Consider the following 115,343-nt stretch of genomic DNA (forward strand, 5'->3'; position numbering starts at 1 on the left):
CGCGGCTGAAGTGCATCTGATTCACCGTCGTGACAGTTTCCGGGCAGAAAAGATCCTGATTGATCGTCTGATGGAAAAAGTGCGCAACGGCAATATCGTGTTGCACACCCACCGCACGCTGGAAGAAGTGGTGGGCGATCAGATGGGCGTTACCGGTCTGACCCTGCGCTCAACCCAGAATGACGCTGAAACAGAAGCGCTGGAGGTGGCAGGTCTGTTCGTGGCGATCGGACACAGTCCGAATACCGCGATTTTCGACGGTCAGCTCGAACTGGAAAATGGTTACATCAAAGTCCAGTCGGGCCTGCACGGCAATGCGACCCAGACCAGCATTTCAGGCGTCTTTGCCGCGGGTGACGTGATGGATCATATCTATCGCCAGGCCATTACCTCTGCGGGTACCGGCTGTATGGCGGCGTTAGATGCTGAACGTTTTCTTGACGGACTGGTTAAAAACGATAAGTAAGTTGTTAACCCTCTGATCTCAAATGTTCCGGGCGACTGTTTTTCAGTCGCCTTTTTTATGGCCCGCATGCTAGATTCTTGCGCCTGAACGGGATGAAAATGCCCTGTCATTTTTCATCGCTCATCGGCTCAAATCATGGTTTAGCATGGACAAAACCCGGCAGCAGCATCTTACCCGCTGGCTTCGTCAGCAACGTCATTTCGCCGGTCGCTGGTTGCGACTGAGCACGCTGCTGGGCGTAATCAGCGCACTGCTGATCATTGCTCAGGCCGGACTGCTGGCCGCGCTGCTGCAGGCGCTGATTATTGAACAGCAACCGCGCGCGGCGCTGAGTGGCGAGATGCTGCTGTTACTGCTCTGCTTCGCCATTCGCGCCCTGATCCACTATGCCCGCGAGCGAGTCGGTTATCGTGCCGGTCAGGCGATTCGTCAGGCGCTGCGTAAGCAGGTGTTAGACCGGTTGTCAGCGCTGGGTCCGGCCTGGATTCAGGGCAAGCCTGCCGGCAGCTGGGCCACCCTGCTGCTTGAGCAAATTGAAGAGATGCAGGACTATTATGCCCGCTATCTGCCGCAAATGACGCTGGCGGTGCTGATCCCCTGCTGCATCCTGTTAACCCTCTTTCCTCTCAACTGGGCAGCGGGTCTGATTCTGTTTGCTACCGCGCCGTTAATTCCGCTGTTTATGGCCCTGGTCGGGATGGGCGCAGCCGAAGCCAACCGCCGCAACTTTCTGGTGCTGGCGCGCCTGAGCGGTAACTTTCTTGACCGTTTACGCGGCCGCGAAACGCTGCGGCTGTTTCACCGCGGTGCGGCAGAGCAGCAGGCCGTGGCGGCGGCCACCACCGATTTTCGTCAGCGCACCATGGAAGTGCTGCGTTTAGCCTTTCTCTCTTCAGCGGTACTGGAATTTTTCGCCTCGTTAGCGATTGCCGTGGTGGCCGTTTATTTTGGCTTCTCCTACCTCGGTGAACTGCACTTTGGCGACTACGGTCAGGGCGTCACCCTGTTTGCCGGTTTTCTGGTGCTGATCCTCGCGCCGGAATTTTTTCAGCCGCTGCGTGATTTAGGGGCGTTTTACCATGCTAAAGCGCAGGCCGTCGGCGGTGCCGATGCGCTTGAACAGTTTATGCAGGCTAACCCGACCCGCGGCCCGGAACAGGGTGAAACAGCGTTTACTGCCGATCGGCCGATTACGCTCGCCGCCATCGACCTGCAGGTCTGTGCACCAGATGGCCAGATACTGTGTGGCCCGCTGACCTTTAGCCTGGCAGCAGGTGAACGTGTTGCGCTGGTTGGCCAAAGCGGAGCCGGTAAAACCGCGCTGATGAACGTACTGCTGGGCTTCCTGCCCTATCAGGGTTCGCTGAAAGCGAACGGTGTTGAATTGCGCGAGATGCGCCGGGCTGACTGGCATCAGCAGCTCAGCTGGGTCGGACAAAATCCTCAGCTACCGGCCGCTACGCTGCGCGACAATATAGTGATGAATGCAGAATGGGATGCCGGACGCTTTAGCGCCGTGCTCGAGGCCTGCGGCGTCAACGAATTTCTGTCGCGACTGCCGCAGGGCATTGAAACTCAACCAGGCGATGGCGGCAATCAGCTGTCGGTTGGTCAGGCGCAGCGTATTGCGGTGGCGCGGGCGCTCTATAAACCCTCTCATTTGCTGCTGCTCGATGAACCTGCCGCCAGTCTGGATGCGCTCAGTGAACGTCACGTCATGCAGGCGCTGAATCAGGCTGCCACTCAGCAGACTACCCTGATGATTACGCATCAGCTGGATGCATTACGCGACTGGCAGACACTGTGGGTAATGGAGGCGGGCAAGCTGGTACAACAAGGTGACTGGCCGACGCTGTCGCAGCAGCCGGGTCCGTTCAGTGAAATGCTGAAGCACCGTCAACAGGAGATTAACTGATGTCCGCTTTGCGTCCGTTTCTTCGCCTCTGGCTGCGTCATCCTTTTCGCTTAGCGCTGGGAATTGTGCTGGCGATCCTCACTTTACTGGCCAGCATCGGCTTGCTGACGCTCTCCGGCTGGTTCCTCGCCGCTTCATCCGTGGCGGGTGTCGCCGGACTCTACACGTTCAACTATATGCTACCCGCCGCAGGGGTGCGCGGCGCAGCCATCATCCGCACCGCCGCCCGCTATGCTGAGCGACTGGTCAGTCACGACGCGACTTTTCGGGTGCTACAGCATCTGCGGGTGCATACCTTCAGCCGCCTGATTGCGTTGTCACCGGGACAGCTATCGCGCTTTCGCCAGGCCGATCTGCTCAACCGTTTTGTTGCCGACGTCGATACGCTCGATCATCTTTATCTGCGGGTTATTTCCCCGCTGGCGGGCGCGCTGGTGGTGACGATAGTGGTCACCGTGGGTCTGAGTTTTATCGATCTCCAGCTGGCATTGACGCTGGGCGCGATCATGCTCGCCACGCTGATCATCCTGCCACCCCTGTTTTATCGCCTGGGCTCGCCTGCCGGTGTGGCGATTGCCGGTGGCCGGGCCCGCTGGCGCTCACAACTGATGCACTGGCTGGCTGGTCAGGCGGAACTTACCCTGTATGGCGCCTCGCCGGCGTGGCGTAAACGGCTGGATGAAGAAGAACAACACTGGCTACGGGCGCAGGGCCAGCAGCTACGTTTACAGGCGGCGGCGCAGAGCCTGCTGCTGCTGATCAGCGGCCTGACAGTGACCTCGCTATTGTGGCTGAGTGCCGGCAGCATCAGCGAACAGCAGTTACCCGGCTCACTCATTGCGCTGGTGGTGTTTTGCGCGCTGGCGGCGTTTGAAGCGCTGGCCCCGGTTGCCGCTGCCTTTCTGCCGATGTCGCAGGTAATGGCCTCGGCCCAGCGGGTCAATGACATTATCGATCAGGCACCGGCGATCACATTCCCGACCCACGGCAGCGCCCGCCCCGGTAGCCTGGCAGTAGAGATCGACCAGCTCGATTTCAGCTATCCCGATCGTCCGGATAAAGTGCTGAACCAGCTTTCGCTGCAGGTTAATGCGGGCGAGCGCATTGCGCTGCTCGGTCCTACCGGCTGTGGAAAATCGACCTTGCTGGGGCTGCTGACCCGTGCCTGGGAGAGCCAGCAGGGCGCGATTATTCTCAACGATCTGCCGATCGCCGCCTGGCCGGAATCAGCCCTGCGCCAGCGCATCAGCGTAGTGACGCAACGGGTGCACCTGTTCAGCCAGAGCCTGCGGGATAACTTACTGCTGGCCTGCCCCACTGCCGATGATGAGACATTACGCCAGGCGCTGATCGATACCGGTCTGCAGCGCCTGCTGGAAACGCCAGAGGCGTTAAATGCCTGGATGGGCGAAGGCGGTCGTCCGCTTTCTGGCGGCGAACTGCGACGTCTGGCGATTGCCCGGGCGGTGCTGCATAACGGCGATCTCTGGCTGCTGGATGAACCCACCGAAGGCCTGGACGCCACGACGGAACAGCAGATTCTTGTTCTGCTGCAGCGGCTTACGGCAGGCAAAACGGTGATTATGGTGACCCATCGCCTGAGCGGACTGGAGCAGATGGACCGCATCTGCGTGATGGATAATGGCGTCATTGTCGAACAGGGAAGCCATGCCGAATTAATCTCAAAAGCGGGCCGCTACTGGCGTTTCCGGCAGCGGATTGCGCTATAGTCTTAGCGACATGCTGATGAGTAGAACAACGCGATGAGACTGGTACAACTGTCACGGGAATCCCTGCAATTTCCGCCTGCGGAGATGGCGCTGCGCGAGCCGAATGGCCTGCTGGCGATGGGTGGCGATCTCTCCCCTGCCCGCTTACTTAACGCCTATCAGCACGGCATATTCCCCTGGTTTTCTCCCGGCGATCCCATCCTCTGGTGGTCACCCGATCCGCGCGCGGTATTGTTACCGGAGCATTTTCATCTGAGTCGCAGTATGAAGCGCTTTCATCAGCGCTCGCCCTATCGCGTCACGATGAACGAAGCGTTTAGCGACGTGATTGACGGCTGTGCCACTGGTCGTGAAGAAGGCACCTGGATTACCTTTGAGGTAAAGCGGGCCTGGCTGCGGCTGTATGAATCGGGTCATGCGCACTCGATAGAGGTCTGGGACGAGCAGAAACTGGTGGGGGGAATGTATGGTCTGGCGCTGGGACAGATCTTTTGCGGCGAGTCGATGTTCAGTCGTCAGGAGAATGCCTCAAAAACCGCACTTTTGGTCTTCTGCCAGCACTTTATCAGACATCAGGGGCGTCTGGTGGATTGTCAGGTACTTAACCCCCATACTGCCTCGCTGGGGGCGCGGGAAATCCCGCGCGCTGACTATCTGCAATATGTACAAAGCCTTGCGTGGCAACCGGTCAGCGACGGATGCTGGCGGACACAAACGCTTTTTTAACCGCGCGCAGATGTTTTGCACACATAAAGGCGTATAAGTGATATAATAATCGAGTTTGGTATGTCGTCCGCGCTTGGTTATCACGAGCCGGAATTGCCAGGCTGGGAATCTCAACGCACTCTCGGAACTGTTTCAATCGTGCGCGTGTAACCGGTTGATACAGATTCTTAGCCCGCTAATCCCCCGCAGACGTCACATAAACACCCGAATTTTACCGTAATGCTCGCGTATCACGCGAAGCACGGCAAAGCGTTGGCAAAATCGCCGACGGTTCTTTACATAAATCGTTGAATTGGGCATTATCTTGCCGGTTCAACTGAAAGGTAGTACACCCAGAGGATTCGATGGCCAAAGAAGACAATATTGAAATGCAAGGTACCGTACTGGATACGTTACCTAACACCATGTTCCGCGTAGAACTTGAGAACGGACACGTGGTTACCGCTCATATCTCCGGTAAAATGCGCAAAAACTACATCCGCATCCTGACGGGCGACAAAGTCACAGTCGAGCTGACCCCGTACGACCTGAGCAAAGGCCGCATTGTCTTCCGTAGTCGCTAAGCTGCGATAGTCTCGCGGCATCAGAAATGCAGCGAAAAAAAAGGCCGGATTTTAATCCGGCCTTTTTCATATCTGGCATCCGTCAATTAATGCACGGTGCCTTCGGTTTTACGTTTCTCTGCACTCAGGAAGTGATAGGTCAGCTGACCTTTCTCACGATCCAGCGCTACCGAGACTGAACCACCATCCACCAGCGAACCAAACAGCAATTCATTGGCTAACGGTTTCTTCAGGCTTTCCTGCACGGTGCGTGCCATCGGACGGGCACCCATCGCTTTGTCATAGCCCTTCTCAGCCAGCCAGTCACGCGCTTCATCACTGACTTCCAGCGACACGCCTTTCGCATCCAGCTGCGCCTGCAACTCGACAATAAATTTGTCGACCACCTGATGAATCACCTCTGGTGACAGGTGACTGAACCAGATGATGTTGTCCAGACGGTTGCGGAACTCTGGCGTAAAGATCTTTTTGATCTCTTCCATCGCGTCGGTGCTGTTGTCCTGATGAATCAGGCCGATAGATTTACGTTCGGTTTCACGTACCCCGGCGTTGGTGGTCATCACCAGCACCACGTTACGGAAGTCCGCTTTGCGACCGTTGTTATCGGTCAGCATACCGTTATCCATCACCTGCAGCAGCAGGTTGAACACGTCAGGATGCGCTTTCTCAATCTCATCCAGCAGTACTACCGCATGAGGATGTTTAATCACCGCATCGGTCAGCAGGCCGCCCTGATCAAAGCCAACATAACCCGGAGGCGCACCAATCAGACGACTGACGGTGTGACGCTCCATGTACTCGGACATATCAAAGCGCAGCAGTTCAATACCCAGCGCTTTTGCCAGCTGTACGGTGACTTCAGTCTTACCGACGCCCGTCGGTCCGGCGAACAGGAACGATCCCACCGGCTTACGATCCTGACCCAATCCTGCCCGGCTCATTTTGATCGCTTCAGTCAGCGCCTCAATGGCGTTGTCCTGACCAAACACCAGCATTTTCAGGCGGTCGCCCAGATTTTTCAGCGTATCGCGATCGGTGGCCGAGACGCTTTGCTCCGGAATGCGGGCAATACGCGCAACCACGGTTTCAATGTCAGCCACGTTAACGGTTTTCTTGCGTTTACTGGCTGGCATCAGGCGCGCACGCGCACCGGCTTCATCGATCACGTCAATCGCTTTATCCGGCAGATGACGGTCGTTGATATATTTCACCGCCAGTTCCACCGCCGCACGCACCGCTTTCGCGGTATAACGCACATCGTGGTGCGCTTCGTACTTGGTTTTCAGGCCATTCAGGATCTGCACGGTTTCATCAACAGAAGGCTCCGTGATATCGATCTTCTGGAAGCGACGCGCCAGAGCACGGTCTTTTTCGAAGATGTTGCTGAATTCCTGATAGGTGGTGGAACCCATTACCCGGATTTTCCCGCTGGAGAGCAGCGGTTTAATCAGATTAGCGGCATCAACCTGGCCACCTGAGGCCGCACCTGCACCGATGATGGTATGGATTTCATCGATAAACAGAATGCTGCTTTCATCCTGCTCAAGCTGTTTCAGCAGCGCTTTAAAACGTTTTTCAAAGTCACCGCGGTATTTGGTGCCAGCTAACAGCGAACCAATATCCAGCGAGTAGATGGTGCAGTCTTTCATGACTTCCGGTACGTCGCCCTGCTCGATACGCCAGGCGAGTCCTTCCGCAATCGCCGTTTTCCCGACGCCCGATTCACCCACCAGCAGCGGGTTGTTTTTACGGCGACGGCACAGCACCTGGATGGTACGCTCCAGCTCTTTATCGCGACCGATCAGCGGATCGATGCCACCGACGCGAGCAAGCTGATTAAGATTGGTGGTGAAGTTTTCCATACGTTCCTCCCCGCCTGCTTGCTCTTCGTTAACCGGATTTTCTGCGCCAGGCGCCTGGCCAGGCTCATCTTTGCGCGTACCGTGAGAAATGAAGTTCACCACATCAAGACGGCTGACTTCATGCTTACGCAACAGATAAGCGGCTTGCGACTCCTGTTCGCTGAAGATAGCGACCAGCACGTTCGCACCGGAAACTTCGCTGCGACCGGATGACTGGACATGGAAAACCGCACGCTGCAATACGCGCTGGAAGCTGAGCGTCGGTTGTGTATCGCGCTCCTCCTCACTGGCAGGTAGAACGGGTGTGGTTTGTTCGATGAAGGCTTCGAGTTCCTGCCGCAGAGCCACTATATCCACCGTACAGGCTTCCAGTGCCTCTCTGGCCGACGGGTTACTGAGCAACGCCAGTAACAGATGCTCGACGGTCATAAACTCATGACGGTGCTCACGCGCTCTGGCGAAAGCCATATTTAAACTGAGTTCCAGTTCTTGATTGAGCATTAGGCACCTCCCCCAATTATCGCTCTGACCTGTTTCCTATATGGAGACGCGATCAGGCTTTTTCCAGCGTACACAGCAACGGATGATGATTTTCCCGCGCATAATTGTTCACCTGGGCCGCTTTGGTCTCGGCGACTTCTGCAGTAAATACACCACAGATCGCCTTGCCGTGGTAGTGAACTTTCAACATCAGCTGCGTTGCACGTTCAACATCATAAGAAAAGAACTTTTGTACAACGTCAATAACAAATTCCATAGGTGTATAATCGTCATTATTCAGAATGACTTTATACATTGAAGGCGGCTTTAACCCTTCGCGTACTTTGTCTTCGGCCAGATGTTCAAAGTTAAGCCAGTCGTTTGTGTTTGCCATAGTGTTCCGTTGAGATTTCGACCATCGCATTTAAGCGGCTACATGTTGAGAGTTTAACATGCCTGTCAAGCGCCTGGCCGCTGATGAAAATTTATTCGGAAAATCCCACCCGCGACCTGTATCACAAAATTCGCAATAGCGTTAACTGCCTCAAATTTTGATGATTTTTTCCCCATCCAGCCTGGGGGTTTGCTTGACGCCAGCCGCCATTTCTCTACATTCTACTTGCACAAGCTGATTGAGTTTTAATCAAACTCGACTCACAGCTTCAATGACCTCACCTACTTATAAAATGTCTTGCGAGGGAAGTAAAAGCATGGAGACGGGTACAGTTAAATGGTTCAATAACGCCAAAGGCTTTGGCTTTATCTGTCCAGTCGGGGGTGGCGAAGATATCTTTGCACACTACTCAACGATTCAGATGGAGGGTTACAGAACGCTGAAAGCTGGCCAGCAGGTTCAGTTTGATGTCCACGAAGGTCCGAAGGGCAATCACGCCAGTCTGATTGTACCGGTAGAGATGCCGGCAGAAGTACAGGCCGTTGCCTGACACCTTCATCCCCATTCTGAATACTCCCCTAAAAATGCCAGCCAACGACGCTGGCATTTTTCTTGTGGCGACGCGTTAGTCTGCCTTGCCCTGTGCCAGCCCGATGACCTGAGCGAACATTTCGCGCATCAACGCCGGGATGGCATCCGGACCGCGTTCAGCCGCAGCGTTCGCCACCGCGATCGCCAGTTCAGGCTTCGAGGTCTGGTGAATCGCCTGAGTAATAATACGCCTGGCACTCATCTTCACGTTTAACGGCAGGTGCGCTGTCTCCAGATAAACCTCACGAAATCCCTGCTGAAAGAGAAAGTTTTCAATATCCCATGCGGGTAGCTGTGTCAGATGCTGCTGCTCGCTATCGTGCGGCTGCAGCTGGCTGCGGGCGGTAGCGGCATATTTGTTGCCCGCCTCGTCGCCGTCAGTCAGCACATGCCAGGCAATGCCCATCCGGCGGGCGAATTTCAGCAGTGGCCTGAGGCCCGACTGAGCAAATTCAATGACTTTTATCCCTTCGGCGGCAAAGCTGTAGCCACACTGCCGGGCCAGCTCATTGATGATCCAGACTTCGGTTTCCCCTTCCACCAGCAGCCAGCAGCGGGCAAACAGCGCGGCAGGCCGGTTGACGCGAATATGAAAACCGATGCGCCGGCTCTCCTCCGCACTCAATCCTTCCGGCCCGATGCGCCACGCCGCCACCCGTGACGGTTCACGGACCAGCCGGCAGACATTCTCCACCGGCACCTGCGACAGCAGTTCTGCCGAATTGGTGGTGGCGATTTTTTGCAGTGGCAGCAATGACAGCAGGTTCCACGCCACCGACAGCATAATCGGATGCAAACGGGTTTCCGGATCTTCAATCAGTAACAGCGGACGCGCATCCGGTGCCAGCGGCAGATCGCCGCGCGCCTGGATCAGCAGCGTGAACATCTGCAGCAGGATCAGTTGCCGGCTGCGCGAGTCATTGCCAGCAATCAGCTGATTAAGCTGGTCCAGCGCCCGCCATCCCTGATCGCCATCCCGCACCTGCGGATCAACCCGTCGGGCTACCGCCGATGCAGCGGGCTGCTGCACCAGAAAATAGTGCTCCATCAGCTGTTGCAGGGTTTTCAGTCCCTGCCGCAGCACCTCATCACTCAGTTGCTGCGGATGCCGCTCAAGATCGCGCGCCAGATCTTCCATGCCAGCCAGCAGTTGCGGATGCAGAGCCGGGTCGGCTGCCTCGCGCGGCCGCTCATGGCGGGAACGTGGACTGAAGCGCGCATCGCGCAGCCGCAACACCGGATGACGGCGCAGCAGCAGCGCAATGGCCGCCGCGCCGTTTTCCTGTGGCAACAGCTGCAGCTGGCGGTCAACCAGGCGCCGGCTGGCGCTGATGCCCTCCGCACGCCAGGTCGCGCGCACGCTGTAAAAGATCCAGCGCGCACCTTGCGGATCACGCTGCCAGAAGGGCTCCAGCAGCGCATCATGATTGTTGCCGTCATCACGAAAGTGAAACACCACCGAGAGACGACGTTTCGAATCCGTGACGTCGCCCGGGGTGAAATGGAAGTCGCCCGGGGTAAACACATACTCCTCGTGATGGGGTGATAACAGTAAACTCAGCGCATCAAGCAGGCTGGATTTGCCCCAGGCGTTCTCACCAATCAGCAGATTGGTCTGGGTTAAAGGCAGTGAAAGCTGATTGATGCCGCGAAAACCGCGAATGTCGATATGTTCCAGAATCATAGGGTGCCATCCTCTTATTAAACGAAGCATGGTTGGCGGAGACGGGCCGGTCAAGTCGGTCGGCATCAGGGGTTTACTCCATTGCACTTTTTGGTTAGCGTGTCGCCACTTTCCTCATGGATGACCTTATTCGTTATGTACTCCGGACTGCTGATTATTCTGCTGCCCCTGATTGCGGGCTGGCTGCTCCCTTTTCGTCAAACCTCCTTTTTGCGTCAGGTCAATCGGCTGTTAGGCTGGATGGTCTACGTGATTCTGTTCTTTATGGGCATCAGCCTGGCGTTCCTCGATAACCTCAGCAGCAATCTGGTGACCGTATTTCACACCGCGCTGGTCACCGCACTTTGCATTCTGTTATGCAACCTGCTGGCGCTGCGCTGGCTGGAAAAACGTGTGCCGTGGCAGCATGCCCATAAGCAGGAAAAACTGCCGTCGCGGCTGCACATGGCGCTGGATTCGCTGAAGTTATGCGGTGTGGTGGTGATCGGGTTTGTGCTTGGCCTGACGCAGTGGCCGCTGCTGCATCATGCGGCCACCGCCAGCGAATATGCGCTGATCTTCCTGCTGTTTCTGGTAGGGATTCAGCTACGCGGCAGCGGGATGACGCTACGCCAGATCATCCTCAACCGACGCGGAATGCTGGTGGCTAGCGTAGTGTTGGTCAGCGCGCTGATCGGCGGCCTGATTGCGGCGCTGGCATTGGGATTACCGCTGAAAACCGGTCTGGCGTTAGCCAGCGGTTTTGGCTGGTACTCTCTCTCCGGTATTCTGATCACTGAAGCGTTTGGGCCGGTGATCGGCAGCGCCGCCTTCTTCAACGATCTGCTGCGCGAGCTGGTGGCGATCATGCTGATCCCGGCGCTGATCGGCCGCCATCGTTCCAGCGCCCTGGGCTTATGTGGTGCCACCTCAATGGACTTCACCCTGCCGGTGCTGCAGCGGGCGGGCGGCAATGAGATTGTGCCCGCCGCCATTGTGCACGGCTTCGTGATGAGTCTGCTGGCTCCGATTCTTATCGCCCTGTTCTCCGCCTGATCGAGGCGGGAAGCCGCCAGCGCATTTTTTCACGGCTGCTTTTCTGCCGCATCGTCTACGCTTCTTTTTTGCGGTTTTGGTCGCGCCATCGTGGTGGCGCATCCACAAAGGAGAACAAGATGAAACAAACCGTGGCGGCGCTGGTCGCCAAAACGCTTGAAAACGCCGGGGTTAAAAGAATCTGGGGCGTTACCGGGGATTCATTAAACGGCCTGAGCGACAGCCTGAACCGCATGGGCACCATTGAATGGATGCCGACCCGTCACGAAGAAGTCGCGGCGTTTGCGGCGGGCGCGGAAGCGCATATCAGCGGTGAGCTGGCGGTCTGCGCCGGTTCCTGCGGGCCAGGCAACTTACATCTGATCAACGGTTTGTTTGACTGTCACCGCAACCGCGTGCCGGTGCTGGCGATTGCGGCACATATCCCGTCGAGTGAGATCGGCAGCGGCTATTTCCAGGAGACCCATCCGCAGGAGCTGTTCCGCGAATGCAGTCACTATTGCGAGCTGGTCTCTAATCCGGAGCAGCTACCCCAGGTGTTGGCTATCGCGATGCGCAAAGCGATCCTCAATCGCGGCGTCTCGGTGGTGGTACTGCCGGGCGATGTGGCACTCAAGCCTGCGCCTGAAAATGCCAATCCCGCCTGGTATCCGCCGCAGCTGCCACAGGTGCTGCCGCAGGCCGCCGAACTGGCCCAGCTGGCCCAGACCCTGAATGCAGCCAGCAACATTACCCTGCTGTGTGGCAGCGGCTGCGCTGGCGCGCATCCGGAGGTGGTGAAGCTGGCTGAAACACTGAAAGCGCCGATTGTCCATGCGCTGCGTGGCAAAGAGCATCTCGAATATGACAATCCCTACGATGTCGGCATGACCGGGCTGATCGGTTTTTCCTCCGGCTTTCACGCCATGATGAATGCCGAAACGCTGGTCCTGCTCGGCACTCAGTTTCCCTATCGCGCCTTCTATCCGGAAAAAGCCCGGATCATTCAGATTGATATCAATCCGGGCAGCCTCGGCTCGCACTGTCACGTCGATGAAGCCTATGTTGGCGACGTGAAAACCACCTTGCAGGCACTGCTGCCACAGCTCACCAGCAAAACCGATCGCAGCCATCTCGACAGCGCGCTGGAACACTATGTCGATGCGCGTAAAAGCCTCGATGATCTGGCGCAGCCCAACGATAAACAGCCGATTCATCCGCAATATCTGGCACAGCAGATCAGTCACTACGCCAGCGAAGATGCCATCTTTACCTGCGACGTCGGCACGCCCACCGTCTGGGCGGCGCGTTACCTGAAGATGAACGGCAAGCGTCGGCTGCTGGGATCGTTTAACCACGGCTCCATGGCGAACGCAATGCCGCAGGCGCTGGGCGCGCAGTCGATTGACCGCAATCGCCAGGTGGTGGCGCTGTGCGGCGACGGCGGATTCAGCATGCTGATGGGCGACTTTATCTCACTGGCGCAGCTGAAAATGCCGGTCAAGCTGGTGATCTTCAACAACAGCGTGCTGGGCTTTGTGGCGATGGAGATGAAAGCGGGCGGCTACCTCACTGACGGCACCGAGCTGGATAATCCCGATTTTGCCGCTATCGCCGAAGCGTGCGGGATCAAAGGCATCCGGGTTGAAAAAGCCTCGGCGCTGAACGGCGCGCTGGAGCAGGCGTTTGCCCATGAGGGTCCGGTGCTGGTCGATGTCATCACCGCCAAAGAAGAACTGGCGATGCCACCGCAGATCAAAATGGAGCAGGCCAAAGGCTTCAGCCTTTACATGTTGCGCGCCATTCTGAATGGTCGCGGCGATGAGGTGGTAGAACTGGCGAAAACCAACTGGCTGCGGTAAAACAACAGCATCACCCAGGCGGGCGCGATGCCCGCCTTTTTTTTGACTACCGCCACGTCCAGGAGCCCCCCGTTGATCGATTTACGCAGTGATACCGTGACCCGGCCCAGCGCCGCCATGTTAAGCGCCATAATGTCCGCCGAAACCGGTGATGATGTCTATCGTGATGATCCTACCGTCAATGCCCTGGAGGCAGAAGCGGCGCGCCTGAGCGGCAAAGCGGCGGCGCTGTTCTTCCCGACCGGCACCCAGGCCAATCTGGTGGCATTGCTGAGCCACTGCCAGCGCGGGGATGAATATATCGTTGGCCAGCAGGCGCATAACTACAAATATGAAGCGGGCGGCGCGGCGGTGCTGGGCAGTATCCAGCCGCAGCCGATTCTGGCCGCCGACGATGGCACCCTGCCGCTCGACGTGGTGGCCGCCGCGATCAAGCCTGACGATATCCACTTTGCCCGCACTCGCCTGTTGAGTCTGGAGAATACCCATCACGGTAAAGTATTGCCGTTAGATTATCTGGAACAGGCGTGCAACTTCACCCGTGAGCACGCGCTGGCACTGCATATTGATGGCGCACGCATCTTTAACGCCGTGGTCGCTCAGCAGACCACGCTGGAAGGCATTGCCCGCTATTGCGATAGCCTGACCATCTGCCTGTCAAAAGGGCTGGGAACGCCGGTCGGGTCACTGTTGTGTGGCGATGCGGCGCTGATTGAGCGCGCGCGCCGCTGGCGCAAAATGACCGGCGGCGGTATGCGCCAGGCCGGGATTCTGGCGGCGGCCGGACTCTATGCCCTGCAGCACAACGTGGCGCGGCTGCAACAGGACCACGACAATGCCGCCTGGCTTGGGCAGCAGCTGCATGAACTGGGCGTTGAGGTGATCGATCAGCAAACCAACATGCTGTTTGTCCAGCTCCCGGTCAATCAGGTTGAACCGTTAGCCGCCTGGATGAAGGCGCGTGGCGTGCTGATCAGCGCCGGTCCCCGTACCCGACTGGTCACCCATCTGGATGCCGATCGCGCGGCACTCGAACAGGTTGTTAGCCACTGGAAAGCCTTTCTTCAGCAGTAAATCAGCCTGATTACTGCGCCGCGCCATATTTTTCCAGCAGCGCGGCCGCTATCGCGGCGGTTTCCGCATCGGCGTTGCCGCGATAGTCTGCCGGGCGGAAATGCATCTGAAACGCCGCGATCACCCTCTGCTGCTGGCGCGCCTCCATTACGTTGTCCACCTGGTAGCCGTAGCGCTGTAATCTCTCCACGATAAGCTCAACCGGCACCGCAGCCTGCGGGTCCTGACCGGCTAAGTGAAACGCTACGCGTCGGGCGTCGGGCCAGGCACCGATGCCGCGCTGCGCCAGCTGCTGCCAGGGAAACAGCGGACCGGGGTCCTGTTTGCGCTGCGGCGCAATATCGCTGTGACCGACGATGTTTTCCGGCGGGATAGCGTAGCGCTGGCTGATGTCACGCAACAGCGCCTCCAGCGTGGTGATTTGCGCTGCGGTGAACGGTTGCCACTGGCGGCCGGTCAGGGTACGGCGGTAACCGCGATTCACCAGTTCAATGCCAATCGAGGTATCGTTAATGCGGCTGGCACCGCGCCAGAAGCTCGGTCCGGCATGCCAGGCGAGCTGCTGCTCCGGCACCAGTTGCCAGACAACGCCTTTGCCGCCGCGCTGTGGCGGCTGACGCGGGATCAGATAATGGGCGCTGACCTGTTGATCGGTCAGGGTGGCGAGCGAAGAGGGAAAATCTTCGGCGGTATAGTGAATCACAATCACCTTGACCCGTGGCCGGGCTCCCTGCGCGGGATGTCGCAGGTCGGCCCAGTAGCCGGAACGGGATTCCACCCCGGACTGACAGCCGACCAGCAGCAGCGCCGCTAACAGCAACAGCAGGCGTTTCAACGCACCATCACCGCCGTACCGCTGATGCTCACCATCAGCATGCTGCTATCTTTACCGACCGTTTCGTAATCGATATCAATGCCGACCACCGCGTTGGCGCCCAGCGCTTTGGCCTGCTCTTCCAGCTCTTTGAATGCAATCTCACGCGCCTTACGCAGCTCTTTTTCATAGGCGCCGGAGCGACCGCCGACGATATCGCGAATGCCCGCGAAAAAATCACGAAAGATATTGGCGCCGAGAATCGCTTCACCGGTCACCACACCGCAATATTCCGTAATGCTGTGGCCTTCCAGCGTGGGGGTTGTGGTAAATTTCATCGTCATCTCCTTGTTGAAAAACGGACTAAGGCTCTTTCGACTAAAAAGCACGGCTATACTCTATGCTAAAAAGGGCAACTTGCCAGAGAACTATAAGGAAATCGAGATGAGAAACAACGCGTTTGCGTTAATGATCCCAGCGGCCCTGCTGCTCAGCGCCTGTACCACCGTTGAGCCAGTGATTAAGGATAATGGCCCGCGTAGCGCGCCCTGTATTGAAGGTGGCCCGGATCAGGTAGCCCAGCAATTCTACGATCTGCGCGTTGAACAGCCGACTCAGGGTCTGCCCGACAGCACCACGCTGGCGAAATACCGCCCTTATCTGAGCGATGCGCTCTATCGCTCTTTGCAGGCCGCCAGCGGCAGCAATGCCGGTGCGCAGTGGCGCAATGGCGATCTCTTCTCCAGCCTGTCGCAGGGTCCGACCGCGGCCAGCGTAGCGGACGCTTCCACCATTCCTAATCGTGATGCGCGTAACATTCCGCTGCGGGTTGAGCTGAGTCGTGACGGCAAGCAGTGGCAGGATGAAGTGCTGATGATCCACCAGGGCAGTTGCTGGGTTGTCGATGATGTGCGCTACATGGCTAACCCGGCGCATGCCGAGGGTGGCAGTCTGAGCCAGATGCTTGAAAAATCGAAAAAATAATCACCCGATGATGGCGTGATAAAAAAGCGCGAGGCGTCAATGCCCGCGCTTTTTTTGTTTCTGCTGGCGCGCGTGGCGTCGTCTCTCTCTGCCGGACAGCACACGATATTGTGCTAAGCTTTAGCGGTTTCACTGCTGTTTCATAAATTTTAACTCACCTCAATTGCATAACTATTCTGGTGACGTTAAAATCCGCGACACTAATAGCTATTCAAATCTGGCGCATGAGTATTCAACTAAACGCAATAAACTGCTTCTACGGTGCTCATCAGGCGCTGTTCGACATCAACCTTGAGTGTCCGCAAGGCGAAACGCTGGTGTTGCTGGGTCCCAGCGGCGCCGGTAAGAGTTCGTTGCTGCGGGTACTGAATTTACTGGAGCAACCCCGTTCGGGTCAGTTGCAGATCGCCGGTAATCAGTTCGACTTCAGTCAGAAACCGGCTGAAGCCGCGATCCGCGAGTTGCGTCAGAATGTCGGGATGGTCTTTCAGCAATATAATCTCTGGCCGCACCTCACCGTGCTGCAGAACCTGATGGAAGCGCCCTGCCGTGTACTCGGCCTCAGCAAGAGCGACGCACGCGCCCGGGCAGATAAGCTGCTCGATCGTCTGCGCCTGACGCCCTACAGCGACCGCTTTCCACTGCATCTCTCCGGCGGTCAGCAGCAGCGTGTGGCGATTGCCCGCGCGCTGATGATGGAGCCACAGGTGCTGCTGTTTGATGAGCCGACCGCCGCGCTCGACCCGGAAATTACCGCACAGATCGTCACCATTATTCGCGAGCTGGCCCAGACCCGGATTACCCAGGTGATCGTGACCCATGAAGTGGAAGTGGCGCGTAAAACCGCCAGCCGCGTGGTCTACATGGAGAATGGTCATATCGTGGAACAGGGCGATGCCAGCCGCTTTACACAGCCGCAAACCGAGGCGTTTGCTCACTATCTTTCGCACTAAGTCAGGATGCTAACAATGAAAAAAGTCGTACTTGCTGCACTGCTTGCTGGTTTTAGCCTGAGCGCCACCGCGGCGCAGACCATTCGTTTCGCCACCGAAGCCTCTTATCCTCCGTTTGAGTTCGTCGATGCTGACAACAAAATTCAGGGCTTCGATGTCGATCTGGCCAATGCGCTGTGTAAAGAGATGGATGCAACCTGCACCTTTACCAACCAGGCGTTCGACAGCCTGATCCCCAGCCTGAAATTCCGTCGCTTTGATGCAGTGATGGCGGGCATGGATATCACCCCTGAGCGTGAAAAACAGGTGCTGTTCAGCAAACCTTATTACGACAACTCGGCGCTGTTCGTGGCGCAGAAAGGTAAAGTGGCCAGCGTTGAAGCGCTGAAAGGCAAGCGCGTCGGCGTGCAAAACGGCACCACTCACCAGAAATACCTGACCGAGAAGCACAGTGAAATCACCACCGTGCCATACGACAGCTATCAGAACGCGGTACTGGACCTGAAAAATGGCCGTATCGATGCGGTATTCGGTGACACCGCGGTGGTCAACGAGTGGCTGAAGCAGAACGCGATGCTGGCACCGGTGGGTGAGAAAGTGACCGATAAAGCCTACTTTGGTACCGGCCTGGGTATTGCGGTGCGTACCGGTAACACCGATCTGCAGACCCAATTCAACGGTGCGCTGGAGAAGATCAAAGCCGATGGCACCTACAAAACCATCTACAGCAAATGGTTCCCGCAGTAATTTCTGATGAATGAAATGATCCCACTCGCAAGCGCCGCCGGTATGACCGTCGGCCTTGCTGTTTGTGCGCTTATCGCTGGCCTGGTGCTGGCGATGATTTTCGCTGGCTGGGAGTCACTGCGCTGGAAACCGCTGGCGTGGATCGGCACCGGCCTGGTTACCCTGATCCGCGGTCTGCCGGAAATTCTGGTGGTGCTGTTTATCTATTTTGGTGCCTCTCAGCTGCTGCTGACCCTCTCTGATGGATTCACGCTCAATTTCGGTCTGTTTCAGTTGCCGGTGCAGGTTGAGATTGAAAACTTCGACGTCAGTCCGTTTCTCTGTGGTGTGATTGCGCTGGCGATGCTCTATGCCGCCTACGCCTCACAAACCCTGCGCGGCGCGCTGAAAGCGGTGCCGATCGGCCAGTGGGAATCGGGCCAGGCGCTGGGAATGAAAAAGTCGGCGATATTTCTGCGTCTGATCATGCCGCAGATGTGGCGCCATGCCCTGCCGGGGCTTGGCAATCAGTGGCTGGTGTTGCTGAAAGATACCGCTCTGGTATCGCTGATCAGCGTCAACGACCTGATGCTGCAAACCAAAAGTATTGCGACCCGCACGCAGGAGCCGTTTACCTGGTTTCTGGTGGCGGCAGCCATCTACCTGGTGATCACCTTGTTCAGCCAGGCGATACTTCGCCGCATTGAGTTGCGTACGACCCGATTTGAACGGGGGAACAGCTGATGCTGGCGTATCTGCCCGAATTACTGAAAGGATTACATACCAGCCTGACGCTGACCGCGGCCTCGCTGGTGCTGGCACTGCTGCTGGCGCTGCTGTTTACCGTGGTGCTGGCGTTGAAAACGCCGGTTCTGAATCCGCTGGTGAAAGGCTTTATCACGCTGTTTACCGGCACCCCGCTGCTGGTGCAGATCTTCCTGATCTACTACGGTCCCGGCCAGTTTCCGGCGATCCAGCAGATCCCGTGGCTGTGGCACCTGCTGTCGCAACCCTGGCTGTGCGCCATGCTGGCGCTGTCGCTGAACAGCGCGGCTTACACCACCCAGCTGTTTTACGGCGCGGTGCGGGCTATTCCCTCTGGTCAGTGGCAATCCTGTGCCGCGCTCGGCATGAACCGCAAAGATACGCTGCGTATTCTGCTGCCTTATGCATTTAAGCGCGCCCTCTCCTCTTACTCCAATGAAGTGGTGCTGGTGTTTAAAGGCACCTCGCTGGCCTATACCATTACCCTGATGGAAGTAATGGGACACGGTCAGTTGCTCTACGGCCGTACCTATGACGTCACGGTGTATGCCGCCGCCGGGCTGGTTTACCTCTGCGTCAACGGCGTGCTGACGCTGATGATGCGGCTGATCGAAAAACGCGCGCTGGCCTTTGAGCAACGCAACTGATGGTCAGGCGGGATCGCCCGCCTGACTCGCCTGAAAACTCACAATGATTGCATAAAAATTCATTATCTGGCAGGGTAAGTCCCTCTCAGAGTCGTGAACAGGTTGTGATTACAGGAGTCGTATAATGAAAAAATGGATTGTTGCCGCCACGCTGGCTTCGCTGGCCCTCAGCGCCCAGGCCGCTGATAAAATTCGCTTCGCCGCTTCGGCGACCTATCCCCCGTTCGAATCGCTGAACCGTGAAAATCAGCTGGTCGGTTTCGATATCGATCTGGCGAAGGCGCTCTGCCAGCAGATGAAAGCGGACTGTACCTTTACCAACAATGCCTTCGACAGCCTGATCCCTTCGCTGAAGTTCCGCCGCTATGATGCGGTCATTTCCGGCATGGACATCACCGCCGAGCGCAGCAAGCAGGTCGATTTTACTCAGCCCTACTACGCCAACTCCGCTATCGTGATTGCCCGCAAAGGCCAGTTCAGTGATTTTGCTGCTCTGAAGGGCAAGCGTCTCGGCGTCGAGAACGGCACTACCCACCAGAAATACCTGCAGGAGAAACATCCTGAGGTGACGGTGGTAGCCTATGACAGCTATCAGAATGCGATTCTGGATATGAAGAATGGGCGTCTGGATGGGGTGTTTGGTGACAGCGCCGTGGTGAATCAGTGGCTGAAGACCAACAGCGATCTGGCGACCGTCGGCGAGCACGTCACCGATGCCGACTACTTCGGCACCGGCCTCGGCATTGCGGTGCGTAAAGGCAACACCGAATTACGCGATCGCTTTAATCATGCGCTGGCCGAACTGAAGGCCAGTGGCCGCTGGCAGCAGATTAACCAGCAGTGGTTCCCTGAATAAACCACAGACGCGGGCTCACTACCTGAGTCCGCGCAGCTTAGCGCGGCTGGCGGGTTAACAGCGCCAGCACTTCAAAATGGGCAGTGTGCGGAAACATATCAAACAGCTGCACTTTGCTCAGCTGATAGTCGCTCAGCCGGGCCACGTCTTGCGCCAGCGTCTGTGGATTGCAGCTGGAATAGAGCAGGTAATCGGGCGCCATCTGACTGAGATAGTCACACAGTTCAGCGCCAATGCCGCGACGCGGTGGATTCACCAGCACCAGTTGCGGTACCGCATCACGACCGGTAGCAAACGCGGTCGAATCCAGCGCGGCAAACTGCACCTTTTCCAGCCCCATCATCTGCGCTGAACGCTGAGCGCATTTAATCGCCTCGGCGCTGATTTCAATGCCGGTCAGCTGCATCTCAGGCGTGGCGCAGTGCAGGCCAAATCCGCCCACGCCGCAAAACAGATCCCACATGCTGGTGACCGACAATTCCCGCACCCATTGACGTGCCGTGGCGTAGAGCGCGCTGGCGACCTGCGGATTGGTCTGGAAGAAACTCTGTGGACGGATCCACAGCGGTACGCCGTTAAAGTTTTCCGCCAGCGACTGCGCCGGCGTCAGCGCTATTTCCTGCTCCCCTTCCAGAATCGCCATGTGCACCGGCTGAATATTGGCTGAGATCACCATCAGCTGCGGCAACTGCTGTTGCAGTTCCGGCAGCGCCGCACGCAGCTGTTCCAGCTTCGTGGTGGAACGCAACACAAAGCGCAGCATCATGCCGCCCTGCTGACTCTCCGTGAGCAACAGGTACTTTAGCTCGCCCCGTTTGCGCGCCACGTTATAGGGCGTCAGACCGGCGCGGGCGATAAACGGCCGCAGCGCAGCAAATACCGGCTGAAAACTGGCTGGATAGAGCGGACAGTCGCACAGGTCGATCGCCTCGCCATCCCGCTGCACCATGCCGAATACCGGGCGTTCCACGCTGCCGCTGACTACCATTTTGGCTTTATTGCGAAACGCCTGTTGCGGCGAGGTGATCGGTGGCAACCACTGCGCGACCGGCTGTTGAGCCAGCAGCTGTTCCAGCCTGGACTGTTTATCGGTCAGCTGTTGCGGATAGGGTTTTTCCAGCCACTGGCAGGAGCGGCAACGGTTAGCGTCATAGAGCGCGCAATGCATGGGAAAGCCTGTATTAACGGTGGAGAGGTCGGGCGGAGCGCGATTGTATCATCGCTTGCTGAAAAATGCGCGACTGCTGAGCGGCACAAACAGCAGCAACAGCACCAGCAGATCAGGGAGCTTTTGCAGCAGGGTGTGGTGGACGATCTGGCGATTGTTGTCGCCATCAATGCTGAAGATCTCCGGGTAGATCCAGCCCATCGACGCCATCAGCATATAGCCCAGCACAATCACCTGCGTGGCGACATATCCCCAGCGCCCGCGGTTGCTGCCGCGCATCAGGGTGAAGGCGCAACGCAGTTCGAACAGGAAGATCAGCTGACTGGCGACAAAGATAAAGGTGGAGTCCCAGGCCTGGGCGCTGCGGTGGACAAAGTTGGCCAGCTCGCTGTAGCCAAGTTCATTGGCCAGCATCACTACGCTCAGGCAACGCGTGGCAATAATGGCAATGCCCGCCACGGTGACCGGCACCGGTGCCTCGGAGAGCGTGCTGCTGTTTTTAAAGATTTCTGACATAGTCCGTGACTCCAGCCGATCGAAAAACGGGCCGGTAAAAACCAGCCCGTTCTTATAGTGGCAAAGGTTACGGATTTCAGCCACGTTTAGCTTTCTGAATATCGCTTAAACGTTGTTTTTCTTCATGTGCCATCACCCGCCAGGCGATAAAACCGACTAAACCGACCACAAACAGGATCAGCGAGGCCAGCGCGTTGATCTCCGGATTGACGCCACGCCGCACAGTGGCAAAAATCGCCATCGGCAAGGTGGTGGCGCCAGGCCCGGTCACAAAGCTGGAAATCACCAGATCGTCGAGTGACAGCGTAAACGCCAGCAGCCAGCCGGTGACGATAGCCGGGGCGATCATCGGTACGGTAATCACGAAGAAGACCTTCAGCGGCGTTGCGCCCAGATCCATCGCCGCCTCTTCAATCGACCGGTCCAGTTCGCGCAGTCGCGAATTGATCACCACCGCGACATAAGCGGTACAGAAAGTGACGTGCGCCAGCCAGATGGTCAGCATTCCGCGCTCGCTCGGCCAGCCGAAGGCGTTCCCCATCGCCACAAACAGCAGCAGCAGCGACAGCCCGGTAATCACGTCAGGCATCACCAGCGGCGCGGTCAGCATAAACGCAAAGCCGTTATGGCCGCGGAAACGGCCAAAGCGCACGATGATGACGGCTGCCAGCGTCCCCAGCACCACCGCCATGGTAGCGGAGAGCGCGGCGATGCTCAGGCTCAGCATCACCGCATCGATCATCGCGCTATCCTGGAACAGCACCCGATACCAGTGGAAAGAGAAACTGTCCCATACCGTTACCAGCTGTGAGCTGTTGAAGGAGTAAACCACCAGCAGCAACATCGGCGCATAGAGGAACAGGAAACAGCAGACCAGAATGCCGGTACGCCAGGGCGAGCGAATGGTTGGCAAGTTATTCATGCCTTCTCCCCCATCTCACGGTTTTGATGCTTATGGAACCAGATGATCGGCAGAATCAGGATCAGCAGGATAATCACCGCCAGCGCCGAGGCGACCGGCCAGTCACGGTTGTTAAAGAACTCCTGCCACAAAATACGGCCAATCATGATGCTGTCCGGGCCGCCGAGCAGTTCCGGGATGACGTATTCACCGACCGCCGGAATAAATACCAGCATCGAACCGGCAATAATGCCGCCTTTGGTCAGCGGGACAATCACGCTGAAAAAGGTCTTCAGCGGACGCGCGCCCAGATCCAGCGACGCTTCCACCAGCGAGTAGTCGATACGCGTCAGCGCGGTGTAGATCGGCAGCACCATAAACGGCAGATAGCAGTAAACGATGCCGATATAGACCGCGGTATTGGTATAGAGGATCACCAGCGGATGATCGATCACGCCCAGCCACAGCAGAAAGCGATTCAGAATGCCGTTGTTGTTCAGCAGCCCCATCCAGGCGTAGACCCGCACCAGAAACGAGGTCCAGGATGGCAGGATCACCAGCAGCAGCAAAATGGTGCGCATCGACGGCTTGCTGTGCGCCACCGCCCAGGCGAGCGGATAGCCAATCAGCAGACAGATTACCGTCGAGATCGCCGCCACCTTCAGCGACTGCAGATAAGCGTCGACATAGAGCGGATCGTCGGTCAGCGTCAGGTAGTTGCCGAAATTGAGCACAATACTAAACTGATCGTCCGCCCAGCTCACCAGCTCGGTGTAAGGAGGGATCGCTCGCGCAATGTCCGCGAAGCTGATCTTCAGCACCGTCAGAAACGGCAGTAGAAACAACAGCACCAGCCAGACATAAGGTAAGGCGATCACCAGCTTGCGGCCGTGCTGCATCTTAATCCGCGTGGCCCAGCGTTGCAGCGGCGTGCCGACCAGCCGGGCGGGCGCTTTGGCGCGTTGGAAAATCTGGCTCATAGCCGCTCCTTAAACCGTCAACACCACGCAGCTGTCGCTTTCCCAGCAGAGGCGGACTTCATCGCCCCAGGTCGGCAACCCTTTGCGGTAGCGATGCGCGTTTTGTAACTGTGCGCTGATCATCTGTCCGCTATGCAGACGGACATGGAAAATCGACAGGTCACCGAGATAGGCGATGTGAACTACTTCACCGACGGCGAAGTTGCAGCCATCAGCCGGCACCTCATCGCACAGCATCACTTTTTCCGGTCGCAGCGCGACGTGAACCGGCACGTTATCCACCACCGAGACATCAGAGTCGACCTTCAGCGGGTGCACCAGACCGGGACTGTCGATCACCAGGCCATCCGCCTGACGTTCACGCAGCAGCCCTTCGAAGACGTTCACCGAGCCGATAAATTCGGCGCTGTAGCGGCTGGTCGGATGCTCATAGATCTCTTCCGGCTCGCCAATCTGTACAAACTTGCCGCGATTCATAATGGCGATGCGGCCCGCCATGGTCATCGCCTCTTCCTGATCGTGGGTCACCATCACGCAGGTGGCGCCGACACGCTCCAGGATATCCACCACTTCCAGCTGCATACGGTCACGCAGCTTCTTGTCCAGCGCGCCCATCGGCTCATCCAGCAGCAGCAGCTTAGGCCGTTTCGCCAGGCTCCGGGCCAGCGCCACACGCTGACGCTGACCGCCGGAAAGCTGATGCGGCTTACGCTTCGCAAATTCCTGCATGTGCACCAGCGCCAGCATTTCCGCCACCCGACTGGCGATTTCGCCCTTCGGCAACTTATCCTGCTTCAGGCCAAAGGCGATGTTTTGCTCCACTGTCATGTGCGGAAACAGCGCGTAAGACTGAAACATCATATTGATTGGGCGCTGATAAGGCGCCACGTGCGACAGATCCTGACCATCCAGCACGATCTGGCCGCTGGTTGGCGGTTCGAAACCGGCCAGCATCCGCAGCAGAGTGGATTTACCACAGCCCGACGCGCCCAGCAGGGCAAAAATCTCGCCTTTGTAAATGGTCAGACTGACATCATCCACAGCGTGCTGGCCGTCGAAGGATTTTGTCAGGTTGCGAATTTCCAGCAGCGGCGTTAACGCCTTTGCGGTCTTAGTTTGAGGACGGGGAATGGCATCGTTCACTAACGTATCTCTCCGGAGCCAGGCGGAACCTCGCGGCAGAATCCGCCGCTAAAATGGCACAACAGAGGCCGACACTGCGCCTCTGTTGCTGATGCGTAATCAGTCAATCCGTTCAGAACGAATTACTTACCACTTTTTACTTTAGTCCATGCGCGGGTACGCACACGATCCAGTTTCGGATCCTGAACTTTCAGCACGAACAATTTCGACATCGCTTCCGGCGTCGGGAAGATGCCTGGGTTGTTACGCACATCTGCATTGATCAGCGGCAGCGAGGCTTTATTGCCGTTGGCGTAGTTCATCTTGTTGGAGACGTCAGCGATCACTTTCGGGTCCATGATGTAGTTCAGCCAGGCGTAGGCACCGTCAAGATTCTTCGCGTCTTTCGGAATCGCCATCATATCGAAGAAGGCCAGCGCGCCCTCTTTCGGCACGCTGTAACCCAGGTGCACGCCGTTTTTCGCTTCATCTGCCCGGTTTTTCGCCTGCAGGATGTCGCCGGACCAGCCAATCGCCACGCAGATATTGCCATTAGCCAGATCGTTGATGTACTGCGACGAGTGGAAATAACGAATATTCGGACGCAGTTTCAGCAGCAGATCGGTGGCCGCGCCGGAATAATCTTTGGCATCAGAACTGTTGGGATCTTTGCCCAGATAGTTGAGTACGGTAGCGAAAATCTCTTCCGGCGCATCGAGGAAAGAGACGCCACAGCTTTTCAGCTTCTCCAGGTTTTCCGGCTTCATCACCAGATCCCAGCTGTTGACCGGTGCGTCTGCGCCGAGTACCGCTTTCACTTTTTCGATGTTGTAACCAATACCGGTGGTGCCCCACAGGTAAGGAATGGCGTACTTATTGCCCGGATCGTGCTGCGCCACTTTTTCCATCAGCGCCGGATCGAGGTTTTTGTAGTTCGGCAGCTTGCTCTTATCCAGCGGCTGGAACACGCCGGACTGCAGCTGACGCGCCAGGAAGCTGGAGGATGGCACCACCACGTCGTAGCCGGTGCTGCCCGCCATCAGTTTGCCTTCCAGCACTTCATTGGAGTCAAACACGTCGTAGACCACTTTGATGCCGGACTGCTTTTCAAAATTCGGCACGGTATCTGGCGAGATATAATCGGACCAGTTGTAGACGTGCAGCGTTTTATCTTCCGCCATGGTGCTGGCAGACGCGGCCATCAGCACGCCAGCTACCACACCTGACAACCATTTCTGACGTTGGTTGAACATGTTTTCCATCCTCCTGAGCGGGTCATCACAACGCTGCAAACCAGAGATCCATACGTTGCGTTCTGTGTGTAAAGTCAGTGACACAATGAATCATTATTCAGCGGAAGTGTAATAGCAAAAACCATTAGCTGTTGCGCAGTTACGCGGCTGTCACAGCCCCGCAAGAATAGCCCCCCGGCTCAGGCTGCACCAGACCTCAGCGTAAAAAACGCCTAAAAGCGATATTTTATGCATGTTTAAGCTATGAGGTTCGGCTTTACTGGCATAAAGAACGACAAATATCTGGCACTAAAGGGCAAAATGCAGAATAAAAAATTATGGCAATCGGGCGCGGCGGAGATAAAAAAAGCCGTCACAGGGACGGCTTGATTGGCGATTGGGTCAGTTAAGCGCTTAATGCAGCACCGAATGGACGCTGGTCATCGGTACATGCTCTTCTTCTTCACCAATCATCAGCAGATTGTTGGCAAACGCCTCCAGGATCACCATTGAGATCTGCTCTTCGCTCTGTTTCATAAAGTGCGAGAACTGACCAAAGGTTAACCCTGCGGTGATGGTCATTGACTGACAGACAATCAGCTTCGGCAGGTTATCATCCTGAATGTCGATAAACGCTTTCACCGTCAGCGAACTGGCATTGATTTGCGACAGGTCGCCCACCAGAGGAATCAACGCTGTAGGCTTCACTTCAGCCAGCGCCGAAAACAGAATGACGTTGTCGACCAGATCGATTTTGGCGTCAAACACCCCGTCGAAGTTTTGCATGTGCGGCAGATGAAGTGCCTGACAGGCATCGCATTCGAACCAGGTGATATTTTGCTGATCCAGCCAGCGACGCAACAGGTCGATATCCGGAACGACAAGAGAATCCATCGTAAAATCCCATGGGGTGATAAACAGGCGACTTAGCTTACGGAAAAATGCGCGTCGATGCCACGAAAACCGCTGAAAAGCGCGTGTCAGCCCGCGGTTTTAGGACGGAGCCCGGTGCTAGCCTGCCGCTCAATCCAGCCGATCATCAATCCGGCGATGTCCAGACCGCTGGTGGTCTCTATTCCTTCCAGGCCCGGCGAGGCATTCACTTCCATCACCAGTGGACCGCGATCGGCGCGCAGAATATCGACGCCGGCCACCTCCAGCCCCAGCGTGGTCGCCGCTTTGACGGCGATCTGCCGCTCCTGATCGGTGATAGGGATGGGATACGCTTTGCCGCCGCGATGCAGATTGGATCGAAAATCGCCCTCTTTCGCCACCCGCTCAATCGCCGCCACCACCTGCTGACCAATCACCAGACAGCGAATATCGCGCCCGCGCGCCTCTTTGATAAATTCCTGCACCAGAATATGGGCGTTCAGTCCGCGAAACGCATCGATGACGCTTTCCGCCGCCTGACGCGTTTCGGCCAGCACCACGCCGATGCCCTGGGTCCCTTCCACCAGCTTCACTACCAGCGGCGCGCCGCCCACCATAGCGATCAGATCGTCGGTATCATCTGGCGAGGAGGCGAAGCCGGTAACCGGCATATCGATCCCCTCACGCGCCAGCAGTTGCAGCGAGCGCAATTTGTCGCGTGCGCGGGTGATCGCCGCTGACTCATTCAGCGGGTAGCTGCCGCCCATCTCAAACTGACGCAGCACCGCGGTACCGTAAAAGGTGGTCAGGTTACCGATGCGCGGAATCACCGCATCAAAGTGGCCGAGCGGTTCACCGCAATAGTGCACCGCTGGCGAGGCGGGATTGATGTTCATGTAGCAGGAGAGCGGATCGATGATTTGCACCTGATGTCCGCGCGCTTCCGCCGCCTCACGCAGCCGCCGGGAGGAGTAAAGCGTTTCATCGCACGACAGAATCGCTATTTTCATCGTCTGCCCCCGGCTTCAGCTTAGCGGGTTGCCCATCCCTGCTGATGCAGGTAGTCCAGCATAAACGGACGCGTTTCTTTAATAATCAGCCGCTGAATCAGTTCACTCCAGGTTTCGCTACGTGGGTTGCTGTCACGATGCTGATAATAGAGCTCAGTGCGGCTGTCATATTCGGCCAGCACCGCGGGATCGAGCGGCTGGTAGCGGTTCTCATGCACCAGCATGGCGTGGGGCATACGCGGTTTAACGTCCGGCTTTGATTCCGGATGACCGAGGCAAAAACCAAACAGCGGCAGCACAAATTTTGGCAGGCCCAGCAGCGTGGTGACCTCGGCGATGTTATTACGGATACCGCCAATAAAGACGCCGCCCAGATCCAGCGATTCGGCCGCGACCATCGCATTCTGCGCCATCAGCGCGGTATCAACACAGCCCAGCAGCAGCTGCTCAGCGCGGCCCAGTTGCGCATCCGGGCAGATTTGCAGATGACGATTAAAGTCCGCGCAGAAGACCCAGAATTCCGCCGCATCGGCCACCCACGACTGGCCGCCAGTCAGGGTCACCAGCTGGTCGCGCAGCCCTTTGTCAGTGATGCGGATAATCGAAGAGCACTGCAAAAAACTGGATGTGGACGCCGATTGCGCCGCATTAAGAATCGCTTCACGCTGCGCTTCGCTGACCGGCTGGTCAGTAAAGGCGCGAATGGAGCGGTGGCTGCACAGTAAATCAATGGTCGGTGTCATAAAGTCTCCAGCAACATTATCTTTTTTTGTCAGTATGGTTAAACAACTGCGGCGCAATCGCTTTTGCGGTGCGCCACATTAATAGCCAGGCGGCGGGCAGCATCAGGACAATCCCGGCGATAAACAGCCCGGTCGCCAGCGCTTTCGCATCCAGCGTGCCGGGCGCGGGCAGCCAGCGGTTCACCAGCAGCAGCGCAGCCAGAATCATCAGGCCGCCAAGCGCTTCCGCCACCAACACCATCCGGGGTAATCGGGTGACATTCTGCATTGTCTTCTCCTGCCGTAGCCGGTTATTGAGCGTCAATTATGGTTAACAACCGGAAAATTGCCCACCGCTGGCAGGTGAAAGTCGCACTGGCGCGGGGCCGGCGACAGGGCCGCCGCTATAGGTGGCGGGCATCAGACTAACAGGCAAATCCTGCTTTCTTTAAGCGATACGAGCGGGCATGATGGTTACCATTCTCAGTTTTATTGTGTGACTTAGATCACACGCCACGCTGCAAGGAGTTCTTCATGATTGCTGTAATTTTTGGTCGCCCAGGCTGCCCTTACTGTGTCCGCGCTAAAGAGCTGGCTGATAAACTCACTGCTGAGCGTGATGATTTTAGCTATCAGTACGTCGATATTCAGGCGGAAGGCATCACTAAAGCGGATCTGGAAGCCAGTGCCGGTAAACCGGTCACCACCGTGCCACAGATTTTCCTGGATGATCAACACGTCGGCGGTTACACCGAGTTCGCCGCGTGGACCAAAGAGAACCTGGGCTTCGTCGCCTAATCTCCGATCTCTGGCACGATAATAAAAAAGGCGAGACGCGGTTAGCGGTCTCGCCTTTTTGCTGCGCCACTGCGGGCTGAATCGCCTTCAGCCTTTGATGCCGGGACGGCTGGCGTGCGTTACTGCGCTGTGCGGTTTAATTCAGCGATGCCAGCACAATCTGCATCAGACGTACCAGCAGCGCGCCGCAGCCGGCCCAGAACATGGCGCTGACACTCCAGGCCACCACAAACAGCCCGCTGGAGTGGTTCAGCAGCGTCGTGTGTAACAGCAGCGCGGCCAGCAGCGTGCCCCACAGCGCCATCAGCAAGGTACTTTTTAGCGGACTCTTCACCTGCATTAACGCCATCACAAACCCGGGCAGTATAAACAGCAGCAGTTCTGGCTGACCGCGCAGGGGATCAGGACCCGCCTGCCAGAAGTGGACGGTAAAAACAAACACCAGACTATATAGCACCACGCCACACAGACGGGTCGTCCAGAGATAAGAACGCTGCGGCATATCACCTCGCTGACTAAAAAAATGACCAGGATAAAACTCGCCTTTAACCCTGCTGCGTAAAGGTGGAAATAAAAAGAAACAGTCCGTTGTGTTAACGAATGAAATTAGCCAATAGCTGAGGAAGTTATTTCTGATTAGAATAGCGGCCGCTACAACGGTTTCATTTGCAGCATTGATACAATACAACCCCGACGGCTTGCTCAAGATAGCGAAAAACAGGCCACTCTTCAACAGGTTACACGTAAACAAGAAGTTAAACAGTGAATATTAACGTCGCAGAATTGTTAAGTGGAAATGACGTTTTGTTATTATTTGTCGTTTTGGCGCTCGGCCTCTGTCTGGGGAAATTGCGTCTGGGCTCGGTACAGCTGGGAAATTCGATTGGCGTACTGGTGGTGTCGCTATTACTGGGGCAACAGCATTTTACGATCAATACCGATGCACTGAGTCTTGGTTTTATGCTGTTTATTTTTTGTGTCGGCGTCGAGGCGGGTCCCAACTTCTTCTCTATCTTCTTCCGCGACGGCAAAAACTACTTCATGCTGGCGATTGTGATGGTGGTCAGCGCGCTGATTCTGGCGCTGGGTCTGGGTAAACTGTTTGGCTGGGATATCGGGCTGACTGCGGGCATGCTGGCGGGTTCAATGACCTCTACGCCAGTGCTGGTCGGGGCCGGCGATACGCTGCGGCAAAGTATCAGCGACAGTAAACAGCTGGGATTAATGCAGGACCAGCTCAGCCTCGGCTACGCGGTGACCTATCTGATTGGCCTGGTGAGCCTGATTTTTGGCGCGCGCTATCTGCCGCGACTGCAGCATCAGGATCTGCCGACCTGCGCCCAGCAGATCGCGCGCGAGCGCGGGCTGGATGCCGACAGCCAGCGAAAAGTCTTTTTACCGGTGATCCGCGCTTATCGCGTCGGCCCGGAACTGGTGGCGTGGAGCGGCGGCAAAAACCTGCGCGAACTCGGTATCTATCGTCAGACCGGCTGCTACATCGAGCGTATCCGTCGTAACGGTATTCTCGCCAGCCCGGATGGCGATGCGGTGCTGCAGCTGGGCGATGACATCTCGCTGGTTGGCTATCCCGATGCGCACGCCCGTCTCGATCCCAGCTTCCGTAACGGCAAAGAGGTGTTTGACCGCGATCTGCTGGATATGCGCATTGTGACCGAAGAGATTGTGGTGAAAAACCACAATGCGGTGAACAAGCGGCTGAGCAAACTGAACCTTACCGATCATGGCTGCTTCCTGAACCGGGTGATTCGCAGCCAGATTGAGATGCCGATCGATGACAGCATCATGCTGAACAAGGGCGATGTGTTGCAGGTCAGCGGCGAAGCACGACGGGTTAAAAGCGTGGCCGATCGCATCGGCTTTATCGCTATTCACAGTCAGATGACCGATCTGCTGGCCTTCTGCGCCTTCTTTATTGTCGGTCTGATGATTGGTCTGATTACCTTTCAGTTCAGCAATTTCAGTTTTGGCATCGGTAACGCAGCCGGTCTGCTGTTTGCCGGCATCATGCTCGGCTTCCTGCGTGCTAACCATCCTACCTTTGGCTACATTCCACAGGGCGCGCTCACCATGGTGAAAGAGTTCGGGCTGATGGTCTTTATGGCGGGCGTAGGATTGAGTGCCGGTAGCGGTATCAATCACGGCATCAGCAGTGACGGCGCCCTGATGCTGCTGTGTGGATTGCTGGTCAGCCTGATCCCGGTGATCATCTGTTATCTGTTTGGTGCCTACGTTCTGCGCATGAACCGCGCGCTGCTGTTCGGCGCAATCATGGGCGCACGCACCTGCGCGCCGGCGATGGAGATCATCAGTGATACCGCCCGCAGCAATATTCCGGCGCTGGGCTATGCCGGGACTTATGCCATTGCGAACGTCCTGCTGACGCTGGCCGGTACGCTGATCGTGATTGTCTGGCCACTTTTGCCCTTATAAAATTTTTTTGGCTGCGTCCAGAACTTTTTTATTAAGGGGCAGTCTGAATAAGTGCCACTGCTTTTCTTTGAAATCCCCAAATTGTGGAGCCCGCTGGTCTTTTTCCCGGCGGGTTTTTTTATGCCCTTTTTCCCCCACGCTGCGCCCTTTCTGGTCTGAAAAGCCGTCGTGTCACGACCAAACTTAAACCGTTAAGCAACTCGTATGCAGATTAAGAGCCCGGCTATGGTGAAAGTCAGGGTAAAAAAGCAGGATAGTGTGCCGGTGCTGTTAGCAATTTGTGCTGAATATTTTGGTTAGCGCGTCGTCGCTGACTTTTGATTTGCCGCGATAGTCAGGCTGTGTCTGCCCGTCTGGATGACGCCGCCGTTGATTAGCGGCCTGTTTGCAGAGGAATGCCCCCTATAATGGAAGAACTCAACCGCTCACTGTTTATCGCCATCAATGCCACACCCGCGTCACCCGCCTGGCTGCTACAGCTGGCCACCTTTATCGCCAAAGATCTGATTGCCATCGTGCCGCTCTTAATCGTCGCGCTGTGGCTATGGGGACCGCGTGAACAGGTCTCGTCACAGCGGGTGCTGGTGTTAAAAACCGGCATGGCGCTGCTTTATGCGCTGGCAATCTCCTGGTGTGTCGGCCAGCTATTACCGCATCCTCGCCCGTTCGCGATTGGACTCGGTTACCAGTTCCTGCACCATGCGGCAGATGACTCCTATCCCAGCGATCACGGCACCACCATTTTTACTTTTGCGCTGGCGTTTGTGTTCTGGCATCGGTTGTGGTCCGGCGTGGTGCTGATGCTGGCGGGTATCGCCATCGCCTGGTCACGCATCTATCTGGGCGTCCACTGGCCACTGGATATGCTGGGCGGTTTCCTGGTCGGTTTGCTGAGCTGCCTGGCCTCCCATCTGGCCTGGCAGATCTATGGTAACCGGATGCTGGCGGTGATTAACCCGCTCTACCGCGCACTGTTTGCTCTGCCGATTCGCAAAGGCTGGATACAGGATTAAAAAAGGGACGCCACGGCGTCCCCAGCACGTTGGCAAACCCGGATTTACCGCAGGGAACAGGGTCAGAGGAGGAAAGCGTCCCGCCGCCCGGATAAAAACGCCGGCAGCGTTTTTGAACAACGCGAAGCGTTGGCCCGGCTACGGGCGCACCTCAGGGATGAGGTGCGTAATTGTGCGGACCGAGCGGCCATAGATGGCTTTAGCGACTTTCCGATCTGACCTTGTTTCCTGGTCAACGCAGAACGAGCCTGTGTCCCTGCTCTTTTATGAAAACCATTTGCCAAACCAGCCATTGAATTTCATCATCACGAAATCGACTATCCGGCTGAAGAAGCCGCCTTCCGGCACCTCCTGCAACACCACCAGCGGACGCTGGTCGATGGTTTTGCCATCCAGCTGGAAATCGATGGTGCCGACCACCTGATTCTTCTTCAGTGGCGCTTCCAGCTGTGGCGAATTGAGCTTAAAGCTCGCCTTGAGGTTCTTCATCTGCCCTTTCGGGATGGTCAGCGCGGCATCTTTTGACACGCCAAGATTGACCTGACTCTGGTCGCCAAACCAGACCCGCTGCTGGGCAAACGGCGCGTCGGCCTTAATCGGCGTCACGGTTTCATAGAAGCGGAAGCCCCAGGTGAGCAGTTTTTCACTTTCGCGGAAACGAATCGCATCGCTGGCGGTGCCCAGCACCACCGAAATCAGCCGCATATCACCTTCGGTTGCTGAAGCCACCAGATTATTACCGGCACCGGAAGTGTGGCCGGTTTTGACACCGTCGACCTTGAGATTAGTGCTCCACAGCAGGCGGTTGCGGTTCATCTGGCGAATTTTATTGAAGGTGAACTCTTTCTCTTTATTCAGCGCATATTCTTCCGGCACGTCACGGATCAGCGCCTGAGCAATTAACGCCATATCGCGCGCCGTACTGTACTGTCCTTCAGCATCCAGCCCGTGCACTGTCATAAAGTGGGTGTTCTGTAGCCCCAGCGCTTTACCGTAGTTGTTCATCAGGCCGATAAACGAATCCTGACTGCCCGCCACGTAATCCGCCAGCGCGATACAGGCGTCATTACCGGATTGGATCACAATGCCTTTATTCAGCTCATGGACCGGAATGCGATCGCCCGGCTTTAAAAACATCAGCGATGAGCCGCGCAGCTTAGGGTTACCGGTCGCCCAGGCGTCCTGCCCTACCGTTACCAGATCGTCCGGCTTAATTTTGCCGGCTTTGATCGCCTGACCCACCACGTAGCTGGTCATCATTTTGGTCAGGCTGGCGGGATCGAGACGCTGATCGGCGTTTGATTCAGCGAGCACTTTGCCGCTGGCGTAATCCATCAGTATCCAGGCTTTGGCATCAATGCCTGGCGCGGCCGGTGCCTGTTCAGCAAAGGCGCCGATCGGGACGATAAGAAGTAAAGAGGTGGCAGCAAGTAGCCGCAGGCGAGAAGCAACGCGAGAGTTTGTCATGGGCTTGACCGGATTGTCCTTATTAAATCGGAATTCTGAAGGCAGAAAACCTCCACTGAGAACGCTAACCGTTGGCGGCAGTGAAAAAAACCGCCGAATCGTAAAGTTTTTTAGAGTTTAGTAGAGTAACCCTGGCATCCCTGCCGCGCGCGTGCCAGTTTCACCCCGCTCTGTCGTCATCAAAAATGCGTGCAATTCCGATTTTTCGCAGAACAGTTAAGCCGGTCACAAATATCAGCTAACCTGAAAGCCAGTCAGCCGAGGAGACCGACCATGGACTTAGCCCTTTTTGATCTGGATGAGACGCTTATTAGTGAAGACAGCACCGGCCTGTGGTTACGCTGGCTGGTTTCGCAGGGCTTCGCCCCGCGCGAGCTGATCGACCAGGAACAGGCATTAATGGCACAGTATTATGCCGGCACGCTCTCCATTGAAGAGTACATGAATACCACGCTGGCCCCGCTGGCCGGAATGGCGACCCTGACCGTTGAAGGCTGGGTGCGTCGCTTTATCCATCGCGACATCATGCCGCGCGTCTACCCCGCAGCGCGTGAACGCATCCAGTGGCACCAGGCTCGCGGCGACAGAGTGATGATTATCTCCGCCAGTGGTGAGCATCTGGTGGTACCGATTGCCCATCAGTTGGGTGCCTGCGGCGCGCTGGCTATCGGCGTCGAGATCGTAGATGAGCGTTACAGTGGCAAGACCTACGGCACCATGACCTACAAAGAGGGCAAAGTGACACGGCTCGGTGACTGGAAAGCGTTACAGCAGAGCGAATCTTTTGGCCGCACCTGGGCTTATAGCGACTCAATGAACGACCTGCCGTTACTGGAGCAGGCCGATCATGCGCATGTGATCAACCCTGATGCAATGCTGCATCAGGAAGCGTTAAATCGCGGATGGCAGATCTGCCACTGGGCCCGTTAAGCTAGCCGCGGGACGCGCTGGCGTCCTGCGCTAACCCCACTTTGAGTAGTTTCCCATTGGCCTCATCGGTCAGCACATAGAGATAGCCATCCGGTCCCTGCCGCACATCACGAATGCGTGCGTTCTGGTCGCTGAGCAGACGCTGCTCCTCCACCACTTTTTCACCGTTAATGCTCAGCCGGATCAGGTTTTTCTCTTTCAGCGCGCCGATAAACAGCGAGTTCTTCCACTGCGGGAAGCGGGCGCTGTTATAGAACGCCATGCCGCTGATGGCGGGCGAATCTTTCCAGTGATAGATCGGCTGCTCGGTTCCGGCAGCGTGCGTCCCTTTCGATTCCGGGACTTTGTCACCGCTGTAATCGATACCGTAGGTAGCCAGCGGCCAGCCGTAGTTTTTCCCTTTAGCGATGATATTCACTTCATCGCCGCCGCGCGGACCATGCTCGTTTTCCCATATCGTGCCGGTCCACGGATTGAGTGCCAGGCCCTGCGGATTACGCAAACCATAAGCCCAGATCTCCGGGCGCGCCCCGCTCTGCTTCACAAACGGATTATCGTCGGGCACGCTGCCATCGGCATTCAGCCGCAGCAATTTCCCCTGCAGCTTGTCGAGATGCTGGGCCGTGCTGCTGGCAAAGTTGTCGCCAAAGGCGATCCATAGAAAACCCTGCTTATCGAACGCCAGGCGGGTGCCGATATTGTTGCCGCTGGAGAGCATCGGCGTCTGGCGAATCACCACGCGGAAATCGCGCAGTTGCCGGTTATCCTCGCTCAGGGTCCCGACGCCCACTACCGCACCCGCTTTACCGCTGCTGTTGGCTTCGGTGTAACTCAGCCAGACGCGGCGACTGCTGGCAAAATCGGGTGCCAGCACCACATCCAGCAGGCCGCTCTGCCGCTGCGCCCAGACCTGCGGCACGCCGGTGATCGGCTGCGACAGACCGCGTTCCGGATTCCAGCTGCGCAACTGGCCGCTGCGTTCGGTAATCAGCAGGGTCTGGTTGTCGGGCAGAAACGCCACGGACCATGGATGTTGTAACTTATCCTGTAACAGCTGCACCTCGACCTGCTGTTCTGCCGCCAGCAGCGGCAAGGCGACCATAAGTGAACCACTGAACAATAACGCGCGAGCGACACGAACCATAGCGTTCTCCTGACGGGATGGAATGCCCTTAAGCGTAGTCAGCCGCAGTGCGATGATGCTGAGGATTTACAAAAGATTAAACTGGGCGACAGCGGTCTGTCGCCCTGATGATGTGGAGAACAGGCTACCAACAATGCCAGTCGTAGCCTGGTTTCGGTTTATATTCAGGGGCGCGGGGAAAACTTCACGACGCGAGCAGCAACAACCTGTAGTCGTGAGTCCGTACCTGAAATCGGGTTGCTCCCACTCAACAGTGCCGGGCGAGCTTAGGGGATTTCCACTCATCGCAGTTCAGTCAATCATCACCTTATTCCGGTATCAGCGGGCAAGATGATTAAGGTCCTCATCCGGTACAACTGTCTTCAAACCCGCGAAGAGGGCATGAGGATGTTATTCGTTAAGGTCCGGCAGGAATCCGCCGCAGTTTCACGCTATTGATCTGATATCAAAGATATAAATCTTAATTCCCAGACTGATAATCCAGCAACCACATCGCGATTGTGCTCAGCAAGGCCACAGGTTCCGTACTCATGGTCTTACAGTCTGTCGGCTGGAACTGAGGATAGCCGGCGGCAAATGCTGGGCATAAAAAAACCCGACGGGTGAGATCGGGTTTAATTAGTTTTCCGGTATCAGCTTAAAGTCCTGACCGGAGAAAAACGCTCTGCATCTGACGCGTTTAATTTTTGCTGTTACCGCTGATATATCCATCATAATTCTGACCTTCCTTACCCAACCCGACTGCTGGTTTTAGTGTCGGATTTGTGTCAGTTCGTCTTCTGAAAGACCGGTCATTTTCTGGACGGTAGTACGGTCAATGCCGTTCTGAAGCATGGTACGGGCAATTTTCAGCGTGGCTTCGCGCTCGCCTTTCTCAATGCCTCGTTGTTCACCAAGCTGAATGCCCTTCTCGATGCCCTTCTCGATGCCCTTCTCGATGCCCTTCTGCTCCAGCTGTTGTGCGATGGTCATAAGTGCGTCTCCGTGTTGCGGCACACGCTGTGCCAGTTCGCGAATAAAGGCTTCAGAGTCAGCTGACTCACCTGCCTGAAGTAAATAGTGTATCAGCGCTGTTACCTGGGGTGAAGAAAGATAATCCGCCATCAGTAATGTGGCCAGCCGATCGGTCAGGCTGGCGATGTCTCGCTGGTGAATATGCTTTTGTAACAGCGTCAGCGCCGCCATGCTGCGGTGCCCCATAATCTCATCGTCCGGAATGACCGTTACATCCACCAGGGGAAAAGCGCTGCCATAGAGGTTTTCTGCCAGCGCCGGATCATTGAACTCATCGAGCCAGCGCGTTGAGTACGGATAAGGACTGCGCTTGCCGGTATAGAACAGCACCGGTATCACCAGTGGCAGCGCCTTATGGCCAGCCTCAAGATGGCGCTGCATGGCCGCCACGGCGTATCGCATCAGCCTGAACGCCATATGCCTGTCCGGCGTAGACTGGTGTTCAACCAGCACGTGTATGTAGCCGTCGCCAGCCGTGGTCTTCAGGCTATAGAGAACGTCGCTGAAATACTGGCGCAGGTCGTCTTCAACGAACGAACCCGATTCCAGCTTCAGGGTACTGAGGTCACAGAGTGCACGCAGCTTTGCGGGCAGGTGCAGTTCCATAAAGTCACGGGCAATGTCCGGCTGCGTGAGAAACTGCCGGAATGTGGCATCGTGGGGCGTGGGTGTGCTGTTCTTTTTTTTCATCGGGCCTGACTCTGATCATCACACGCATAGGATATCACAGGCCGTATGCCTCGCCATCGCACCGGCTGACGAACGAAATGCCAGACAGCGGGAGGAACCCGCTCGGACAGCCGTTTCATCGTCATTTTTTGCAAGCCAGTGATCGGCGGCCCCCGAAATGGAGACGGTTATCCCCGCTCACACGGGGAACAGGCGCGCTGACTGCCGGTTAAAACCCGAATACCACCCGTTAATCTCGCAGGTTTACGGCGCGTTAAAACTTACCGTATCACGCACCATAGTATTGATACCCGGCTTGAGATCTTCAAACGTGATCGGCGTATTGCTGTTACTGACCGTTTTGCCGAACGCTTTACGCACTACCCGGATCAGCGGTTTGCCGGTTACCGCATCGCTGGCTTCAATCTCCAGAAACAGCTCGCTGTTCTGGGTACGATGGCCCGATGCGGCCATGGTGCTCGCCACCACTGCCGCTACCGGCACCACCTCATAGAATTGCACTCCCTGGTTCTCCGCTGACACGGCGGTGATGGCGGCCCGCACTTTCAGGGTGTGCGGCGTCGCCTGATTTGTCAGCGGTCGGCGGGTCGCGATAGCGCCTTTTAACTGAATGTCGGTATAACTCAGCACCTGATCCAGCGTTTGCTGACTGATGCGTGCGGTGGGATGGGCTGCCGGATAGTAGACCAGTGGCGTATAGAGCACATCCTTATACTGGCTGCTTTGATAGTCGGGTGAGATCCAGCGCAAAGTCGGCTGGCCGCTGGCCGACTCAGTGGGCTTCAGCTGACTGTAATCACCTAAAAAGCCTGAATATTGCTGCTTGTCAGCAACATGAGAAGTACAACCACTGAGCAGCAGAACAGAGACCGCCAGCAGAGCAGCCACGGAAGGTTTACGCATCATCGACTCGCTTATATCAGGAAGGTTCAGGCAAGCATAGAGTAAATCAGACGGGAAACAGTAAAAATAATCGTTATTTTAATGGGTTATCTGCTCTGAATAGCGGGAATGACCCGCTGCAGACTGCAGCGGGCAGGCAGGTTACTCGAAACAGGTATCAGGGTTTTCTGACAGGGTAATAAACTCTTTACCGCCGTGCGTCAGTGCCATGATGGTGCCGGTTTCAATATCGTATACCCAGCCATGCAGACGCAGTTTACCGTTACGCAGCGCCACCGACACGGAAGGATGGGTTTTCATGTTATTGAGCTGAGCGATGACGTTCTCTTTCACCATCTCATTCAGCTTTTTCTCTGGCGAGTCATAGTTGCGCTGCTCCACCACCGCTTTTGCCGCGTCGGCATAGCGCAGCCAGTGCTCAACCGCGGGCATGGTATCCATGCAGGCGCAGGAGGCGATAGCATTCATCGCACCGCAGTTAGAGTGACCACAGATGATGATGTCGGAGACGCCCAACGCGACCACCGCGTATTCGATGGTCGCTGAGACGCCGCCCGGCTCCGGGCCAAACGAAGGCACAATGTTGCCCGCGTTGCGGATAACGAACAGCTCGCCCGGCTCCTGCTGCGTTACCAGTTCCGGCACCAGCCGACTGTCAGAACAGGAGATAAACAGCGCTTTGGGATTTTGATTTGACGCCAGGCTTTTGAAAAGATCCTTCCTTTCAGGAAACACATTCTGCTGGAAATTCAGAAATCCATTGATGATCTCTTTCATTATTTAGCTCTCACATTATCCACGTCGTTACCTGAAGGGCATAGCCCCTTCAGTGTTGATTTGCCCGTTTATTATTAATGAAAACAAGTGAATATCAACCGGCGATTTCCTAAGGCTGTTTTTTGCTGCGTTCTGTCAGCGTTTCGCTTAAATCGCTATTTACCTGCTGTACGGTGATTTTCTTTTTACAGCACCGGGAGTTACTGGAAATTTGCCCTGCCCGCCGCCCGCACTTTTTCACCCGATCAGCGGGCCAGGTTTTACCGGTTTTTTCACACCTTTACACGCCGCTAATCCCTTACAGATAACGCTACAATTTTTTCTGCAACACAGGTAGAATCCCGCGCCATCGCTGTGCTGAACCGGAAACAGAGCCATGTCTGATACAACAAAAACCTTGCCGCCACGGGTCGGATTCGTCTCGCTCGGCTGCCCCAAAAACCTCGTTGACTCCGAGCGCATCCTCACCGAACTGCGCACCGAGGGCTATGATGTGGTGCCGCGCTATGACGATGCTGAAATCGTCATCGTCAACACCTGTGGATTTATCGACAGTGCTGTCCAGGAGTCGCTTGAGGCGATTGGCGAAGCGCTGAATGAAAACGGCAAGGTGATTGTCACCGGCTGTCTCGGTGCAAAAGTTGATCAGATTCGTGAAGTGCACCCGAAAGTGCTGGAGATCACCGGTCCGCACAGCTATGAGCAGGTGTTGTCGCACGTCCATCGCTACGTGCCGAAGCCTCAGCACAATCCGTTTCTCAGCCTGGTGCCGGAACAGGGCGTGAAGCTGACCCCACGTCACTACGCCTATCTGAAAATTTCCGAAGGCTGCAACCATCGCTGCACCTTCTGCATCATCCCGTCAATGCGTGGCGATCTCGACAGCCGCGCCGTCGGCGAGGTACTGGATGAGGCTAAACGGCTGGTTGAAGCGGGCGTTAAAGAGCTGCTGGTGATTTCGCAGGATACCTCCGCTTATGGCGTGGATGTTAAGCATCGCACCGGTTTCTGGAACGGCTCGCCGGTGAAAACCAGCATGGTCAGCCTGTGTGAGCAACTGGCGAAGCTCGGCGTCTGGGTGCGTCTGCACTACGTCTATCCTTACCCGCACGTGGATGAGGTCATTCCGCTGATGGCGGCCGGCAAAATTCTGCCCTATCTCGATATTCCGTTGCAGCACGCCAGCCCGCGCATTCTGAAGCTGATGAAGCGTCCTGGCGCAGTGGAACGCACGCTGGAGCGGATCAAGCGCTGGCGTGAAATCTGCCCGGAACTGACGCTGCGCTCTACCTTCATCGTCGGCTTTCCCGGCGAGACCGAAGAGGACTTCCAGCTGCTGCTCGACTTTATCAAAGAGGCGCGTCTCGATCGGGTGGGCTGTTTCCAGTACAGCCCGGTGGAAGGCGCGACCGCGAATCAGCTGCCCGATCCGGTCGATGAATCGGTGAAGCAGCAGCGTTACGATCGCTTTATGCAGTTGCAACAGCAGATCTCAGCCGAACGTCTGCAGGAGAAAGTTGGTCGTGAGATTCTGGTGATTATTGATGAGGTGGACGAGGAAGGCGCGATTGGCCGCAGTATGGCTGATGCCCCGGAAATTGACGGCGCGGTCTATCTGAACGGCGAGCGCAACGTCAAACCGGGCGATATGCTAAGGGTTAAAGTCGACCATGCCGACGAGTACGATCTCTGGGCGAGCCGGGTATAAATCCATCCTGTCCGGCGGGGAGTAGCCTGTGACGCGCCGCCGGACTGGCCCGGCGCTTAGCCATACTGCTGCTGATGCGCCTTTTTGCGTTTCAGATAATCCTCATCTGCCCGAATCCGATCCCAGTAGCCTTTGAAAACGGCCGCCGCCGCGGCCTTTTCTTCATTAACGCCCCGCGGCAGTTCTTTGCCATCAGCATCATATTTGCGGCCGCCCTGATGATTGCTGTAGCGCCGCGCACGGGTATACCCCATCTGAATAAATTTGCGCGCCATATCCATGCCAACAAAATCATCCTGCCGACGGTAATCCTCAAACAGCGCCATGATTTTTTCAGCCGACTCTTTAGCAATCGGGACGGTACGAAAACGCCAGTGCGGCAGGATTTCGCTCTTATAAGGCTCGACCATCAATACCCCCTGCTCGCCGCGCCCGACCTGATAACGTTCGGGATGCTGACGAAAATCGAGGGTCGTGAAGTCCTGATCGTAATCGAAAGGTTTCATGTTTTAAGTTTAGGATCCAACGCGTCGCGCAGCCCATCACCGAGTAAATTAAATGCCAGAACGGTGAGGAAGATCGCCAGGCTGGGGAAAATCGCGACGTGCGGCGCAATCACCATATCGGCCCGCGCCTCATTCAGCATAGCGCCCCACTCCGGCGTCGGCGGTTGCGCGCCCAGTCCAAGGAACGACAGGCTGGCAGCGGTAATGATAGAGGTGCCGACGCGCATGGTGAAATAGACCACAATCGGCGAGACGGTACCCGGCAGGATATGGCGCATGATGATGGTCCAGTCCGATGCGCCGATGCTGCGCGCCGACTCAATATAGGTCTGATGCTTCAGCACCAGCGTATTGCCGCGCACCAGGCGGGCAAACGCCGGGATACTGAAGATCGCCACCGCCACGATCACGTTGCTCATGCCGCTGCCCATGATCGCCACCACCGCAATCGCCAGCAGGATACCGGGAAAAGCGAACAGCACGTCGCACACGCGCATGGTTATGCGGTCCCACCAGCCTTCGTAGTAGCCCGCCAGCAGCCCAAACAGCGTACCGATCAGCGCACCGATGGCCACCGAGAAGAAGCCAGCAATCAGTGAGATACGGGTTCCTACCAATACCCGGCTGAAAATATCGCGGCCCAGTGAATCAACCCCAAACCAGTGCAGCAGCGAGGGCCCATCATTCAGCCGGTCATAATCGAAATAATTTTCAGCATCAAACGGCGCCACGTAAGGCGCGATAAACGCCAGTACAATCAGCACCAGCACAAACAGCCCGGCCAGCAGCGCCACCGGCTGTTGCCGGAAACGCCGCCAGAACTCACGCCACGGGGTGCGTACCCGGTTCTCCTTGATCAGCGGCAGCGTTTTCAGGGCCGCATCGCGTCGCCAGTTTTTCATCGCGATTCCTTAAAGCGAATGGCGGGATTGATCACCGCATACAACATATCGACGATCAGATTGATCAGAATGAACTCCAGTGAAAACAGCAGCACTTCCGCCTGGATCACCGGATAGTCGCGCATCGTGACGGAATCAACCAGCAGCCGACCCAGGCCCGGCCAGTTAAACACCACCTCGACCACAATCGATCCGCCGAGCAGAAAGCCGAACTGCAGGCCCATCATGGTGACCACCGGGATCATCGCGTTGCGCAATCCATGTTTCACCACCACCAGCGACTCGCGCACCCCTTTGGCGCGCGCGGTACGCATGTAATCTTCCTGCATTACTTCAACAAAAGAGGCACGGGTAAAACGCGCCATTACTGCCGCCACCGCCGCTCCCAGGGTTATCGACGGCAGAATATAATGTTGCCAGCTCTCCGCGCCCACCGTCGGCAGCCAGCCCAGCTCCACCGAGAAGACCTGCATCAGCAACATGCCGAGGGCAAAAGCCGGAAACGAAATGCCGGAGACCGCCAGCGTCATGCCGAGGCGATCGGGCCAGCGGTTGCGCCAGACGGCAGACACAATGCCAATCGCCATGCCAAATATCACGGCCCAGATCATGCTGGTCAGGGTCAGCCACAATGTCGGCATAAAACGCGAAGCGATCTCATCCGCCACCGGCCGTTTCGATACCATCGACTGGCCGAAATCGCCCTGCAGCGCATTAAGAATAAAGTGCCAGAACTGCTGCGGCAGCGGCAGATCCAGTCCCAGTTCCTGCCGCACCAGCGCCACCACCGAGGCATCCGCCTCCGGTCCGGCAATCAGGCGCGCGGGATCGCCCGGCAGCAGGTGAACAAACAGAAACACCAGCACCGCAACAATCAGCAAGGTGGGGATCAGCCCCAACAGCCGCTTAATAAAATAGTTAAACATGCAACATCCTGCAGCTGCGGCCAGCCACGCGGGCTGGCCGGCTCCGTTACTTCAGACTGGCCTCATCAAAACTGAATGAGGTATCGGGCATCACATAAAAACCGCTGAGATTTTTGCTGTTGGCAGACACCAGTTGCTCAACCACCAGCGGGATCCACGGATGATCCTGCCAGATGGTGTCCTGAGCATATTTATACAGCTGGGCTTTCTGCGCACGGTCAGTGGTCTTCAGCGCATCTGCCAGATCTTTATCCACCTTAGGATTGCTGTAAAACGCGGTGTTAAAGATCGCTGGCGGCCAGGCGGCGGTGGCAAACAGCGGCGTCAGCGCCCAGTCTGCTTCACCGGTTGAGGCGGACCAGCCGGTGTAGAACATCCGTACACCGCTCTCTTTCTGCCCTTTGCCTTCCACTTCTGCCGCACGCTGACCGGCATCCATCGCGGTTACCTTAACCTTCACGCCAACCTGCGCCAGCTGCTGCTGAGTGAACTGCAACACTTTCTGCGCGGTGCTGTGGTTGTGTGACGACCAGAGCGTGGTTTCGAAGCCGTTCGGGTAACCCGCCTCTTTCAGCAGCGCCCTGGCTTTAGCCGGATCGTAGCTGATGGCGGGATAGCTCTGAGCGAAATCGATAGCAGGCGGCACGATACCGGTGGCTGGCGTGGCGTAACCGGCAAACGCCACTTTGGCCAGCGCCTGACGGTTGATGGCGTATTCAAGCGCCTCACGCACTTTCGGGTTGTCGAACGGCTTCTGGGTGACGTTAAGGCTGATGTAACGCTGCATAATCGACGGCGTGGTTACCACGTCAAGTTTGCTGTTTTTCTCCAGCAATTTCGCCTGCTCATAAGGAACCGGGAATGCGAAGTTAGCTTCTCCGGTTTGCAGCATCGCCGCACGGGTGTTGTTATCCACTACCGGTCGCCAGGTGATGCTGTCCAGTTTCGGGTAGCCCGGCTTCCAGTAGCCGTCCCACTTTTTCACCTTAACGAAGTCAGTCTGGTTCCAGGTTTCAAACACAAACGGACCGGTACCGACCGGATGGAAGCCAATATCCTTACCATATTTTTTCAGTGCGGTCGGCGAGATCATCGCCGCAGCCGGGTGCGCCAGAATATTGATAAAGGCGGAGAAGGGTTGCTTCAGGGTCACTTTCACCGTGGTCGGATCGATCACTTCGGTGGTGGCAATCTGCTTAAACAGGTTATAGCGTTTGAGGTGATTATCCGGGTTGCTGGCACGGTCGAGATTGACCTTCACCGCTTCGGCATTGAAGTCGCTGCCGTCCTGGAATTTAATCCCCGGACGGAGCTTGATGGTGTAGGTCAGACCATCCGGACTGGCCTGATAACTCTCTGCCAGCACGTTGGTCAGCTTCATCTGTTTATCAAAACCAAACAGCCCCTGATAGAACGATTTGGCGACCGCCTGCGACAGCGTGTCATTGGCGTCATACGGATCGAGGGTGGTGAAGTTAGACGCGACGGCAATCACCGCATCCTGCGCCGCCCAGGCGGGCAATGTAAGGGCGCTGCTTAATACGCCAGCCGCCAGTAACCCTTTACGCATCGTTATCTGCATCTTGTTCTCCTGTAATCCCTGTCGGGTGGGTCGCCGAAGCGATATCTTCACTATTCAGGTGGCGCTGATAACGTGGCGGGCGACAAAATGCCCTGGCGCCACTTCCATCAACGGTGCCACTTCAGGTTCATCCCCTAACGCATGAATCGGGCTGGGGATCTCGTCAACCATTAATGCACGCTCCCGGCGAGGATGCGCCGGATCGGCGACCGGAACCGCGGCCATCAGTTTGCGGGTATAAGGATGCTGCGGCTGCTCAAACACCGCCTGACGCGGCCCCATCTCAACAATCTGGCCGAGATACATCACCGCCACGCGGTGACTGATACGCTCTACCACCGCCATATCGTGTGAGATGAAGAGAAACGCGATACCAAATTCGCGCTGTAAATCGAGCATCAGGTTGATGATTTGCGCCTGGATAGAGACGTCCAGCGCCGAAACCGATTCATCCGCAATCACCACTTTCGGGTTAAGCGCCAGCGCGCGGGCAATGCAGATGCGCTGGCGCTGTCCGCCGGAAAATTCGTGCGGATAGCGCTGCGCGTGCTCCGGCAGCAGACCGACTCTCTCCAGAAGCCAGGCGACGCGCTGCTCCGCTTCCCGACGCGGCATCACTTTGTGCACCAGCAGCGGCTCCATAATGGAAAAGCCTACCGTCAGCCGCGGATCGAGCGAGGCGTAAGGGTCCTGGAAAATAAACTGAATGTCTCGCCGCAGATGAGCCAGCGCGGCCCCACGCAGATGATCGATACGCTGTCCGTTAAAGGTGAGCGTGCCGCCCTGGCTGGCCACCAGCTTCAGCAGGGAGCGACCGGTGGTGGATTTACCGCAACCCGATTCACCGACCAGCGCCAGCGTCTCACCGGCATAGAGGTCGAAACTGACTTTCTCAACCGCGTGTACCCGGCTTTTCACCCGGTTAAACAGCCCGCCGCGAATATCAAAACGGGTCACCAGATCGCGTACCTGCAGAACTGGCGGCTGGTCGCGGCGCACCGTATCCTGCGGCGTCTCCTGCTCTTCTCCGCCCTGTAACAGCGGGAACTTCGCCGGCAGCGGCTGGCCCTGCATCGATCCGAGCTTAGGCACTGCCGCCAGCAACGCCCGGGTGTAAGGCTCGCGTGGCGCGCTGAACAGCTGCGCCGCCGGGGCATTTTCCACCACTTCGCCGCGATACATCACCTGCACCCGATCGGCCATTTCCGCCACCACACCCATATCGTGGGTGATAAAAATGACGCCCATCTGCATCTCTTTTTGCAGTACGCGGATCAGCTGCAGGATCTGTGCCTGAATGGTGACGTCGAGCGCGGTGGTCGGCTCATCGGCTATCAGCAACGCCGGTTTGCAGCAGAGCGCCATGGCGATCATCACCCGCTGGCGCATTCCGCCGGAGAGCTGATGCGGGAAGCGAGACAAGACATTTTGCGCATCGGGAATACGCACCAGGTCCAGCATGTGGCGCGCTTCTGCCAGCGCCTGTGCGTGGCTTTTGCCCTGATGCAGACGAATCGATTCGGCAATTTGTTCCCCGACGCTGAACACCGGATTGAGCGAGGTCATCGGCTCCTGGAAAATCATCGCCATATCGGCTCCGCGCACCCGCCGCATCTGGCCGGACGGCGCGCGCATAATATCCAGTACCTCGCCGTTGCGGCGACGCAACTGCACCTCACCGCTCACCACGCCGCCGCTCTGTTCGATCAGCCGCATCAGCGCCAGCGAGGTTACCGACTTGCCGGAGCCCGATTCACCCACCAGCGCCAGGGTTTCACCGCGAAACAGATCGAGCGAAAGATGGCGCACCGCCTGGGTGACCGTGCCCTGCTGCTGAAAATGCACATTAAGATCGCGAACTGCCAGCACCTGCTCCGATGCCAGCGGCGGCAACGCCTGCCGATGGTTCATGCCTGCTCCTTAACTGTCGCGATAAATCGCCACATCTGCCGCCTCACCGACCCGTGCTGAGGCACGGTACATTCCTTCGCTATTAAACGGCAGCGCCACGTTGCCTTCACGATCGACGGCGATCAAACCGCCGCTGCCACCCAGCTCCAGCACGCTATCGTGGATGACGTTGACGCTGGCCTGCTGAAGCGTGCGACCGGCATAACGCATCTGTGCCGCCACATCGTAGGCCGCCAGGGTGCGGATAAAGACTTCACCGGTGCCGGTACAGGAGACCGCCACGCTGTCGTTGCTGGCGTAACAGCCCGCGCCCGGCAGCGGCGAATCACCGACCCGTCCCGCCTGCTTATTGGTCATGCCGCCGGTGGAGGTTGCCGCAGCCAGATTACCCTCGAGATCGAGCGCCACGGCGCCTACCGTGCCAAATTTGCGGTCCGGGTCGAGCGGATCGTCGCCGCCGGCCGCGCCATCATGATCCAGCACCGCTTCGTCGCTGTTTAATGCGCGCTGCAGCTGCTCCCAGCGATCTGGGGTGGAGAAATAGTCTGCTGCCACCGGCGTCAGGCCCTGCGCCTCGGCGAACTGCTCTGCGCCTTCACCGATAAACAGCACATGCGGGCTCTGCTCCAGCACGGCGCGCGCCGCCAGTACCGGGTTACGTACCCGGCAGACACCCGCCACCGCCCCGACGTTCAGCGTGCGGCCATCCATCACGCAGGCGTCCAGCTCATGAGTACCCTGATGAGTGAAGACGGCCCCTTTGCCCGCGTTAAACAGCGGACACTCTTCCAGCTGACGCACCGCTTCCGTCACCACGTCGAGTGCGCTGGCTCCCTGCGCCAGCATCTGCTGACCGTGCGTCACAATGTCAAGCAGGGCCTGACGATAGTGCTGCTCCTTTTCGTCGCTCATTGCAGCACGCGTAATCGCGCCTGCCCCACCATGAATGGCAATCACTGCTTTGACCATAACGCTCTGTCCTGTGGTTGCATCAGCACGAAAAACACTGATTTAGAATGGTTTTCATCCATTTTTGCTGATTTTTGACTATAGAAAGCCTGCTAAGTGTTGTAAAGCAGAAACTGTTCCGATGGTTATAACCTTTTCTTCCGGCGATATTTCACTTTAGCCGGGCTTGCCACCGGCTGGAACACGGCGGATGTCAGCGCGCGCGGATAGCGATGTGACTCAGCGGACAATTCCCACCATAATAAGCAGCATCTGAAATAACCCGACTGGAATAATCATGGAAAGTTTTACTGCAGGATTGATCTCCCTTGAGGAGGCTCAACAGACCATGCTGGCGCAGCTGAAGCCAATCACCGACTCATTGAGCGTTCCGCTGACGGAAGCGGTCGGCCGTATTACCGCCGTTGCTGTCACCTCGCCGATTGCGGTGCCGCCATTTGATAATTCAGCGATGGATGGCTATGCGGTGCGGCTGGCAGATGTCAGTCGCGGTGAGCCGTTGCCGGTTGCCGGTAAGGCTTTTGCGGGTGCGCCCTTTAGTGGTGAATGGCCGCACGGCAGCGTGGTGCGAATCATGACCGGTGCGCCGATTCCGCCAGGCTGTGAGGCGGTAGTGATGCAGGAACAGACTGAAACGCAGGGTGATTCGATTGTGATTACCGCACCGGTGCGTGCCGGGCAAAATATTCGCCTGACCGGTGATGATATCCAGCCAGGTCATGTGGTGCTTGACGCTGGCGTGCGGCTGGGCGCGGCTGAGCTGCCGCTGCTGGCATCGCTGGGTATCGCCCAGGTCGCCGTGCGGCGAAAACTGCGAGTGGCGATTTTTTCAACCGGCGACGAGCTGCAGCCGGTGGGCCAGCCGCTGGCGGCCGGACAGATTTATGACACTAACCGCTTTGCGGTCTCGCTGATGCTGCACAAGCTGGGCTGTGAGGTGATCGACCTCGGCATTGTTAAAGACGATCCGGTCGCGCTGCGGGCTGCATTTGAGGAAGCCGACCGTCAGGCTGATGTGGTGATCAGTACCGGCGGCGTGTCGGTGGGCGAAGCAGACTTCACCAAAAATATGCTGGAAGAGCTGGGTGCCATCAGTTTCTGGAAGCTGGCGATCAAGCCCGGTAAACCTTTTGCCTTTGGCCGTCTCGCCAGCAGCTGGTTCTGCGGGTTGCCGGGTAATCCGGTTTCCGCTGCGGTCACCTTTTATCAGCTGGTGCAACCGCTGCTCGCCGCCCTGACCGGTCAGAAAAAAGCGGCGTTGCCGCCGCGTCAGAAAGTACGCAGCGCCTCACGCCTGAAAAAATCGCCAGGCCGGCTCGATTTTCAGCGCGGCATCCTGCGTCAGAATGTTAACGGCGAACTCGAGGTTCACACCACCGGTATGCAGGGTTCACACGTCTTCAGCTCTTTTGCCGCGGCCAACTGTTTCATCGTGCTGGAGCGCGAGCGTGGCAACGTTGAACCGGGCGAGTGGGTCGAGGTCGAGCCGTTCAATGCACTGCTGGAGGGATAAATGCTGCCTGAATTAACGGATGAGGAGATGCTGCGCTACAACCGGCAGATTGTCCTGCGCGGCTTCGATTTTGACGGTCAGGAGCGGCTGAAAGCCAGTCATGCGCTGATTGTCGGTCTGGGTGGGCTGGGCTGTGCCGCCGCGCCGTATCTGGCATCAGCGGGCGTCGGTACCCTGACGCTGCTCGATTTCGACAGCGTTTCACACTCCAATCTACAGCGGCAGATTCTGCACCACGACGCGGATATTGGTCACGCTAAGGTCGATTCCGCCGCCCGTAGCCTGGCCGCCATCAATCCTCACTGCCATCTGCAGCCGGTAAACGGCGAACTGGACGATGCGGCGCTGCGGGCGCTGATCGCCCGGCAGCAGGTGGTGCTGGACTGTACCGACAACGTGACGGCGCGCGAGCAGTTCAACCGGCTGTGTCGTCAGTTGCAGGTGCCGCTGGTCTCGGGCGCGGCAATCCGGATGGAAGGCCAGATTAGCGTGTTCAGCTGGCAGCCGGGTACGCCCTGCTACCGCTGTATCAGCCGACTGTTTGGCGAGCAGACGCTGAGCTGTGTCGAAGCGGGCGTCATGGCACCGCTGGTTGGGGTGATTGGCGCAATGCAGGCTATGGAGGCGATTAAGCTGCTGGCGAATTACGGTACGCCCGCCACCAGTCGGTTGCTGATGTACGATGCGCTAAGTGCGGAGTTTCGCAGCATGAAAGTGGCGCAGGACGCGCAGTGTGAAGTGTGTGGTGGGAACGCGTAGCGTCGGCAGGAACGCCTCTGCTCCCTGAGCCTGCGCTGAGCATCCATGCTCAGCCCTACTTCAAGACAGCGCAAAACTCATCGCTCACGGAGCTTACGCCTGTAGCAAAGCATCGCGGGCCAGGGATGGCCCGCGCTGAGCCCGCCATGGATGGCGCTTTTGCCTCTTTGCGAAAGGCGTATGCACCCTGAGCCTGAGTCTGCGCTGAACCACCAGACCACCAAAAAAATTGGGGTGGCCTGTGCCACCCCGTTTCCATCAGACGATGCCCTGACTGCGCAGGTAATCTTCGTAATTACCGGTGAAGTCCACCACCCGATCCGATTTAATCTCCATGACCCGGGTCGCCAGCGAGCTGACAAATTCACGGTCATGCGAAACGAAAATCAGCGTGCCTTCGTACATCTCCAGCGCCATATTCAGCGACTCAATGGATTCCATATCGAGGTGGTTGGTCGGCTCATCCATAATCAGGATGTTCGGTTTTTCCATCATCAGCTTACCGAACAGCATACGACCTTTCTCACCACCGGACAGCACTTTGGCCGGTTTCTTAATATCATCCTGAGAGAATAACAGGCGGCCAAGAATACTGCGCACGCTCTGCTCATCATCGCCAGCCTGCTTCCACTGACTCATCCAGTCAAATACCGTCAGGTCATTAGCAAAATCTTCAGCATGATCCTGCGCGTAATAGCCGATACGCGCATTCTCTGACCATTTAACGCTGCCATTGTCAGGCGTCATCTCGCTGACCAGGGTTTTCAGAAAGGTTGATTTACCGATACCGTTAGCCCCGATCACCGCCAGTTTTTCACCAACTTCCAGCAGCAGGTTTAAATTTTTAAACAGCGGACCGTTATCAAAGCCTTTGGTTAAGCCTTCCACTTCCAGCGCATTACGGAACAGCTTCTTGTCCTGCTCAAAACGGATAAACGGGTTCTGACGACTGGATGCTTTTACTTCATCCAGTTTAATTTTATCCATCTGTTTAGCACGCGAGGTTGCCTGACGGGATTTAGAGGCGTTGGCGCTAAAGCGGCTGACGAAAGATTGCAGATCGGCAATCTGCGCCTTTTTCTTGGCGTTATCCGCTAACAGACGTTCACGCGCCTGGGTCGCTGCGGTCATATATTCATCATAATTACCGGAATAGACCCGCAGCTCGCCATAATCCAAATCAGCCATGTGGGTACAGACCATATTAAGGAAGTGACGATCGTGCGAAATGATAATCATGGTGCTGTCGCGTTCGTTCAGCACCTGCTCCAGCCAGCGGATGGTATCGATATCCAGGTTGTTGGTTGGTTCGTCCAGTAACAAAATATCAGGATTCGAGAACAGCGCCTGCGCCAGCAGCACACGCAATTTAAAGCCCGGCGCAATTTCGCTCATCGGGCCATAATGCTGCTCAACCGGAATGCCAACGCCCAGTAATAACTCGCCAGCGCGGGATTCGGCGCTGTAGCCGTCCATTTCACCGTAAACGGCTTCAAGGTCGGCAACTTTATACCCTTCCTCTTCGCTCATTTCCGGCAAAGAATAAATACGATCGCGTTCCTGCTTCACTTCCCATAATTCATGGTGACCCATAATCACGGTGTCGAGCACGCTATATTGTTCAAAGGCGAACTGATCCTGGCGTAACTTACCGATCCTTTCATTCGGATCGTATGAGACGTTGCCGCCAGAAGGCACCAGATCGCCACCCAGAATCTTCATGAAGGTGGATTTTCCGCTGCCGTTCGCACCGATTAAACCGTAACGATTACCGCCGCCAAATTTAACGGAGATGTTCTCGAACAGTGGCTTGCTGCCAAACTGCATGGTGATATTGCTGCTAACTAACACGGCATTGACCTTTGTGAAGAGAGTGGATGAAAAAACGGCGGCTATTATGCCAGATGTGACGCAGCGCACGCCAGCATCAGCCGTGGATTGCGGGCGTGGTGATTGATATCCCGACAGAAATAAAAAAGCCGGAAGGCCATAATGGCCCCCCGGCTCCCACTTACAAGGATTGTGTCGATCAATCGATCAGGAAACTGTCCAGGCTTTTACCGGCGTCCAGCGCTTTTTTAATCGCTGCCGGGGTACGGCCCTGGCCGGTCCATGATTTTTTCTCACCGTTTTCGTCGGTGTAAGAATATTTAGCCGGACGCGGCGCACGCTTAGCGCGTTTTTTACCGGTTTCCAGCGCACCTAATAATTCATTAGGATCGATGCCGTCAGCCAGCAGCATTTCGCGATATTTCGACAGCTTTTCTTCTTTTTCGCGATTTTGCGTCTCTTCCGCTTCCGCTTCTTCACGGCGCTCGGTAACGACAACGGTTAATTTTTCCAGGATCTCTTCCAGATCGCTCAATGGCAGTTCACGGGCCTGGGCACGTAATGTGCGAATATTGTTCAGAACTTTAAATGCGTCACTCATCACAATGTCCTTGATTAAGGGGGTTAATAAAACTGTAGCGACAAGATTACCTAATTCAAATAAAAAAATAAATTATTTTTACGCTACGGATAATTCTTATCGGTTAATTTTAAAATTCCTCGTCAACGCTAGCGGCTAATTCCTGACGTTTTATTAACGCTGAATTAACACCGAACGGCGCTGCACTTCTGGTGCTGGAATCGATTTCATGCATCCGTTGCCTGCCGCGCCCGGCAGAGAGCTGCGGGGGAAACCGTCCGCCGGAACTGTTTATTTTTGCGATGTCGCCAGAAAAAAGATCATTAACGGCTGTCTGAATTTCGATCTCAGTCACACAAGGTTACAGATTAAGGTTCAAAATGTCCCCGCTTCTGCGCGGTAATAGCGCAAAAGGTGTATCCAGCCTGCAATTTTTTATTTCCTGACGCGGCGGTTTTAAAAAATTTGTGGCGTCGGACGCTGACTGTCGGATAATCCTCAGGTGACCGGCCGCAGGATGACAGATTAGCCAGGGCACCGCCCGACCTATTAGGGGCTACAGCTGGCAGGCTTAAAATCCAGCGCCGTGAATAAAAACGCAAAAAGCCCGCACCCGATGCAGGGTTAAAATGAGGTTATTTATCCGGGTTGCAAAATAATGCCCAGCCCTGCGCCGCGGCACAAGATAATAGTCCTGACAGTCATGCTGTTTTATTTTCCTCCCTGCCCGACGGCGAAAATGGAGAGGAAGAGATATTATTCAAGGTGTTAACGCGAAAATAATGGGTAAATAGCGCAGGCTGCTGTCCACAAAAACGACAACGCGGGTGAGGCGTTAACAGGCTGTGGCAGCGCGTATGCTGCCACAGCCTGGCGATTAATTAACCGTGGTCGCCGGACCAAATACAGAATATTGCGGCAGGTCGACGTTCTGATAGGTTTCCCAGCCGCCGCCCAGCGCTTTATACAAAGCGACTAAATCCAGCGCGCTCTGCATCCGTGCCTGGGTGGCCTGTTCTTCAGCCTGCGCCAGCTGACGCTGCGCATCCAGCACCTCCAGGAAGGTTGAAAGTCCCTGACGATAGCTGTCGCTGGCGAGATCAAAGGCACGCTGCAGCGAACCGGTGGTTTGGTCCAGCGCGGTGACGCGCTGCTGATCGGCGCGATAGCTGACCAGCGCATTTTCCACATCCTGTAAGGCGGTCAGCACCGTCTGGCGATAATCGAGTGCGGCGCTGGCCTGCTGCGCGCGCGCCAGCTTAACGCTCGACACCAGCCGTCCGCCCTGGAAAATCGGAATCGATAAGGCGGGACCGTAGCTGTAGAAGTGACTGCTCCAGTTATCCAGATAGCTGACGTCGGTGTTGCGTACGCCAAGCTGGCCGGTCAGGGAGAGACTGGGGAATAGCTGCGCCACGGAGACGCCAATCTCTGCTGTCTGTGCATGCAGCGTCGCTTCCGCCTGACGAATATCGGGACGACGTCGGGCCAGCGTGGAAGGAATGCCGACCGGGACAAACTGCGGCAGCGGCGGTAACGCTTTAGGCGTACTGAGTTCCGCATCCAGCGAACCCGGCGTTTTGCCCAGCAGCACCGCTAACCCATTCATCGCCTGGCGCGCCTGTGACTGATACTGCGGCAGCTGCGCCTGCAGGCTACTGAGCTGGGCGCGGGCGTTCTCCACATCGGTTAAGGGTGCCAGCCCGTTACGCTGCTGGCTCTGAGTCAGTTCGACGGTCTGCTGTGCCACATCAATCTGCTGCTGCAGCGTCTGGATAGTACTTTGCGCGCCGCGCAGTTGCAGCCAGGCGCGCGCGACTTCCGCTTCCAGCGACACCAGCGCATCGTTGCGCTGCTCAATCGCCGCCTGCTGCTGAGCATTGGCGGATTCAACCTGACGGCGCACTTTGCCCCACAGGTCCAGTTCCCAGCTGGCATCGAAACTGCCCTGATAAAGGGTGACCGGCTGCGTCAGGCCATCGAGCTGGCTGGCGACATTACTGTCGAGCTGGTCGGTTGCGCCATTGGCTTTCAGCAATCCTTCCAGACCCAGCTGCTGGCGATTAACTTTGGCCGAACCGTTGAGGCTGGGAAACAGGCCGCCCTGCGCCTGGCTCAGCTGCTCGCGCGCGCCGGCAATGCGCAGCACCGCCTGTTGCAGCGTCAGGTTGCCCTCAATCGCCCGGGCAATCAGGCTGTCGAGTTGCGGATCGTTAAAGGTTCGCCACCAGCGCGAGTTGATCGCCGCACTCTGCGGCTTTGACGCTTCCTGCGAATCCAAAGTGTTATAGCTGCCAGGCAGCGTGGGTTTCGGGGCCTGATAATCTGGCCCGACGGCACAGCCAGCCAGCCACATTGCCAGCGTTAACAGGCTCAACGGTTTCAGGCCGCGGGAAGTAATAACCTTCATGTCAGTGTGCTCCTGCACTGCCTTCGCTCTTAATCGGCGACAGCAGCCAACAAAATGGAATCAAAATCAGGGCGACAATACTCAGGCCTGAGAAAACATCGATGTAAGCGAGAATGCGCGACTGGGCGATCATCTCCTGATAGAGCTGACCGGTCGCCAGGGTGATCGGATCGCCGACCGCTGAGGTAAAGTCGCGTATCGCCTGCGCCCAGTGCTGAACGGTGATATTGAACGGCTCGTTGAGCGGCGTCATGTTATGCACCATATGGGCGGAACGGACCTGCTCACGCTCGGTGATGGCAGCGGTCGATAATGAAATGCCAATCGACCCGGCGACGTTACGGAACATGGTAAACAGCGCCGAGGCGTCAGCGTTAAGCCGCTGCGGAATCGTGACAAACGCAATCGTCGTCAGCGGCACAAACAGGAAACCGAGGCCAATTGACTGCGCACTGCGCATCAGTACCAGCGTGGTGAAATCGACGTTGGGGGTCAGCGTAGCGGAGTAGAGGAAGGCCACCGCCAGACAGCTGAAACCAAAGGCGATGATGTAACGCGTCTGCACAATCGGCATCAGCTTCAGCACCAGCGGGATCGTCAGTACAATCAGCACCGCACCGGGTGACAGCACCAGACCGGACCAGGTGGCGGTATAACCCAGATCCTGCTGCGCCAGCTGCGGTAACACCACCGAGCTGCCATAAAGGATCATCGCCATCCCGGCCATCAACAGCCCGGCAACCCAGAAATTGCGGTCTTTCATCACCAGAATATCGACCACCGGTTTGCGGGCATACATCAGCCAGTAGATCGCGCCAACAATGCCGATCAGCGCCAGAATGGCAAACAGCACAATGAAGTGCGAAGCGAACCAGTCCTCATCCTCGCCGCGATCGAGCATCACCTGCAGACAGCCAAGACCCAGCGTGATCAGACTGATACCGATGTAATCGATCTTGAGTTTACCCTTGGCCCATTTGCGCTCCCACGGCGGATCTTCCAGCAGCTGGTAGATCGCCAGTACGGTGAGCACGCCGACCGGAATATTGATAAAGAACACCCAGCGCCAGCTGTAGTTATCGGTGATCCAGCCGCCCAGCGTCGGGCCGATAACCGGCGCAACGATGATCGCAATAGACGAGAGGCCAAACGCTTTGCCGCGATCTTCGGCTTTAAAATAGTCCAGCAGCACCGACTGTTGCACCGGCTGCAGGCCACCACCAAAAAAGCCCTGTAACACGCGGAACAGAATTATTTGCCATAGTTCGGTGGCGATGCCGCACAGGAATGAGCAGATGGTGAACATCACGATACAGATCAGGAAGAACTGTTTACGCCCAAACAGACGGCTGAAGAAAGCGGAGATCGGCAGCACAATGCCGTTCGCCACCAGATAGGAGGTCAGTACCCAGGTTGACTCATCGTAGCTGGAAGAGAGCGAACCGGCGATGTGCGGCAGCGCCACGTTGACAATCGTGGTGTCGAGAATCTCCATGAACACCGCCAGGGTGACCGTGATCGCCACTAACCACGGATTGCTGGCCGGTTTCCAGCTCTGGGTGGTACTCATTCCACCGTCACCTTCGGTTCAACCGACAGACCAAGCGGCAGCGGATGATTCGGGTCCAGACCTTTATCAATCACGATTTTTACCGGCACACGCTGAACAATTTTGACGTAGTTACCGGTGGCATTTTCTGACGGGAAGGTCGAGAAGCGCGAACCGGAGCCCATCTGAATACTGTCGACGTGCCCTTCCAGCTTCATATCCGGCCAGGCATCGACGGTAATCGCCACTTTGTCGCCGGGATTCATGCGTTCAAGCTGCGACTCTTTGAAGTTGGCAGTGATCCAGATATCGGGAGAAACCAGCGAAAACAGGGAAGTTCCTGCCTGAACCAGCGTACCGGGCTGCACATTACGTTTGGTGACAAATCCGTCGTAAGGCGCACGGACCTGGGTATAAGAGAGATTGAGATCGGCAGTGTTGAGCTGCGCTTTCGCCTGTTCGACCTGTTGCTGACGCGCTTCAACGTTGGTTTCCTGCTGGCGAATCTGCAACTGCACCTGCGACGCCACTTCTACCTGCGCTTTCGCGCTCTGCAACTGGGCCTGCGCCGAGCGTAACTGCGCCGCCGCGGTGTCAATATTACGCTGGCTGGTGGCGCGCGGGTCAACGCCCCGCTGGCGACGGTAATCCGCCTGCGCGTTAAGCAGGTTCGCTTCCGCTTTGGCCTGATCGGCTAATGCCTGGTCGCGCTGAGCCGGATACTGCACCCGCGACAGCGCCAGCTGCGCCTGTGCCTGATGCAGTTGAGCCACCGCCAGGCCGAGTTGCGCCTTCGCCTGATCGCGCTGGGCCTTATTGTCGCTGGGATCGATTTCGACCAGCAGATCGCCCTTCTTCACCCGCTGATTATCTTTAACCAGCAGCTTCACCACATAACCGGACGCTTTCGGGGCAATCGTCACGGCATCGCCTTCGGTGAAGGCATCGTCAGTGGTCTCCTGATTACGGGTAGAGAACCAGAACCAGAAACCCACAATCAGCATCACCACCACCACAATCGCCAGAATAATCAACGGCTTTTTACCGGGTCGCTTGCGTTCAGGCTGCTGATCCTGCTGCTGATTTTCATCAGACTGATTGGTCTTATCCGACGCGTTATCGGCGTCCTGCTGGTGTGGATCGCGTTGGTTGTTCTCGCTCATAGTTCCCATCACTGGCTAAGGCCCTAATTCCCGGGCATAAAAGGTCTCGTTAACCTTAGATCGGAAATTGACAAAATCCAGTGCAACTTTACTTAACTTGAGAAAAGAGGCACGTCCTGCCACCTGTGAGCGGCAGCAGGATCTGATGGGCTTAATTGAGCAGACGCAACAGCACCCAGCCGCTGGCCATTGACCAGGCGAGTAACGGCAGGGAAAAGAGATGAAAACGCCACCAGACGGCGCGATCCTGCGCCATCCGTAACGCGATCAGGTTGGCGAGCGAGCCAGGCAGCAGGCCGAAACCACCGATATTCACCGCCCAGGCCAGCACCTCCGACGGCGGGACTTTTTGCAGCAGCAGGATGGTCGCCGGGACGTTGCTGATAACCTGCGATAATCCAATCGCCAGCAGGTAGAGCTGCCCCTGCCCCAGATGGGTGATTTGATCAAAGTGCGCCTGCATCACCGGCAAACGCGTCAGCAGCCAGACATCGATAAACATGGCAATAAAGACCGCCAGCAAACTCCAGTCAATGCGGAGTAAAACCGGCCGCGCCATAACCATAAAAATAGCGAGGATCAACAGCAGCACCCAGCCGGTGATCTCCCACTCCAGCCCGGCGATAAACAGCACGTATAACAGTACGCTGACCACAAACAGCGGCTTCTGCCACTGAGGCTGTTCAGGATTTTCATGCTTGTCGATGGTACGCTTCGAAAAGCTAAACCAGGTTAACACCACCAGGCTGAGCAGCAGCCAGACCGCCAGCGGCAGCATCTGCACAATAAAACCGGCCACGCTCAGCGAGCCGTGACTCCATAACAGGATGTTTTGCGGATTACCGACCGGTGTCAGTAGCGATCCGGCGTTTACTGCCAGCGCTTCGAAGATAATCAGCCGGGAGATCGGCAAGCGGGAGAACTTGCGCAGCGTCAGAGTCAGCGGCACCAGAATGAACAGCGCCACATCATTGGTAAGAAAAGTCGAAAGCAACGCGGCGGCCAGAACCATGAACAGAGCCAGCGCGCGCTCATGACGAAAGCGGGCAATCAACCGGCCGCCCAGCACATCAAAATAGCCGCTGGTTTCCAGCCCCTTGGTCAGGATCAATAAACCGGTCAGGGTAATGATGGTGTGCCAGTCGACCGCGCCAGGCAGATCGGGCCAGCGAAAATCGGCCAGAAATGCCAGAACCACACCAATAACGACGAGTAAATGCAAAATCGAGTCATGCAAAAAAGATCGAAACAGCTGCGGCATGATGGCGGTGCGCCTTAAAGGTTAACGTGTTTCGTAAAATTTCTGGAATACGGCCAGGGTTTCATCACTGACGTGATGCTCAATCCCTTCAGAGTCACGGCGGGCCGTTTCCGGGCTGATCCCCAGCGCCAGCAGGAAGGTTTCAACGATGTGATGACGGGCCCGGCTCTCCTCAGCCAGTTTTTCGCCTTCGCGGGTCAGAAACACACCACGGTAAGGAACCTGCTCAACCAGCCCGGCGCTGCCGAGACGTTTCAGCATCTTGGCGACCGTCGGCTGCGAAACGCCTAAGCGTGCGGCCATATCAACCTGGCGTGCTTCGCCAAATTCACCAATCAAATCAGAAATTAACTCAACGTAGTCATCAATTAATTCACGACGATGCGCTTCACGCACCTGCCGAAAACCTTCGACATGCTCTTCAATATCTTTCAGTGGTCCTTGCGGGGCAGAAACCACGCTTTTGGCACGACGAGTCATTCAGCTTCCTCTTTATTATGTTCCGTACTGTCACTGCCGTACGGATGTAGCTGCGCTCATTGTAAACCAGGTGCAAAGAAGCTCAAATTTTTCGTGATTAGCCTTGGCTAAATGATATAGCCAATGCTATATTTGTTGATAATGTAAGCAGCCGGAGATGAAGATCATGTTCGATCCCTATCTGTTACTGTTGTTGTTTATGGGTTACGTCGCCGGACTCTGCTTACTTTTACGTCGATACTGATTGGGAGGTGATTCTATGAGCACCCTGAAATGCTGTGCAGACTGCAGCAAATGCTTCCAGGCTGAAAAGAGAACAACCACGGAGATGAAATCCTGGCTGTGCCTGCTGACGCGTTCCCCATTCACGCTGCGCCTGATGCTGATTGAAAAATTACTGGGCAAAAAGCCTGAAGATCGTCACTGCCAGAATCTGATCTGGCGCGGTTAATTTTTTCACAGCCACCCCTTTGGTGCCTTTCAGCAAACGGCTGAAGGGCCGCTTCGGTTTTTCTGCTCGTGCCCTTTTCTGCTGCCATCTTTTCTGCTGCCATCATCGTTACCGCCGTCAACGACGCCCACAGTAAGCCGTCACCGCGTTATCGCAGATCTCTCCACCCGCTTTTCTCGTTTTGATCGGCGCTTACTCCGGTTGGCAGCCGAAGACGGCCTGGTGGCTGCGGCAGTCTGAATCGCGCGCAATAAAAAACGGCCCATAAAGGGCCGTTTTTTGGCAGGTCGTCTAAGCTGAAACTTAGAAGCTGTAACCTACGCCGGCAATCCAGGTGCCAACGTCAACGTTACGGATGCGGCTCTGCTCGTAGCCCACGTCCAGTGCAACGTTTTCGATTGGGTTGAACTGCATACCTGCACCGTAAGAGAAACCTACGTCGCTTGAATCAGATTTGTCACGTGATGCAGTATCGTTCTGCTGGAATTTACCGTAACCGATACCCACAACACCGTAGATGCTTGCCCAGTCGTTCAGACGGAAAGCAGGACCACCGGTCACACCGTAGTATTGGCCTTTGTTATAAATGCCAGAATCGGTGTTATCTTTTTCTGTGTAGGTGAATGAGCCGATCCAACCCAGTGGGTTAGAACCGTCTTCATAGCGGTATTTCAGGTTGAAGCCGTTAGCTTTGTTAGCCACGCCCTGGTAATCGCTCTGAGCATAGCCACCAGTTACGGTGCTCTGTGCCATTGCTGAACCTGCAGATACTGCCAGTACACAGGCTAATGCTGAAAGACATGCAATTTTTTTCATAACCACCTCAAATGTGAAAATACTTCTCTCCTGACAACGCTGAAAATATAACAAAAAATAGCGAGAAACTCTGCCCGCATTTTGTTGTCTAACAGAATGTTTGGTGTAACAGGAAGTTAATGCGACATCCTATGTCATTCATTTTTCTTATAAAAACCGTCATCTTCCTGCAATAAATTTTTTTTCCTCTTTTGGGTCTTTAAGTTAAATCCTAAAAAATCCTGACGTTTCTTTACCAAAATGGCCCTGAATCCGGACAAAATTTGTGCAGTTAACGCAAATTTAAACGTCACTCTGTCATTTTTTTGGCCGCCATTTCCTTTACACTCACTGACTCATCGGGTTAACCACCAGGAAATGTACACAGGATGTCTGCCTCTTCAGCTTCAAAAAACCTTACGCCCGTATTGCTACCGATTACTGTGCTGCTGATCGCGATGTTATCGCTCCAGGGCGGTGCTTCCCTGGCCAAAACGCTGTTCCCCAGCGTTGGGGCAACCGGCATTACTGCACTGCGTCTTGGTTTTGCCACGCTGATCCTCTGTGTGATCTTTAAACCGTGGCGCTTACGCTTCAGCCGGGAACAGCGTAAACCGCTGCTGATGTATGGACTGGCGCTGGGCGCGATGAATTTTCTGTTCTACCTGGCGATTCGGACCGTACCGCTCGGCGTGGCGGTCGGCCTTGAGTTTACCGGCCCGCTGGCGCTGGCGCTATTTGGATCGCGTCGCCTGCTCGATTTTGTCTGGGTGCTGCTGGCGGTCATCGGATTAGGATTTTTGTTGCCGTTGGGTGCCGGAATGGCAACCATCGATCCGCTGGGCGCGGCACTGGCGGTCGGCGCAGGCGCCTGCTGGGCGATTTATATTCTGGCGGGTCAGCGCGCCGGTGCCGAACACGGTCCCGCCACGGTAGCGATCGGCTCCCTGATTGCGTCGGTCATTTTTGTCCCGCTCGGCCTGACCTTCGCCGAAAGCGGTATCTGGCACTGGAGTATTCTCCCGATGGCGCTGCTGGTGGCGTTACTCTCCAGCGCTATCCCCTACTCGCTTGAAATGATCGCCCTGACGCGCTTACCGGCCCGTATCTTTGGCACGCTGATGAGTCTGGAGCCGGCGATGGCGGCCTTTTCTGGCATGCTGTTTCTCGGTGAGACCTTAACCCTGACGCAATGGCTGGCGCTGCTGGCGATCATCAGCGCCTCAGCCGGTTCGACTCTCACGATGAAGCCGAAAAAGAGCCAGTTGAGCGAAGTGGAAATTAACAGCGGCACGCCCAAATAAGCGATAAATAGCGTCGGGTTCAATCGTTTAAATAACAATCACACTCAACGTGAGAATTATTCTTAACTAAATCAACAGGCTGTCTTTCGTATTTTGAAACAGTCGCTTATCGGTTATTTACATATAAGATTAACCTGATGTTTTTGTTGCTAAAATCCTCAGGTTTATATTTTAACATTTCGTTAATCTTTCCCGACTGCCATCCGCCGTTCCAAAGTTACACGCTATTTCATTCATCGATACGGCCGTTAATGCAAAGCTGAAAACCGCTGCTATACTTATCCGGTACTTGATTAGGACAACCATCAAAGAGAGGACTGAAACGATGAGTACCGCTAAATTGGTTAAAACTAAATCTTCCGACCTGATTTATACCCGTAACGATGTGGCAGATGATGAGAAAAAAGCCACCATTGAGGTATTGAACCGTCTGGTTGTCGAGTTTATTGATCTGTCTTTGATCACCAAGCAGGCCCACTGGAACATGCGTGGCGCTAACTTTATTGGTGTACATGAAATGCTGGACGGCTTCCGTACCGCCATCACTGACCACCAGGACACCATTGCAGAACGTGTTGTACAGTTAGGCGGCGTCGCGCTGGGTACCGCGCAGGTGGTGAATGATAAAACCCCACTGAAAAGCTATCCGCTTAACATCCACAGCGTGCAGGACCATCTGAAAGCGCTGGCCGATCGTTACAGCATCGTGGCGAACGATACCCGTAAAGCTATCTCAGAAGTGAAAGATGAAGATACCGCGGATATCTTTACCGCTGCTTCACGTGACCTGGATAAATTCCTGTGGTTTATCGAAGCGAACATTGAATAATTTCCATTGATTCATCAATGAGACAAAAATGGCGGGGAGACCCGCCTTTTTTACGTCTGCACGATCGTAATTTTATGACCCTGTTAACAGTTCTTCCCTCCTTCGCTTCACAGCTTTAACATCTGAGGCACACTACCGGTTGCACCAAAACAGCAACTTGCACTAATTTGGGTCACCAAATTAGTGCAGAGGCAGATATTCCTGCAAAATCGAGTCAGCTGGGTTATTTAACCTACTGATTTGGTGTATTTTGCAAAGTTGGCATAATTCTTTCATATGACAAGCCGCAAACACAGGCCCTGCCGCCTGGTAGTAATAAGGAAAAATGATGAAGTCACTGTTAAAAGTTTCTGTGGCCGCGCTGGCGCTGGCCTTCTCCCTCTCTTCCACTGCAGCAGAAAAGAAACTGGTGGTCGCCACTGACACCGCCTTCGTTCCTTTTGAGTTCAAACAGGGCGACAAATATGTCGGCTTCGACGTTGATCTGTGGGATGCGATCGCTAAACAACTGAAGCTCGATTACACCCTCAAGCCAATGGATTTCAGCGGCATTATTCCGGCACTACAGACCCGCAACGTCGATCTGGCGCTGGCGGGAATTACCATTACCGAAGAACGTAAAAAGGCGATCGAGTTTTCTGATGGCTATTACAAAAGCGGTCTGCTGGTAATGGTGCGTAATAACGAAAACGACATCAAAGGCATCAGCGATCTGACCGGCAAAGTAGTGGCAGTGAAGAGCGGCACCGGCTCGGTGGATTACGCCAAAGCCAACATCAAAACCAAAGATCTGCGTCAGTTCCCGAACATCGATAACGCCTACATGGAACTCGGCACCAACCGCGCTGACGCGGTTCTGCACGATACACCAAACATCCTCTACTTCATCAATACCGCCGGTAAAGGCCGCTTTAAAGCGGTAGGCGAATCGATTGAAGCGCAGCAGTACGGCATCGCCTTCCCGAAAGGCAGCGACGATTTACGTGAAAAAGTAAACGGCGCACTGAAAACTATCAAAGAGAACGGCACTTACAATCAGCTGTATAAAAAATGGTTCGGTACTGAACCTAAATAACAATTTGCAGCAGTTTTAATTTTCAGCAGGGAAACGTTTTCCCTGCTTTTTTCCTCGCAACATATCTGGAGTCACACCATGGAGTTTGACTGGAGCGTTATCTGGCCCGCCATGCCGGCGCTGCTCGAAGGCGCGAAGATGACCTTAATCATCTCAATCATCGGACTGGTGGGCGGATTGATTATCGGCCTCGTCGCCGGTTTCGCCCGCGCTTACGGCGGCTGGATCACCAACAACATTGCGCTGGTGTTTATTGAAATCATCCGCGGCACCCCGATTGTGGTGCAGGTGATGTTCATCTATTTCGCCCTGCCGATGGCCTTCCCCGACCTGCGTATCGATCCGTTCAGCGCGGCCGTGGTCACCATTATGATTAACTCCGGCGCCTACATTGCGGAAATTACCCGTGGTGCGGTGCTGTCGATCAACAAAGGCTTTCGTGAAGCGGGCCTGGCGCTCGGCCTGTCGAGCCGCGAAACCCTGCGCTATGTGATTATGCCCCTGGCGCTGCGCCGCATGTTGCCACCGCTGGGTAACCAGTGGATTGTCAGCATCAAAGATACCTCGCTGTTTATCGTTATCGGTGTCGCTGAACTGACGCGTCAGGGTCAGGAGATTATCGCCGGTAACTTCCGCGCGCTGGAGATCTGGAGCGCCGTCGCGATCATCTATCTGGTGATTACCCTGGTGTTGAGCTTTGTGCTGCGCCGTGTTGAGAAAAGGGTGAAAATCCTGTGATTGAATTTAAAGATGTCTCGAAGCATTTTGGTCAGACCCAGGTGCTGCATAACATTGACCTGAAGATTAATCAGGGCGAAGTCGTGGTGATTATCGGGCCGTCCGGCTCAGGTAAATCCACCCTGCTGCGCTGCATTAACAAACTGGAAGAGATCACCAGCGGCGAACTGATCGTCGATGGCCTGCGGGTTAACGATCCGAAAGTAGATGACCGCCTGATCCGTCAGGAAGCGGGCATGGTATTCCAGCAGTTTCACCTTTTCCCACAGATGAGTGCGCTGGATAACGTCGCCTTTGGTCCGATTCGGGTACGCGGCGCCAGCAAAGAGGCGGCACGTCAGCTGGCGAAAGAGCTGCTGGGCAAAGTGGGGCTGGCAGAACGCGCCCATCACTTCCCGTCTGAGCTTTCCGGCGGTCAGCAGCAGCGGGTAGCGATTGCCCGTGCGCTGGCGGTGAAACCCAAAATGATGCTGTTCGATGAGCCGACCTCGGCGCTGGACCCGGAACTGCGTCACGAAGTGCTGAAAGTGATGCAGGACCTGGCGGAAGAAGGCATGACGATGGTGATCGTGACCCACGAAGTGGGCTTCGCGAAGAAAGTCGCATCGCGTCTGATCTTTATCGACAAAGGCCGCATTGCCGAAGATGGCGATCCGGACAGCCTGATCAGCAATCCTCCCAGCGACCGTCTGCGCGAATTTCTGCAGCACGTCTCGTGATCACGGGCGGGCCGCACTGCCGGCCCGCTTTTTCTGCCCAGCCTGATTGAGAGCCGGCTGGCATCCGACTCACATGGCCGTCCGATGCCGAGCGCCCGCACCCGCACCTTACTCACCCTGTTCCGCAATGCGCTGGAGGTGGTGATCACTACCATCACCCTTATGATCCGGCTCTGAGATTGACGTGAACATTGCGCCGCTGCTGGCCGATGCCGGTGCGCTGGGGCTGGCGATCTCATTTGGCTCACAGACGCTGGTGAACGATATCATTACCGGTATCTTCATCCAGTTCGAAAACGGGATGAATACCGGCGATCTGGTGCTCATCGGTGCCATTACCGGCACGGTAGAGTGGATGTCGATTCGCTCGGTCGGCGTGCGTCAGGATACCGGCGCCTATCACATCATTCCCTGCTCATCGATTACTCCCTTTGCCAACTTTGTGCGCAACATCGGGTCGTTTTTCGCCAACTATGATGTGGATCGCAATGAGGATAGCGAACGCGCTAATCAGGCGTTGCAGGCGGCGGTGAAAGAGTGACTGGAGAATCCGGAAATTCGCGGCAGGGTGACTGGCGAGTCAGGTTTTGCCGGGCTGGTCGGCCTGACCGACCAGCCGTTTAGGGTGCACGTCTCCTTTACTACCCAACCGCTGAAGCAGTGGACAGTGCGTTTTGCGCTGGACGATAAAGTGAAGAAGCACTTTGACGCCGCCGGGATTAAAGCGCCGCACCAGAGAGTGCAGGTGATGCAAACCGCCAGCGATGTGGCCGATGCCGCCGCTGCCAGAAGTTCAGGGCGGACCCGCCGGCCCGCCCTGAGGATTAGCGGCTGAGTCCTTTTGTGCGCTGAGCGGCGGGCATAAAACTCCACGCCAGGAAGCGGCTCTGTTTCTGTCCCTGCGCCATATTCACTACCCGGACCTCAGCAACATCAAGCGCTTTTAGCTGTTTTTCCAGCGTGGCTAAATTCTCTTTACGCGACACCAGCGAGGTAAACCAGATCACCTGGCGCCCCAGCGCCACGCTTTCACCGATCATCTTACCGACAAACGCCTTTTCGCCGCCGACGCACCACAGCTCATTGTGCTGACCGCCGAAGTTAAGCGGCGCATTTTTATCGAGGCCCAGATTGCGCACTTTACGCTGCGATCCCGCCGCCGCCTCCTCAGCCGAAGCGTGGAACGGCGGATTACACATTACCGCGTGGAAAAATTCGGTTTTACTCACCACGCCTGACAGTACCGCATCGCTGTTTTTCTGCCGGCGCAGGCGGATCTGGCGCGCCAGGCCGGGATTAGCGGCGACAATCCGGTTGGCGGCTTTGATCGCCGCCTCATCAATTTCGGTGCCGGTGAAGCGCCAGCCATACTCCGCCGCGCCAATCAGCGGATAGATGCAGTTTGCACCGCAGCCAATATCGAGCACGTCAACCGTCGGAATGACGCCGTGGTTATCCAGCGCCAGCAGATCGGCCAGATAGTGCAGGTAATCGGCGCGGCCCGGCACGGGCGGGCAAAGCGAACCCGGTGCCAGCTGCCAGTCGATGCCGTAAAACAGTTTAATCAGCGCCTGATTGAGCAACATCACCGCGTCCGCGTCGGCAAAATCGATCGACTGCACGCCATAGCCGTTGGGCCGCACTTTGGCCGCCAGCGGCGGATGTGCAGCGGTTAACGCGGCAAAATCGTATTCGCCCTGGTGGCGATTGCGGGCGTGGAAAGGCGACGAGCTGGCTGACTTTTTCATACGTTCTCTCAATTATTCAGGCGCGCGTACAATACGCTGTAGGCGGCGGAAAATAAACCCGCACAATCCGCTTACGCATTTGGGGTGTTGCCAGACGATGCTGTCGGGCTAAGATGAATAAAATTCCCCACCGGAGAGGTTATGACGCATAAACGCTATTCCTATCAACCGCGTGCCGGCCACGGTCTGCCCCACGATCCGCTGAACGCTATCATCGGCCCGCGTCCGATTGGCTGGATCAGTTCGATCAGCACCAGCGGTCAGCGCAATCTGGCGCCTTACAGCTTTTTTAACTGCTTTAACTACCATCCGCCGATCATCGGTTTCGCCAGCAGCGGCTGGAAAGACAGCGTACAGAATATCGCTGACACCAAAGAGTTTGTCTGGAATCTGGCGACCCGGCCACTGGCTGAAGCGATGAATGAGAGCTCGGCGTCACTGCCCGCCGATCAGGATGAGTTTGCCTATGCCGGACTGACACCGTTACCCGCCTCACAGGTGAAAGCCAGCCTGGTCGGCGAGAGCCCGGTTAACTTTGAGTGTCGGCTGACGCAGCTGATCCAGTTACAGGATGCACAGGGAAAGCCGATAGAGAGCTGGCTGGTGCTGGGCGAAGCGGTGGCGATCCACATCAGTGAAACGTTGCTGGAAGCGGGTATTTATCAGACCGCCAAAGCCGAGCCGATTCTGCGTGCCGGTGGACCCAGCGCCTACTACGGCATCAGCGAAGCGCAACGCTTCGATTTAGTTCGCCCCGACGCGCGCCGCCGCTAAGGGTTAAAGCGCATCAGGCCGATGCGCTTTAATTTCGCCTACCGCCCTGGCAATCTCCGGTGCCAGCCAGCGGTCCTGTTGCCAGCTTGCCACATGCTGTCGCAGATGCCGCCAGGCACGTAAGGTGCCACGGGCTAACCGCGCCTCGCCGTGAAATTCCAGTGCCTGTGCGGCCAACAGGTATTCGATAGCGATGATGTGATCGACATTGTTCACCAGCTTTAACAGCTTGAGTGCGGAGCCGGTGCCGAGACTCAGGTGATCCTCCTGCAATCCGGAGGTGACGTAGTTGTCCAGCACCGCCGGTTGTGCCAGCTGGCGGTTTTCCGCGCAGAGCGACGCCGCAACATATTGGGCAATCATCATGCCGGAATTGACGCCAGGTTGCGCCACCAGAAACGGCGGCAGCCCACTCACCAGTGGATTAACCAGCCGATCGAGCCGCCGTTCGGCAATGCTACCCAGCTCCGCCAGCGCAATTGCCAGTAAGTCACACGCCATTGCCACCGATTCGCCGTGTGGATTGGCCTGCGAAACCACTCGCCATGCCTGAGGCGTGCCGAGCACCAGCGGATTGTCAGTACAGGCATTCAGCTCGGTCGACACCTGCCACTGCGCATGATCGAACTGATCGCGACAGGCACCATGCACTTGCGGCATTGAGCGCAGGCTGAGAGCATCCTGAGTGCGAATGCCCTGACTCTCGCTTAACACCCTGCTGTCTGCTAATAACTGGCGTAAACGTTCACCGCTGCGCTGGATACCGGGACTGGCTTTCAGCGCCAGCACCTCAGGATCAAAAGCCGCCAGCTGGCCACGCAAGGCTTCAAAACTCATCGCGCCAGTGACATCGGCCCAGTCCAGCAGACGTTCGGCATCGTCGAGCGCCAGGCAGGCGAGACCGGTCATGCACGGCGTGCCGTTGACCAGACTCAGCCCCTCTTTTGCCGCAGGCCGATAAGGCGTTAATCCATTGCGCTCCAGCGCCTGCTGCGCCGGCATCAGCTGCCCATCATACTCCACGTCACCGATGCCAATCAGCGCCAGGCTAATGTGCGCCATATGGGTCAGGTAGCCCACCGAGCCCTGAGACGGAACCTGCGGCGTGATGTGCAAATTAAGCAGCGCCAGCAGTCGTTCCACCAGCGCCACCGACACGCCCGATTTACCGTGACTGTAATTAGCAATCGCGGCACACAGAATGGCGCGGACCTCAGGCTTTCCCAGACCGGGCCCGACGCCACAGGCGTGACTGAGTAAGGTATTCCGTGACAGCTGGCTCAGCTCATCGTCCGGCAGGGTGATATTGCACAGCGCGCCGAGGCCAGTATTGATGCCATAGGCCACCTCTCCTGCCGCCACGATATTACCGACAATTTCCCGACCCTGGGCAATGCGCTGCCAGGCACTGTCGCTCAGCGTCAGCGTCGCGCCCTGTCGCGCCACCTGAACCACGTCACGCCACTGTAGCGGCGTATCGCCCCAGACGATAGTCTGACTCATAGCACCGGCTCCACCTGATGATGACTGGAAATGAACTGTTTAAAACGCGCCGATCCCTGCTCACCAAACATCTCCTGTGGCGTGCCCTGACAATCGATGGTGCCCTGATGCATAAATACCACCCGGTTAGAGACGTTACGCGCGAATCCCATCTCATGCGTAACCACCAGCATGGTACGTCCCTCTTCCGCCAGGCTGCGCATCACCTTCAGCACCTCCCCCACCAGTTCGGGATCGAGCGCCGAGGTCGGTTCATCAAACAGCATGACTTCAGGGTCCATCGCCAGCGCGCGGGCAATCGCCACCCGCTGCTGCTGTCCGCCTGAGAGCTGCGCCGGATAGAAATCCTTGCGGTTCAGCAAGCCAACACGATCCAGCAGCTTCTCTGCCTCGGCGATGCAGGCTTTTTTGTCACGCTTCAGCACGTAATGCGGTCCTTCAATGACGTTTTGCAGCACCGTTAAATGTGACCAGAGATTAAAACTCTGAAATACCATGCCAAGCCGCGAGCGCAACCGCTCAATCTGTCGCGGATTCGCTGCCAGCTGATGACCACGGGCATGGCGCTTCATCTCAATGGTTTCGCCGCCGACACTGACAACGCCGGCATCAGGCGTCTCTAACAGATTGATGCAGCGCAGCAAGGTACTTTTCCCCGAGCCGCTGGCACCCAGAATCGAAATGACATCTCCCTGGTGCGCTTGCAGTGAGATGCCTTTCAGCACCTCCATCGCACCAAAGGATTTATGGATATCGCTGGCCGACAGCGTGACAGGTGGCAGGGTTGACATATTATTCTCCTCCGGGGATCGGCTTAGCGGTTGGTAACGGCTTTTTTGCCGGTTTATGTACCGGTGTCAGACGCCGCTCCAGCAAGGCATACAGTTGAACGATAATGAAATTGAGGATCAGGTAGATTGCCGCGGCGCAGAGAAACACTTCCATGGTGCGATAGGTTCGCTGAATAATCTGCTGCGCCACGCCGGTGACGTCCCAAACCGTGACCAGGCTGGCCAGCGCGGTCGATTTGACCAGCAGAATCGCCTCCGTCGAGTAGGCGGGCAGCGCATAGCGCAACATCACTGGCGCAATAATTCGCCGCAGCAGCAGGCCGCGCGACATACCACACGCCATGCCCGCTTCCACCTGGCCGGGCGGCACCGCCAGTAATGCGCCACGCAGAATCTCTGCGGTGTAGGCAGCGGTACAGAGTGACAGCGCCAGCACCGCGCAGCTAAACGGCTCACGCAAAAACGGCCAGACGAAACTGTGACGGATCACGCCAAACTGCCCGAGTCCGTAGTAGATCAGGAACAGCTGAATCATCAGCGGTGAACCGCGAAACACCAGAATATAGCCACGGGCAAAGGCGCTAAGTAGCCGCCAGCGGCTCATGCGCATCGCCAGGATACCCACTGCCAGCACGCCGCCGCACAGGAAGGCGCTGATAAACAGGCCGAGGGTTACCGGCAACGCGGCGCTCAGCTTAAGAAAGGTGTCACTGAGAAAAGCAAAATCGATCATTATCGGACTCCTTAATGCTGGGCTGCGGTACGGCTTTGCCAGGCACGACCGAGGCGGGATTCGGCCCGCAAAAAGGCACGGTTCGACAGCAGCGTCAGCGCCAGATAGCAGGCACCGCCGACCAGGTAAAAGGTGAAGTATTCCCGGGTGGAACCGGCCGCGATCTGGCTGGCGCGCATCAGTTCCACGATGCCGGTCACCGACACCAGCGCGGAATCTTTCAGGCTCATCTGCCAGACGTTTGACAGCCCCGGCAGCGCATAGCGCGCTACCTGAGGCAGCAGGATGCGCTGCCGTATGCGCCAGCGCGGCATCCCGATAGCCACCGCGGCTTCAATCTCCCCTTTTGCCAGCGCCAGTCGGGCGGCACGGTAGACTTCCGCCTGATAAGAGCCGGAAATCAGCCCGATAGCCAGCGCGCCGATCAGAAACGGCGGCGCTTCGATAAACCCATCAGCACCAAACAGCTGCCCTATCAGGGTGATCAAACCCGATCCGCCGAAGTAGAACAGGTAGATCACCAGCAGTTCAGGAATGCCGCGAAAGACCACCGAATAGCCTTCTCCCAGCCAGCGCACGGCCCGGTGCGGCGATAGCTTTGCCGCCGCCACGCCGGACCCTACTACCGCTCCGACCAGCAGCGCGGCAAAGGAGAGCAGCACGGTGGTCAGCGTCGCGCTCAGGATCAAGCGACCCCAACCGTCTGCACCAAAACTCAGCAGGCTCATCATGATTTACCTCACTCAGGGGGTGACGTCTGTTTTAAACCACTTCTCACTCAGTTTTTTCACCGTGCCATCGGCCAGCGCTGCCTGGATCGCCTGATCGAGTCTGGCTTTCAGATCGTTATCCGCCATCCTCACCCCCATCGCTTCGCCCTCGCCCCAGATCGGACCGCCCAATTGTGGGCCGCTAAAGCTGAGGTTGCTGTTATCGGGGCGCGCCAGCATTGACTGCGCAAACGTCACGTCGTCAAACACGGCGTCGATACGACCCGCCTGCAAATCGAGAATCGCGTCGGCAGAGCTGGTGTACTCGCGAACATCGGCGACATCTTTGAAATATTTATCGATGAACGGCGTATAGACCGTGCCGGAGGCGATCCCGATGCTTTTCCCCTTCAGCGCCGCTTTCAGCGGGGCAATGGCTTGCTCGATCTGCTGAGCATCATCATGCAGCTTGATGATTTGGGCATCGGCAGGCAGCAGACTGCCTTTGGTACTGATAAAGGTGGCGGGCGTTGAGGCGTAAGGTACGGTGAAATTCACCACTTTTTTGCGATCGGGAGTGATAACAATCGCGTCCATAATCACATCATATTTCCCGGCGTTGAGGCCAGCGATCATCCCATCCCAGTTCTGCACTACCAGCTTGCACTGGATTGCCATACGCTGACACAGGTCAGCCATCAGTTCCGGCTCAAAGCCGCCCAGCTTGCCGCCAGGCAGGGTAAGGTTCCAGGGTTCGTAACTGCCTTCGGTAGCAATAGTGATCGATTTCCACTCTTTCGCCTGGGCAGTCACGCCACAGAGCAACAGGCTGGAAGCAAGGGTCGCGAGCGTTAAACGACGAAGGATCTGACGGTGTGTCATACGGTTCTCCTGAAAAGTTGCGGCCTGGTCATCGCCCTGGCGAGATTTAACATAAATTTCACAGGATGATATGTCATGTATATACAAGTTAACGTGGCGCAGTTCATTGCCGTCTTTATCGTTTTGTGAGCCAGACAAGAATTATTCTGCGTGAATGGCCGTCGTTGCACTTGTACATACAACTTAGCAAAGGTTATGCCAGCTCTGTTCTGGCGGTGGAAGGCGGGTTAACAGCGGGCGACACGCGGGTATGCGTCCGCTGTTGCACCTGATTAGCGCAGCGATGCACCGGGTAAGTGCATCGGACTATCAGGCGCTGGCTTGCATCAGCATCCGCTGCAACATCGCTTTCAGTAATTTTTGCAGCTGGCTGGCGCGTGTCTGCTGCCACGCATAGGGCGGCGTCTCATCCATGTAATTAAGCTGTGCCAGCTCCAGCTGTACCGCCTGGATCTGCTGCTGCGGCTGACCGTAAGCGCGGGTGATGTAGCCGCCTTTGAAACGTCCATTCACCACCCAGCTGTAATCACTCTGTTCGGCACACACCGCCTGAATGGCGGCAATCAGTGCCGGACTGCAGCTGGCGCCGTCGTTGGTGCCGACGTTGAGATCGGGCAAACGCCCCTCAAACAGGCGCGGAATCTCGCTGGCGATAGAGTGCGCATCAAACAGCAGCGCATAACCGTGCTGCGCTTTCAGGCGTGCCAGCTCCAGCTGGATCTGCTGGTGATAGGGTTGCCAGATCTGGTCAATATAACCCTGACGCTGGACCGCATCCGGCGTTTTACCGGGCGCAAAAGTGGGCGTGCCGTCAAACAGCGTCTCCGGAAACAGGCCGGTGGTGGCGGTGCTGTAGAGCGGCTGGTTATCCGGCGGCCGGTTGAGATCGATCACGTAACGGGAATAGTGACCAATCAGCACGCTGGCCCCCAGATCACGGACAAAATCGTACAGCAGCGGAATGTGCCAGTCGGTGTCCGGCAGGCCGCGTGCGGCCTCGCTCAGTCCGGCTTCAACCTCTGGCGTCAGTGCGGTACCGGCGTGCGGGATGCTGACCAGCAGCGGCAGCTGGCCCTGAGTAAAATGAAAAGCATTCATCGGCGTTCTCCACGATAGATGACGGTACAGGGCAACTCGCCCCCCAGCCAGTAAACCAGTTCCGCCGGACGAGCCAGCGGCCAGTGGACAAAGTTCGCTACTTTTCCCGCTTCGAGCGAACCCTGTGTGTCGGCTAACCCCAGCGCCTGAGCGCCATAGAGTGTGACCCCGGCCAGCGCCTCTTCCGGCGTCATGCCAAACAGCGTACAGCCCATGTTCAGCATCAGCCGCAGCGACAGAGCGGGTGAAGTGCCAGGATTGGCGTCACTGGCCAGCGCCATCGGCACGCCGTAGCGACGAAACAGTTCCACCGGCGGACGCTGGGTTTCACGCAGCAGATAAAACGCACCGGGCAGCAAAACGGCGACCGTGCCGTGCTGCGCCATCGCCTGCGCATCGGCTTCGGTCGCATATTCAAGATGATCGGCCGACAAGGCTCCAAAGCTGGCCGCCAGCGTCGCCCCGCCCAGCGATGAAAGCTGCTCAGCATGCAACTTCACCGGCAGTCCCAGCGCTTTCGCGCATTCAAATACCCGCGTCACCTGCTGCGGTGAAAACGCCAGATGCTCGCAAAAGGCATCGACCGCATCGGCCAGTCCCGCTGCTTTCACCGCAGGCAACAGGCGCTGGCAGATGATATCAATCCAGCCCTCCGGATGATGTTTAAACTCCGGCGGAAACGCATGGGCGGCCAGACAGGTTGCCCGCACGTCAGCGGCCACGCTGGCACCCAGCCGGCGAATCGCACGCAGCATCCGCAGTTCGCTCTCTTCATCCAGCCCGTAGCCGGACTTGATCTCAACGGTGGTGACGCCTTCCGCCAGCAGGCGATCGAGCCGCCAGCGTGCCGCGGCTACCAGTTGATCCTCGGTCGCGTTGCGGGTGGCGCGCACGGTAGAGAGGATGCCGCCGCCCTGCGCCGCAATCTCCGCATAACTGACACCATTCAGGCGCTGCTCGAACTCCTGGCTGCGATCGCCGCCAAACACCAGATGAGTATGACAATCCACCAGCCCCGGCGTAATAATGCCGCCGGGCAGCAGGTGGTGCTGTTCGGCGATAAAAGCGGGCATCTCCGCTTCAGGGCCGACCCACACCAGCCTGCCCGCCCGGACGACCAGCGCGCCCTGCGGGATCAGATGGTACTTTCCGTCACGCATGGTGACCAGATCGGCTCCGGTCCACACACTCTCTACGCGCATATCCTCTGCCATCGCTGCCTCATGCCTCCGCCGTTTACACTGTGCGTTAAAGTATGTATATGTATATACAACTACATCCGTTGAGGATCAACCATGGCGACTTTTTTTGCCCCGCGCGCAATGCTGGCTGAAGGCTGGCGACATCAGGTTCGGATCTCGGTCAATCCGGCCGGTTTTATTGATGCAGTGACCCCCGACAGCCACGACGCCGGGGCGATCCGGCTGAATGGCGAGGTGATCCCGGCGATCGCTAATCTGCATTCACACGCCTTTCAGCGCGCCATGGCGGGATTAGCCGAGGTGGCGGGCGATCCGCAGGACAGTTTCTGGACCTGGCGCGATCTGATGTACCGGATGGTGCAGCGCCTGACGCCGGAACAGGTCGGCGATATTGCCGCTCTGCTCTACATTGAGATGCTGAAAGGCGGCTACAGCCAGGTGGCAGAATTTCACTATCTGCATCATGATCCTGACGGCGCGCCCTACCCGGACGACGCGATGCTGCAACAGCTGATCCGCGCGGCAGAGATAGCGGGAATCGGTCAGACCCTGCTGCCGGTGCTCTACAGCTACAGCGGTTTTGGTGCCCAGCCGCCTGCGGCCGGACAGAAACGCTTTATTCAGCAAACCGAGAGTTATCTGCAGCAGCAGTCGCGGTTGCATGCGCTGCAACGAAACCGGCCGCTGCTGAATGCCGGTCTCTGCTTCCATTCGCTGCGCGCGGTGAGTGAAAGTCAGATGCATCAGGTGCTGGCAGCCAGTGATCCGGCGCTGCCGGTACATATTCACGTTGCTGAACAGCAAAAAGAGGTCAGCGACTCGCTGGCGTGGAGCGGTGAACGACCCGTGTCGTGGCTGCTGAATCGCTTTGCGGTCGACGCGCGCTGGTGCCTGATTCACGCCACGCATCTGGATGAGAGCGAACTGTCACGTCTCGCTGCCAGCGGCGCGGTGGCGGGATTATGCCCGACCACCGAAGCCAACCTCGGTGATGGCATCTTTCCGGCAGTGGAGTATATCGCCCAGGGCGGACGCTGGGGTATTGGCTCGGACAGCCACGTTTCGCTGAGTATCAACGAAGAGTTACGCTGGCTGGAATATGCCCAGCGGCTGCGTGACCAGCGCCGCAATCGTATCACTCTGCCGGGCCAGGCCTCGGTCGGCGATCTGCTGTGGCAGCAAGCAGCGGCTGGCGGCGCTCAGGCGTGCGGCATTCAGCAAGGGTCGCTGGCGGTGGGACAGCGGGCCGACTGGCTGGTGCTGCGTGACGAGGCGTGGCTCGGCAGCGTGGAGCCCCGTTCGGTGCTGAATCGCTGGCTGTTTGCCGGTCAGCGCGATCAGATCCGTGACGTCTACGTCGCCGGTAAAGCGGTTATCGAGGAGGGTTATCATCCGGCACAGGAAGCCTGTGCCGCCCGGTTCAGTCAGGCGATGGCGGCACTGCGATGATTCGATTTGCGTATGCTGAGCTGGCGGTCAGTCGCTGGCGTAACGGCGGCGGGGAGACCCGCGAGTTAATCAGTTATCCACCTGGCGCGGCCGCGTTTGAATGGCGAGCCAGCATCGCGACGCTGGCGCAGGACGGGCCGTTCTCCGCCTTTCCGGGCGTGGATCGCATCATCACTCTGCTGCACGGTGACGCGGTCGCCCTCACCGCTCCTGGCGTTGAGCAGCGTTTAACGCCGCTCCAGCCCTGGGCGTTTGCTGGCGAACTGGCGTTAAACGCCCGGCTTGAGGGCGGAATCAGTGAGGATTTCAATATCATGACCCGACGCGGGCAATGGCAGGCAACGGTTGAGGTGGTAACCGATGCGGTCAGCAGCCTGCACGGTGTCGCCTGGGTCGTGGCGGGTGCATGGCAGCTGGCAAACGGCGAGCGACTGACGGCACAGCAGGGTGCGGCCTGGGTTGATGAGACGATCCGGCTCAGCCCGATCGGCGACGATGCCCGGCTGCTGCTGACCCGGCTTAACCGTGTCCCTTGAAGCGGCCCAGCAATTTATAACGTGAGCCGGGATAGAGCAGGCGCGCATAGGTGACGATTTTGTTATCGCTCCAGGTCTGACGACGGATCAGCAGGCAGGGCTCATGCTCCTCCAGCGCCAGGTGCTTACGCTGACGCGCATCGGGCAGCACCGCTTCAACAATGTGCTCGCCCGCGGTCAGCGGCGCGACCCGCATCAGATAGGTGTAAGGCGTCTGGCTGTGGTAATCCTGGGTCAGATAATCGGGTGCCACCAGCGGGTTGACCAGTCGATCTTCCAGCTGCACCGGCAGCTCATTTTCGTAATGGACAATCAGCGAGTGATAGAGCGTCTGTCCGGTAGTGAGTCCCAGCACCGCCGCCTGCTCCGGATCGGCTTTATTCTGGCCGATAGCCAGGATCTTGCAGCTATGCTGATGACCGCGCTGGGCGATCTCATCGGCGATGTTATGCACTTCCAGCATCGCGGTATAGCCTTTCATCTCGGCGACAAAGGTGCCGACGCCCTGCATCCGTACCAGAAACCCTTCGCTGGTCAGTTCACGCAGCGCCCGGTTGATCGTCATCCGGCTGACGCCCAGTTCATTCACCAGTTCACTTTCTGAGGGCACACGCTGGTTCGCTTTCCATAGCCCTTCGCGAATCTGGCTGACAATCGCCTGCTTCACCCGCTGATAAATCGGCGCGGGTTCATCGCTCATGGCCGCAGCCAGTTGTGCCAGTGCCGTATGCTCGACCATTTGCTGTTCCTTATCCAGATAATGCCTCAAGTTTACTGTCTCGCTACGTGAATGTATATACATCCGTTTCCGTCGGCTGCGCCCCATCGGTGCAGGCTGTGCATCGCTCTGGTGCAGGTGCTGTATCACACTTTGCCGATCGCCCAGACAGGGCGGGCAGTGCATTTTTGTGATCGGCCTGGCACGCCCTTTGCTACTTGTATAGACAAGAATAGACACTTATGCTTCACTCGCATTATCCCGCTGGATCAGGGCAATGAATATCACGCAGCCCCGCCAGCACACTTGTATAGACAGGAGTAGACTATGTCAGGTTCGTCGCAGGTATTACACCTGGTGCCGGGCGAGGTGGATCTCGCCACATTACGCGCTATCTATCAGGGTAACGTCACGCTTAGCCTTGATCAGTCAGCACGTCAGGCGATTGCCGATGCGCAGCAAACCGTCGAGGCCATCGTCGCCTCCGGCAAGGTGGTGTATGGCATTAATACCGGTTTCGGCAAGCTGGCGCAGACCCAGATTCCGGCGGGCCGGCTGGCCGATCTGCAACGTAACCTGGTGCTGTCGCACAGCGTCGGCCTCGGGGATCTGCTGCCGGACAATGTGACCCGTCTGGTGGTTGCCACCAAAATTATCAGCCTGGCGCGCGGTCACTCCGGGGTGCGGATCGAACTGGTCGAGGCGCTGCTGGCCCTGTTCAACGCGGGCGTGATGCCGGTTATTCCGGAGAAAGGCTCGGTCGGTGCCTCTGGCGATCTGGCGCCGCTGGCCCACATGTCGCTGATGCTGCTGGGCGAAGGCCAGGTGCGGCTCAACGGCGCGCTGATCCCGGCGACGGAAGGCCTGGCCGCGGTTGGGCTGGCACCGTTTGTGCTCGGGCCGAAAGAGGGGCTGGCGCTGCTCAACGGCACCCAGGTCTCGACCGCGCTGGCACTGCGTGGCCTGTTTGAGGGGGAAAACCTGTTTGCCGCCGGACTGATGGCCGGTGCGCTGTCGCTGGAAGCGATTAAAGGCTCGCTGAAGCCGTACGACGCCCGCATTCACCAGGCTCGCGGTCAGCAGGGGCAGATTGCGGTCGCCGCGGCGGTCAGCACCCTGATTGAGGGCAGTGAAATCCTCACCTCTCATACCCACTGCGGCCGGGTGCAGGACCCCTACTCCATCCGCTGCGTACCGCAGGTGATGGGGGCCTGTCTCGACAACCTGTGCCACGCGGCGCGAATATTGCAGATTGAAGCCAACGCCGCTTCTGATAATCCGCTGGTGTTCAGCGACAGCGGCGATGTGATCTCCGGCGGTAACTTCCATGCCGAGCCGGTGGCGTTTGCCGCGGATATCCTGGCGCTGGCGATTGCTGAAGTTGGCGCGATTTCTGAACGTCGCCTGGCGCTGCTGCTGGACACCGGTTTATCCGGTCTGCCGCCGTTTCTGGTGCATGACGGCGGGGTTAACTCCGGCTTTATGATTGCTCAGGTCACCGCCGCGGCGCTGGCCTCCGAGAATAAATCGCTGGCGCATCCCGGCAGCGTGGACAGCCTGCCGACCTCCGCTAACCAGGAAGATCACGTTTCTATGGCGACCTACGCCGCCCGCCGCCTCGGCAGCATGTGTTTCAACAGCGCAGCGGTGGTCGGCATCGAAGCGATGGCTGCGGCGCAGGGCATTGAATTTAACCGACCGCTGAAAAGCTCGCCGACCCTTGAGCAGGCGATTGGCACTATCCGCGAGCAGGTGGCTTTCCTTGAAGAGGACCGCCTGCTGGCACCCGATATCGACGCGATGCGTCAGTGGGCTAGTCGCGCTGACTGGCCTCAGGCTTTGACCGCGCTGCTACCGAGCCTGCGCGCCTTCACTTCTGCTGAATAAGGAATCTGTAATGAGCGAAACCCTGTCTCAGGCCGTGGCCCGCGAAATTCGTGCCCCACATGGCACCACGCTGCACTGCGCCAACTGGCTGATTGAAGCCGCTTACCGGATGATCCAGAACAACCTCGATCCTGACGTTGCCGAGCGGCCGGAAGATCTGGTGGTTTATGGCGGCATTGGCAAAGCGGCGCGTAACTGGGAGTGCTTCGAGCAGATCCTGCGCTCGCTGAAGGCGTTACAGCCGGATGAGACGCTGCTGATCCAGAGCGGCAAGCCGGTCGGGGTGTTCCGTACCCATGCCGATGCACCCCGCGTGCTGCTGGCTAACTCCAACCTGGTGCCGCACTGGGCCAACTGGGATCACTTCCATGAGCTGGATAAGGCGGGCCTGATGATGTATGGCCAGATGACCGCCGGGTCGTGGATCTACATTGGCGCGCAGGGCATCGTGCAGGGAACCTACGAAACCTTCGTTGAAGCGGGACGTCAGCACTACAACAACGATCTGAGCGGACGCTGGATCCTCACTGCCGGTCTCGGCGGTATGGGCGGCGCACAACCGCTGGCGGGCGTGCTGGCGGGAGCCTGCGTGCTGGCCATTGAGTGCCAGGAGTCGCGCATCGATTTCCGTCTGCGTACCCGTTACGTCGATCATAAAGCGACCTCGCTGGATGAGGCTCTGGCGCTGATTAATGAAGCGACCGCAGCGAAAAAAGCCATTTCCGTCGGACTGCTGGGCAATGCGGCAGAGATCCTGCCGGAACTGGTCAAGCGTGCCAGGGCGGGCGGACCGAAACCGGATATCGTCACCGATCAGACCTCGGCCCACGACCCGATCAATGGCTACCTGCCGATTGGCTGGGATCTGGCGCGCTGGCAGCAGGAGAAAGTCTCGCAGCCGAAAGCGGTAGAGAAAGCGGCACGCGCCTCCATGGCGGTTCACGTACAGGCGATGCTCGACTTCTGCCATATGGGCATCCCGACCGTCGACTACGGCAACAATATCCGTCAGGTGGCGCTGGATGAAGGAGTCACCAACGCATTCGACTTCCCTGGCTTTGTCCCGGCTTACATCCGCCCGCTGTTCTGTGAAGGCAAAGGCCCGTTCCGCTGGGTGGCGCTGTCGGGCGATCCGGAAGATATCTACAAAACCGACGCCAAACTTAAAGAACTGTTTCCGCAGCACAAAACCCTGCATCGCTGGCTGGATATGGCGCAGGAGCGCATCGCCTTTCAGGGACTGCCGGCCCGCATCTGCTGGCTCGGTCTGGGCGAACGACACCTTGCTGGCCTGGCCTTCAACGAAATGGTGCGCAATGGTGAACTGAAAGCGCCGGTGGTGATTGGTCGCGACCACCTCGACTGTGGCTCGGTGGCGTCACCGAACCGTGAAACTGAAGCGATGAAAGATGGCTCTGATGCGGTATCAGACTGGCCGTTACTCAATGCGCTGCTCAACACCGCAGGCGGCGCGACCTGGGTCAGCCTGCATCACGGTGGTGGTGTCGGCATGGGCTTCTCGCAGCACGCCGGTATGGTGGTTGTCTGTGACGGCAGCAAAGAGGCCGATGCGCGTCTGGGTCGGGTGTTGTGGAACGATCCGGCGACCGGCGTAATGCGCCACGCCGACGCCGGCTATCCCCAGGCACAGGCCTGTGCTGAGCAGCACGGGCTTAACCTGCCGATGCTGCAGAAGTAATTTATCACCGGGGTCAGCGCCGCGCTGGCCCCGTTTTTTTGCGCCTCATCCTGCTCCAGCGGTCACCGTTACTTATTAGTTATTCCATTTTGATTTAGCCTATAGCCAGATTTCGCCGTTACGGCAATAGACGGCGTGCTCCCCGACCACTAAAGTGAAATCTTCTCATTCTGTATGGAGCGCGATTCTGCATGACCCTTTCCCCCGCCCTGCTTGAAGATGCCCTGCACTGGCGCCGCCAGCTCCATCGCCAGCCGGAATTAGGTTACCAGGAACATCACACCAGCGATCTTATTGCACGCGAACTTGAGCTGACCGGATTACAGGTATTTCGCGGTCTGGCAGGGACGGCCGTGATTGGCACGCTGGTCAATGGTTCCGGCCCGGTCATCGGGCTGCGTGCCGACATGGATGCGCTGCCGATCACCGAAAAAGGTGAGGTCGAATGGCGATCCGCCACGCCGGGCGTGATGCACGCCTGCGGCCACGACGGTCACAGTGCCATTCTGCTGGCCGCTGCCCGACAGCTGGCGGCGACCCGCCAGTTCAGCGGCACGGTGCACTTTATTTTTCAGCCCGCCGAAGAGAATCTGGGCGGTGCGCGTAAAATGGTGGAGGAGGGACTGTTTCAGCGCTTCCCGATGGATGCGGTCTACGCCATGCATAACTGGCCGGGCCTGCCGCTCGGGTCGCTGGCGGTGAATCCTGGTGCGATGATGGCCTCGCTGGATTCGTTTGAGATCACCCTGCACGGCAAAAGTTGCCACGCGGCGATGCCGGAAAGCGGTGCCGATCCGATGGTGGTGGCGGCTGAGCTGATCCTGGCGCTGCAAACCATTCCGTCGCGCCGGCTGTCACCGCTCTCCTCGGCGGTGGTCAGCGTCACGCAGATCCACGGCGGTGAGGCGATTAACGTCATCCCGGAACAGATCGTGTTGCGCGGCACGGTTCGCTGCCTGCAACCGGCGGTACGCGACAAAGTCCGGACGCTGATCGATGAATTTGTGGCCACCCTGCCCCGCCCGTTCGGGGTGAGCGGCGAGACACACTGGTTACCTGGCTATCCGGTAACCGCCAACCATGCCGGTCCGGCGGAGCAGGTGCGCGCAGTGGCGCTGGCAACGCTGGGAGAAGAGCATGTTCACTGGCAGGTTAATCCCTCAATGGCTTCTGAGGATTTTGCCTGCATGATGGAAGCCTGTCCGGGCGCTTACTTCTGGCTCGGCGCCGACGGTGACACCCCGTCGGCGCCGCTGCATAATGCCCGCTACGACTTTAATGACGCGTTGCTGCCAATCGGCATTCGCTTCTGGCAGGATCTGGTGGAACAGGCGCTGCCAATCGCCTGATTCAGTAACCGGCGGCGCGCAGCCGCTGGTCGGCCGCTTCCAGCGAGTCACATTCTCCGCTGGCGCGCAGGCAGCAGGCCAGCTGCAGCCGCAGCGCCTGCGGTACCGGGCGCTGCTGATTAATCACCTGCTCTATCCAGGCGGCGGTCACCGCCGCTGTTTTATCCGCGGGTAACTCAACCTGGACCTCTGGCTGGCGCTCTACCCACACTTCCGCTTCCGATCCCGCGCCGCGGATCACGCTGATCGCCGGGCAACGCTGCGGATTAGCATAAACCTCGCCCTCGGTACCATTCAGCAGCAGCGCAGGCGCATCAATATCGCTGAAGAACTTCGCCACCCGCGGCACATATTCCGGATGCGATACGCTCGACAGCCGCAGCGCCTCGCGTTCGCCAAACGGCGTCGCCAGTTTTGCCAGCGTATGCGCACTGTTACGCACTCCCATCCGCCAGCGCAGCGACAGCTGTTTCGCCATCGGCGGGCAGAGATGATCCACGGTAATAAACGCCAGTTCGCCCGCATCGAGCTTTGCCTGCGCCTGTTCAGCGGTGGTGACCGGCATCACGCCCAGCGCAGCGAACACCGCTTCACTGGTGATGCGCGTCGCGTCGTCACTGACCCCATGCACCAGCACCGGAAAACCGAGCTTCACCAGCAGCAGCGCCAGCAACGGCGTCAGGTTGCCCTGTCGACGTGCGCCGTTATAGCTCGGAATTACCACTGGCATCGGCCGGCTGGCCGGGGCGTTCAGCCTCATCATCTTCGCCTGCATCGCCTGATAAAAACCGCGCATCTCCGCTTCGCCTTCACCCTTGATACGCAGCGCAATCAGAATGCCGCCCAGCTCCAGATCCGGCACTTCGCCCGCCAGCATCGCACTGTAAAGTGCCACGGCGGTGTCGAAATCGATGTCGCGGGCATGGTTTTTTCCGCGGCCGATCTCTTTAATAATTTTATTCAGTTCCATCACTCGCTTCCGGTTAAGTGTGCGGCGGTTCAGCGCCGCGTCGGACGTCGTTTACGCACGGTGCGCGTGGCGGCCGGTGCGGCCGGTATCGCTGCCGGCTCTGGCGGTTCGGGCTGCTCAATCGGGAAAATCGGCAACGCCGCCAGCAGTCGGCTGCCGTAGGCTTTGCTCAGCAGACGGCGATCATAGATAACAATTTCGCCATAACACTGATGGCTGCGAATCAGGCGTCCGACCTGTTGAATCAGGGTAAACGAGGCGCTGGGTAAGCTCTGCACCTCAAACGGATAACGCTTCAGGCTCTTCAGCCATTCGCCTTCGGTTAAAATTACCGGACTGTCTACCGGCGGAAAAGCAATTTTATGAATATGCACCTGACTGAGCAGATCGCCTTTTAAATCGAGCCCTTCCGCGAACGATTGCAGGCCAATCAGAATGCTGGTCTCGCCTTTGCTCACCCGCTGACGATGCAGATCGACCAGTCGGCTACGCGGCTGATCGCCCTGCACCAGCATCGACAGGCGCAAATCGGGCAGGCAGGCGACAAACTGCTGCATCGCCCGGTTGCTGGCGAACAGCACCAGCACCCCTTTATGCTGCTTCAGGCTCATCTGCTGGCGGAAGAAGCCCGCCATCTCAGCGATGTGCTCCGCTTCGTGGGTCATCAGCGGTTCGTAACGCATTTGCGGGATCACCAGCTTGCCCTGTTCAACGTGGTTGAACGGCGAGTCGAGCGCCACAAAACGGTCGCCCGCTTTTTCATTCAGCCCCGACATCTCCTGCAGGCGATTAAAACTGTTGAGCGAGCGCAGCGTGGCGGAGGTAACCACCACATGCGGAATCTTCCGCCACAGCATTTTCTCCAGCTGATCGCTGACGCGAATCCCGGCGCAGTGAAACAGCAGGTGCGCCTGCCCTTCGCGCAGTTCGCGGGTGATCCATTTCGACACAGGTGCGCCGGAGGCTTTCTCCATTGCCGCCAGTCGCCATAGCTTACTGACCGATTCAAACCAGCCGAACTGACGGTTCAGCTGCAGCAGATTACGGTGCAGCCGCACCACATCAACCTTGCCGGTCTGCTCGCTCAGGGCGTTAATCAGGCCTTCGCTCAGGCCCCGCAGCGCATCGCTGAGTTTGAACAACCGGGCGCACAGGTCCAGCAGCTCCTGCGGCAACGCACCCAAAACAAAACGGTATTCGCCCGGCTGATTGTGCGGCGGCAACAGCGGATTGAGCGCCTGGCTGATGATGGTCAGCAGCTCACGCAGCTCCTCGCAGTGCGCTTTCAGCCGCTCCGGATTGGCCAGCGGCGGCGGCGATTTTGGCCGCATCTGGGTCATGATGCTCTCTACCAGCTTGATGAACAGATCCAGCTGCAGGCTGCTCCAGCCTGGGGTGATATCGGCGCTCATCTCCAGCGCGTCCCGCGCCACTTCCGGCAGATGATGGCCTTCATCCAGCACCAGCATCAGATTCTTCGCCGGCGGCAGCACCGATTCGTTTTCCATCGCCGCCATCACCAGCGCATGATTGGCTACCACCACATCGACCTGCTCGATTTCACGCCGCGCCACAAAAAACGGGCATTCGCGATACCAGCGGCAGTGAGCGCCGAGGCAGCTGGCTTTGTCGGTGGAGAGCCGCTGCCACAGGCTGTCGCTGACGTTCTCCTCGCTGTGATCGCGCAGGCCGTCCCACTGATAGCGGTCCAGCGCTTTCTGCAACCGGCCGCACTGCGTCTGCTCCTCTTTGGTGCTGCTGATGGCGTCATCATCCAGGTAGAGCAGCAGATCGCCCTGCTGATCGTCGTCAGCCGCCAGCGCCGCCAGATTGCGCGGACAGACATAGCGGCCGCGACCAAAGGCGGCGGTAAAAGTGAGATCGGGAATGATTTTTTTCAGCAGCGGCAGATCTTTGGTGAAGATTTGATCCTGCAGCGCGACGTTGGCGGTGCTGATCACCAGCCGTTTTTCCTGAGCGCGGCTGGCTGCAATACCGGGGATCAGATAAGAAAGGGTTTTTCCCACGCCGGTTGGCGCTTCCACCGCCAGATGGCGCGCATCATCGCCCGCCAGACATTTTGCCACTTCGGCAATCATCTGCCGCTGGGCGGCGCGCGGAATGAAATCGGGCACCTGCTGCTGCAGCGCTTTATACCACTGCGCTATCTGGCTTTTTACTGCTGCTGTCAGGGCCATTTTGTTTGTTACCACACCATAAAAATTGCCTGTATTTTTACACAGTATGCTGACGACGTCAGCTTTCAGGCAGATTTTTTCGTCTGCGGTTCCAAATCCCGTCTCTTATTGTATTCGGTGCCGGATCAGCTCAGCACTTTAAACATGTAGGTCGTCGCATCCAGCTCGCCGGTGGTGGATTCGGCATAAAAGGGTATCGAGCCGGCGACCTGCCAGTCGAGCGAACGGTAGAGATCGCTGGCGACATCGCCGCTGCGCGTATCCAGCACCAGCAGCGTTTTCCCCATCTGCCGCGCCCGCTGTTCCGCCTGCTGCATCAGCTGACGGGCAATCCCCTGGCGGCGCGCCCGCGGGTGGACCAGCAGTTTGCTGATCTCCGCCCGATGACGGCCGTTGGGCATTGCGCTGTTGTTAATCATCACCGTCGCCACGATCGCGCCGTGCTGACACGCCACCCACAGTTCGTCATTGCCGCTTGCCAGGCTGTAGATCCGATTCTGCCAGAAACGCAGGATCGCCTGCTGATCGGCAGCATCAATAAATCCGACGCTGGCCCCCTGCGCGACGCAGCCCTGCAGCACGTCACAAAGTTCGGATAAGCGCTGCTGCGCCTGCGTCGCGCTGAGCATCTGATAGTCGATCATGGTTTTGCCACCACCAGTAAATAGCGCGCGCCCTCGGTCAGGTGCGCTTCAAAGGCCGATTTGCCAGTCAGATGAAAGCGTAAACAGTCGCCCGGACGTAAGGTCCACTGCTGGTCTGCCATGCTGACGGTCAGGCCGCCTTCACGTAGCCAGATGTGCTGCTCCATACTCTGTATCGGCGGGGCGTCATAATCGATACGCGCACCGGGCCGTAATTTGCCCTCCACCAATTCGCATCTAAAATGAGTAACAGGCGGTGACACATTTCGCCGGTGGAATCCACTGGCTTCATCACTCCATACCGGCTGCTGCTCATACGGGATCAGCAGCTTCGCATCCTCCTCCACTTCACTCAGCAGGCGCGACATCGTTAATCCGTAGGCTACACACAGGCGATTAAGCAATGCGGCAGTGGGGCTGGTCTCGCTTCGCTCAATGCGTGATAATGAGGCACGGCTGATCCCGGTAGCGATTGCAAGCTCATCCAGCGACCAGCCACGTTGCAGACGTAATTCCGCGAGTCGCGCTGCCAGGCGTTGTTCGGTGTTCAGGTCCGACATAGTACCTTCTCATAATTGGGAATAATTTCTCTTATATGAGATATAGCTGAGAAAAGGCGCAGCGGTCAAGTTGTACATTCAAAAATGTATTGTACAACTTAGTTTGCTTCGTTATGGTAATTCCACTCAGATCAGTATAAAGAGGAATTTATGACCCTATACAGTATCGGTGACGTCGCCGAGCGCTGTGGCATAAACCCAGTGACATTGCGCGCCTGGCAAAGACGTTATGGCTTACTGAAGCCGCAACGGACCGAAGGTGGGCATCGTCAGTTTGATGAAGAAGATGTTCAGCGTATTGAAGAGATCATGCGCTGGATCGAGAGCGGCGTGCCGGTCGGCAAAGTTAAAGCGCTGCTGGAAGGGGGTGATGTCGATGCGCATGATGGCTGGACCACCCTGCAGGATGAACTCATCAGTGTGTTACGCCATGTCAGACCCGCCAAACTGCGTAACAAAATTGCGGCTATCGGTCGCGAACATCCGATCGATGCGCTGATTGACCACGTTTTTATGCCGGTGCGTCAGAAGCTCAGTCTTGATCAAAACACCGCCCGTACCATGTGCAGCCTGCTGGATGGCTTGCTGATCGATTATGTGGCGTTCTGCCTGACCGCCAGCCGTAAAAAAGCGGGCAAAGATGCCCTGATTATCGGCTGGGGCATTGATGACCGCACCCGCATCTGGCTGGAAGGCTGGCGCCTGTCGCAGCACGGCTGGCGGATCGATGTGCTGGCTGAACCGCTCGACGTTCCGCGCCCGGAGCTGTTTCCTGGCATGAATATGTTTGTGTTTACCGGAAAAAAACTGACCCGTCGTCAGCAGGAACAGCTGTCGCACTGGCAGGAACAGGGTTACGCCGTGCGGTTGCACGAAACACCCTGATGACAAAAACGCACGCTGGGCACTTTGCCTGCTGCCTTGCGCGCGCTATCATTCCCGCCTCATTACAACGCGCTCAGGTTTTCCCATGAACTGGAAAAAAACATTCTTCGCTACGCTGTTTTTCATTATGGCGGCTGGCGGTACCAGCGGTCTGATGCTGGTCGGTTACTCTCTCATTGTGCACTCACGCTAAACCACCGTTGCAGGCGCTCGAACAGGCGATCGCTGACAATCGCCAGCAGCGCCACCAGTAACGCCCCCTGAATCACATACGCGGTATTAAATCCGCTTAAACCGATGATCACCGGTGAGCCCAGGCTTTTTGCCCCGACCGTCGAGGCGATAGCGGCTGTGCCGATGTTGATGATCACCGAGGTGCGGATACCGGCGATAATCACCGGCGCAGCCAGCGCCAGCTCAATCTGCCACAGACGCTGCCATGCGCTCATCCCGACGCCTTCGGCAATCTCCCGGCTGCTGGCAGGGACGCTGTCGATGCCCGCCAGCGTGCCCTGTAAGATTGGCAACAAGCCATAGAGCAGCAGCGCCACCACCGCTGGCCAGGCACCAAATCCCATCACCGGCACCGCAATCGCTAATACCGCCACCGGCGGGATGGTTTGTCCGGCCGCCACCAGCGTTTCCATTAACGGACGAAACGCCCGACCGGCTTGCCGGGTGACCAGAACCCCACTCCCGACGCCAATCACCATCGCCAGCAGACTCGCGGTGATCACCAGAAACAGGTGCGCCAGCGTCAGCTGCCAGAATGTCTCCTGCTGGTAAAGCGGCCGGGCCAGCTCCGGGAACCAGTGATGAAACAGCGGCCCGCTGTAGGGCATCAGCGTCAGCAGCGCGCCATACAGCAGCACCAGCCACAACAGCGGATCGGTCAGCCAGCGCATGCGGTCTCCTCGCGCAGCGTCAGCAGATCGTTGAAGTAGAGCACGCCCAGCGGCTGTTGCTGTTCATCGATCACCGGCAGTTTGTCGGTGCGCCGGGTAATAAACTGCGACAGCGCTTCACGCAGCGTCAGCCCGGCGGCGATCGGTTCGCCCGTCAGCCATTCGCCCCGTCGCACCGCATCACCGACCTGCCCCAGCGCCAGCAGCCGCACGCCCATTTCGCTGCGGCCAAAGAAGTCCCGCACAAAATCATTTTTCGGCTGGGTCAGCAGCTCAGCGGGTTTACCCTGCTGGACGATCTCACCGTTATCCATCAGCACAAGGCGATCGGCCAGCGTCAGCGCTTCATCAATGTCATGCGTCACCAGCACGATGGTGCGGCCCGACAGCCGGTGAATACGCAGCATCTCCTGTTGCAGCGCGCCGCGGGTCACCGGATCGAGCGCGCCAAAGGGTTCATCCATCAGCAATACCTCCGGATCGGCCGCCAGCGCGCGCGCCACGCCCACCCGCTGCTGCTGTCCGCCGGACAGCTGATGCGGATAACGATTCAGCAGCTGCGGGTCAAGATTCAGCAGTGCCAGTAACGCCGCTATCCGCTGCGTAACCTGCTGTTTTGACCAGCCGAGCAGCGCCGGGACCGTGGCGATATTTTTCTGCACCGTCCAGTGCGGAAACAGGCCGATGGACTGAATGGCATAGCCCATCCGTCGCCGCAGGTCACGGGCATCAAGCTGGCGAATCGACTCACCGGCGAAACGGATCTCGCCGCTGTCGAACTCCACCAGTCGGTTGATCATCTTCAGGGTGGTCGATTTACCGGAACCGGAGGTGCCGAGCAGCACGCAGAACTCCCCTTCCGCCACCGTCAGGGAGAGATCGCTGACCGCCGCTTTGCCGTTGAAGGCGCGCGAAACGCCCTTAAATTCAATCATCTTTTTTCTCCAGCAGTGAGATCAGCAGGCGGAACAGGGCATCGACGGTGACCGCCAGCGCAATCACCGGGATCACGCCCAGCAGCACCAGATCCAGCGCGCTGCTCAGCAGGCCCTGAAAAATAATTGCGCCAAAGCCACCCGCGCCAATCAGCGCCGCCACTACCGCCATGCCCAGGGTTTGCACCACCACCACCCGCAGACCTGCCAGCCACACCGGCAGTGCCAGCGGCACATCGACCGCCATAAACTGCTGCCAGCCGCTCATGCCGACGCCGCGCGCGCTTTCACGTACCTCCTGCGGGACCTGTTGCAGCCCGACCACCACGCTGCGCACCAGCGGCAGTAAGGCGTACAGCACCAGCGCGATCAGGGCCGGTGCCATGCCGATGCCACTGATCCCCCAGTCGCCCAGCCACGGAAAACGCAGTGCCAGTCCCGCCAGCGGAGCAATCAGCAGGCCAAACAGCGCCACCGACGGCACCGTCTGGATCACATTCAGCACGCCAAACACCGCGCTCTGCCAGCGAGGCTGCCGGAACAGCAGAATACCCAGCGGCAGCGCAATAAGTAGCGCAGGCAGAACGGTACCGGCCAGCAACGTCAGATGACGCACCAGCGCGGCGTCAAACACCGCCTGGCGATTGGCATACTCTTTCAGCAGGGAGAGATCGTTAAGCTGGCCGCTGAACAGCAGCAACAGCGGCAGCAGCCACACCTGCAGGTTAAGCAGCAGCTGTGCCAGCCGGTGGCGGGTCAGTTGCCGCACGGTGTCGGTAATCAGCAGCAGCAGCAGCGCCCCGCTGCACCACAGGCCGCTGGCAAAGCTGGTGCGCGCCAGCCGGCTGCCGTGCTGGCTGAGCAGCGTCGCCTGATTGCCACTCAGCCAGATCATTGCCGCCAGCATCAGTTCAGCCGACAACAGCGCCAGACTAAGGCTGATGCGCGACGGCGCAAACCACAGCAGCAGCCACAATACCGCCAGAGGCGGCAGCACTACTGCCGACTGACTGATCTGCCAGCCCATCAGCGGCTCGCCTGCCACCAGCCGATTCGGCGCAAAGGTCAGAAAGGGCAGCGCCACCAGCGACAGGCTGAGCAGCACCAGCAGCAACAGCGCAACGGGTTGCTGACCGGGACGTCGTATCGCTTCCCGCGATATCCGCATCGGTTACAGCAGCTTCTGCTGTTGCAGCCACTCTTTCGCCACGCTGCTGGCATCCTGGCCGTCGACCGCGATTCTGGCGTTCAGCTGTTGCAGCGTTTTCTCGTCGAGCGCGCTGAATACCGGCTTCAGCCACGCATCAATCTGCGGATAGGCTTTCAGCACCGATTCCCGGATAACCGGCGTTGGCGCATAGATCGGCTGTACACCTTTCGGATCGCTCAGCGTCTGTAAACCCAGCGCCGCAACCGGACCGTCGGTACCGTAGGCCATCGCCGCGTTAACCCCTGAGGTTTGCTGCGCCGCCGCACTGATCGTCACCGCGGTATCCCCGCCAGCCAGTGACAGCAGCTGATCCTGTTTAAGATCAAAGCCGTAGGCTTTTTCAAACGCGGGCAACGCATCGCTGCGCTCAATAAATTCTGCCGAGGCGGCCAGCTTGAACGTGCCACCTTTTTTCAGCCAGGCACTGAGATCGGCCAGTGAGGTCAGCTGGTTTTTCTCGGCCAGATCTTTACGTACCGCAATGGTCCAGGTGTTATTGGCAGGCGCAGGCGTCAGCCACACCAGATGGTTTTTCTCAGCATCCAGTTTTTTAACTTTTTCGTAGCCCTGACGGGCATTTTTCCAGGCACTGTCTTTTTCATCATTAAAGAAAAAAGCACCGTTACCGGTATATTCCGGATAGATATCCAGCTCCCCGGCGGTGATGGCCCCGCGCACCACCTGCGTGGTCCCCAGCTGAATTTTATTGACGGTTTTTACACCGTGCTTCTCCAGCACCTGCAAAATCACATTACCCAGCAGCGATCCTTCGGTATCAATTTTCGACCCGACCCGCACCGGATCGGCCGCGTGTGCAATGCCCAGACTGAGCAGCAAGGCGCTCAATCCAACCCAACCCCGAATTCTGACCATGACCTGTTCCTTATCGCGTGTTATCGCCTGTTGTATCAGAGAATTGTTATCGATTGTGCTCACGCCGGGAGATCAGGATGACGCATAACGCGCACTGCGCTGTTCCGGCAGAGCCGTCGCGTGCCCGTTATGAAGACCGTAGCCTGACGCACAGCGGTTTGGTTAGCCGCTTTAAAAGCGTAGCCTGGCTATGCCGGACCGTAGATGACTTTATCGCAAATTGATAACGATTTGAGACTAAAAACTTATTGCTCATAACTGAAATGAATTTACGTCTGGGCGTCTAAACGGCTATTCTCGATACCCTGTTTTCAAAAATAAAAGAATCACAACATCATGTCCGACCTGATCTCTTCCGCCCATGTGGCAACAACAGGGAGTGCGCCGACCGGCGAAACGCAGTGGATCCGCAGCGCGGCCGATGTCTCCCGCTTAGTTAACAGCGGCGATAGCGCCCGCAATAATGCGCGAATTGTGGTCGCCATCGCGCTCGGTGGCGTCTTCCTCGACGCGTACGATCTCGGCGCGCTGGCGTTTGGCATCAAAGACGTGGCGCGCGAATTTAATCTCAGCCCGACCGGCACCGGCATGGTCGCCTCGGCTATCACCTTTGGTGCGATCATTGGCGCGCTGATTGGCGGCTACCTGACCGATAAAATCGGCCGTTATCGGGTCTTCATGGCCGATATGTTCTTTTTCGTGGTGGCGGCGATCGCCTGTGCCTTTGCGCCGAACGAATATGTGCTGGGCGGGGCGCGCTTTGTGATGGGGCTCGGCGTCGGCATCGATCTGCCGGTGGCGATGGCGTTCCTGGCGGAGTTTTCAAAGCTGCGCGGTAAGGGTAACAAGGCGGCCAGCGTGGCGATGTGGTGTCCGACCTGGTATGCGGCGATCAGCATCTCTTATCTGCTGGTGCTGCTGCTCTACGCAGTGCTGCCGGAAAGCCATACCGACTGGCTGTGGCGGCTGATCCTTGGCTTTGGTGCAGTACCGGCGATTATCATCATCGCTATTCGCAGCCGTTACATGAGCGAGTCGCCGGTCTGGGCGGCGAATCAGGGCGATCTGCAGGGCGCCGCCTCTATTTTGCGCAGCGCGTGGAACATTAACGCCCAGGTGGCGCAGGATGCGGCGCTGACGCCGGTCAGACCGGCGCGGCCGGCCAGCTGGCGTAACTACGGTGCGCTGCTGCAGGGGGTCTATCGACGCCGCACCCTGCTGGCGACCATCACCTCCATCGCCTCCTCTTTCGCCTATAACGCGGTGGCGTTTGGCCTGCCGGTGATTATCACCAGCTTCTTTGCCCAGTCGATGCTGACCACCATTCTGGTATCGCTGGCGCTGAATCTGCTGTTTGCCTTTGTCGGCGGTATTCTGGCGGTGCGGCTGGTGCCACGTCTCGGGGCGTGGAAGATGTCGGTGGCCGGTTATGCCTGTCAGTGCGTGGCGCTGCTCGGGCTGGCGCTGATTGGTCGGCCGGAAGGCGGCCAGGAAGCGGCACTGGCGATTGGTATGCTGGCGCTGTTCCTGTTTGGTCAGGGTTTCGGTCCCGGTTCGCATACCATGACCTTTGCTTCGCTCAGCTATCCGACCTCACTGCGCGGCGTCGGCGTTGGCTTTAACCAGACGCTGATGCGTGGCAGTTCGACCCTGTCGCTGTTTCTGTTTCCGGTGCTGGTTGCGGCGCTCGGGACCGGCGTATTCTGGGTCATTTTTCTGGCACCGCTGGCGGGCCTGCTGGCGTTACTGGCGATCCGCTGGGAACCGTCAGGCTACGATGTTGATGCCGAGGATTTTGAGCTGCCGCGTTGATCCTGAATAGCTTCTCAGGATGTAGCGATAACGGCTGCGGAAGATAAAGCGAGGGGAGCGTACGTCGGTAGCAAAGCAGCGCGAGCCGTGCATGGCCCGTGCTGAGCCTGCCTTAAACAGCGATTTTGCGAAGGAGGTATGCTGCCTGAGCCAACGCGTTATCGACGACCAGAACCGCACCTTAGCGTGCGGTTTTTTTATGCCGGAAACGCGTCGAGATGGGCCGGAATGCGCGGAAAAGTATGCAAAAACCACGGAGTGAATTGCTGTGGCTGCTGCTGCATCTGCTGTTCAATGGTTGCCAGCGAACGGTAATCAAAGGCGTCCGCTTCCTGCGGATTAAGCTGCGGCAGACGATCGCTGACGGCAAAGAAGACGTGACCATATTCATGCTCGGTCAGGCCATTGCTCAGCGGCAGGTTGTAGCTTAGCTCGAACATCGGCGTCAGGCTGACCGTCATGCCCATCTCTTCGCGCAGGCGGCGTTCGGCCGCATCCCGGGTCGATTCATGCGGATAAGGATGGCCGCAACAGGTGTTACTCCACAATCCACCACAGTGATATTTATCACTGGCGCGCCGCTGCAACAGCAGCTCCTGCCGGGAATTGAAGACGTAGACCGTCACCGCGCGGTGCAGCAATCCTTTTTCATGCACTTCCAGCTTTTCCATTTTGCCGGTGGGACGATCGAGGTGGTCAACGAGGATAACTTCAATAGCAGACATGGCGTTTCCTTGAGATTATTCCCAACTATTCTGGCACAAGATTGCCTGTTTGGGCGGCCAAAAAAGGTTTTTTTAACGACAGCCAGTCTTTGATAAACAAATGAAGCGGGAAGGAAATCAGGCCAGCGAGGCTGGCCTGGAGAGGAATTATAATTTAAAGCTCTGCACCACCCGCTCAAGCTGGGTGCTCTGAACTTCCATTGCCTGCGCAGCGGCGGAAACCTGCTCCACCAGCACGGCGTTCTGCTGGGTAGTGCCGTCAAGCTGGGTAATCGCCACGTTTACCTGTTCGATACCCATACTCTGTTCACGGCTGGCTGACATGATTTCACTCATCAGGGTGGTCACGCTGCTGACGCCCTGCATCAGCTCATCCATGGTTTGTCCCGCCTGTTCTACCAGCGCGCTGCCGGCATCAATATTCGACACCGACTCTTCGATCAGCTTTTTAATCTCACGCGCCGAGTTAGCCGAACGCTGTGCCAGGTTACGCACTTCGGATGCCACTACGGCAAAACCACGCCCCTGCTCACCGGCCCGCGCCGCTTCCACCGCCGCGTTAAGCGCCAGGATGTTGGTCTGGAAGGCGATGCTGTCGATCACGCTGATGATATCGACCACTTTACGCGAAGAGTGATGAATTTCGCCCATCGTCGTCACCACCTGACGCACCACTTCGGTGCCGCGCGCCGCAACCTGTGACGCATCGCCCGCCAGCTGGTTAGCATGGGTGGCGTTGTCCGCATTCTGCCGTACCGTGCCGGTCAGCTCTTCCATTGAGGCCGCCGTTTCGACAATCGAACTGGCCTGATCTTCAGTACGCGACGAGAGGTTAGCGTTGCCGCTGGCAATTTCGCGTGAGGCGGCGGTTATCGCCAGCGCGCTGTCGCCGACCTGCTGCATCAGCCCCTGCAGGTAGCTGATAAACTGGTTAAAGCTCTGCGCCACCGCGTTAAATTCCGGGCTGTTGCTGGCGGGCAGACGCTGAGTCAGATCCGCACCGCCGGTCGACAGGGCTTCGATGTTGCTGTTAAGCACGCTGAGGCGTTTCATCATGGCGCGGACAAAACCGAGCAGCACCAGCAGCAGGATCACCGCCAGCGGGATCTGCACCAGGCCCAGCCGGGTCAGCATATTGTGAGATTGCGCTTTCAGCAGGCTGGTCGGCAGGCTACTGGCGAGATACCACGGGCTGCCGGGAATCGCCTGCACCAGCAGGGTCTGTTCACCATCGTTGCTATCAAAGGTGGTTTCCAGCGGCTGGCTGCCGACACCGCTCAGCAGCGCTTTCAGCGGCGCGGCCATCGGCAACTGCACATCAGCCAGGTTCTCCAGTTTCGGCGCGGCATTGACCAGCGCACCGTTGCCAACCACTTTACCGTCGGCTTCAACGATCAGCACGTTGCCATGAATGGTTTCACCCATCTGTTTCGCCAGCTGGTTGAAGAAACCGAGCGTTACGTCGATGGTCGAGACGCCCCAGACGGTGCCATCGCGATAGATCGCCATGGCGCAGTTGGTGCGCGGCTGCGGGCTGGCCGCATCCTGATAGGCTTTAGCCCAGGCACACTGTCCTTTCGCTGCCGCCATGCCATCTTTGTACCAGGATTGCTCCCAGTATTTATCAGCCGCATCGGAGTTCCAGTAGGTGTTGACCTGCAGTTCATTACTGGCGTTACGGGCAAAGAAGCTGCTGTTTTTTTCTTTCGCCGGATCGCGACGATTGCGCAGAGGCCAAATACCGCCGCCAAACACGTTGCTGTCCTGATACTGGTTCACCAGCGTAGGCAGTAAGGTGTCGATGGTGGCGCTATCCATCACAGACGCAGCTTCAGTGATGGCGCGCTGCTGCGCCTGGACGCGGTTCATCTGTTCGACGATGCCGGAAGCCAGTGAATCGACCTGATAGCGAACCAGACTTCTTTCGCTGTCGATCAGCTGTGGAGCAACAAACTGGTTAATCACCCAGACGGTGATCAGGAGGAGCGCAACAAAGAAAGCGATGAGTGTTGCGGTGAAGCGGGATTGTGTTGTTTTTAACATCTTTGTTCCCCTGGACCTGGTGTGGCGCGATTGCCTTATTCGGGTTAACGGCGCGGCCCAGCGGAACTTGAGATGAGCAGGATCACAGTTTTAAAATATGACTGATTCGCCTGAGAATTTAGTGTTAGCGCCTGGCGATGCCGCCGCTCCTGATTTGCCCGAAGCAGCGACGTTGCGCGTTATTCCGGTGAATCCACCACCTGCTGACGTGGCCGGAAGATGTGGTTATTGCCGTCAGCCGTCAATCGCTCACGCAACCGTTGCCCGCCGTGCTCATCCGCCTGAGCAAACTGGCGCTCCGCCTCGGTAACCGGCGTGGCCCACAGCAGCGCTGGCCGGTCGCCGTCGCGCTTCGGCAGCTTCAGCTGCGCGCTCTCAGTAGCCAGCTCGCCCGACAGCAAAAAGCTGTCAAAACCCACCGGCGCCACTTCCGACGCCAGCGTATGCCCTTCCCCCAGCCAGGTCAGGCGCGCCCACGGCAGATGCACAAATTCCGCCAGCGCACTGGCCATCTGCACCGCATTGCCTTCGGTCATCACTTCGCCGTCAACCGCCATGCCGAGTTCGATACGGCGATACTGCGGAGCCAGCTCATCAAACAGATAATCAACCTGCGGCATCGGGCGGATGCTCATACCAAGCGTCAGGAAGTACCAGACGCCCTGATGCCAGTGTTGTGAAATCGCCATTGGCGGCCAGCTGCCCTGATCGATGGCGTAATATTTCACCGACTCGCCAAAGCGCGCCTGGTAGCAGGCCATTAAATCCTGCTGCACCTTGTCCCACTCGCTACCGTCGTGCCATTCACGCCAGAACTGGCGCTGCTGTTCAGCGCGGGCGTAATAGTCGTTAGTGGAGGCCGAACCCAGCGGGGCCGTCAGCCGGTTTTTTTTGATACAGCCGGCGGAGAAACTGACCTGCTTCTCCTGATACAGGCTCCAGCCTGGAATAACGGCCAGCAGCTGCCCGTAATACCACAGGGCCGCGCCATCATCGCTCGGCTCCCAGAGCACCTGTAAGCCCGCCGGATCAAGTTCCGGCTCCGCTTCCAGGTTGCGGCAATACTCGGCGCTGAGCAGCGGCGCAATGCCCTGCTCCATCGCTTCGCGATCTTCCTGTGCCGGTGCCGGCAGCAGGTTTCGTAACCAACAGCCGCGCACCGCGTACTGGCTGCGAAACAGATCGGTCGGCCAGATATAAAAATAGGCGGTGCGCGCATCCTGCTCGACAATCGCGGTCAGGGTGTGTTGCTGATTGTGGACTTCAGCAATCAGGGATTTGTACGTCATAGTGCCTCGACAAAGCCTGGAGGAATCCATTTTCCCCGAGAATAGAGCAGGATCGTGACTGCCGCCATCTGAGACAAGGGTAATAGTCTCAAAGTGTGGAGGCTGGGGGTGGATTTGCGAGGCAGATGAGAGAAAGTTAGGTTGATGAGAAAATGAACCTCATGAATTATGTGGTGCCATTAAATATACGTTTAAACGTGCTTTGGGCAGTTATACGTTCGAAGTACGCTATAAGACAATGAGCACGACGACAGCAGCTAATAGGCTAATTAAAAAGCGGGTAGACTAAAATTTCTAAATTTTGCCTTATATCCATAAAAAATCACTTATCAGTTATGAATTCTAATGATTTACTTACATCAATGAAAATTAATTGATAATATCCAGTTGATATTAAATGAATAAGGAATAGTTCTAAAATGACGATTGTAACTGACATTTCCCCTAGTGCGAATGCAGCACCAGCCTCAGCAACAGCAGGAGTTCAAGCCAAAAGGATTGGAACTACTTTAAGGGAACGCTTTCAAAATCACATTCATAAACGTGAATGCAGCGATCAAACCTCACCACAATATAACGAAAAGATGGCAAGTAGAGCTATTGCTGCGTTTGCAGTTAGTTGCCATGGTGGTGTTGATGACATTTTAGCCGGTTCTTCTGTTTGTGATAGCTCTCAAGATGGGGGAATTGATGCTATTTATGTTTCTCATGTTGATAAGTTACTTATCGTAGTTCAGGCAAAATTCAATCAGAATGGACAAAGTACATGGAACACAGCTGATTTCCTAAGATTTAAAGATGCATGTTCAAAATTGCAAAGGCAAGAATATGAAAGATTCGACAGCCAGCTTCAAGCAATATCGTCGGACATAGATGTTGCTCTGGATTCTATGGACTATAAATTTTTATTCGTTATGGCTCACACTGGAAAAACTGGTGCGGCTGACGAGATACTTAGTGATATGCAGGCATGGCAACAAGAACTAAATGAAGCAGCCTGTGTAGATACAACCTCTATTAATCCCAGTGATTACCCATTCCAAGTTCATATTTTTTCTGCTGAGGATATTACCAATGCTATTCAAGGTCAGTCTTTATCTGCAATAAACCTTCAGGATGTAGAGCTTTCTGAATATGGAAAAATATCGGATCCATATGAAGCGTATTTTGGAATTATTACAGCAGATCAAGTCAGTGAATGGTGGGAAAATCACGGTCAACAATTATTTTCAAAAACATTAGGAACATACTAGGAAATACAGATGTTAATGAATCTATAAAAAAGACAGCAATTAGCGCCCCTGAAAACTTTTGGTTTTATAACAATGGGATAACGGTATTAGTTAAATCAGCTAATTCCCATCGTCGTAATGTATCAACAGATCGAACCCGTGGTTTATTTTCTTTTTCTGATATCAGCATAATTAATGGAGCGCAAACAGTAAGCTCGCTAGGCATTCTGGCGAAACAGAAAACCATTGACGATGAATCCCTAAGAAAAGTAAAAATACAAGCTAGATTTATAGTCATAGAAGATGCAGGTATCGTTCGTAGCATTACTCGCGCGAACAATCACCAAAACAGAGTATTAGGTAGAGATTTTGCGTCTCAAGAAACTGAGCAGAACAGATTAAGTAAAGAGCTAATTATTGATGGTTATACTTACCAGTTACTTAGAAATAACGAAAACACCATCTTTTCAAATAATGTAATAACAATTGACGATGCATTAAACTCATTGGTTTGTGCCGGAGGTACGGCTAGTAATATTGTAACACTGAAATCACAGCGTGGTAAGTTTTTTGAAAACCTTGAGGGTGCTTTATATCGTTCCGTATTTAACTCATCGGTATCAAGCGTACGGGTTATAAATACAGTAAAACTTCAAAGAGTTATAGAAAGCAAAATAGAAGAGAAATCAAAAAACATAAATAAATTACGAGACAAAAAAATATACGGCATATTAACACATGGCAACAGATATATGAGCGCTATGGTTTTTCACGAACTCCCAATATGGAAGTCCACAGACATTATCAATATTGATGAAAGCATAGTTACTACTATATTCAATTCTATACTCAGTAGAACCGAATTATTCATAACAAATAATCATGATGGTGCTTATCTGGCACGATTATTTACCAATGTTGAAAAAACTCATCACATGATGTCAGCATTAAAGAAACAGAATTCAAACGTGGCAACATAATAAATGGCAGAATGCCATGCTTAAATTTAGAAAGTAAAAAAGCCTAATTAATATTTTCATACACAATTTTAAATTCCCGTTAGCGTTCTCACCGGATCGACGGGAATTTAGCATTGCTTTTTAAATCCCCTTCTTAAAAAACCATTCGGCATTGAATCAGACAGCCTTAAAAAGGTGATTACAAGACTGAGCATTTCACTATTTTACGGCTTCGCTAAAACTAATCTTAACTCCCCTCACCCCGGATCTCGCCCCATCCTGACCATCGCCCGATACCAGGCGCCGCGCTGAATCGACCATCTCAACCCGACGGCAATCGCCGCGATCTGCTGATCGATCATCGCCTGCTGAAAGCGACCGGTTTCGCGCCCGGACATCGCCTGCGCCCAGTCCGGCATCAGGCCAAAACCTGACTTCAGCATCACCTTCATCACCGGTCTGGCCTGCCAGCTTGGGGCGGGCGCGTTCATCAGCAGGCGCGTCACTTCCGCCGTGCGCTGATCAAAGCGCAGCTCCGGACGCATCTGTTGCAGGTAATCGGCAACATCGAGGACGCTTTTCGGCACCTTCTCCGCGCCCAGCGCTTCGGCGATCAGCGCGGCTTCCTGATAATAGCGATCCTGATCGGCGCGACTGAGACGCGGGTTTTTGTAGCGCAGATGAGCCGCCAGAAAGCGGCTGGTTTCTGCTACGTGAACCCAGGTCAGCAGATGCGGATCGCTGGCCGCATAGGGTTTACCGGCGCTGTCGACGCCGCTGACTTTAAGGTGAATCCGCTTTACCCGTTCAATCAGCGTATGGGCATCCTGAGTGTTACCAAAGGTGGTCACCGCGATAAACTGGCTGGTGCGGCGCAGGCGGCCCATCATATCCTGGCGAAAATTGGAGTGGTCCCAGACGCCCGCCAGCGCTGCCGGGTGCAGCATCTGTAACAGCAGTGCGCTGATACCGCCGCACATCATCGAGGTAAAATCACCGTGGACCTGCCAGATAACGCTATCCGGGCCAAACAGGCCGGGATCGCCGGGCGGCTGAGAAATATCGAATTCATTCAGCGACAGGCCGTTAAGGCGAAACACCTGTTGCTGGATGCGGTCACGCAGATTAATCATGAGCACTCTGATAACGGAAAGGAGGCGGCGCGCCGTTGCTGCCGGCGCGCCGCGCCACCTTCCCTCAGAACGAGGGAAGGTGAACGGTTATAGATAGTCGAACTGGGCGTGCTGGGTACGCGCTGAATCCAGCCCGATCATCACATTGAATTTACCCGGTTCCGCCACCTGCTGCATCTGCTGGTTCCAGAACTTCAGCGCATCGACATCAATCTTAAAGGTCACGGTCTGTGACTCGCCCGCCTTCAGCATGATGCGTTTAAAGCCGCGCAGTTCCTGCACCGGACGGCTGATGGAGGCGACCGGATCGTTCAGATAAAGCTGCACCACGGTGGCACCGTCACGCTTGCCGCTGTTGGTCACCGTAACGCTGGCTTCGATGCTGCCGTTACGCGGCATGGTCGGCGATGACATTTTTACCGGCGACACGGTGAAAGTGGTATAGCTCAGACCGTAACCAAACGGATAGAGCGGGCCGTTGGCCGCATCATAGTAATGCGAGGTATATTTGTTCGGCTTCTCCGGGTTGTACGGACGGCCGGTCGGCAGGTGGTTGTAGTAGATCGGAATCTGGCCCACCGAGCGCGGGAAGGAGACCGGCAGCTTGCCCGACGGATTGTAATCACCGAACAGCACATCAGCGATAGCGTTACCGCCTTCGGTGCCGCTGAACCAGGTTTCCAGCACCGCATCAGCCATCCGATCCTCATTCACCAGCGCCAGCGGACGACCATTCATCAGCACGATCACCAGCGGTTTGCCGGTGGCTTTCAGCGCCGCTAACAGTTTCTGCTGGCTCGGTGGGATCACCAGATCGCTGCGGCTCGACGCTTCATGCGCCATCCCCTGCGCTTCACCTACCGCCGCAACCACCACATCTGCCTGCTTCGCTTTGGCAACCGCGTCATCAATCAGCTGCTGCGGCGAACGGGGATCGACCGATACCGCCTGTTCATACAGGTTTAGGAAATCCTGAATGCCTTTGTTGTCGGTAATATTGGCCCCTTTTTCATACAGCAGCGTCGCTTTGCCCGCCGTGGCATTGCGCATCCCCTGCAGCAGCGAAATGGATTGTTTCGCCACGCCAGCGGCTGACCAACTGCCCATGATGTCGCGCTGGCTGTCTGCCAGCGGACCAATCAGGGCAATGGTGCCCGATTTCTTCAGCGGTAAGGTTTCCAGCCGGTTTTTCAGCAGCACGATACTTTTGCGTGCCACATCGCGTGCTTCGGCCCGATGCAGGCGACTTTCAGCATTGGTATCCTGCGGATCGCTCTCTTTCGGACCCAGATGGCTGTAGGGATCGTTAAACAGTCCCATATCATATTTGACGTTGAGTACGTGACGCGCCGCATCGTCAATTTCCGCCATGCTGACCGCGCCGCTCTTCACCAGATCGGGCAGGTATTTGCTGTAATATTCGTCGCTCATGCTCATATCGACGCCCGACTTCAGCGCGATACGCACCGCATCCTGTGGATCGCTGGCAACGCCATGCTTGATCAGCTCTTTGATCGCGCCGTGATCGCTGATGGTGATCCCTTTAAATTTCCATTTATCGCGCAGCAGATCTTTCAGCAGCCAGCCATCGGCGGTAGCCGGGACACCGTTGATCGAGTTCAGCGCCACCATCACGCCGCCACTGCCGGCATCCAGCGAGGCTTTATAGGGCGGCAGATAATCCTGGAACATCCGCTGTGGGCTCATATCCACGGTGTTGTAATCCCGCCCGCCTTCCACCGCGCCATACAGTGCGAAGTGTTTGACGCTGGTCATGATGTTATAGCGATCGGCCGCGCTTTTGCCCTGCATCGACTGCACCATGCTGCGGCCCATTTCGCCGGTCAGGTAGGTATCTTCGCCAAAGCCTTCTGAGCCACGACCCCAGCGCGGTTCACGGCTGACATCGACCATCGGTGCCCAGGTCATATTCAGGCCATCGTCGGCCGCTTCATAGGCGGAAACCCGCCCTACTTCTTTCACTGCGTCCAGATCCCAGCTGGCGGCCAGGCCGAGTGGGATTGGGAAAATGGTGCGCTGGCCGTGGATCACATCGTAGGCGAAAAACAGCGGAATTTTCAGGCGGCTGAGCTGCATCGCCTGATCCTGCATCGCACGGATATCCTGACGGGTTACGGTATTGAAAATCGCGCCAACCTGACTTTTCTTAATCATCTCCCGGATGACTTCTTTTGGATTATCAGGCCCGACGCTGATTAAACGCAGCTGGCCGATCTTCTCATCCAGCGTCATTTTTTTAAGCAGATCGTTGACGAACGCATCCCGCGCCTGCTCGGTCATCGGGTGGTTACCTGGCATTGTCTCAGCCAATGCCGGTTGCATCGCGAGGGAGACAGCGAGACTAACAGAGTAAATCCATTTCATCAGGTTGGGTTCTCTTAAGTAACTGCGCAATATCGAATAAACAGGCGGCAGTGTGCCACAAGAAGAGAATAGCAGGTAGCCTGCCGGTGTCACACTGCGTTGCAGCGAGTTGACGTGCTACAGTAATGACGCACTGATAAGACAAGGGAATTGCCCATGAAACAGACCTCTGCCCTGCTTTCTGACTTACGCCGCCTGGTCGGCCCTGCGCATCTGCTTACCGAACCTGAACAGACCGCCCGCTACCGTAAAGGCTTTCGCTCCGGCGAAGGCGACGCGCTGGCGGTGGTGTTTCCTGCCACGCTGCTGGAGCTGTGGCGGGTATTGCAGACGCTGGTCAATGCCGACGCCATTATTCTGATGCAGGCGGCGAATACCGGCCTGACTGAAGGCTCGACGCCGCACGGCGACGATTACGATCGTCCGCTGGTGATCATCAGTACGCTGCGGCTGGATAAGCTCCAGTTAATTGATGACGGCAAACAGGTGCTGGCGTTTCCCGGCAGCACGCTCTATCAGCTGGAAAAAGTGCTCAAACCGCTGGGACGCGAGCCGCATTCAGTGATTGGATCGTCCTGCATTGGTGCCTCGGTGCTGGGCGGAATTTGTAATAATTCCGGCGGGTCGCTGATCAAACGCGGCCCGGCCTACAGCGAAATGGCGCTGTTCGCGCAGATAGATGCCCAGGGCAAACTGCGGCTGGTTAACCATCTTGGCATCGATTTAGGGCATTCACCGGAAGAGATTCTGGGCCGGCTGGATGACGATCGCTGGCAGCAGAGCGATGTCCTGCATGATGGCCGTCACGCCTCCGATCATGAATATGCCGACCGGGTTCGTGAAGTGGATGCGGATACGCCCGCCCGCTATAACGCCGATGCGCGTCGCCTGTTTGAAGCCTCCGGCTGTGCCGGTAAGCTGGCGGTCTTCGCCGTGCGTCTCGATACTTTCGCCAGCGAACCGCAGCAGCAGGTGTTCTATATCGGTACCAACGATCCCGACGTGCTGAGCGACATTCGCCGCCACATGCTGGCGCACTTCAGCAATCTGCCGGTAGCGGGTGAATATATGCACCGCGATATCTATGACATCGCCGAAGTCTACGGCAAAGATACCTTTCTGATGATCGACAAGCTGGGCACCGACAAGATGCCGCTGTTCTTCACGCTGAAAGGTCGTGTGGATGCCTGGCTGAGCAAGCTGTCATTTATCAAACCGCACTTCAGCGATCGCCTGTTGCAGCGCCTGAGCCGCCTCTTTCCGGCGCATCTGCCTGAACGAATGAAGCAGTATCGCGACAAATATGAACATTACCTGATGCTGAAAATGTCCGGCGACGGCGTGGCTGAAGCGCGTAACTATTTACGCGATTACTTTCGCGAAGGCGGCGGCGAATTTTTTGAGTGTGATGGGAAAGAAGGTGCCCATGCTTTCCTGCATCGTTTTGCCGCCGCAGGCGCCGCGGTGCGCTATCACGCGGTGCATGCGGATGAGGTGGAAGATATTCTGGCACTGGATATCGCATTGCGACGCAATGACCCTAACTGGTTTGAAACCCTGCCCGAGGCGATAAAAAACTCACTCAGCCACAGCCTCTACTACGGTCACTTTTTCTGTCATGTGTTCCATCAGGATTACATCGTCAGAAAAGGCGTTGATGCTCATCAGCTGAAAGCGCAGATGCTGGAGATTTTACAGGCGCGCGGGGCGGAGTATCCGGCGGAGCACAACGTCGGTCATCTCTATCAGGCCAAACCGCAGCTGGCGGCCTTTTACCGGCAGCTCGATCCCACTAACAGTTTTAATCCGGGGATTGGCAAAACCAGTAAGCATAAGGGATGGGCAGTGAAGCAGGTTTAATCGCCTTATCAGTCAGCCTGCTTATCTGAGCAGGCTGATTGTCACACAACCGGGAAGTCCGTTCGCACCGCCAGCCTCCCGTTGCAGCAGCCCTGCCAATAACTAACATCTTTATCAGAATATTAATTTCCCCTCCCATATTGCACCTGCTTTATTTTATCTCATCGGGTTCTGCGCAATAGTTCACAAAACACCCTGCCGCCAATTGATATTTCGCGTCGCGAAAAATAGATTGTCGCCATAAAAATTCATAGCAAGCATCTTAAATTCATTCAGGGAAGAGTGGTCATGCGAAAAATTAACTACGCGTTAACGTTAATTGAAATAGCCACCGTAATAATTGCGTCAACAGCAATAAGTTCATCACCGGCTTACGCCAGCGGATTTATTGATGACTCGTCGCTAAAGGGAAATGTTTTTTACTGGCAGCGTCAGCGAGATCGCAGAGACACCGATCCCACCAGTGAATATCAGGGGCAGTATCGGGCTAATTTACATCATGCCTCGCTCAACAGTAATCTCGACTATCAGTCAGGCTATGTCGGGGAGTGGATTGGTCTGGACCTCGCGATTTTCGGTGCTGCTGAGCTTTCCAACAGCGGCCCCGCCGCACCCAATGAAATTGGCTTCAGTAAGGCGCGTACCCGCTGGGATGAAAAGTGGAATGGCGACAGCGGCGGTGCTTCTGTTTATAAAGCCGCACTGAAATTAAAATATAACGATTACTGGTTGCGCGCCGGGTATATTCAGCCAACCGGCCAGACAATTATTGCGCCACACTGGAGTTTCTTACCCGGAACCTATCGCGGCGTCGAAGTCGGTGCGCTGTATGATTTCCAGCAGGCCGGTGCATTATCACTCTCCTGGATGTGGAGCGACAAATATAAAGCGCCCTGGTATCGTGACTTATATGATTTTCGTCAGGCTGATGGCAAAACGCCTGTCAGCTATCTGCATTCGTTCGGCATGAAATATGACTTCAAAAATAATCTGGTGCTTGAGGGCGCTTTTGGCCAGGCGGCGGATTATATGGATCAATATTTCGCCAAAGCCTCGTGGTCAGCCACGCCAAACGGCAATGCACTTTACACCAGCTATCAGTTTTACGGGGCGCACGACAAAGTAGCGGGCGGTGCCGCTAATCCCCGTGATGTCTATGACGGCCTGGCCTGGTTACAGGCGATCACTGTCGGCTACACCGTCGGCCCGGTTGATCTGCGACTCGAAGGCACCTGGGTTAAAGCCGAAGGGAATCAGGGCTTCTTTTTACAACGTATGACGCCGGGTTACGCCAGCTCCAACGGACGACTGGATATCTGGTGGGATGCCCGTTCCGACTGGAACGCCAACGGTGAAAAAGCGATTTTTGCCGGTGCCCTGCTCGACTTAACGCCCTGGCAGCTGGCGGGCTGGAAAGTGGGCGGCTCCTGGGTCTGGGGCTGGGACGCCAGACCCGCCACCCAGCCTCAGTTTGACCAGCGTCAACGGCTGACCGAGTCTGCCTGGAACCTCGATCTGATCTACCAGATTCAGCAGGGCCGCGCTAAAGATACGCTGATTAAACTGCACTACACCCGTTACGACAATCACAGCAATCTGCCCAGTTACAGCGGGGGCTACGGCAATATTTTTCAGGACGAGAAGGATATCAAGCTGATGGTGATCGCACCCTTTACCCTGTTCTGACCCACGCCGCTGACCGGGATCTCTCTAGCCGAAACAAGGATGATGACATGTTAACCCAACGTTTTTTTGCGCTCAGCCTGCTGAGCGTTGCCCTCTCCAGCGCTGCCAGTCCGTCGGAGCAGTCGCTGGTAAATCAGATCAGCCAGTTTGGCGTGACCTATCAGGTGAAGGATAATCTGGCCGCCCTGCACGGGGTCGACTGCGCAGCATTAGGGGCAGACTGGGCGGCCTGTAATCGCGCCACCATTACCCTGACCAACCACGGTCCGGCGCTGACGGACAAACACTGGGCCATATATATGAGCAACGTCCATCAGACGCTGCGGGTGGATAACGACCAGTTTAAGATGACCCATATAGTCGGTGATTTAACCCGTCTTGAGCCGACCAATAAGTTCACCGGCATCGGGGCTGGCGAGTCGGTAGAGATTCCGATCGTGAACGAGTACTGGCAGCTGTTTATCACCGATGTGATGCCGCGCTGGTATGTCACCGCCGGTCAGGCAACGCCACAAATCATTGCCAGCACCGACAGCGAAGATCTCAGTAAGTTTGTGCTGCCGTTTGGGGATAACTGGCGACGCAGCGCGGATGACCACAATGTCCTGATGCAGCCCGTCAGCCGCTTTGATAAAAACAGCGATATCACGCCTCTGCCCGCTTCGGCCTTACGCGGTCAGATCAGCCCGACGCCGCTTGAGGTTAAACTTCATCCGCACGATGCCTCACTCAGCCGCGGCGTCACGCTGTCGCTCAACGGGCTGAGTACCGCTACGCGCCAGGCGGTTGTTCAGCGCTTTGAACAACTGGGGGTCCAACAGCGCGCGTCGGGCTATGCGATTACCAGTGACATCCGGCCTGGCTATTTCAGCGGCGCACTGGCCAAATCCGGTGCTTACCGGCTGAATATCAACGCCCGCAGTGCCAGCATCGTCGGCTACGATGCCGCGGGAGCGTTTTATGGGCTGATGTCGATTCTCTCCCTGATCCCTGCTGACGGCACCCCGCAGATCGCCACGCTGGATGCGACAGATGCGCCCCGCTTCGCCTATCGCGGTGCCTTTCTTGATGTGGCACGCAACTTCCACAGCAAGCAGGCGGTATTGCGGCTGCTCGATCAGATGGCGGCATGGAAGATGAATACCTTCCATTTTCACCTGAGTGATGATGAAGGCTGGCGGATTGAAATTCCCGGCCTGCCGGAATTAACCGAGGTGGGCAGCCAGCGCTGTCACGATCTCACTGAACAGCGCTGCCTGCTGCCGCAGCTCGGTTCGGGGCCGTTCAGTGACAACAACGGCAGCGGCTATTTCAGCCGCGCCGACTACATCGAGATTGTGGAGTATGCGCAGGCGCGCCATATCACCGTTATCCCGGAGATCGATATGCCCGCCCATGCGCGTGCGGCAGTGATCGCCATGGAGGCACGCTACCAGCGACTGATGCATGCCGGGCAACCCGATCAGGCCAGTGCATATCGCCTGATCGATCCGACGGATGACTCTAATACCACCTCGGTACAGCTCTACGATCGCACCAGCTATCTCAATCCCTGCATTGATGCTTCCCAGCGCTTTGTCGACAAAGTGATCGGTGAAATTCAGGCGATGCACCGCGAAGCGGGACAGCCGCTGACCACCTGGCATTTCGGGGGTGACGAAGCGAAAAATATTCGCTTCGGGCCGGGCTATTCCGACCGCCACCAGCCTAAGCCCGGCACCGGCCTGCGCGACTGGCAGCAGGAAGATCGTCCCTGGGCTAAATCGCAGGTTTGTCAGGCGCTGATCAACAGCGGAAAAGTCAACGATCTGGCACATCTGCCAAGCTATTTTGCGATGACAGTCAGTGCGATTGTTCAGCGTCACGGTATCGGCAAAATGCAGGCGTGGCAGGACGGTTTAAAAGATGCCAAAGATGCGCGTGCGTTCGCCACCCCACGCGTGGCGGTCAATTTCTGGGATACGCTCTACTGGGGCGGTTTTGACAGCGCCAGTGACTGGACACAGAAAGGCTATGATGTGGTGATTTCCAGCCCCGACTACCTCTATCTCGATTTCCCCTCAGAGGTCAATCCGCAGGAACGCGGCTACTACTGGGGCACCCGCTTCAGTGATGAACGCAAAATATTTGCCTTCGCCCCCGATAACCTGCCGCAGAATGCTGAAACCTCAACAGATCGCGACGGTAACGCTTTCAGCGCTAAATCGGATAAGCCGTGGACCGGTGCCTATGGTCTTTCCGCGCAGCTTTGGAGTGAAACCGTGCGTACCGACCCGCAGATGGAATATATGATTTATCCCCGTTTGTTTGCGGTGGCAGAGCGCAGCTGGCATCGTGCCAGCTGGGAGCTGGACTACCGGGCCGGACGGGAATTTATCGGCGGGCAGACCCGTCTGGTGGATCGTCATGCGCTCCAGCAGGACTGGCAACGCTTCGCTAACCTGCTGGGACAGCGTGAGCTGGCGAAGCTGGACAAAGCCGGTATCGCTTATCGGCTGCCGGTGCCGGGCGCGAAAATTGTCGCAGGCGTGCTGGCGATGAATGTTGCGTTGCCTGGTGTGACGCTGGAATACAGTCTGGATAACGGCACACACTGGCAGCGGTACGATGCCGCTCAACCACCGCAGGTGAGTGGCGCAGTACAGGTACGTTCGGTCAGCGCCGATGGGCTCCGCAGCAGCCGGGTTGAGTCACTGTAAAGCAGAGGGACAGCACGCGGCCGAGGTGCGGTCTGGCAACGTCAGGCCGGATTTATTAGCCCAGGCGGCCAGGCCGGTAAACCGCGATAAAAAAAGGCCAACGTTTGTCGTAATGCTCGTCAGTTAAGGAAATAAGGTCCGAGAGTTCGGGCCTGACCTGCTCCCCGTTAATGAAGTACAACCGGGCTGAAATCCTGATCCCTTCTCTCCCTCGCTAAGCTTTCCTGCGAATTTATATTCATTGATATATTTAACTGACTGTAATCAGGCTTAAACGCGGGCTTTTTTAGAAAGATGACTTTTCACTCTATGTGTTGTTAGCCGTAACGGGCTTCTTATCATATTCAGACCGGTTTATCCCCGCTCGCGCGGGGAACACGGCGATCCTGGAGGATTATAAAGCCGCTCCGGCGGTTTATCCCCGCTCACGCGGGGAACACTGATGCGGCCAACGTTCGGGGAACACTCGCATAATTTTGCCTGCGTCAGCCCCTCCGCCGGTTCATCCCCGCTCGCGCGGGGAACACCCATTGGTCGCGGTCCTCTCCCAGGATGACGACGGTTCATCCCCGCTCGCGCGGGGAACACCAGTCATCCGGCTGCGCGGAGCCGTACTTTTGCGGTTCATCCCCGCTCGCGCGGGGAACACCGTTCATGGTTCTGATGCAGCAGGGCGGGCAGCGGTTCATCCCCGCTCGCGCGGGGAACACTCTAAAATTATCCGTTTGATTACTAACTACTTTTCAGTCAACGCTAATTCTACCGAATTTTACACCCAGACTTAACCCAAATGCACACTAATGCATCAGCACAAAATTCAGGCAAAAAAAGCGCCCATACAGGGTAATGCTGATCAGTTAAGGGTCACCTGAACGATCCAGTAGCTCTGTAAGAATCCGGAAATGCTCACCTGTTTCCGGATTTTTATGCACCCTGGACAGGCACTTGAGAAGTCAAAAGCCGGAGCTTGTGGAGCAGGAACTGTAAGGTGCCTCACTGGCTTATAATCTGTTGAGATATCAGATAATTAAAATGGCGGAACAGCTGAAAGGAGACTGGCCGAATCAACTGAGCTTCTCAGAATCCTGCGGAATGGCCATGAGAATGCGGATGACCCTGCAGGGCGCTTCACCAGGCCGTATACCGAAACTGATGCGTGATCTTGCAAGTATGAGAGAACGGGTGAAGTTACCGACAAGAAGGGAAGGGCCTTCCCGAAGGTGGTAACGGAGAGGCCCTGGAAATACACTACAGCCCCGAAAAAGGGCCAGTCAGTTGCTTAACTGACTGGCATTACGACGTTTGTCGGCCTCAGGATCATGCAATCAGAAGCATGACATCGGGATCGGGAGATTCGCGTTACGACAGTAGCTTCTCTTCTTCGCTGGCCGCCACCGCCTGCTGGCGTCGTTCAATAATCATGGTTTGCGGCGTCGAGAGCAGTATCCCCTCTTTGCGCAGACGCGTCAGAATATCAAACAGCAGGTCGCTCTTCGCGCCAGCGATCTGGCGCTGCCCGGCCACGTTGCCGGTCACGCTCAGTACAATCCCTTGCTGGGTCAGATCTTTGAACGACACCGACGGCTCTGGCGTCTCCAGAATACGTTCGTTTTCGTTGTAGACCTCCAGCAGGATATCGCGCACTTTAGAGGGATCGATATTCAGCGGGAAAGTGAGCGTGATCGTCACCACGCCCTGCGCATTGCCCATGGTGGCGTTACGCACGTTCTGCGAGATGAACTGCGAGTTCGGCACGATGACGGTCGATTTATCGCCTAACTGAATTTCGGTGGCGCGCACGTTAATCCGGCGGATATCCCCTTCAATACCGCTGATGGTCACCAGATCGCCCACTTTTACCGGACGTTCCGTTAACAGAATCAACCCGGAGATAAAGTTCTTCACAATCTCCTGCAGGCCAAAACCGATACCTACCGACAGCGCGCTGACAATCCACGCCAGTTTGTTCCACTGCAGGCCCATGATCGACAGCGTCAGCAGAATAATCAGCACGAAGCCGATGTTGCTGAACAGCGTCACCAGCGACACCCGCATCCCCACGTCCATGGTGGTTTTCGGCAGGAAATCGTTGTCCAGCCAGCGGCGTATTGAACGCAGCACATAGATGCCGACGATCAGGCAGATTATCGCATTCACCATATGCGCCGGTACGATATTCAGGGATTCAAGTCCTTTACCGCCCCAGAACTCGATCACTTTTTGCAGCAGCTCAATCGGCGTTGACGAGGCAAAGGTCCCATTGACCAGCGCCAGTGCCACAACCAGCACCAGAAAGGTTTTGCCGATGGCCGTCAGCAGCGTAGCCGTTTGCTGCAGATGACGCTCATTGATGTTAAGCGAACTCTGAATGCGACGACCGGTTGCGTTACTGGTCGAGAACAGGCTCTCACAGCCATCGTTGAGCAGATGACTGAGGAAGTAGAACGAACCAAACAGCAGGCCGCACCAGATTACTTCATAACTCAGGAAGCGTGCCAGCGTGACGTAACCAATGAGCAGCGACACCAGAATGGCGATGCCGGTCAGCGTCAGGCCCATCTGGATCAGTCCGACCAGCGTCGATCGCGCTTCCGGTGGTGTGCCCGCCTGCGTCATGCGACGACGAACCCGATTGGTGCGCATACTGATCGCCAGCGCGGTACTGCCAATCAGCAGTGCCGTCAGGCCGTTGGCAAAAATAGTGGTATTCAGGCTGGTGCCGACGCTGTAGTTAAACGACTCGACCGTCTGAAAGATAAACACCAGCACGGCGGTAATGGGTGGAAAGGGTTTTAACGCCATCGCCACTTCATTAGAGATGGTCGGTAACCGCCAGCTGGGCCTGCGGGTAGAGAGGAAAGCGCGTCCCAGCCCGGCAATCAGGCCACAAAAGACGCTGAGCCGAACCAGTTGATCCACGAAGTCCTGAACATTTTCAGAAACCTCATCACGGCGGGTAAAGGCCAGGGCGATAAAGTTAAAGGTGAGGACGACAGCCGCCAGGGTGGTCAGGGCGATTGCAGCCGCCAGGAAACTGCGACGTAACTTCCCTTCCGGCAGTTTGTGAATGCTGACCCAGGCCAGAAACTCTTCGCTGTAACGACGGCCGACCGTCATCACTAACAGCGCAGCCAGCAGCCAGAAGACACTGCCCACGCGCCAGCCCGGCTCCCATGAGAGTACCGCGGTGTCCTGCAGCTCCTGCAGGAATTCACCGATTTTCTCGCCATCCAGGTCCTGACTATTGAGCAGCGGTGACCAGAAACGCGGCCCCAGAATGGTGCCGGAGTTCAGCGCCAGCTGGCTTTTTAACTGGTCACGACGCAGGTTAGTAATCTGCGAGGAGAGCGTCAGTGCGCCATTTTTAATGCCTTCGGCCTGTTTGATCTGGTCGTCGAGTTTGCTTTTCTGACTTTCCAGCGCGTTACGCTTGCGCGTCACTTCCGGCGTCTCTTTTACGCCGCTGTCAGCCTTGGGTGCCGGCCCCAGTACCTGCAACTGGGCGTCCAGTTGCTGGCGATCGGGGATCAGCGCCTGTCCCAGCGTGTCGGCATTACCAGAGAGCTCAAGCGCCATTTCATTGAGCTGAGTCAGCTTGTTTTCGCCAGCATCGACGGAGACCTGACTTTTGATTTTATCGAGGATCTTCTGCATTTTCGGCAGTTCAACCGCGGCATTCAGCTTCGGCGGAGCGTCCTGGTCCTGAGCAGCACTGGCCGTATCATCCGCGGCCAGCGTCAGCGCCGGGGCAAATGCCACCAGCGCCAGCATTAACAATGCAAAAAAGGATCGTAGCTTAAACATATGAGTAAGATTCCGGCAGCTTAAATCAGGCGATCGTCCCTCGCCAGTCGCGCGTAGTGTAGGGCTTTGCAAGGGATGGCAATATAGGAATAACGGGCATTTTTCGGGTTAACGTCGGGCGGCCAGAGAGGTAAAAATGGCTTTACGCCTCTGACCGCGTTTTCCCGATGTCCTGCTCAGCCTGCAGGCAATGCCAGTGCGCGCAGTGCGCGACACCGACTCTTTTCTACTCGACGTCGGCACTGCTGGCACCGTTGCTGGCGACCTGGCCTGATTTCTGTTTTTTATACGCCAGCGCGGCGGCCGGCACCGGCGCAGCCTTGCCGGTTTCAATCCAGTCACGCAGGCGGTTGGCATCCGCGAAGTGGGTATATTTGCCAAACGCGTCCAGCACCACCAGCGCTACCGGGCGATTGTTGATCATGGTGCGCATCACCAGGCAGTGGCCCGCCTCGTCGGTGTAGCCGGTTTTAGTCAGCTGAATGCGCCAGTCATTTTTGTACACCAGATGATTGGTGTTGCGGAATGGCAGCGCATAGCTCGGATGCGTGAAGACGGCGGTTTCTTCTTTAGTGGTGCTGAGTGCGCCGAGCAGTGGATATTCGCGCGTCGCCTTGAGTAACTTAATCAGGTCCTGGGCACTGGAGACGTTTTGCGTAGAAAGCCCGGTCGGCTCAACGTAGCGGGTCTGTTTCATACCCAGCGCGCGCGCTTTGGCGTTCATCGCCTGGATAAAGGCGTTATAGCCGCCCGGATAAGCATGAGCCAGGCTGGCGGCGGCGCGGTTCTCTGAGGACATCAGCGCCAGCAGCAGCATATTGCGGCGGCTGATCTGGCTGTTGAGTTTGACGCGTGAAAATACCCCACGCATCTCCGGCGTCTGGCTGACATCCACCGTCAGCATCTCATTCATCGGCAGATGTGCGTCCAGCACCACCATTGCGGTCATCAGTTTGGTGATGGAGGCGATTGGCCTGACCCGATCCGGATGACTGGAAAACAGGACTTTATTGCTGGTGAGATCGACAATCATCGCGCTGCCAGAGGCAATCTGCGGTTGAGCAATCGGCGCCATTTGTGACAGCGAGGTGGTCGCCTTCGCCGGTAATGCCATTCCCTGCCCGGAAACGAGCAGCGCCAGCGAGAACAAAGTGAAACGAATTTTTGCAGGCATCGTAGAAAAAAGACCCGGTTGAGATTGTGCGCTGTGTCAGACACAGGCCGCCCGCATCAGTGCAGTCAGAGCGCGGGCTGGCAGCAGCATCATACGCTGAAGGTTAAGAAATTTCCTGGTGAGATTGTTTCCGGGCGTTAAAAAGGCGCTGCCGCCAGCACGGCGGCAGCGGCAGATCAGAACAGTCGGGGTCCATAACCCCACAGAATGACGGTCATCGCCAGTAACACTTCAAAGACCAGCACGCCAATCGCCAGCGTGGAGCCGGAGAAACGCAGGCTCTCTTCACGGTCAATATTCAGAAACAGCGGAATGCCGATATAGAGCAGATAGCCGGTGTAGACCAGCGCTAAAGCGCCGACCAGCACGCACAGCCAGACAAGCGGATAGAGTGCCACCAGCCCGCTGAGAAACAGCGGTGTGGCGACATAGCCCGCAAACACCGTGCAGCGCTGTACCCCAGGCCGCTGCGGATAATTGCGCGCCATCCAGTGGATCACCCGGCC

At 56.8% G+C, this 115,343-nt stretch carries 102 protein-coding genes, 2 pseudogenes and 1 CRISPR repeat array (2 of these 105 running past the window's edge); of the genes and pseudogenes, 43 read left to right on the forward strand and 61 right to left on the reverse strand.

Annotated elements, in window-relative coordinates; all coding sequences use genetic code 11:
• The 5 genes from trxB to infA all read left to right on the forward strand — a co-directional run.
• Positions 1 to 466: the end of a thioredoxin-disulfide reductase gene (gene trxB / locus LZU96_RS13285; RefSeq protein ID WP_233984741.1), read on the forward strand. The gene continues 503 nt to the left of window position 1, outside the view; only the last 466 of its 969 coding nucleotides appear in the window; its start codon lies off the left edge, out of view; it ends in the stop codon at positions 464 to 466.
• A 145-nt stretch (positions 467 to 611) separates the two neighbouring features.
• On the forward strand, positions 612 to 2,381 hold the full coding sequence (cydD, locus tag LZU96_RS13290) for a heme ABC transporter permease/ATP-binding protein CydD (protein ID WP_233984742.1): 1,770 nt from the start codon (positions 612 to 614) through the stop codon (positions 2,379 to 2,381).
• Entirely contained in the window at positions 2,381 to 4,111 is a 1,731-nt protein-coding gene (gene cydC / locus LZU96_RS13295; RefSeq protein WP_233984743.1) for a heme ABC transporter ATP-binding protein/permease CydC, read from the forward strand. The genes cydD and cydC overlap by 1 nt, the downstream gene beginning before the upstream one ends.
• A gap of 33 nt (positions 4,112 to 4,144) precedes the next feature.
• Positions 4,145 to 4,837: a leucyl/phenylalanyl-tRNA--protein transferase gene (gene aat, locus LZU96_RS13300; protein WP_233984744.1), complete on the forward strand. Its 693-nt coding sequence runs from the start codon at positions 4,145 to 4,147 to the stop codon at positions 4,835 to 4,837.
• A gap of 344 nt (positions 4,838 to 5,181) precedes the next feature.
• Positions 5,182 to 5,400: a translation initiation factor IF-1 gene (gene infA, locus LZU96_RS13305; RefSeq protein ID WP_002211347.1), complete on the forward strand. Its 219-nt coding sequence runs from the start codon at positions 5,182 to 5,184 to the stop codon at positions 5,398 to 5,400.
• Positions 5,401 to 5,486: 86 nt separating this feature from the next.
• On the opposite strand, the gene clpA is transcribed toward infA, so the two are convergent.
• Entirely contained in the window at positions 5,487 to 7,763 is a 2,277-nt protein-coding gene (gene clpA / locus LZU96_RS13310; protein WP_233984745.1) for an ATP-dependent Clp protease ATP-binding subunit ClpA, read from the reverse strand.
• A gap of 52 nt (positions 7,764 to 7,815) precedes the next feature.
• A complete protein-coding gene (clpS, locus tag LZU96_RS13315; protein ID WP_003849318.1) occupies positions 7,816 to 8,136 on the reverse strand; it encodes an ATP-dependent Clp protease adapter ClpS in 321 nt (106 codons plus the stop codon).
• A 316-nt stretch (positions 8,137 to 8,452) separates the two neighbouring features.
• Between clpS and cspD the strand changes: the two genes are divergently transcribed.
• On the forward strand, positions 8,453 to 8,686 hold the full coding sequence (gene cspD / locus LZU96_RS13320; protein WP_233984746.1) for a cold shock-like protein CspD: 234 nt from the start codon (positions 8,453 to 8,455) through the stop codon (positions 8,684 to 8,686).
• Positions 8,687 to 8,761: 75 nt separating this feature from the next.
• Here cspD and LZU96_RS13325 read toward each other — a convergent pair whose 3' ends face one another.
• Positions 8,762 to 10,411: an ATP-dependent nuclease gene (locus LZU96_RS13325; RefSeq protein WP_233984747.1), complete on the reverse strand. Its 1,650-nt coding sequence runs from the start codon at positions 10,409 to 10,411 to the stop codon at positions 8,762 to 8,764.
• 135 nt (positions 10,412 to 10,546) lie between these two features.
• Between LZU96_RS13325 and LZU96_RS13330 the strand changes: the two genes are divergently transcribed.
• From LZU96_RS13330 to ltaE, 3 genes are all read left to right on the forward strand, one after another.
• On the forward strand, positions 10,547 to 11,446 hold the full coding sequence (locus LZU96_RS13330) for a lysine exporter LysO family protein (RefSeq protein ID WP_233984748.1): 900 nt from the start codon (positions 10,547 to 10,549) through the stop codon (positions 11,444 to 11,446).
• A gap of 119 nt (positions 11,447 to 11,565) precedes the next feature.
• The gene (gene poxB, locus LZU96_RS13335; RefSeq protein WP_233984749.1) at positions 11,566 to 13,287 is read left to right on the forward strand and encodes a ubiquinone-dependent pyruvate dehydrogenase; all 1,722 of its coding nucleotides are present in this window, start codon (positions 11,566 to 11,568) and stop codon (positions 13,285 to 13,287) included.
• Positions 13,288 to 13,359: 72 nt separating this feature from the next.
• A complete protein-coding gene (gene ltaE, locus LZU96_RS13340; RefSeq protein WP_233984750.1) occupies positions 13,360 to 14,361 on the forward strand; it encodes a low-specificity L-threonine aldolase in 1,002 nt (333 codons plus the stop codon).
• A gap of 10 nt (positions 14,362 to 14,371) precedes the next feature.
• On the opposite strand, the gene LZU96_RS13345 is transcribed toward ltaE, so the two are convergent.
• Entirely contained in the window at positions 14,372 to 15,196 is an 825-nt protein-coding gene (locus LZU96_RS13345; RefSeq protein ID WP_233984751.1) for an N-acetylmuramoyl-L-alanine amidase, read from the reverse strand.
• Complete coding sequence (locus tag LZU96_RS13350) at positions 15,193 to 15,513, reverse strand: heavy metal-binding domain-containing protein (protein ID WP_233984752.1); 321 nt, start codon at positions 15,511 to 15,513, stop codon at positions 15,193 to 15,195. Before LZU96_RS13350 ends, LZU96_RS13345 begins: the two co-directional genes overlap by 4 nt.
• A gap of 106 nt (positions 15,514 to 15,619) precedes the next feature.
• Between LZU96_RS13350 and LZU96_RS13355 the strand changes: the two genes are divergently transcribed.
• The 6 genes from LZU96_RS13355 to LZU96_RS13380 all read left to right on the forward strand — a co-directional run bounded on the left by LZU96_RS13355 (position 15,620) and on the right by LZU96_RS13380 (position 20,106).
• On the forward strand, positions 15,620 to 16,159 hold the full coding sequence (locus LZU96_RS13355; protein WP_233984753.1) for a lipoprotein: 540 nt from the start codon (positions 15,620 to 15,622) through the stop codon (positions 16,157 to 16,159).
• Positions 16,160 to 16,383: 224 nt separating this feature from the next.
• Positions 16,384 to 17,112, forward strand: coding sequence for an arginine ABC transporter ATP-binding protein ArtP (gene artP / locus LZU96_RS13360; protein ID WP_233984754.1), 729 nt, complete (start codon positions 16,384 to 16,386; stop codon positions 17,110 to 17,112).
• Positions 17,113 to 17,127: 15 nt separating this feature from the next.
• Entirely contained in the window at positions 17,128 to 17,859 is a 732-nt protein-coding gene (artJ, locus tag LZU96_RS13365) for an arginine ABC transporter substrate-binding protein (RefSeq protein ID WP_233984755.1), read from the forward strand.
• A 6-nt stretch (positions 17,860 to 17,865) separates the two neighbouring features.
• Entirely contained in the window at positions 17,866 to 18,582 is a 717-nt protein-coding gene (gene artQ / locus LZU96_RS13370) for an arginine ABC transporter permease ArtQ (protein WP_233984756.1), read from the forward strand.
• Entirely contained in the window at positions 18,582 to 19,250 is a 669-nt protein-coding gene (gene artM, locus LZU96_RS13375) for an arginine ABC transporter permease ArtM (protein WP_233984757.1), read from the forward strand. The genes artQ and artM overlap by 1 nt, the downstream gene beginning before the upstream one ends.
• Positions 19,251 to 19,374: 124 nt before the next feature.
• Positions 19,375 to 20,106 carry an arginine ABC transporter substrate-binding protein gene (locus tag LZU96_RS13380; RefSeq protein WP_233984758.1) on the forward strand — a complete coding sequence of 244 codons (732 nt, stop codon included), beginning with the start codon at positions 19,375 to 19,377 and terminating at the stop codon, positions 20,104 to 20,106.
• Between the two features lie 37 nt (positions 20,107 to 20,143).
• Here LZU96_RS13380 and rlmC read toward each other — a convergent pair whose 3' ends face one another.
• The 10 genes from rlmC to LZU96_RS13430 form a co-directional block, all read right to left on the reverse strand.
• Positions 20,144 to 21,274: a 23S rRNA (uracil(747)-C(5))-methyltransferase RlmC gene (gene rlmC, locus LZU96_RS13385; RefSeq protein WP_233984759.1), complete on the reverse strand. Its 1,131-nt coding sequence runs from the start codon at positions 21,272 to 21,274 to the stop codon at positions 20,144 to 20,146.
• Between the two features lie 48 nt (positions 21,275 to 21,322).
• The gene (locus tag LZU96_RS13390) at positions 21,323 to 21,790 is read right to left on the reverse strand and encodes a YbjO family protein (protein WP_233988203.1); all 468 of its coding nucleotides are present in this window, start codon (positions 21,788 to 21,790) and stop codon (positions 21,323 to 21,325) included.
• A gap of 76 nt (positions 21,791 to 21,866) precedes the next feature.
• The gene (gene potI, locus LZU96_RS13395; RefSeq protein WP_031376999.1) at positions 21,867 to 22,712 is read right to left on the reverse strand and encodes a putrescine ABC transporter permease PotI; all 846 of its coding nucleotides are present in this window, start codon (positions 22,710 to 22,712) and stop codon (positions 21,867 to 21,869) included.
• Positions 22,709 to 23,671 (reverse strand): putrescine ABC transporter permease PotH, encoded by a 963-nt coding sequence (potH, locus tag LZU96_RS13400; protein ID WP_010254421.1) that lies wholly within the window; start codon positions 23,669 to 23,671, stop codon positions 22,709 to 22,711. Before potH ends, potI begins: the two co-directional genes overlap by 4 nt.
• A gap of 9 nt (positions 23,672 to 23,680) precedes the next feature.
• The gene (potG, locus tag LZU96_RS13405) at positions 23,681 to 24,814 is read right to left on the reverse strand and encodes a putrescine ABC transporter ATP-binding subunit PotG (RefSeq protein ID WP_094119332.1); all 1,134 of its coding nucleotides are present in this window, start codon (positions 24,812 to 24,814) and stop codon (positions 23,681 to 23,683) included.
• 122 nt (positions 24,815 to 24,936) lie between these two features.
• Positions 24,937 to 26,046 carry a spermidine/putrescine ABC transporter substrate-binding protein PotF gene (gene potF, locus LZU96_RS13410; protein ID WP_233984760.1) on the reverse strand — a complete coding sequence of 370 codons (1,110 nt, stop codon included), beginning with the start codon at positions 26,044 to 26,046 and terminating at the stop codon, positions 24,937 to 24,939.
• A gap of 393 nt (positions 26,047 to 26,439) precedes the next feature.
• Positions 26,440 to 26,919 carry a YbjN domain-containing protein gene (locus tag LZU96_RS13415; RefSeq protein ID WP_094119333.1) on the reverse strand — a complete coding sequence of 160 codons (480 nt, stop codon included), beginning with the start codon at positions 26,917 to 26,919 and terminating at the stop codon, positions 26,440 to 26,442.
• An 86-nt stretch (positions 26,920 to 27,005) separates the two neighbouring features.
• Positions 27,006 to 27,908, reverse strand: a complete 903-nt coding sequence (rimK, locus tag LZU96_RS13420; RefSeq protein WP_233984761.1) for a 30S ribosomal protein S6--L-glutamate ligase — start codon at positions 27,906 to 27,908, stop codon at positions 27,006 to 27,008.
• Positions 27,909 to 27,928: 20 nt separating this feature from the next.
• Positions 27,929 to 28,651 (reverse strand): oxygen-insensitive NADPH nitroreductase, encoded by a 723-nt coding sequence (gene nfsA / locus LZU96_RS13425; protein WP_233984762.1) that lies wholly within the window; start codon positions 28,649 to 28,651, stop codon positions 27,929 to 27,931.
• A gap of 16 nt (positions 28,652 to 28,667) precedes the next feature.
• On the reverse strand, positions 28,668 to 28,919 hold the full coding sequence (locus LZU96_RS13430; RefSeq protein WP_233984763.1) for a DUF1418 family protein: 252 nt from the start codon (positions 28,917 to 28,919) through the stop codon (positions 28,668 to 28,670).
• A 245-nt stretch (positions 28,920 to 29,164) separates the two neighbouring features.
• Here LZU96_RS13430 and LZU96_RS13435 point away from each other — a divergent pair, with 245 nt between their 5' ends.
• A complete protein-coding gene (locus LZU96_RS13435; RefSeq protein ID WP_094119337.1) occupies positions 29,165 to 29,428 on the forward strand; it encodes a GrxA family glutaredoxin in 264 nt (87 codons plus the stop codon).
• Positions 29,429 to 29,564: 136 nt separating this feature from the next.
• Here LZU96_RS13435 and ybjM read toward each other — a convergent pair whose 3' ends face one another.
• The gene (gene ybjM, locus LZU96_RS13440) at positions 29,565 to 29,930 is read right to left on the reverse strand and encodes an inner membrane protein YbjM (protein ID WP_233984764.1); all 366 of its coding nucleotides are present in this window, start codon (positions 29,928 to 29,930) and stop codon (positions 29,565 to 29,567) included.
• Positions 29,931 to 30,190: 260 nt separating this feature from the next.
• On the opposite strand from ybjM, the gene LZU96_RS13445 reads away from it, so the two are divergent.
• Together LZU96_RS13445 and ybjG are read left to right on the forward strand one after the other, a co-directional pair.
• A complete protein-coding gene (locus LZU96_RS13445; RefSeq protein ID WP_233984765.1) occupies positions 30,191 to 31,879 on the forward strand; it encodes an aspartate:alanine antiporter in 1,689 nt (562 codons plus the stop codon).
• A gap of 407 nt (positions 31,880 to 32,286) precedes the next feature.
• Positions 32,287 to 32,892, forward strand: a complete 606-nt coding sequence (gene ybjG, locus LZU96_RS13450; protein WP_233984766.1) for an undecaprenyl-diphosphate phosphatase — start codon at positions 32,287 to 32,289, stop codon at positions 32,890 to 32,892.
• A 264-nt stretch (positions 32,893 to 33,156) separates the two neighbouring features.
• Here the strand turns inward: ybjG and LZU96_RS13455 are convergent, their stop codons facing one another.
• Positions 33,157 to 34,359, reverse strand: coding sequence for a serine hydrolase (locus tag LZU96_RS13455; protein ID WP_233984767.1), 1,203 nt, complete (start codon positions 34,357 to 34,359; stop codon positions 33,157 to 33,159).
• A gap of 273 nt (positions 34,360 to 34,632) precedes the next feature.
• On the opposite strand from LZU96_RS13455, the gene LZU96_RS13460 reads away from it, so the two are divergent.
• Positions 34,633 to 35,289 carry an HAD family hydrolase gene (locus tag LZU96_RS13460; protein WP_233984768.1) on the forward strand — a complete coding sequence of 219 codons (657 nt, stop codon included), beginning with the start codon at positions 34,633 to 34,635 and terminating at the stop codon, positions 35,287 to 35,289.
• A 1-nt stretch (position 35,290) separates the two neighbouring features.
• Here the strand turns inward: LZU96_RS13460 and LZU96_RS13465 are convergent, their stop codons facing one another.
• From LZU96_RS13465 to LZU96_RS13480, 4 genes are all read right to left on the reverse strand, one after another.
• Positions 35,291 to 36,433 carry a PQQ-dependent sugar dehydrogenase gene (locus LZU96_RS13465; RefSeq protein WP_233984769.1) on the reverse strand — a complete coding sequence of 381 codons (1,143 nt, stop codon included), beginning with the start codon at positions 36,431 to 36,433 and terminating at the stop codon, positions 35,291 to 35,293.
• 750 nt (positions 36,434 to 37,183) lie between these two features.
• Positions 37,184 to 38,137 carry an Rpn family recombination-promoting nuclease/putative transposase gene (locus LZU96_RS13470; RefSeq protein ID WP_233984770.1) on the reverse strand — a complete coding sequence of 318 codons (954 nt, stop codon included), beginning with the start codon at positions 38,135 to 38,137 and terminating at the stop codon, positions 37,184 to 37,186.
• Between the two features lie 243 nt (positions 38,138 to 38,380).
• A complete protein-coding gene (locus LZU96_RS13475) occupies positions 38,381 to 39,040 on the reverse strand; it encodes a DUF3313 domain-containing protein (RefSeq protein ID WP_233988204.1) in 660 nt (219 codons plus the stop codon).
• Positions 39,041 to 39,181: 141 nt separating this feature from the next.
• The gene (locus LZU96_RS13480; protein ID WP_094119346.1) at positions 39,182 to 39,817 is read right to left on the reverse strand and encodes a carbonic anhydrase; all 636 of its coding nucleotides are present in this window, start codon (positions 39,815 to 39,817) and stop codon (positions 39,182 to 39,184) included.
• Positions 39,818 to 40,193: 376 nt separating this feature from the next.
• Between LZU96_RS13480 and rimO the strand changes: the two genes are divergently transcribed.
• Entirely contained in the window at positions 40,194 to 41,525 is a 1,332-nt protein-coding gene (gene rimO / locus LZU96_RS13485; protein ID WP_233984771.1) for a 30S ribosomal protein S12 methylthiotransferase RimO, read from the forward strand.
• 56 nt (positions 41,526 to 41,581) lie between these two features.
• Here the strand turns inward: rimO and LZU96_RS13490 are convergent, their stop codons facing one another.
• From LZU96_RS13490 to LZU96_RS13515, 6 genes are all read right to left on the reverse strand, one after another.
• Complete coding sequence (locus LZU96_RS13490) at positions 41,582 to 42,031, reverse strand: DUF4385 domain-containing protein (RefSeq protein ID WP_233984772.1); 450 nt, start codon at positions 42,029 to 42,031, stop codon at positions 41,582 to 41,584.
• Positions 42,028 to 42,933: a glutathione ABC transporter permease GsiD gene (gene gsiD / locus LZU96_RS13495; protein WP_233984773.1), complete on the reverse strand. Its 906-nt coding sequence runs from the start codon at positions 42,931 to 42,933 to the stop codon at positions 42,028 to 42,030. The genes LZU96_RS13490 and gsiD overlap by 4 nt, the downstream gene beginning before the upstream one ends.
• Positions 42,930 to 43,859, reverse strand: a complete 930-nt coding sequence (gsiC, locus tag LZU96_RS13500) for a glutathione ABC transporter permease GsiC (protein ID WP_233984774.1) — start codon at positions 43,857 to 43,859, stop codon at positions 42,930 to 42,932. The genes gsiD and gsiC overlap by 4 nt, the downstream gene beginning before the upstream one ends.
• A gap of 46 nt (positions 43,860 to 43,905) precedes the next feature.
• Positions 43,906 to 45,429, reverse strand: a complete 1,524-nt coding sequence (gene gsiB / locus LZU96_RS13505) for a glutathione ABC transporter substrate-binding protein GsiB (RefSeq protein WP_233988205.1) — start codon at positions 45,427 to 45,429, stop codon at positions 43,906 to 43,908.
• A gap of 66 nt (positions 45,430 to 45,495) precedes the next feature.
• On the reverse strand, positions 45,496 to 47,352 hold the full coding sequence (locus tag LZU96_RS13510) for a dipeptide ABC transporter ATP-binding protein (RefSeq protein WP_233984775.1): 1,857 nt from the start codon (positions 47,350 to 47,352) through the stop codon (positions 45,496 to 45,498).
• Positions 47,353 to 47,361: 9 nt separating this feature from the next.
• Complete coding sequence (locus LZU96_RS13515) at positions 47,362 to 48,321, reverse strand: isoaspartyl peptidase/L-asparaginase family protein (protein ID WP_233984776.1); 960 nt, start codon at positions 48,319 to 48,321, stop codon at positions 47,362 to 47,364.
• A 277-nt stretch (positions 48,322 to 48,598) separates the two neighbouring features.
• On the opposite strand from LZU96_RS13515, the gene moeA reads away from it, so the two are divergent.
• The gene (gene moeA / locus LZU96_RS13520) at positions 48,599 to 49,834 is read left to right on the forward strand and encodes a molybdopterin molybdotransferase MoeA (RefSeq protein WP_233984777.1); all 1,236 of its coding nucleotides are present in this window, start codon (positions 48,599 to 48,601) and stop codon (positions 49,832 to 49,834) included.
• Positions 49,835 to 50,593 (forward strand): molybdopterin-synthase adenylyltransferase MoeB, encoded by a 759-nt coding sequence (gene moeB, locus LZU96_RS13525; protein ID WP_233984778.1) that lies wholly within the window; start codon positions 49,835 to 49,837, stop codon positions 50,591 to 50,593.
• 258 nt (positions 50,594 to 50,851) lie between these two features.
• Here moeB and LZU96_RS13530 read toward each other — a convergent pair whose 3' ends face one another.
• The 8 genes from LZU96_RS13530 to mntR form a co-directional block, all read right to left on the reverse strand.
• Complete coding sequence (locus LZU96_RS13530; RefSeq protein ID WP_233984779.1) at positions 50,852 to 52,444, reverse strand: ABC-F family ATPase; 1,593 nt, start codon at positions 52,442 to 52,444, stop codon at positions 50,852 to 50,854.
• A 178-nt stretch (positions 52,445 to 52,622) separates the two neighbouring features.
• Positions 52,623 to 53,024: an H-NS family nucleoid-associated regulatory protein gene (locus LZU96_RS13535; protein WP_233984780.1), complete on the reverse strand. Its 402-nt coding sequence runs from the start codon at positions 53,022 to 53,024 to the stop codon at positions 52,623 to 52,625.
• Between the two features lie 109 nt (positions 53,025 to 53,133).
• The gene (locus tag LZU96_RS13540) at positions 53,134 to 53,358 is read right to left on the reverse strand and encodes a hypothetical protein (RefSeq protein WP_233984781.1); all 225 of its coding nucleotides are present in this window, start codon (positions 53,356 to 53,358) and stop codon (positions 53,134 to 53,136) included.
• Between the two features lie 522 nt (positions 53,359 to 53,880).
• Positions 53,881 to 55,413, reverse strand: coding sequence for an efflux transporter outer membrane subunit (locus tag LZU96_RS13545; protein ID WP_233984782.1), 1,533 nt, complete (start codon positions 55,411 to 55,413; stop codon positions 53,881 to 53,883).
• A 1-nt stretch (position 55,414) separates the two neighbouring features.
• The gene (locus LZU96_RS13550) at positions 55,415 to 56,983 is read right to left on the reverse strand and encodes a DHA2 family efflux MFS transporter permease subunit (RefSeq protein ID WP_233984783.1); all 1,569 of its coding nucleotides are present in this window, start codon (positions 56,981 to 56,983) and stop codon (positions 55,415 to 55,417) included.
• A complete protein-coding gene (locus LZU96_RS13555; RefSeq protein WP_233984784.1) occupies positions 56,980 to 58,125 on the reverse strand; it encodes an HlyD family secretion protein in 1,146 nt (381 codons plus the stop codon). The genes LZU96_RS13550 and LZU96_RS13555 overlap by 4 nt, the downstream gene beginning before the upstream one ends.
• A gap of 151 nt (positions 58,126 to 58,276) precedes the next feature.
• Positions 58,277 to 59,386: an SLC13 family permease gene (locus LZU96_RS13560; protein WP_233984785.1), complete on the reverse strand. Its 1,110-nt coding sequence runs from the start codon at positions 59,384 to 59,386 to the stop codon at positions 58,277 to 58,279.
• Between the two features lie 21 nt (positions 59,387 to 59,407).
• Positions 59,408 to 59,866, reverse strand: coding sequence for a manganese-binding transcriptional regulator MntR (gene mntR, locus LZU96_RS13565; RefSeq protein WP_094119359.1), 459 nt, complete (start codon positions 59,864 to 59,866; stop codon positions 59,408 to 59,410).
• 259 nt (positions 59,867 to 60,125) lie between these two features.
• On the opposite strand from mntR, the gene LZU96_RS13570 reads away from it, so the two are divergent.
• Complete coding sequence (locus tag LZU96_RS13570; protein WP_233984786.1) at positions 60,126 to 60,317, forward strand: hypothetical protein; 192 nt, start codon at positions 60,126 to 60,128, stop codon at positions 60,315 to 60,317.
• Between the two features lie 303 nt (positions 60,318 to 60,620).
• On the opposite strand, the gene ompX is transcribed toward LZU96_RS13570, so the two are convergent.
• On the reverse strand, positions 60,621 to 61,133 hold the full coding sequence (ompX, locus tag LZU96_RS13575) for an outer membrane protein OmpX (protein ID WP_233984787.1): 513 nt from the start codon (positions 61,131 to 61,133) through the stop codon (positions 60,621 to 60,623).
• 368 nt (positions 61,134 to 61,501) lie between these two features.
• Between ompX and rhtA the strand changes: the two genes are divergently transcribed.
• The 6 genes and pseudogenes from rhtA to LZU96_RS13605 all read left to right on the forward strand — a co-directional run.
• Entirely contained in the window at positions 61,502 to 62,416 is a 915-nt protein-coding gene (gene rhtA / locus LZU96_RS13580; RefSeq protein WP_233984788.1) for a threonine/homoserine exporter RhtA, read from the forward strand.
• Positions 62,417 to 62,741: 325 nt separating this feature from the next.
• A complete protein-coding gene (gene dps / locus LZU96_RS13585) occupies positions 62,742 to 63,245 on the forward strand; it encodes a DNA starvation/stationary phase protection protein Dps (protein ID WP_233984789.1) in 504 nt (167 codons plus the stop codon).
• 328 nt (positions 63,246 to 63,573) lie between these two features.
• Entirely contained in the window at positions 63,574 to 64,320 is a 747-nt protein-coding gene (gene glnH, locus LZU96_RS13590; protein ID WP_094119364.1) for a glutamine ABC transporter substrate-binding protein GlnH, read from the forward strand.
• Positions 64,321 to 64,398: 78 nt separating this feature from the next.
• The gene (gene glnP / locus LZU96_RS13595) at positions 64,399 to 65,058 is read left to right on the forward strand and encodes a glutamine ABC transporter permease GlnP (RefSeq protein ID WP_031377032.1); all 660 of its coding nucleotides are present in this window, start codon (positions 64,399 to 64,401) and stop codon (positions 65,056 to 65,058) included.
• Positions 65,055 to 65,777, forward strand: coding sequence for a glutamine ABC transporter ATP-binding protein GlnQ (gene glnQ, locus LZU96_RS13600; RefSeq protein ID WP_233984790.1), 723 nt, complete (start codon positions 65,055 to 65,057; stop codon positions 65,775 to 65,777). Before glnP ends, glnQ begins: the two co-directional genes overlap by 4 nt.
• Before the next feature lie 21 nt (positions 65,778 to 65,798).
• Positions 65,799 to 66,612, forward strand: a pseudogene (locus tag LZU96_RS13605) (mechanosensitive ion channel domain-containing protein); the annotation flags it as partial.
• On the opposite strand, the gene rlmF reads toward LZU96_RS13605, so the two are convergent.
• On the reverse strand, positions 66,602 to 67,525 hold the full coding sequence (gene rlmF / locus LZU96_RS13610) for a 23S rRNA (adenine(1618)-N(6))-methyltransferase RlmF (protein WP_233984791.1): 924 nt from the start codon (positions 67,523 to 67,525) through the stop codon (positions 66,602 to 66,604). The pseudogene LZU96_RS13605 and the gene rlmF overlap by 11 nt on opposite strands.
• Before the next feature lie 141 nt (positions 67,526 to 67,666).
• Between rlmF and LZU96_RS13615 the strand changes: the two genes are divergently transcribed.
• Positions 67,667 to 68,299 (forward strand): flavin reductase family protein, encoded by a 633-nt coding sequence (locus tag LZU96_RS13615; RefSeq protein WP_233984792.1) that lies wholly within the window; start codon positions 67,667 to 67,669, stop codon positions 68,297 to 68,299.
• A 3-nt stretch (positions 68,300 to 68,302) separates the two neighbouring features.
• Here the strand turns inward: LZU96_RS13615 and LZU96_RS13620 are convergent, their stop codons facing one another.
• The 7 genes from LZU96_RS13620 to hutI all read right to left on the reverse strand — a co-directional run bounded on the left by LZU96_RS13620 (position 68,303) and on the right by hutI (position 75,230).
• Positions 68,303 to 69,802 carry an HAL/PAL/TAL family ammonia-lyase gene (locus LZU96_RS13620; RefSeq protein ID WP_233984793.1) on the reverse strand — a complete coding sequence of 500 codons (1,500 nt, stop codon included), beginning with the start codon at positions 69,800 to 69,802 and terminating at the stop codon, positions 68,303 to 68,305.
• Positions 69,799 to 70,593, reverse strand: coding sequence for an ABC transporter ATP-binding protein (locus tag LZU96_RS13625; protein WP_233984794.1), 795 nt, complete (start codon positions 70,591 to 70,593; stop codon positions 69,799 to 69,801). The genes LZU96_RS13620 and LZU96_RS13625 overlap by 4 nt, the downstream gene beginning before the upstream one ends.
• Before the next feature lies 1 nt (position 70,594).
• Positions 70,595 to 71,326, reverse strand: a complete 732-nt coding sequence (locus tag LZU96_RS13630) for an ABC transporter permease (protein ID WP_233984795.1) — start codon at positions 71,324 to 71,326, stop codon at positions 70,595 to 70,597.
• Positions 71,327 to 71,337: 11 nt separating this feature from the next.
• Entirely contained in the window at positions 71,338 to 72,057 is a 720-nt protein-coding gene (locus LZU96_RS13635; protein ID WP_233984796.1) for an ABC transporter permease, read from the reverse strand.
• 12 nt (positions 72,058 to 72,069) lie between these two features.
• Entirely contained in the window at positions 72,070 to 72,918 is an 849-nt protein-coding gene (locus tag LZU96_RS13640) for a transporter substrate-binding domain-containing protein (RefSeq protein WP_233984797.1), read from the reverse strand.
• Between the two features lie 309 nt (positions 72,919 to 73,227).
• Positions 73,228 to 74,016 (reverse strand): N-formylglutamate deformylase, encoded by a 789-nt coding sequence (gene hutG / locus LZU96_RS13645; protein ID WP_233984798.1) that lies wholly within the window; start codon positions 74,014 to 74,016, stop codon positions 73,228 to 73,230.
• Positions 74,013 to 75,230 carry an imidazolonepropionase gene (gene hutI, locus LZU96_RS13650; RefSeq protein WP_233984799.1) on the reverse strand — a complete coding sequence of 406 codons (1,218 nt, stop codon included), beginning with the start codon at positions 75,228 to 75,230 and terminating at the stop codon, positions 74,013 to 74,015. The genes hutG and hutI overlap by 4 nt, the downstream gene beginning before the upstream one ends.
• A gap of 81 nt (positions 75,231 to 75,311) precedes the next feature.
• Between hutI and LZU96_RS13655 the strand changes: the two genes are divergently transcribed.
• Both LZU96_RS13655 and LZU96_RS13660 read left to right on the forward strand, forming a co-directional pair.
• Positions 75,312 to 76,667: a formimidoylglutamate deiminase gene (locus LZU96_RS13655; RefSeq protein ID WP_233984800.1), complete on the forward strand. Its 1,356-nt coding sequence runs from the start codon at positions 75,312 to 75,314 to the stop codon at positions 76,665 to 76,667.
• On the forward strand, positions 76,664 to 77,203 hold the full coding sequence (locus LZU96_RS13660; RefSeq protein WP_233984801.1) for a HutD family protein: 540 nt from the start codon (positions 76,664 to 76,666) through the stop codon (positions 77,201 to 77,203). The genes LZU96_RS13655 and LZU96_RS13660 overlap by 4 nt, the downstream gene beginning before the upstream one ends.
• Here the strand turns inward: LZU96_RS13660 and hutC are convergent.
• Entirely contained in the window at positions 77,187 to 77,942 is a 756-nt protein-coding gene (gene hutC, locus LZU96_RS13665; RefSeq protein ID WP_094119372.1) for a histidine utilization repressor, read from the reverse strand. The genes LZU96_RS13660 and hutC overlap by 17 nt on opposite strands.
• Positions 77,943 to 78,248: 306 nt before the next feature.
• On the opposite strand from hutC, the gene hutH reads away from it, so the two are divergent.
• From hutH to LZU96_RS13680, 3 genes are all read left to right on the forward strand, one after another.
• Entirely contained in the window at positions 78,249 to 79,808 is a 1,560-nt protein-coding gene (hutH, locus tag LZU96_RS13670) for a histidine ammonia-lyase (RefSeq protein WP_233984802.1), read from the forward strand.
• Between the two features lie 10 nt (positions 79,809 to 79,818).
• Positions 79,819 to 81,507, forward strand: coding sequence for a urocanate hydratase (gene hutU / locus LZU96_RS13675; RefSeq protein WP_233984803.1), 1,689 nt, complete (start codon positions 79,819 to 79,821; stop codon positions 81,505 to 81,507).
• 191 nt (positions 81,508 to 81,698) lie between these two features.
• Entirely contained in the window at positions 81,699 to 82,856 is a 1,158-nt protein-coding gene (locus tag LZU96_RS13680; protein ID WP_233984804.1) for a M20 aminoacylase family protein, read from the forward strand.
• A 1-nt stretch (position 82,857) separates the two neighbouring features.
• Here LZU96_RS13680 and ybiB read toward each other — a convergent pair whose 3' ends face one another.
• The 4 genes from ybiB to LZU96_RS13700 all read right to left on the reverse strand — a co-directional run bounded on the left by ybiB (position 82,858) and on the right by LZU96_RS13700 (position 87,228).
• Positions 82,858 to 83,826 (reverse strand): DNA-binding protein YbiB, encoded by a 969-nt coding sequence (gene ybiB / locus LZU96_RS13685; RefSeq protein ID WP_233984805.1) that lies wholly within the window; start codon positions 83,824 to 83,826, stop codon positions 82,858 to 82,860.
• A 29-nt stretch (positions 83,827 to 83,855) separates the two neighbouring features.
• Positions 83,856 to 86,024 (reverse strand): ATP-dependent DNA helicase DinG, encoded by a 2,169-nt coding sequence (dinG, locus tag LZU96_RS13690; RefSeq protein ID WP_233984806.1) that lies wholly within the window; start codon positions 86,022 to 86,024, stop codon positions 83,856 to 83,858.
• 125 nt (positions 86,025 to 86,149) lie between these two features.
• A complete protein-coding gene (locus LZU96_RS13695; protein ID WP_233984807.1) occupies positions 86,150 to 86,668 on the reverse strand; it encodes a GNAT family N-acetyltransferase in 519 nt (172 codons plus the stop codon).
• Entirely contained in the window at positions 86,665 to 87,228 is a 564-nt protein-coding gene (locus LZU96_RS13700) for an XRE family transcriptional regulator (protein WP_233984808.1), read from the reverse strand. The genes LZU96_RS13695 and LZU96_RS13700 overlap by 4 nt, the downstream gene beginning before the upstream one ends.
• Before the next feature lie 150 nt (positions 87,229 to 87,378).
• On the opposite strand from LZU96_RS13700, the gene LZU96_RS13705 reads away from it, so the two are divergent.
• On the forward strand, positions 87,379 to 88,113 hold the full coding sequence (locus LZU96_RS13705) for a MerR family transcriptional regulator (RefSeq protein ID WP_233984809.1): 735 nt from the start codon (positions 87,379 to 87,381) through the stop codon (positions 88,111 to 88,113).
• A gap of 173 nt (positions 88,114 to 88,286) precedes the next feature.
• On the opposite strand, the gene LZU96_RS13715 is transcribed toward LZU96_RS13705, so the two are convergent.
• Genes LZU96_RS13715 through LZU96_RS13730 form a run of 4 tightly spaced genes read right to left on the reverse strand, consistent with a single transcriptional unit; the run spans position 88,287 to position 92,036 of the window.
• A complete protein-coding gene (locus LZU96_RS13715; protein ID WP_233984810.1) occupies positions 88,287 to 89,018 on the reverse strand; it encodes an ABC transporter permease in 732 nt (243 codons plus the stop codon).
• Positions 89,006 to 89,953 (reverse strand): ABC transporter ATP-binding protein, encoded by a 948-nt coding sequence (locus LZU96_RS13720; RefSeq protein ID WP_233984811.1) that lies wholly within the window; start codon positions 89,951 to 89,953, stop codon positions 89,006 to 89,008. The genes LZU96_RS13715 and LZU96_RS13720 overlap by 13 nt, the downstream gene beginning before the upstream one ends.
• The gene (locus LZU96_RS13725) at positions 89,946 to 91,121 is read right to left on the reverse strand and encodes an ABC transporter permease (protein WP_233984812.1); all 1,176 of its coding nucleotides are present in this window, start codon (positions 91,119 to 91,121) and stop codon (positions 89,946 to 89,948) included. Before LZU96_RS13725 ends, LZU96_RS13720 begins: the two co-directional genes overlap by 8 nt.
• Before the next feature lie 3 nt (positions 91,122 to 91,124).
• Positions 91,125 to 92,036, reverse strand: coding sequence for an ABC transporter substrate-binding protein (locus LZU96_RS13730; RefSeq protein WP_233984813.1), 912 nt, complete (start codon positions 92,034 to 92,036; stop codon positions 91,125 to 91,127).
• A 336-nt stretch (positions 92,037 to 92,372) separates the two neighbouring features.
• On the opposite strand from LZU96_RS13730, the gene LZU96_RS13735 reads away from it, so the two are divergent.
• On the forward strand, positions 92,373 to 93,848 hold the full coding sequence (locus tag LZU96_RS13735) for an MFS transporter (protein WP_233984814.1): 1,476 nt from the start codon (positions 92,373 to 92,375) through the stop codon (positions 93,846 to 93,848).
• A gap of 197 nt (positions 93,849 to 94,045) precedes the next feature.
• Here LZU96_RS13735 and idi read toward each other — a convergent pair whose 3' ends face one another.
• The 3 genes from idi to LZU96_RS13750 all read right to left on the reverse strand — a co-directional run bounded on the left by idi (position 94,046) and on the right by LZU96_RS13750 (position 97,905).
• Positions 94,046 to 94,573 carry an isopentenyl-diphosphate Delta-isomerase gene (gene idi, locus LZU96_RS13740; protein WP_233984815.1) on the reverse strand — a complete coding sequence of 176 codons (528 nt, stop codon included), beginning with the start codon at positions 94,571 to 94,573 and terminating at the stop codon, positions 94,046 to 94,048.
• A gap of 147 nt (positions 94,574 to 94,720) precedes the next feature.
• The gene (locus tag LZU96_RS13745; RefSeq protein ID WP_233984816.1) at positions 94,721 to 96,616 is read right to left on the reverse strand and encodes a methyl-accepting chemotaxis protein; all 1,896 of its coding nucleotides are present in this window, start codon (positions 96,614 to 96,616) and stop codon (positions 94,721 to 94,723) included.
• A gap of 179 nt (positions 96,617 to 96,795) precedes the next feature.
• A complete protein-coding gene (locus tag LZU96_RS13750) occupies positions 96,796 to 97,905 on the reverse strand; it encodes a suppressor of fused domain protein (protein ID WP_233984817.1) in 1,110 nt (369 codons plus the stop codon).
• Between the two features lie 419 nt (positions 97,906 to 98,324).
• On the opposite strand from LZU96_RS13750, the gene LZU96_RS13755 reads away from it, so the two are divergent.
• Both LZU96_RS13755 and LZU96_RS13760 read left to right on the forward strand, forming a co-directional pair.
• Positions 98,325 to 99,158, forward strand: coding sequence for a hypothetical protein (locus LZU96_RS13755; protein WP_233984818.1), 834 nt, complete (start codon positions 98,325 to 98,327; stop codon positions 99,156 to 99,158).
• Positions 99,104 to 100,117 carry an AIPR family protein gene (locus tag LZU96_RS13760; protein ID WP_233984819.1) on the forward strand — a complete coding sequence of 338 codons (1,014 nt, stop codon included), beginning with the start codon at positions 99,104 to 99,106 and terminating at the stop codon, positions 100,115 to 100,117. Before LZU96_RS13755 ends, LZU96_RS13760 begins: the two co-directional genes overlap by 55 nt.
• A 236-nt stretch (positions 100,118 to 100,353) precedes the next feature.
• Here the strand turns inward: LZU96_RS13760 and LZU96_RS13765 are convergent, their stop codons facing one another.
• Both LZU96_RS13765 and bglX read right to left on the reverse strand, forming a co-directional pair.
• Positions 100,354 to 101,229 (reverse strand): oxygenase MpaB family protein, encoded by an 876-nt coding sequence (locus LZU96_RS13765; protein ID WP_233984820.1) that lies wholly within the window; start codon positions 101,227 to 101,229, stop codon positions 100,354 to 100,356.
• Positions 101,230 to 101,316: 87 nt separating this feature from the next.
• A complete protein-coding gene (bglX, locus tag LZU96_RS13770) occupies positions 101,317 to 103,614 on the reverse strand; it encodes a beta-glucosidase BglX (RefSeq protein WP_233984821.1) in 2,298 nt (765 codons plus the stop codon).
• Positions 103,615 to 103,770: 156 nt separating this feature from the next.
• Here bglX and dld point away from each other — a divergent pair, with 156 nt between their 5' ends.
• From dld to LZU96_RS13790, 4 genes and pseudogenes are all read left to right on the forward strand, one after another.
• Positions 103,771 to 105,474 carry a D-lactate dehydrogenase gene (dld, locus tag LZU96_RS13775; RefSeq protein ID WP_233984822.1) on the forward strand — a complete coding sequence of 568 codons (1,704 nt, stop codon included), beginning with the start codon at positions 103,771 to 103,773 and terminating at the stop codon, positions 105,472 to 105,474.
• Between the two features lie 288 nt (positions 105,475 to 105,762).
• On the forward strand, positions 105,763 to 107,160 hold the full coding sequence (chiP, locus tag LZU96_RS13780) for a chitoporin ChiP (protein WP_233984823.1): 1,398 nt from the start codon (positions 105,763 to 105,765) through the stop codon (positions 107,158 to 107,160).
• A 47-nt stretch (positions 107,161 to 107,207) separates the two neighbouring features.
• Positions 107,208 to 109,859 (forward strand): beta-N-acetylhexosaminidase, encoded by a 2,652-nt coding sequence (locus LZU96_RS13785; RefSeq protein ID WP_233984824.1) that lies wholly within the window; start codon positions 107,208 to 107,210, stop codon positions 109,857 to 109,859.
• Positions 109,860 to 110,209: 350 nt separating this feature from the next.
• A CRISPR array of direct repeats spans positions 110,210 to 110,570; the repeat unit is 30 nt; unit sequence CGGTTCATCCCCGCTCGCGCGGGGAACACC.
• Between the two features lie 234 nt (positions 110,571 to 110,804).
• A pseudogene (locus tag LZU96_RS13790) lies at positions 110,805 to 111,142 on the forward strand (IS4 family transposase); the annotation flags it as partial.
• Positions 111,143 to 111,218: 76 nt separating this feature from the next.
• Here the strand turns inward: LZU96_RS13790 and LZU96_RS13795 are convergent.
• From LZU96_RS13795 to LZU96_RS13805, 3 genes are all read right to left on the reverse strand, one after another.
• The gene (locus LZU96_RS13795; RefSeq protein ID WP_233984825.1) at positions 111,219 to 113,663 is read right to left on the reverse strand and encodes a DUF3772 domain-containing protein; all 2,445 of its coding nucleotides are present in this window, start codon (positions 113,661 to 113,663) and stop codon (positions 111,219 to 111,221) included.
• A gap of 226 nt (positions 113,664 to 113,889) precedes the next feature.
• The gene (pbpG, locus tag LZU96_RS13800) at positions 113,890 to 114,837 is read right to left on the reverse strand and encodes a D-alanyl-D-alanine endopeptidase (protein ID WP_233984826.1); all 948 of its coding nucleotides are present in this window, start codon (positions 114,835 to 114,837) and stop codon (positions 113,890 to 113,892) included.
• Positions 114,838 to 115,013: 176 nt separating this feature from the next.
• Positions 115,014 to 115,343: the 3' portion of a Yip1 family protein gene (locus LZU96_RS13805; protein ID WP_233984827.1), read on the reverse strand. 258 nt of this gene lie beyond the right edge of the window; only the last 330 of its 588 coding nucleotides appear in the window; the start codon falls outside the window, past its right edge — the gene reads right to left on this strand; it ends in the stop codon at positions 115,014 to 115,016.

It is taken from the genome of Pantoea agglomerans, from assembly GCF_021397715.1.
Classification (GTDB): Bacteria; Pseudomonadota; Gammaproteobacteria; order Enterobacterales; family Enterobacteriaceae; genus Pantoea; species Pantoea astica.

Coding starts and splice junctions, on each gene's coding strand:
- cydD (WP_233984742.1), top strand. CDS start 612: ATGGACAAAACCCGGCAGCAGCATCTTACCCGCTGGCTTCGTCAGCAA.
- cydC (WP_233984743.1), top strand. CDS start 2,381: ATGTCCGCTTTGCGTCCGTTTCTTCGCCTCTGGCTGCGTCATCCTTTT.
- aat (WP_233984744.1), top strand. CDS start 4,145: ATGAGACTGGTACAACTGTCACGGGAATCCCTGCAATTTCCGCCTGCG.
- infA (WP_002211347.1), top strand. CDS start 5,182: ATGGCCAAAGAAGACAATATTGAAATGCAAGGTACCGTACTGGATACG.
- clpA (WP_233984745.1), bottom strand. CDS start 7,763: ATGCTCAATCAAGAACTGGAACTCAGTTTAAATATGGCTTTCGCCAGA.
- clpS (WP_003849318.1), bottom strand. CDS start 8,136: ATGGCAAACACAAACGACTGGCTTAACTTTGAACATCTGGCCGAAGAC.
- cspD (WP_233984746.1), top strand. CDS start 8,453: ATGGAGACGGGTACAGTTAAATGGTTCAATAACGCCAAAGGCTTTGGC.
- LZU96_RS13325 (WP_233984747.1), bottom strand. CDS start 10,411: ATGATTCTGGAACATATCGACATTCGCGGTTTTCGCGGCATCAATCAG.
- LZU96_RS13330 (WP_233984748.1), top strand. CDS start 10,547: ATGTACTCCGGACTGCTGATTATTCTGCTGCCCCTGATTGCGGGCTGG.
- poxB (WP_233984749.1), top strand. CDS start 11,566: ATGAAACAAACCGTGGCGGCGCTGGTCGCCAAAACGCTTGAAAACGCC.
- LZU96_RS13350 (WP_233984752.1), bottom strand. CDS start 15,513: ATGAAATTTACCACAACCCCCACGCTGGAAGGCCACAGCATTACGGAA.
- LZU96_RS13355 (WP_233984753.1), top strand. CDS start 15,620: ATGAGAAACAACGCGTTTGCGTTAATGATCCCAGCGGCCCTGCTGCTC.
- artP (WP_233984754.1), top strand. CDS start 16,384: ATGAGTATTCAACTAAACGCAATAAACTGCTTCTACGGTGCTCATCAG.
- artJ (WP_233984755.1), top strand. CDS start 17,128: ATGAAAAAAGTCGTACTTGCTGCACTGCTTGCTGGTTTTAGCCTGAGC.
- artQ (WP_233984756.1), top strand. CDS start 17,866: ATGAATGAAATGATCCCACTCGCAAGCGCCGCCGGTATGACCGTCGGC.
- artM (WP_233984757.1), top strand. CDS start 18,582: ATGCTGGCGTATCTGCCCGAATTACTGAAAGGATTACATACCAGCCTG.
- LZU96_RS13380 (WP_233984758.1), top strand. CDS start 19,375: ATGAAAAAATGGATTGTTGCCGCCACGCTGGCTTCGCTGGCCCTCAGC.
- rlmC (WP_233984759.1), bottom strand. CDS start 21,274: ATGCATTGCGCGCTCTATGACGCTAACCGTTGCCGCTCCTGCCAGTGG.
- LZU96_RS13390 (WP_233988203.1), bottom strand. CDS start 21,790: ATGTCAGAAATCTTTAAAAACAGCAGCACGCTCTCCGAGGCACCGGTG.
- potI (WP_031376999.1), bottom strand. CDS start 22,712: ATGAATAACTTGCCAACCATTCGCTCGCCCTGGCGTACCGGCATTCTG.
- potH (WP_010254421.1), bottom strand. CDS start 23,671: ATGAGCCAGATTTTCCAACGCGCCAAAGCGCCCGCCCGGCTGGTCGGC.
- potF (WP_233984760.1), bottom strand. CDS start 26,046: ATGTTCAACCAACGTCAGAAATGGTTGTCAGGTGTGGTAGCTGGCGTG.
- LZU96_RS13415 (WP_094119333.1), bottom strand. CDS start 26,919: ATGGATTCTCTTGTCGTTCCGGATATCGACCTGTTGCGTCGCTGGCTG.
- rimK (WP_233984761.1), bottom strand. CDS start 27,908: ATGAAAATAGCGATTCTGTCGTGCGATGAAACGCTTTACTCCTCCCGG.
- nfsA (WP_233984762.1), bottom strand. CDS start 28,651: ATGACACCGACCATTGATTTACTGTGCAGCCACCGCTCCATTCGCGCC.
- LZU96_RS13430 (WP_233984763.1), bottom strand. CDS start 28,919: ATGCAGAATGTCACCCGATTACCCCGGATGGTGTTGGTGGCGGAAGCG.
- LZU96_RS13435 (WP_094119337.1), top strand. CDS start 29,165: ATGATTGCTGTAATTTTTGGTCGCCCAGGCTGCCCTTACTGTGTCCGC.
- ybjM (WP_233984764.1), bottom strand. CDS start 29,930: ATGCCGCAGCGTTCTTATCTCTGGACGACCCGTCTGTGTGGCGTGGTG.
- ybjG (WP_233984766.1), top strand. CDS start 32,287: ATGGAAGAACTCAACCGCTCACTGTTTATCGCCATCAATGCCACACCC.
- LZU96_RS13455 (WP_233984767.1), bottom strand. CDS start 34,359: ATGACAAACTCTCGCGTTGCTTCTCGCCTGCGGCTACTTGCTGCCACC.
- LZU96_RS13460 (WP_233984768.1), top strand. CDS start 34,633: ATGGACTTAGCCCTTTTTGATCTGGATGAGACGCTTATTAGTGAAGAC.
- LZU96_RS13465 (WP_233984769.1), bottom strand. CDS start 36,433: ATGGTTCGTGTCGCTCGCGCGTTATTGTTCAGTGGTTCACTTATGGTC.
- LZU96_RS13470 (WP_233984770.1), bottom strand. CDS start 38,137: ATGAAAAAAAAGAACAGCACACCCACGCCCCACGATGCCACATTCCGG.
- LZU96_RS13475 (WP_233988204.1), bottom strand. CDS start 39,040: ATGCGTAAACCTTCCGTGGCTGCTCTGCTGGCGGTCTCTGTTCTGCTG.
- LZU96_RS13480 (WP_094119346.1), bottom strand. CDS start 39,817: ATGAAAGAGATCATCAATGGATTTCTGAATTTCCAGCAGAATGTGTTT.
- rimO (WP_233984771.1), top strand. CDS start 40,194: ATGTCTGATACAACAAAAACCTTGCCGCCACGGGTCGGATTCGTCTCG.
- LZU96_RS13490 (WP_233984772.1), bottom strand. CDS start 42,031: ATGAAACCTTTCGATTACGATCAGGACTTCACGACCCTCGATTTTCGT.
- gsiD (WP_233984773.1), bottom strand. CDS start 42,933: ATGAAAAACTGGCGACGCGATGCGGCCCTGAAAACGCTGCCGCTGATC.
- gsiC (WP_233984774.1), bottom strand. CDS start 43,859: ATGTTTAACTATTTTATTAAGCGGCTGTTGGGGCTGATCCCCACCTTG.
- gsiB (WP_233988205.1), bottom strand. CDS start 45,429: ATGCGTAAAGGGTTACTGGCGGCTGGCGTATTAAGCAGCGCCCTTACA.
- LZU96_RS13510 (WP_233984775.1), bottom strand. CDS start 47,352: ATGAACCATCGGCAGGCGTTGCCGCCGCTGGCATCGGAGCAGGTGCTG.
- LZU96_RS13515 (WP_233984776.1), bottom strand. CDS start 48,321: ATGGTCAAAGCAGTGATTGCCATTCATGGTGGGGCAGGCGCGATTACG.
- moeA (WP_233984777.1), top strand. CDS start 48,599: ATGGAAAGTTTTACTGCAGGATTGATCTCCCTTGAGGAGGCTCAACAG.
- moeB (WP_233984778.1), top strand. CDS start 49,835: ATGCTGCCTGAATTAACGGATGAGGAGATGCTGCGCTACAACCGGCAG.
- LZU96_RS13535 (WP_233984780.1), bottom strand. CDS start 53,024: ATGAGTGACGCATTTAAAGTTCTGAACAATATTCGCACATTACGTGCC.
- LZU96_RS13545 (WP_233984782.1), bottom strand. CDS start 55,413: ATGAAGGTTATTACTTCCCGCGGCCTGAAACCGTTGAGCCTGTTAACG.
- LZU96_RS13550 (WP_233984783.1), bottom strand. CDS start 56,983: ATGAGTACCACCCAGAGCTGGAAACCGGCCAGCAATCCGTGGTTAGTG.
- LZU96_RS13555 (WP_233984784.1), bottom strand. CDS start 58,125: ATGAGCGAGAACAACCAACGCGATCCACACCAGCAGGACGCCGATAAC.
- LZU96_RS13560 (WP_233984785.1), bottom strand. CDS start 59,386: ATGCCGCAGCTGTTTCGATCTTTTTTGCATGACTCGATTTTGCATTTA.
- mntR (WP_094119359.1), bottom strand. CDS start 59,866: ATGACTCGTCGTGCCAAAAGCGTGGTTTCTGCCCCGCAAGGACCACTG.
- LZU96_RS13570 (WP_233984786.1), top strand. CDS start 60,126: ATGAGCACCCTGAAATGCTGTGCAGACTGCAGCAAATGCTTCCAGGCT.
- ompX (WP_233984787.1), bottom strand. CDS start 61,133: ATGAAAAAAATTGCATGTCTTTCAGCATTAGCCTGTGTACTGGCAGTA.
- rhtA (WP_233984788.1), top strand. CDS start 61,502: ATGTCTGCCTCTTCAGCTTCAAAAAACCTTACGCCCGTATTGCTACCG.
- dps (WP_233984789.1), top strand. CDS start 62,742: ATGAGTACCGCTAAATTGGTTAAAACTAAATCTTCCGACCTGATTTAT.
- glnH (WP_094119364.1), top strand. CDS start 63,574: ATGAAGTCACTGTTAAAAGTTTCTGTGGCCGCGCTGGCGCTGGCCTTC.
- glnP (WP_031377032.1), top strand. CDS start 64,399: ATGGAGTTTGACTGGAGCGTTATCTGGCCCGCCATGCCGGCGCTGCTC.
- rlmF (WP_233984791.1), bottom strand. CDS start 67,525: ATGAAAAAGTCAGCCAGCTCGTCGCCTTTCCACGCCCGCAATCGCCAC.
- LZU96_RS13615 (WP_233984792.1), top strand. CDS start 67,667: ATGACGCATAAACGCTATTCCTATCAACCGCGTGCCGGCCACGGTCTG.
- LZU96_RS13620 (WP_233984793.1), bottom strand. CDS start 69,802: ATGAGTCAGACTATCGTCTGGGGCGATACGCCGCTACAGTGGCGTGAC.
- LZU96_RS13625 (WP_233984794.1), bottom strand. CDS start 70,593: ATGTCAACCCTGCCACCTGTCACGCTGTCGGCCAGCGATATCCATAAA.
- LZU96_RS13630 (WP_233984795.1), bottom strand. CDS start 71,326: ATGATCGATTTTGCTTTTCTCAGTGACACCTTTCTTAAGCTGAGCGCC.
- LZU96_RS13635 (WP_233984796.1), bottom strand. CDS start 72,057: ATGATGAGCCTGCTGAGTTTTGGTGCAGACGGTTGGGGTCGCTTGATC.
- LZU96_RS13640 (WP_233984797.1), bottom strand. CDS start 72,918: ATGACACACCGTCAGATCCTTCGTCGTTTAACGCTCGCGACCCTTGCT.
- hutG (WP_233984798.1), bottom strand. CDS start 74,016: ATGAATGCTTTTCATTTTACTCAGGGCCAGCTGCCGCTGCTGGTCAGC.
- hutI (WP_233984799.1), bottom strand. CDS start 75,230: ATGGCAGAGGATATGCGCGTAGAGAGTGTGTGGACCGGAGCCGATCTG.
- LZU96_RS13655 (WP_233984800.1), top strand. CDS start 75,312: ATGGCGACTTTTTTTGCCCCGCGCGCAATGCTGGCTGAAGGCTGGCGA.
- LZU96_RS13660 (WP_233984801.1), top strand. CDS start 76,664: ATGATTCGATTTGCGTATGCTGAGCTGGCGGTCAGTCGCTGGCGTAAC.
- hutC (WP_094119372.1), bottom strand. CDS start 77,942: ATGGTCGAGCATACGGCACTGGCACAACTGGCTGCGGCCATGAGCGAT.
- hutH (WP_233984802.1), top strand. CDS start 78,249: ATGTCAGGTTCGTCGCAGGTATTACACCTGGTGCCGGGCGAGGTGGAT.
- hutU (WP_233984803.1), top strand. CDS start 79,819: ATGAGCGAAACCCTGTCTCAGGCCGTGGCCCGCGAAATTCGTGCCCCA.
- LZU96_RS13680 (WP_233984804.1), top strand. CDS start 81,699: ATGACCCTTTCCCCCGCCCTGCTTGAAGATGCCCTGCACTGGCGCCGC.
- ybiB (WP_233984805.1), bottom strand. CDS start 83,826: ATGGAACTGAATAAAATTATTAAAGAGATCGGCCGCGGAAAAAACCAT.
- dinG (WP_233984806.1), bottom strand. CDS start 86,024: ATGGCCCTGACAGCAGCAGTAAAAAGCCAGATAGCGCAGTGGTATAAA.
- LZU96_RS13695 (WP_233984807.1), bottom strand. CDS start 86,668: ATGATCGACTATCAGATGCTCAGCGCGACGCAGGCGCAGCAGCGCTTA.
- LZU96_RS13700 (WP_233984808.1), bottom strand. CDS start 87,228: ATGTCGGACCTGAACACCGAACAACGCCTGGCAGCGCGACTCGCGGAA.
- LZU96_RS13705 (WP_233984809.1), top strand. CDS start 87,379: ATGACCCTATACAGTATCGGTGACGTCGCCGAGCGCTGTGGCATAAAC.
- LZU96_RS13715 (WP_233984810.1), bottom strand. CDS start 89,018: ATGCGCTGGCTGACCGATCCGCTGTTGTGGCTGGTGCTGCTGTATGGC.
- LZU96_RS13720 (WP_233984811.1), bottom strand. CDS start 89,953: ATGATTGAATTTAAGGGCGTTTCGCGCGCCTTCAACGGCAAAGCGGCG.
- LZU96_RS13725 (WP_233984812.1), bottom strand. CDS start 91,121: ATGCGGATATCGCGGGAAGCGATACGACGTCCCGGTCAGCAACCCGTT.
- LZU96_RS13730 (WP_233984813.1), bottom strand. CDS start 92,036: ATGGTCAGAATTCGGGGTTGGGTTGGATTGAGCGCCTTGCTGCTCAGT.
- LZU96_RS13735 (WP_233984814.1), top strand. CDS start 92,373: ATGTCCGACCTGATCTCTTCCGCCCATGTGGCAACAACAGGGAGTGCG.
- idi (WP_233984815.1), bottom strand. CDS start 94,573: ATGTCTGCTATTGAAGTTATCCTCGTTGACCACCTCGATCGTCCCACC.
- LZU96_RS13745 (WP_233984816.1), bottom strand. CDS start 96,616: ATGTTAAAAACAACACAATCCCGCTTCACCGCAACACTCATCGCTTTC.
- LZU96_RS13750 (WP_233984817.1), bottom strand. CDS start 97,905: ATGACGTACAAATCCCTGATTGCTGAAGTCCACAATCAGCAACACACC.
- LZU96_RS13755 (WP_233984818.1), top strand. CDS start 98,325: ATGACGATTGTAACTGACATTTCCCCTAGTGCGAATGCAGCACCAGCC.
- LZU96_RS13760 (WP_233984819.1), top strand. CDS start 99,104: ATGGTGGGAAAATCACGGTCAACAATTATTTTCAAAAACATTAGGAAC.
- LZU96_RS13765 (WP_233984820.1), bottom strand. CDS start 101,229: ATGATTAATCTGCGTGACCGCATCCAGCAACAGGTGTTTCGCCTTAAC.
- bglX (WP_233984821.1), bottom strand. CDS start 103,614: ATGAAATGGATTTACTCTGTTAGTCTCGCTGTCTCCCTCGCGATGCAA.
- dld (WP_233984822.1), top strand. CDS start 103,771: ATGAAACAGACCTCTGCCCTGCTTTCTGACTTACGCCGCCTGGTCGGC.
- chiP (WP_233984823.1), top strand. CDS start 105,763: ATGCGAAAAATTAACTACGCGTTAACGTTAATTGAAATAGCCACCGTA.
- LZU96_RS13785 (WP_233984824.1), top strand. CDS start 107,208: ATGTTAACCCAACGTTTTTTTGCGCTCAGCCTGCTGAGCGTTGCCCTC.
- LZU96_RS13795 (WP_233984825.1), bottom strand. CDS start 113,663: ATGTTTAAGCTACGATCCTTTTTTGCATTGTTAATGCTGGCGCTGGTG.
- pbpG (WP_233984826.1), bottom strand. CDS start 114,837: ATGCCTGCAAAAATTCGTTTCACTTTGTTCTCGCTGGCGCTGCTCGTT.